This window comes from Actinacidiphila sp. bgisy160 (assembly GCF_057707815.1).
Window position 1 is genome coordinate 55619 of record NZ_JBYIQW010000015.1, and the last position, 81977, is coordinate 137595.

General features: G+C 71.1%; 81 protein-coding genes and 5 pseudogenes (1 of these 86 cut by a window edge). 42 read left to right on the plus strand and 44 right to left on the minus strand.

The features are described from left to right. The 5 genes from AC3EUJ_RS15110 to AC3EUJ_RS15130 all read left to right on the plus strand — a co-directional run. Positions 1-982 carry the 3' portion of a molybdopterin-dependent oxidoreductase gene (locus AC3EUJ_RS15110; protein WP_431961791.1) on the plus strand. 293 nt of this gene lie to the left of the window's left edge, so 982 of the gene's 1275 nt are visible here — the last part of the coding sequence; its start codon lies beyond the left edge, outside the window; its stop codon occupies positions 980-982. 2 nt (positions 983-984) lie between these two features. After that, positions 985-1455: a hypothetical protein gene (locus AC3EUJ_RS15115; protein ID WP_431961714.1), complete on the plus strand. Its 471-nt coding sequence runs from the start codon at positions 985-987 to the stop codon at positions 1453-1455. Positions 1456-1534: 79 nt separating this feature from the next. Beyond that, positions 1535-2671 carry a molybdopterin-dependent oxidoreductase gene (locus AC3EUJ_RS15120; RefSeq protein ID WP_431961715.1) on the plus strand — a complete coding sequence of 379 codons (1137 nt, stop codon included), beginning with the start codon at positions 1535-1537 and terminating at the stop codon, positions 2669-2671. Further along, positions 2668-3069: a hypothetical protein gene (locus AC3EUJ_RS15125; protein ID WP_431961716.1), complete on the plus strand. Its 402-nt coding sequence runs from the start codon at positions 2668-2670 to the stop codon at positions 3067-3069. The genes AC3EUJ_RS15120 and AC3EUJ_RS15125 overlap by 4 nt, the downstream gene beginning before the upstream one ends. Before the next feature lie 82 nt (positions 3070-3151). Further along, complete coding sequence (locus AC3EUJ_RS15130) at positions 3152-4204, plus strand: NAD-dependent epimerase/dehydratase family protein (RefSeq protein ID WP_431961717.1); 1053 nt, start codon at positions 3152-3154, stop codon at positions 4202-4204. A gap of 50 nt (positions 4205-4254) precedes the next feature. On the opposite strand, the gene AC3EUJ_RS15135 is transcribed toward AC3EUJ_RS15130, so the two are convergent. Next, positions 4255-5367, minus strand: coding sequence for a sensor histidine kinase (locus AC3EUJ_RS15135; protein ID WP_431961718.1), 1113 nt, complete (start codon positions 5365-5367; stop codon positions 4255-4257). Then, positions 5357-6076, minus strand: coding sequence for a response regulator transcription factor (locus tag AC3EUJ_RS15140; RefSeq protein WP_431961719.1), 720 nt, complete (start codon positions 6074-6076; stop codon positions 5357-5359). The genes AC3EUJ_RS15135 and AC3EUJ_RS15140 overlap by 11 nt, the downstream gene beginning before the upstream one ends. 117 nt (positions 6077-6193) lie before the next feature. Here AC3EUJ_RS15140 and AC3EUJ_RS15145 point away from each other — a divergent pair, with 117 nt between their 5' ends. The 5 genes from AC3EUJ_RS15145 to AC3EUJ_RS15165 all read left to right on the plus strand — a co-directional run bounded on the left by AC3EUJ_RS15145 (position 6194) and on the right by AC3EUJ_RS15165 (position 11172). Continuing rightward, positions 6194-6919, plus strand: a complete 726-nt coding sequence (locus AC3EUJ_RS15145; protein ID WP_431961792.1) for a glycosyltransferase family 2 protein — start codon at positions 6194-6196, stop codon at positions 6917-6919. Then, the gene (locus AC3EUJ_RS15150) at positions 6916-7572 is read left to right on the plus strand and encodes a TIGR04282 family arsenosugar biosynthesis glycosyltransferase (protein ID WP_431961720.1); all 657 of its coding nucleotides are present in this window, start codon (positions 6916-6918) and stop codon (positions 7570-7572) included. The genes AC3EUJ_RS15145 and AC3EUJ_RS15150 overlap by 4 nt, the downstream gene beginning before the upstream one ends. Continuing rightward, positions 7569-8426, plus strand: a complete 858-nt coding sequence (locus AC3EUJ_RS15155; protein WP_431961721.1) for a class I SAM-dependent methyltransferase — start codon at positions 7569-7571, stop codon at positions 8424-8426. The genes AC3EUJ_RS15150 and AC3EUJ_RS15155 overlap by 4 nt, the downstream gene beginning before the upstream one ends. Further along, positions 8423-9871: a glycosyltransferase 87 family protein gene (locus tag AC3EUJ_RS15160; RefSeq protein WP_431961722.1), complete on the plus strand. Its 1449-nt coding sequence runs from the start codon at positions 8423-8425 to the stop codon at positions 9869-9871. Before AC3EUJ_RS15155 ends, AC3EUJ_RS15160 begins: the two co-directional genes overlap by 4 nt. Before the next feature lie 1034 nt (positions 9872-10905). Continuing rightward, on the plus strand, positions 10906-11172 hold the full coding sequence (locus tag AC3EUJ_RS15165) for a WhiB family transcriptional regulator (protein ID WP_431961723.1): 267 nt from the start codon (positions 10906-10908) through the stop codon (positions 11170-11172). A 294-nt stretch (positions 11173-11466) separates the two neighbouring features. Here the strand turns inward: AC3EUJ_RS15165 and AC3EUJ_RS15170 are convergent, their stop codons facing one another. Continuing rightward, entirely contained in the window at positions 11467-11967 is a 501-nt protein-coding gene (locus AC3EUJ_RS15170) for a carboxylesterase family protein (protein ID WP_431961724.1), read from the minus strand. 177 nt (positions 11968-12144) lie between these two features. Between AC3EUJ_RS15170 and AC3EUJ_RS15175 the strand changes: the two genes are divergently transcribed. Continuing rightward, positions 12145-12996 (plus strand): NmrA/HSCARG family protein, encoded by an 852-nt coding sequence (locus AC3EUJ_RS15175; RefSeq protein WP_431961725.1) that lies wholly within the window; start codon positions 12145-12147, stop codon positions 12994-12996. 191 nt (positions 12997-13187) lie between these two features. Here AC3EUJ_RS15175 and AC3EUJ_RS15180 read toward each other — a convergent pair whose 3' ends face one another. Genes AC3EUJ_RS15180 through AC3EUJ_RS15190 form a run of 3 tightly spaced genes read right to left on the minus strand, consistent with a single transcriptional unit; the run spans position 13188 to position 15586 of the window. Next, positions 13188-14036 carry an oxidoreductase gene (locus AC3EUJ_RS15180; protein WP_431961726.1) on the minus strand — a complete coding sequence of 283 codons (849 nt, stop codon included), beginning with the start codon at positions 14034-14036 and terminating at the stop codon, positions 13188-13190. Positions 14037-14055: 19 nt separating this feature from the next. Continuing rightward, complete coding sequence (locus AC3EUJ_RS15185; protein ID WP_431961727.1) at positions 14056-14808, minus strand: SDR family oxidoreductase; 753 nt, start codon at positions 14806-14808, stop codon at positions 14056-14058. Positions 14809-14866: 58 nt separating this feature from the next. Continuing rightward, positions 14867-15586 carry an SDR family oxidoreductase gene (locus AC3EUJ_RS15190; RefSeq protein ID WP_431961728.1) on the minus strand — a complete coding sequence of 240 codons (720 nt, stop codon included), beginning with the start codon at positions 15584-15586 and terminating at the stop codon, positions 14867-14869. Positions 15587-15828: 242 nt separating this feature from the next. Here AC3EUJ_RS15190 and AC3EUJ_RS15195 point away from each other — a divergent pair, with 242 nt between their 5' ends. Beyond that, positions 15829-17223 carry a D-alanyl-D-alanine carboxypeptidase family protein gene (locus AC3EUJ_RS15195; protein ID WP_431961729.1) on the plus strand — a complete coding sequence of 465 codons (1395 nt, stop codon included), beginning with the start codon at positions 15829-15831 and terminating at the stop codon, positions 17221-17223. A 90-nt stretch (positions 17224-17313) separates the two neighbouring features. On the opposite strand, the gene ligA is transcribed toward AC3EUJ_RS15195, so the two are convergent. Both ligA and AC3EUJ_RS15205 read right to left on the minus strand, forming a co-directional pair. Next, the gene (ligA, locus tag AC3EUJ_RS15200) at positions 17314-19371 is read right to left on the minus strand and encodes an NAD-dependent DNA ligase LigA (RefSeq protein ID WP_431961730.1); all 2058 of its coding nucleotides are present in this window, start codon (positions 19369-19371) and stop codon (positions 17314-17316) included. A gap of 374 nt (positions 19372-19745) precedes the next feature. After that, positions 19746-20750: an NAD(P)H-dependent flavin oxidoreductase gene (locus AC3EUJ_RS15205; RefSeq protein WP_431961731.1), complete on the minus strand. Its 1005-nt coding sequence runs from the start codon at positions 20748-20750 to the stop codon at positions 19746-19748. A gap of 1320 nt (positions 20751-22070) precedes the next feature. Here AC3EUJ_RS15205 and AC3EUJ_RS15210 point away from each other — a divergent pair. Next, on the plus strand, positions 22071-24740 hold the full coding sequence (locus tag AC3EUJ_RS15210) for an outer membrane protein assembly factor BamB family protein (protein ID WP_431961732.1): 2670 nt from the start codon (positions 22071-22073) through the stop codon (positions 24738-24740). A 105-nt stretch (positions 24741-24845) separates the two neighbouring features. Here AC3EUJ_RS15210 and AC3EUJ_RS15215 read toward each other — a convergent pair whose 3' ends face one another. The 4 genes from AC3EUJ_RS15215 to AC3EUJ_RS15230 all read right to left on the minus strand — a co-directional run bounded on the left by AC3EUJ_RS15215 (position 24846) and on the right by AC3EUJ_RS15230 (position 29034). Beyond that, positions 24846-25634: a helix-turn-helix domain-containing protein gene (locus AC3EUJ_RS15215; protein ID WP_431961733.1), complete on the minus strand. Its 789-nt coding sequence runs from the start codon at positions 25632-25634 to the stop codon at positions 24846-24848. 572 nt (positions 25635-26206) lie between these two features. Then, on the minus strand, positions 26207-27091 hold the full coding sequence (locus AC3EUJ_RS15220) for a recombinase family protein (RefSeq protein ID WP_431961734.1): 885 nt from the start codon (positions 27089-27091) through the stop codon (positions 26207-26209). Positions 27092-27244: 153 nt separating this feature from the next. Continuing rightward, entirely contained in the window at positions 27245-28126 is an 882-nt protein-coding gene (locus AC3EUJ_RS15225; protein WP_431961735.1) for an ABC transporter permease, read from the minus strand. Continuing rightward, entirely contained in the window at positions 28123-29034 is a 912-nt protein-coding gene (locus tag AC3EUJ_RS15230; protein WP_431961736.1) for an ABC transporter ATP-binding protein, read from the minus strand. The genes AC3EUJ_RS15225 and AC3EUJ_RS15230 overlap by 4 nt, the downstream gene beginning before the upstream one ends. Positions 29035-29166: 132 nt before the next feature. On the opposite strand from AC3EUJ_RS15230, the gene AC3EUJ_RS15235 reads away from it, so the two are divergent. Continuing rightward, positions 29167-30360 (plus strand): sensor histidine kinase, encoded by a 1194-nt coding sequence (locus tag AC3EUJ_RS15235; protein WP_431961737.1) that lies wholly within the window; start codon positions 29167-29169, stop codon positions 30358-30360. Next, on the plus strand, positions 30357-31028 hold the full coding sequence (locus tag AC3EUJ_RS15240; RefSeq protein ID WP_431961738.1) for a response regulator: 672 nt from the start codon (positions 30357-30359) through the stop codon (positions 31026-31028). Before AC3EUJ_RS15235 ends, AC3EUJ_RS15240 begins: the two co-directional genes overlap by 4 nt. A 282-nt stretch (positions 31029-31310) precedes the next feature. Here the strand turns inward: AC3EUJ_RS15240 and AC3EUJ_RS15245 are convergent, their stop codons facing one another. Genes AC3EUJ_RS15245 through AC3EUJ_RS15255 form a run of 3 tightly spaced genes read right to left on the minus strand, consistent with a single transcriptional unit; the run spans position 31311 to position 33761 of the window. Then, positions 31311-31874, minus strand: a complete 564-nt coding sequence (locus AC3EUJ_RS15245; RefSeq protein WP_431961739.1) for a Tn3 family transposase — start codon at positions 31872-31874, stop codon at positions 31311-31313. Continuing rightward, positions 31768-33210, minus strand: coding sequence for a Tn3 family transposase (locus AC3EUJ_RS15250; RefSeq protein WP_431961793.1), 1443 nt, complete (start codon positions 33208-33210; stop codon positions 31768-31770). The genes AC3EUJ_RS15245 and AC3EUJ_RS15250 overlap by 107 nt, the downstream gene beginning before the upstream one ends. Continuing rightward, positions 33210-33761, minus strand: a complete 552-nt coding sequence (locus AC3EUJ_RS15255; RefSeq protein ID WP_431961800.1) for a hypothetical protein — start codon at positions 33759-33761, stop codon at positions 33210-33212. The genes AC3EUJ_RS15250 and AC3EUJ_RS15255 overlap by 1 nt, the downstream gene beginning before the upstream one ends. Positions 33762-33850: 89 nt before the next feature. On the opposite strand from AC3EUJ_RS15255, the gene AC3EUJ_RS15260 reads away from it, so the two are divergent. Further along, a complete protein-coding gene (locus AC3EUJ_RS15260) occupies positions 33851-34192 on the plus strand; it encodes a hypothetical protein (protein ID WP_431961801.1) in 342 nt (113 codons plus the stop codon). On the opposite strand, the pseudogene AC3EUJ_RS15265 reads toward AC3EUJ_RS15260, so the two are convergent. From AC3EUJ_RS15265 to AC3EUJ_RS15275, 3 genes and pseudogenes are all read right to left on the minus strand, one after another. Further along, a pseudogene (locus AC3EUJ_RS15265) lies at positions 34090-34518 on the minus strand (DUF4158 domain-containing protein); the annotation flags it as partial. The gene AC3EUJ_RS15260 and the pseudogene AC3EUJ_RS15265 overlap by 103 nt on opposite strands. Positions 34519-34859: 341 nt before the next feature. After that, the gene (locus AC3EUJ_RS15270; protein WP_431961740.1) at positions 34860-35594 is read right to left on the minus strand and encodes a hypothetical protein; all 735 of its coding nucleotides are present in this window, start codon (positions 35592-35594) and stop codon (positions 34860-34862) included. Positions 35595-35813: 219 nt separating this feature from the next. Next, a pseudogene (locus AC3EUJ_RS15275) lies at positions 35814-35921 on the minus strand (HAD-IC family P-type ATPase); the annotation flags it as partial. Between the two features lie 9 nt (positions 35922-35930). On the opposite strand from AC3EUJ_RS15275, the pseudogene AC3EUJ_RS15280 reads away from it, so the two are divergent. After that, positions 35931-36103, plus strand: a pseudogene (locus AC3EUJ_RS15280) (transcriptional regulator); the annotation flags it as partial. 233 nt (positions 36104-36336) lie between these two features. On the opposite strand, the gene AC3EUJ_RS15285 reads toward AC3EUJ_RS15280, so the two are convergent. After that, entirely contained in the window at positions 36337-36960 is a 624-nt protein-coding gene (locus tag AC3EUJ_RS15285) for a pyridoxine/pyridoxamine 5'-phosphate oxidase (protein WP_431961794.1), read from the minus strand. Positions 36961-37268: 308 nt separating this feature from the next. Beyond that, the gene (locus AC3EUJ_RS15290; RefSeq protein ID WP_431961741.1) at positions 37269-38405 is read right to left on the minus strand and encodes a cation diffusion facilitator family transporter; all 1137 of its coding nucleotides are present in this window, start codon (positions 38403-38405) and stop codon (positions 37269-37271) included. Positions 38406-38479: 74 nt separating this feature from the next. On the opposite strand from AC3EUJ_RS15290, the gene AC3EUJ_RS15295 reads away from it, so the two are divergent. From AC3EUJ_RS15295 to AC3EUJ_RS15305, 3 genes are all read left to right on the plus strand, one after another. Beyond that, positions 38480-38827: an ArsR/SmtB family transcription factor gene (locus tag AC3EUJ_RS15295; RefSeq protein WP_431961742.1), complete on the plus strand. Its 348-nt coding sequence runs from the start codon at positions 38480-38482 to the stop codon at positions 38825-38827. Positions 38828-38865: 38 nt separating this feature from the next. Continuing rightward, positions 38866-39240 (plus strand): hypothetical protein, encoded by a 375-nt coding sequence (locus tag AC3EUJ_RS15300; RefSeq protein ID WP_431961743.1) that lies wholly within the window; start codon positions 38866-38868, stop codon positions 39238-39240. 115 nt (positions 39241-39355) lie between these two features. Beyond that, on the plus strand, positions 39356-40456 hold the full coding sequence (locus AC3EUJ_RS15305; RefSeq protein WP_431961744.1) for a PLP-dependent cysteine synthase family protein: 1101 nt from the start codon (positions 39356-39358) through the stop codon (positions 40454-40456). A gap of 101 nt (positions 40457-40557) precedes the next feature. Here AC3EUJ_RS15305 and AC3EUJ_RS15310 read toward each other — a convergent pair whose 3' ends face one another. The 3 genes from AC3EUJ_RS15310 to AC3EUJ_RS15320 are packed head-to-tail and all read right to left on the minus strand — an operon-like array spanning position 40558 to position 45629. Then, complete coding sequence (locus tag AC3EUJ_RS15310; protein WP_431961745.1) at positions 40558-43326, minus strand: bifunctional YncE/alkaline phosphatase family protein; 2769 nt, start codon at positions 43324-43326, stop codon at positions 40558-40560. Between the two features lie 6 nt (positions 43327-43332). After that, entirely contained in the window at positions 43333-44691 is a 1359-nt protein-coding gene (locus tag AC3EUJ_RS15315; protein ID WP_431961746.1) for an ABC transporter permease, read from the minus strand. Beyond that, positions 44688-45629, minus strand: a complete 942-nt coding sequence (locus AC3EUJ_RS15320; RefSeq protein ID WP_431961747.1) for an ABC transporter ATP-binding protein — start codon at positions 45627-45629, stop codon at positions 44688-44690. The genes AC3EUJ_RS15315 and AC3EUJ_RS15320 overlap by 4 nt, the downstream gene beginning before the upstream one ends. Before the next feature lie 228 nt (positions 45630-45857). Here AC3EUJ_RS15320 and AC3EUJ_RS15325 point away from each other — a divergent pair, with 228 nt between their 5' ends. The 5 genes from AC3EUJ_RS15325 to AC3EUJ_RS15345 all read left to right on the plus strand — a co-directional run bounded on the left by AC3EUJ_RS15325 (position 45858) and on the right by AC3EUJ_RS15345 (position 51832). After that, positions 45858-46340: a MarR family winged helix-turn-helix transcriptional regulator gene (locus AC3EUJ_RS15325; RefSeq protein ID WP_431961748.1), complete on the plus strand. Its 483-nt coding sequence runs from the start codon at positions 45858-45860 to the stop codon at positions 46338-46340. Next, a complete protein-coding gene (locus tag AC3EUJ_RS15330; RefSeq protein WP_431961749.1) occupies positions 46337-46783 on the plus strand; it encodes a MarR family transcriptional regulator in 447 nt (148 codons plus the stop codon). Before AC3EUJ_RS15325 ends, AC3EUJ_RS15330 begins: the two co-directional genes overlap by 4 nt. Positions 46784-46983: 200 nt before the next feature. Next, on the plus strand, positions 46984-47571 hold the full coding sequence (locus AC3EUJ_RS15335; protein WP_431961750.1) for a hypothetical protein: 588 nt from the start codon (positions 46984-46986) through the stop codon (positions 47569-47571). Between the two features lie 178 nt (positions 47572-47749). Then, a complete protein-coding gene (locus tag AC3EUJ_RS15340; RefSeq protein WP_431961751.1) occupies positions 47750-50536 on the plus strand; it encodes an AAA family ATPase in 2787 nt (928 codons plus the stop codon). 222 nt (positions 50537-50758) lie between these two features. Then, a complete protein-coding gene (locus AC3EUJ_RS15345) occupies positions 50759-51832 on the plus strand; it encodes a PP2C family protein-serine/threonine phosphatase (RefSeq protein ID WP_431961752.1) in 1074 nt (357 codons plus the stop codon). Positions 51833-52329: 497 nt separating this feature from the next. Here the strand turns inward: AC3EUJ_RS15345 and AC3EUJ_RS15350 are convergent, their stop codons facing one another. Next, complete coding sequence (locus AC3EUJ_RS15350; RefSeq protein WP_431961753.1) at positions 52330-52989, minus strand: hemerythrin domain-containing protein; 660 nt, start codon at positions 52987-52989, stop codon at positions 52330-52332. Positions 52990-53633: 644 nt separating this feature from the next. Here AC3EUJ_RS15350 and AC3EUJ_RS15355 point away from each other — a divergent pair. After that, positions 53634-54181, plus strand: a pseudogene (locus tag AC3EUJ_RS15355) (YciI family protein). Positions 54182-54272: 91 nt separating this feature from the next. Here the strand turns inward: AC3EUJ_RS15355 and AC3EUJ_RS15360 are convergent. Further along, positions 54273-55172 (minus strand): hypothetical protein, encoded by a 900-nt coding sequence (locus tag AC3EUJ_RS15360; protein WP_431961754.1) that lies wholly within the window; start codon positions 55170-55172, stop codon positions 54273-54275. A 22-nt stretch (positions 55173-55194) separates the two neighbouring features. Next, on the minus strand, positions 55195-55575 hold the full coding sequence (locus AC3EUJ_RS15365; RefSeq protein ID WP_431961755.1) for a hypothetical protein: 381 nt from the start codon (positions 55573-55575) through the stop codon (positions 55195-55197). A gap of 71 nt (positions 55576-55646) precedes the next feature. Between AC3EUJ_RS15365 and AC3EUJ_RS15370 the strand changes: the two genes are divergently transcribed. Continuing rightward, positions 55647-56195, plus strand: a complete 549-nt coding sequence (locus tag AC3EUJ_RS15370) for a GNAT family N-acetyltransferase (RefSeq protein ID WP_431961756.1) — start codon at positions 55647-55649, stop codon at positions 56193-56195. Positions 56196-56462: 267 nt separating this feature from the next. Here the strand turns inward: AC3EUJ_RS15370 and AC3EUJ_RS15375 are convergent, their stop codons facing one another. From AC3EUJ_RS15375 to AC3EUJ_RS15390, 4 genes are all read right to left on the minus strand, one after another. After that, complete coding sequence (locus AC3EUJ_RS15375; protein WP_431961757.1) at positions 56463-57542, minus strand: hypothetical protein; 1080 nt, start codon at positions 57540-57542, stop codon at positions 56463-56465. A gap of 102 nt (positions 57543-57644) precedes the next feature. Further along, complete coding sequence (locus AC3EUJ_RS15380; protein WP_431961758.1) at positions 57645-58094, minus strand: GNAT family N-acetyltransferase; 450 nt, start codon at positions 58092-58094, stop codon at positions 57645-57647. Between the two features lie 129 nt (positions 58095-58223). Then, entirely contained in the window at positions 58224-58889 is a 666-nt protein-coding gene (locus AC3EUJ_RS15385) for an HD domain-containing protein (RefSeq protein WP_431961759.1), read from the minus strand. Positions 58890-59066: 177 nt separating this feature from the next. Beyond that, entirely contained in the window at positions 59067-60011 is a 945-nt protein-coding gene (locus AC3EUJ_RS15390) for an NADP-dependent oxidoreductase (RefSeq protein ID WP_431961760.1), read from the minus strand. Positions 60012-60498: 487 nt separating this feature from the next. Here AC3EUJ_RS15390 and AC3EUJ_RS15395 point away from each other — a divergent pair, with 487 nt between their 5' ends. Together AC3EUJ_RS15395 and AC3EUJ_RS15400 are read left to right on the plus strand one after the other, a co-directional pair. Next, positions 60499-61611, plus strand: a complete 1113-nt coding sequence (locus AC3EUJ_RS15395) for a sensor histidine kinase (protein WP_431961761.1) — start codon at positions 60499-60501, stop codon at positions 61609-61611. A 536-nt stretch (positions 61612-62147) separates the two neighbouring features. Beyond that, positions 62148-62543 carry a cupin domain-containing protein gene (locus AC3EUJ_RS15400; RefSeq protein WP_431961795.1) on the plus strand — a complete coding sequence of 132 codons (396 nt, stop codon included), beginning with the start codon at positions 62148-62150 and terminating at the stop codon, positions 62541-62543. A gap of 213 nt (positions 62544-62756) precedes the next feature. Here AC3EUJ_RS15400 and AC3EUJ_RS15405 read toward each other — a convergent pair. Next, positions 62757-62939, minus strand: a pseudogene (locus AC3EUJ_RS15405) (response regulator transcription factor); the annotation flags it as partial. A 339-nt stretch (positions 62940-63278) separates the two neighbouring features. Here AC3EUJ_RS15405 and AC3EUJ_RS15410 point away from each other — a divergent pair. After that, positions 63279-63833, plus strand: a complete 555-nt coding sequence (locus tag AC3EUJ_RS15410) for an FtsX-like permease family protein (protein WP_431961796.1) — start codon at positions 63279-63281, stop codon at positions 63831-63833. A gap of 143 nt (positions 63834-63976) precedes the next feature. After that, the gene (locus tag AC3EUJ_RS15415; protein WP_431961762.1) at positions 63977-64576 is read left to right on the plus strand and encodes an SMI1/KNR4 family protein; all 600 of its coding nucleotides are present in this window, start codon (positions 63977-63979) and stop codon (positions 64574-64576) included. Between the two features lie 34 nt (positions 64577-64610). On the opposite strand, the gene AC3EUJ_RS15420 is transcribed toward AC3EUJ_RS15415, so the two are convergent. Both AC3EUJ_RS15420 and AC3EUJ_RS15425 read right to left on the minus strand, forming a co-directional pair. After that, a complete protein-coding gene (locus tag AC3EUJ_RS15420) occupies positions 64611-65462 on the minus strand; it encodes a hypothetical protein (RefSeq protein WP_431961763.1) in 852 nt (283 codons plus the stop codon). Between the two features lie 82 nt (positions 65463-65544). After that, complete coding sequence (locus AC3EUJ_RS15425; RefSeq protein ID WP_431961764.1) at positions 65545-65952, minus strand: hypothetical protein; 408 nt, start codon at positions 65950-65952, stop codon at positions 65545-65547. Between the two features lie 97 nt (positions 65953-66049). Here AC3EUJ_RS15425 and AC3EUJ_RS15430 point away from each other — a divergent pair, with 97 nt between their 5' ends. From AC3EUJ_RS15430 to AC3EUJ_RS15440, 3 genes are all read left to right on the plus strand, one after another. Further along, entirely contained in the window at positions 66050-66451 is a 402-nt protein-coding gene (locus tag AC3EUJ_RS15430) for a nuclear transport factor 2 family protein (RefSeq protein WP_431961765.1), read from the plus strand. A 67-nt stretch (positions 66452-66518) separates the two neighbouring features. After that, on the plus strand, positions 66519-66977 hold the full coding sequence (locus tag AC3EUJ_RS15435) for a nuclear transport factor 2 family protein (RefSeq protein WP_431961766.1): 459 nt from the start codon (positions 66519-66521) through the stop codon (positions 66975-66977). A 58-nt stretch (positions 66978-67035) separates the two neighbouring features. Continuing rightward, positions 67036-68268 carry an epoxide hydrolase family protein gene (locus AC3EUJ_RS15440; protein WP_431961767.1) on the plus strand — a complete coding sequence of 411 codons (1233 nt, stop codon included), beginning with the start codon at positions 67036-67038 and terminating at the stop codon, positions 68266-68268. 398 nt (positions 68269-68666) lie between these two features. Here AC3EUJ_RS15440 and AC3EUJ_RS15445 read toward each other — a convergent pair whose 3' ends face one another. Then, the gene (locus AC3EUJ_RS15445) at positions 68667-69104 is read right to left on the minus strand and encodes an HflX-like GTP-binding protein (RefSeq protein WP_431961768.1); all 438 of its coding nucleotides are present in this window, start codon (positions 69102-69104) and stop codon (positions 68667-68669) included. Positions 69105-69114: 10 nt separating this feature from the next. Then, entirely contained in the window at positions 69115-69345 is a 231-nt protein-coding gene (locus AC3EUJ_RS15450) for a hypothetical protein (protein ID WP_431961769.1), read from the minus strand. Positions 69346-69855: 510 nt separating this feature from the next. Here AC3EUJ_RS15450 and AC3EUJ_RS15455 point away from each other — a divergent pair. The 4 genes from AC3EUJ_RS15455 (at position 69856) to AC3EUJ_RS15470 (ending at position 72461) form a co-directional block, all read left to right on the plus strand. Continuing rightward, entirely contained in the window at positions 69856-70329 is a 474-nt protein-coding gene (locus tag AC3EUJ_RS15455) for a TetR/AcrR family transcriptional regulator (RefSeq protein WP_431961770.1), read from the plus strand. Then, positions 70287-70427, plus strand: coding sequence for a hypothetical protein (locus tag AC3EUJ_RS15460; RefSeq protein WP_431961771.1), 141 nt, complete (start codon positions 70287-70289; stop codon positions 70425-70427). The genes AC3EUJ_RS15455 and AC3EUJ_RS15460 overlap by 43 nt, the downstream gene beginning before the upstream one ends. An 84-nt stretch (positions 70428-70511) precedes the next feature. Next, the gene (locus AC3EUJ_RS15465; protein ID WP_431961772.1) at positions 70512-71306 is read left to right on the plus strand and encodes an SDR family NAD(P)-dependent oxidoreductase; all 795 of its coding nucleotides are present in this window, start codon (positions 70512-70514) and stop codon (positions 71304-71306) included. Positions 71307-71438: 132 nt separating this feature from the next. Continuing rightward, positions 71439-72461 (plus strand): methyltransferase, encoded by a 1023-nt coding sequence (locus tag AC3EUJ_RS15470; RefSeq protein WP_431961773.1) that lies wholly within the window; start codon positions 71439-71441, stop codon positions 72459-72461. 122 nt (positions 72462-72583) lie between these two features. On the opposite strand, the gene AC3EUJ_RS15475 is transcribed toward AC3EUJ_RS15470, so the two are convergent. The 7 genes from AC3EUJ_RS15475 to AC3EUJ_RS15505 form a co-directional block, all read right to left on the minus strand. Next, positions 72584-73249, minus strand: a complete 666-nt coding sequence (locus tag AC3EUJ_RS15475) for a DUF1062 domain-containing protein (protein WP_431961774.1) — start codon at positions 73247-73249, stop codon at positions 72584-72586. Between the two features lie 550 nt (positions 73250-73799). After that, positions 73800-74057 (minus strand): hypothetical protein, encoded by a 258-nt coding sequence (locus AC3EUJ_RS15480; RefSeq protein WP_431961775.1) that lies wholly within the window; start codon positions 74055-74057, stop codon positions 73800-73802. A gap of 211 nt (positions 74058-74268) precedes the next feature. Beyond that, entirely contained in the window at positions 74269-74547 is a 279-nt protein-coding gene (locus AC3EUJ_RS15485) for a methyltransferase domain-containing protein (RefSeq protein WP_431961776.1), read from the minus strand. A 124-nt stretch (positions 74548-74671) separates the two neighbouring features. Next, entirely contained in the window at positions 74672-75826 is a 1155-nt protein-coding gene (locus AC3EUJ_RS15490; RefSeq protein WP_431961797.1) for an RNA polymerase sigma factor, read from the minus strand. An 8-nt stretch (positions 75827-75834) separates the two neighbouring features. Further along, positions 75835-76242 (minus strand): YciI family protein, encoded by a 408-nt coding sequence (locus AC3EUJ_RS15495; RefSeq protein WP_431961777.1) that lies wholly within the window; start codon positions 76240-76242, stop codon positions 75835-75837. A 155-nt stretch (positions 76243-76397) separates the two neighbouring features. Then, entirely contained in the window at positions 76398-76652 is a 255-nt protein-coding gene (locus tag AC3EUJ_RS15500; protein ID WP_431961778.1) for a hypothetical protein, read from the minus strand. A gap of 59 nt (positions 76653-76711) precedes the next feature. Beyond that, positions 76712-77116 carry a four-helix bundle copper-binding protein gene (locus tag AC3EUJ_RS15505; RefSeq protein ID WP_431961779.1) on the minus strand — a complete coding sequence of 135 codons (405 nt, stop codon included), beginning with the start codon at positions 77114-77116 and terminating at the stop codon, positions 76712-76714. Between the two features lie 337 nt (positions 77117-77453). Between AC3EUJ_RS15505 and AC3EUJ_RS15510 the strand changes: the two genes are divergently transcribed. After that, on the plus strand, positions 77454-78788 hold the full coding sequence (locus tag AC3EUJ_RS15510; RefSeq protein WP_431961780.1) for an APC family permease: 1335 nt from the start codon (positions 77454-77456) through the stop codon (positions 78786-78788). Here the strand turns inward: AC3EUJ_RS15510 and AC3EUJ_RS15515 are convergent. Continuing rightward, complete coding sequence (locus AC3EUJ_RS15515) at positions 78745-79053, minus strand: Rv3488 family transcriptional regulator (protein ID WP_488180959.1); 309 nt, start codon at positions 79051-79053, stop codon at positions 78745-78747. The two genes, AC3EUJ_RS15510 and AC3EUJ_RS15515, sit on opposite strands and share 44 nt — an antisense overlap. On the opposite strand from AC3EUJ_RS15515, the gene AC3EUJ_RS15520 reads away from it, so the two are divergent. Continuing rightward, positions 78982-79641 carry a hypothetical protein gene (locus AC3EUJ_RS15520; RefSeq protein WP_431961782.1) on the plus strand — a complete coding sequence of 220 codons (660 nt, stop codon included), beginning with the start codon at positions 78982-78984 and terminating at the stop codon, positions 79639-79641. The two genes, AC3EUJ_RS15515 and AC3EUJ_RS15520, sit on opposite strands and share 72 nt — an antisense overlap. 186 nt (positions 79642-79827) lie before the next feature. Here the strand turns inward: AC3EUJ_RS15520 and AC3EUJ_RS15525 are convergent, their stop codons facing one another. Further along, positions 79828-80286: a MerR family transcriptional regulator gene (locus AC3EUJ_RS15525; RefSeq protein WP_431961783.1), complete on the minus strand. Its 459-nt coding sequence runs from the start codon at positions 80284-80286 to the stop codon at positions 79828-79830. Positions 80287-80380: 94 nt separating this feature from the next. On the opposite strand from AC3EUJ_RS15525, the gene AC3EUJ_RS15530 reads away from it, so the two are divergent. Beyond that, entirely contained in the window at positions 80381-81208 is an 828-nt protein-coding gene (locus tag AC3EUJ_RS15530; RefSeq protein WP_431961784.1) for an oxidoreductase, read from the plus strand. Between the two features lie 55 nt (positions 81209-81263). Then, on the plus strand, positions 81264-81500 hold the full coding sequence (locus AC3EUJ_RS15535) for a hypothetical protein (RefSeq protein WP_431961785.1): 237 nt from the start codon (positions 81264-81266) through the stop codon (positions 81498-81500). Positions 81501-81977: the final 477 nt, after the last annotated feature.

Consider the following 81977-nt stretch of genomic DNA (forward strand, 5'->3'; position numbering starts at 1 on the left):
GCCGGTGGTGCTGGCCAAACTGTGGTCGGTCATTCCGAAGCTCTTCACGTGGCCGCCGCTGGTGTCGGTCGCCCACGCGCTGGAGCGCCTGTCGCTGCTCCTGCTGGTGGGCGGGGTCATCTTCGAGTTCGTGACCGGGATCTTCAACGCCCAGCTCTTCTACGTCTTCCCCGGATCCTTCTACACCCTGCACTTCTACGGAGCCTGGGTGTTCATCGCCGCGTTCGCCGTCCACGTGACCCTCAGGCTCGGCCGGATGGTGCGGGCCCTGCGTGGCCGCGATCCATTCCTGGAACTGCGCACCGGTGTCGCCGCCACCCGTCCCGAGCCTCCCGATCCCGACGGCCTGGTACCGGTCGCGCCGGCCACCCCCACCATGAGCCGGCGTGGCGCCGTGGGCATGGTCGGCGCCGGGTCACTTCTGCTGCTGGTGGTCACCGCGGGGCAGAGCATCGGAGGCCGACTGCGCGCCACGGCGCTGCTGGCGCCGCACAACCGGAATCCGGGTAGCGGCCCGAACGGCTTCCAGATCAACAAGACCGCCGCGTCCCTGGGGATCACCGCCGATCTCGTCGGACCCGCCTGGCGGCTCGAGGTCCACGGCGCCGGACCGTCCCTGGTACTCACCCGCGAGCAGCTGATGGCGATGCCACGGCACATCGCGGCCCTGCCGATCGCCTGCGTGGAGGGCTGGTCCACAGCGGACCAGCAGTGGGAGGGCTTGCGGCTCGCGGACCTCGCCGCGCTGAGCGGGCTGCGTACGGCAGGCAGCGTGCTGGTCGAGTCCGTCCAGCCCTCGGGGCCCTACCGCTCCGTGCTGCTGCGCGGCAACCAGATCCATGACCCGCGGTCGCTGCTCGCCCTGCGCGTCAACGGAGCCGACCTCTCCCTGGACCACGGCTATCCGGCACGCGTCATCGTGCCGGCCAACCCCGGGGTGAACAACACCAAGTGGGTTCACCGGCTCACCTTCAGGAGCTGACCATGCCCCGCTTCCTGCGCTGGTACGGCGCCGAACCCCTGCACCTGCTCGTCCTCATCTGCTCCTTCGCCATCAGCGGCTACGCCTGCGTCCGCCTGTTCGCGCAGCGGCCCGTCGAGGTGGTGGCCTGGCTGGTGGGCGCGGCGATCCTGCACGACATCATCCTGTTGCCGCTGTACTCGCTCGCCGACCTTTCGGCCCGCTCCGTGCTCCGCCATCGTGCCCGGGACATGCCGACGCCCGGGTGGATCAACCACCTGCGCGTACCCGCCTTCCTGTCCGGCGTGCTGCTCCTGGTCTGGTTCCCCCTGATCTTCGGTCTGTCCGGCCCGTACCAAGGCGCCACGGGGCTCACCGACGCCGTCTACCTCGGCCGATGGCTGGCCGTCACCGCCGTGGTGTTCGGCCTGTCCGCCGTGGTCCTCGCCTTCAGGCTGGGCCGGATCCGCCGACGGGCACGAGGCGACGAGTAGCGCGTCCGGCTCGAATGTCCCCGTTCCGTAAGGGGTTCCGGCGTTCCGTGACGACCTTCGGGCGGCTGAGATGTGAGGCATGAGATCGCGCTTTCTTCCGCCCGTGTTCAACGGCAGGTTGCACGACGCCCGCACGGCGACCTCGATCGGACGGTGGCTCGGGCTCGCCTTCGCGGTGTGCTTCGTCACCGGTCTGATCAGCCACCTGCTGCAGCATCCGCCCGTTTGGGCGGCCGGTGGCCTGCCGAGCCGTCCGGTATGGGGTTACCGGCTGACGCAGGGTCTGCACGTCGCCTCCGGCGTCGCGGCGGTTCCGCTGCTGCTCGCGAAGTTGTGGACGGTGTACCCGCGGCTGTTCTCCTGGCCGCCGGTGCGGTCGGTGCGGCACGCCCTGGAGCGGTCGACGGTGGCCGTGCTGGTGGCGGGGGCCGTCTTCGAAGTCGCCACCGGTCTGCTGAACACCGCGCAGTGGTATCCGTGGCCATTCTCCTTCACAGCGGTGCACTACGCCGTGGCCTGGCTGGTGGCCGGATCGCTCGTGCTGCATGTCGCGGTCAAGGCCCCGCAGATCGCGGCCCACTGGCGCCGACGGTCGCCAGGGACCCTGGCCCTGCCCGAGGAGGACGGGCCCGACCGGCGCTCACTGCTCGCCGGGGTGGTGGCGGCGGCCGGCGCCGTCACCGTGACCACCGTGGGCCAGTCCTTCACCCCTCTCAAGGACTTCGTCCTGCTGGCCCCGCGCCATCCGGACCACGGCCCGAACGGCTTGCCGGTCAACCGCACCGCCGCCGCGGCCGGAGTCGGGCCGATCGCGGTGGGCCGCTATCGCCTGACGGTCGCCGGACCGCGCTCCTACGAACTGACACTGGATGAGCTGAGGGGCCTCCCGCAATACGAGGCGGAGTTGCCGATCGCCTGCGTGGAGGGCTGGAGCAAGTCGGCACACTGGACGGGTGTGCGGGTGATGGATCTCCTGGACCTCGCGGGGGCCTTGCCGCACGCCCGGGTACGGGCGGTGTCCCTGCAGACGCGGGGCGGCTACCGGGTCTCGGAGATGGGGTACGCGTACGCCCGCGACCCGCTGACCCTCCTCGCCCTGCGTCTCAACGGCGAAGAGCTCACCCCCGACCACGGCTTCCCGGTACGCCTGATCGCCCCGAACCGGCCCGGTGTGCTGCAGACCAAGTGGGTCGGCCGGCTGGAGGTGCTGTCGTGAGGGTGGGCGCGACGCGGCGGATCGCGGGCGCGGTCGGTCTGGCGCTGATGGGTGTGGGGGGCTACCTGCTGCTGGGAGTACGTGACCTGACGGGCGTCCTGGTCTGGCTCGGTGGCGCCGTGGTCCTGCACGATGTCCTGATCGCGCCGCTGGTGCTGCTCGCCGGGTCGGTGCTCGATCGCGGGGGTGCGCGTGGGCCCGTCCGCGGCGCGCTGTTGGTCATGGGCGCTTTGACGGCTGTCGCCCTGCCGGTGATGCTGCGTCCGGGGAAACCTGCCGACGCTTCGGTTCTGCCGCTGGACTACCCGCGCAACTGGGTGGTCACGCTGGTGGCGGTGGCGGTGGTCACGGCCCTCGTGACAGTCGTGCGGGGTGTCCTCCGCGGGCGTCGGCGGTGACGTGCGGTCGGAAGGCTTACGAACCGCTGACGTGTCGGCGTCGTTCGGTCGCCGGCCCGGCCGGCGGCCGTACGGTCGAGGCATGTTGATCCTGGTCACCGGAGGTGCGGGCTTCATCGGCTCGCACATCGTCACCGCCCTCACCGGCGCCGGGCACGAGGTTCGTGTGCTCGACGCGCTGTTGCCCGCCGCGCACCGCACGCCCCCACCGGTTCCCGACGGGATCGACCGCAGACACGCCGACGTCCGCGACGCGGCGGCCGTGTCCGAGGCCCTGCGGGGCGTGGACGCCGTCTGCCACCAGGCGGCGATGGTCGGGCTCGGCAAGGACTTCGGCGACGCACCCGCCTACGTGGGCTGCAACGACCTGGGAACCGCGGTGCTCCTGGCCGGCATGGCGGAGGCCGGGGTGCGGTCCCTGCTGCTGGCCGGCTCGATGGTGGTCTACGGCGAGGGACGCTATGAGTGCCCGTCGCACGGTGTCGTGGGACCGGGCGCGCGCAAGGTGGCCGACCTGCGGGCGGGACGTTTCGAGCCATCCTGCCCGAAGTGCGACGAACCCCTGGTGTCCGGCCTGGTCGCCGAGGACGCCCCACTCGACCCCCGCAACGTGTACGCCGCCACCAAGCTGGCGCAGGAGCACCTCGCCTCCGCGTGGGCGCGCGCGGCGGGCGGACGGGTGATCGCGCTGCGGTACCACAACGTGTACGGGCCGGGGATGCCCCGTGACACGCCGTACGCCGGGGTCGCCTCGCTGTTCCGGTCCGCGCTGGAACGCGGTGAGGCGCCACGTGTGTTCGAGGACGGCGGCCAGCGGCGTGACTTCGTCCACGTACGGGACGTGGCCGCGGCGAACCTCGCTGCCCTGGACGGTCTGCCCGGCCTGCCGGAGGGATCCCTGAGGGCGTACAACGTCGGCAGCGGTGAGCCGCACACGGTAGGGGAGATGGCCGCCGCCCTGGCCGAGGCGCACGGCACGCGGGCGCCGGTGGTCACGGGCGAGTACCGGCTCGGCGACGTCCGCCACATCACCGCCTCCTCGCGCAGGCTGCGCGAAGAACTGGGCTGGAAGCCGCGGGTCGCCTTCGCGGAGGGAATGACGGAGTTCGCGACGGTTCCCCTGCGCGTCGGCTGACCCGTCCCCGTCCCGCCGGACGCGGGCGGGCCCGGAACCCGGTGGAAGCCTCAGGCGGCGGCGGGCAGGCGGACCTCGAACCGGCAACCGCCGGGGACGTTGCGCACCGCCGCCCGCCCCTTGTGGGCCTCCACGATCCCCCGGACGATCGCCAGGCCCAGACCCGCCCCGGCGGGCGGGGTCCGCGCGTCGGTGCCGCGCCAGCCCGTGTCGAAGACACGCGGCAGGTCCTCCGCGGGAATGCCGCCGCAGCCGTCCGTCACCGAGACGACGACGCTGTTGGCCTCCCGGCGCGCGGAGACCGCGATCGTGCCGTCGGCAGGAGTCCGGTGGATCGCGTTGACCAGCAGGTTGGTCAGTACGCGGGACATCTCGCGGCCGTCCACCTCGACCGGGACGGGCTCGACCCCGTCCCCGATGATCCGCACGCCATGCTCTTTGGCCAGGGCCGCGGCGCCCGCGAGCGCGTCGCCGACGAGGTCGTAGACCGACACGCGGGCGGTGTTCAGGGCGAGGACGCCGGCCTGGATGCGGGAGAGCTCGAAGAGGTCGCCGACCATGCCGCTCATTCGTTCGACTTCCGCGCGGATGCGGGCGTGGTAGACGCTCGGGTCGTCGACGATTCCGTCCTCCAGGGCCTCGGTCATGGCCTGCAGTCCGGCGAGCGGGGTGCGCAGGTCATGGGAGATCCAGGCGACCAGTTCGCGGCGGGATTCCTCCAGGGCCCTCTCCCGCTCCCTGGACGCCGCGAGCTTCGCGCTGGTGGCGGCCAGTTCACGACCGAGTTCCGCGAGTTCGGCGGTGGGTGCGACGGCGGGCGGGACGAAACTGCCCCCGTCACCGAGGGCGCGGGTGGCCTCGGCCAGGGCCCGGCTGCCGCGGACCACGCCGCGGCCGAGCGCGAGTGCCACCCCGAGTGAGACGACCGCCGCAATGGAGCAGACCATGGTCACGACCCACAGGTCGTGGTCGGACAGGAACATGGCCCAGGACACCAGCATGGTTCCGGCGAGCATCGCCGCGACCGTGACGGCGGCCACCACCGCCAGCGACAGCGCGACCGAGCGGTTGCGCAGCAGTCGCAGTACGCCCGTGCCGAGCAGGCCGGCGCAGGCGGCACCGAGGGCCGCGTAGGCCACGATGAGGAGGGTGTCATGCACCATCACGGGTCTCCTCGTCCGAAGTCGGATGGTCGAACCGGTAGCCCACACCCCAGACGGTGCTGATCAGGCGGGGGCGTGCGGGGTCCTGCTCGATCTTCTCGCGCAGCCGTCGGACGTGGACGGTGACGGTCGACAGGTCGCCGAACTCCCAGCCCCACACGCGGCGCATCAACTCCTCCCGGCTCATGGCCCGTCCCGGATTTCGCAGGAAGAACTCCAGCAGGTCGAACTCGCGGATCGTCAGCGAGAGTCCGGTGCCGTCGCGGGTGACGCGGCGGGCGTTCGGGTCGAGGGCGAGCGGCCCGGCACGCAGTCCGGACGCGGCCGGAGCGGCCCGGGCGGCCGGATCTCCCGTACGGCGCAGCACCGACTCCACCCTGAGCACCAGTTCACGGGGGCTGAAGGGCTTGGTGACGTAGTCGTCCGCCCCGACTTCCAGGCCGAGAATGCGGTCCTCCTCGTCGCCGCGCGCGGTCAGCATGATCACGGGGGTCGGGCCGCCGTCGCGGATGCGGCGGCAGACCTCGAGGCCGTCCATACCGGGAAGCATCAGGTCCAGGACCACCAAGTCGGGCGCCCGGGCGGCGGCCAGGGCTACGGCGGTGAGTCCGTCGGACGCGACGTCCACGTCGAAGCCGGCCCGGTTCAGGTAACCGGCGACGACCTCGGAGACCGTGGCGTCGTCGTCCACGACGAGTACATGTTTCACGCCACCGAGTCTCGCATCCGGCCTTCGGCCGAAGGCGGGAGCAGCCGCGGACGTCAGCGATCCGTAAGACGGTCAGATCCGTTTTGAGTGTTTCGTCCTCGTAGGGTGAGTGGGGTGATCGAGACAACCTCCTCTCCGTCCGCTCCTGCGGACGTGGTCCTGCCCTGCCTCGACGAGGCCGAGGCCCTGCCGTGGGTGCTGGACCGCATCCCCTCGGGCTGGCGGGCGATCGTCGTCGACAACGGCTCCACCGACGGCTCGGCGGACATCGCCCGCGCCCTCGGGGCGCACGTCGTCCACGAATCGCGGCGCGGGTTCGGCGCCGCCTGTCACGCGGGGCTGGCAGCCGCGACTGCCGAAGTCGTCTGCTTCTGCGACTGCGACGCCTCTCTCGACCCCGCGCTGCTGCCCGCCGTCGCCGGTCCCGTCCTCGACGGCGTGGCCGACCTCGTCCTCGGCCGGCGCAGGCCCGTCACGCGCCGCGCCTGGCCCCCGCACGCCCGGCTGGCGAACCTGGAGCTGACCCGGCTGATCCGTCGGCGCACAGGCCTGCGCCTCCACGACCTCGGACCGATGCGCGCCGCCCGCCGCAAGTCCCTGCTCGCCCTCGACCTGACCGACCGTCGCTCCGGCTACCCGCTGCAGATGGTGGTCCGCGCCGCGGACGCGGGGTGGCGGGTTGAGGAGGCGGACGTGCCGTACCGCCCGCGCACGGGGCGGTCCAAGGTCACCGGCACCTGGCGCGGTACCTGGCAGGCCGTACGGGACATGCGTTCCGTCCTCGCCGAGCCCCCCGCAGCCGGCCCGGCGCCCGCCGCGCCCGCCCGGGGGACGGGACGATGAGCCCACGCCACCCGGTACCCGGGCCGGCCACGCTGCTGGTCATCGCCAAGGAACCGGTCCCAGGGCGGGTCAAGACACGGCTCACCCCTCCCTACACCCCCCGCGAGGCAGCCGCCCTCGCGGAGGCCGCCCTCGCCGACACACTCCGCACGGTGGTCGAGGCCCCTGCCCGACGCCGCGTCCTCGTCCTCGACGGTTCCCCCGGCTCCTGGCTGCCGGCCGGCTTCGACGTCGTGCGCCAGGAAACCGGCGGCCTGGACGAACGGATCGCGGCCGCCTTCGACCACTGCGACCGCGGACCGGCCCTCCTGGTCGGCATGGACACCCCGCAACTGACCGTGGGGCTCCTCGCCGACATCGGAGGCGACGGGCACGACGCCTGGTTCGGTCCGGCGGAGGACGGCGGCTTCTGGGCGCTGGGGTTCGCCGACCCGGGGCGTGCCGCGGCCCTCGTGCGCGGCGTGCCGATGTCCACCGACCACACTGGTGCCACGCAGCGGCGCCGACTCGTCGAGGCGGGCCTCGGCGTGAGTGACCTGCCGGTACTGCGCGACGTGGACACCGCTGCCGACGCCGCCGCGGTCGCCGCGTGCTGCCCGCCCGGTTCGCGCTTCGCCACGACGGTGCGCTCGCTCGCGGATGGCGAGCGGTGAGCGGCCCGGCGGGCGGCTCGGACCCCGCCCTCGCCGAGCGGACCACGCGGACAGCGGCCCCGCGTGACTCCCGGCCCGCGCCGGCATGGCCGAGGAGGCTCGGCGCGCCACCGCATCGAGCCGAACGGCCGGGCGAACCCTGGACGGACGACCCCTACGCGCACGCCCTGCGCACCGGTCGCGGGCCGCTCTTCCTGCGTCGTCTGGCACCAGCGGCCCGGCCGAAGGGCGCCGCAGGCGAAGGGGAACTGCTGCCGCTCGACATCGAGCGCTGGTGCGCACCCCCCGACACCGCCGACGACGACGTCCTCAACCGCTGCACCGGCCCCGCTCTCGACGTGGGGTGCGGACCGGGACGTCTGGTCGTGGCCCTTGCCGCACGGGGTGTGCGGGCACTCGGCGTGGACGTGAGCCCGGCCGCGGTGGCCCGGACCCGGCGCCACGGAGGATCCGCGGTACGCCGGTCCGTCTTCGACCGCCTGCCCGGTGAGGGCCGCTGGGCCACCGTCCTGCTCATGGACGGCAACGTCGGCATCGGTGGCGACCCGGTAGCCCTCCTCGCCCGTCTGCGCCACCTGGTGGCACCTGGGGGGCGCCTGCTCGCGGAGGCATCTCCGCGCGAAGCGGACGAGCGCCTCACCGTCCGGGTCGAGGACGGCCACGGCCGGCACGGCCGCCCTTTCCCCTGGGCCCGCCTCGGCACCACCGCCCTGCTGTCCACCGCAAAGGCCACGGGGTGGATCCCGACCGGCGGCTGGACCACCGAAGGCCGCTCATTCGTGGAACTGCACCGGCCACGGCCCGGCCACCACCACGAGCACCCGGCGGCCACCGAAAGGCTCGCGCACCCATGAGCGACACCGCCCCCGCACAGCAGCACCCCCCGCAGCCGCCGGCCGGTCAGCCCGCGGCATCCGAGAGCCACGCACCGGCCCACGTCCGCACCATCGCCGTCGCGGCCCTCCTCACCGCACTGACCGCCGTCGTCGTCGGCACCCTCCGTGCGGGCGACAGCGCGAGCGGCCCCGGCCGCCTGCTCGCCGGCTACGCCGTCGCCTGGACCCTGTTCGCCGCCTCGGCATGGGCAGTTCGCAAGGTTCCGGTGCGCGCCGCCACCGGACTGGTCCTGACCGGGGCGGCCGCCGTGGCGCTGGCCGGACTTGCCGCACCACCCCGCACCAGCACCGACATGTACCGCTACGCATGGGACGGCCGCGTCCAGGCCGCCGGGATCTCCCCTTATGCCCATCCCCCCGCCGCACCGGAACTCGCCCGACTGCGCGACCACTGGTTGTTCCCCGCCGAGGGCTCCTGTCAGGGCTGGGGACTGACCCACACGACCGGTGGCCTGTGCACCCGGATCAACCGCCCGACCGTCCCCACCATCTACCCGCCCGTCGCCGAAGGCTGGTTCTTCACCGTCCATCTCCTCTCTCCGTCGGACAGCCGCCACAAGCCGCTCCAAGTGGGGGGTGCCGTGCTGGCGTTCGGTACCACTTGTGCTCTGCTCACGGTGCTGCGGCGGCGAGGCGACCCGCGTCGGGCCCCGGCCCGCGCCGCCCTGTGGGCCTGGTGCCCGGCCGTGCCCTTCGAGGCGGTCAACAACGCCCACATCGACACCCTCGGCGTCCTCCTGACCGTGCTCGCCCTTGGCACCGCCACCGCAGGAGCCCGCCGTGGAGGCCTGCTCGGCGCCGCCGTCGCGGTGAAACTGCTGCCCCTCCTGACCCTGCCCGGCGCACTTTCCGGAGAACGCGGTCCGGCTCGCGTCCTGCGCACGGTGTCGGCGACGGTCGCCGTCGTCGCGCTCGCCTACCTGCCGTACGTCGCCGCGTCCGGCGCCGGTGTCCTGGGCTACCTTCCGGGTTACCTCGAGGAGGAGGGCTACGAACCCGGTGACGTGCACCGCTTCGCCCTGCCGCGGCTCCTGCTCCCGGACGCCGCCGCGGGAGGGGCCGTCCTCGTACTGCTCGCACTGCTGGCCCTGTACGTCTGGTGGCGCGGCGACCCGGCCCGCCCATGGCGCGGTGCCCTGCTCCTGACCGGCACGGCGCTGCTGCTGGTCTCGCCCAATTACCCCTGGTACTCGCTCCTCGTCGTCGGCCTGATCGCACTCGACGGCCGCTGGGAGTGGCTGAGCGTGACGCTTGCCGGCACCGTGCTCTACCTGGGTGGCCGTCTCCTGCCGGGCGTCCCCCTCCAGGCTTGGGCCTACGGCACGGCCGGCGTGTGTGTCGCCTTCGGAGCCTGGCTGCGCGCCGCCCGGCGGCCTCTGGGACGGCGTCTGCCGCGCGCCTGATGCACGCGCCCCGGAGCGGGCGGTGGTGCGGCCCGGGCCCTCGCCATGTCCCGGACCCAACGCGGCCGTCGTCTTTCCCTACGAGCGCCGGACCGACGCGTTCGGGACGTGCGTTGTCCAGTCGCTCATGGACACTGCTCGAAAGGCTGGGTAAGCCGATGGATCACCGGGAAAAAATGTCGCACCCATTTCCGATCTGCTGGAAGGGCGGAGAAAGCTGCTCGACCTCGCCTGCGGATTCCTCTGCTCCGCGACGCACGCGGAAGAGCGGTCAAGGAGACCTGTCGGCACTGGTACGCCGTGGGTGACCGTGAGATGGCGGATCCGCGGGCATGGCCGGCCGAGACGCCGGCGAATGTCTGTCTGTCCCGCTCGGTGTGGGTGCGCGGCGCGACGGAACGCCGTGATGAACCGGGAGCCGGGGTCGTCGCGGAGCTGACCCGGCAGTCCCTGCGCGGTTTCCGGGGCGCGCGCCGGGATCGGACGGCACCGGAAGTGGTCCGTGCGTTCCGGACAGCGTGCAGATCGCATGACCTGCGGCTCCTGGCCGGCCTGCCGGCCACCGACGGCTCGGCCGTCTTCGACGGCGGCGGGAAGATCCGGACGCCGGCCGGAACTGCCGGTCAGCGGTGCCCGCGACGTCACCCGCTGCCTCGGCGCGCTGCCGGCCCCTGGTGAAGGTCGGTGACATGCGGTCGGCGGGGCCGCGGCGGCGATCAGCCTCGACGTGCACGACGGCCGGGTCGTCAACGTCCGGCTCAGTCGTGAGCCGGAGACAATCGATGTGAAACAGCAGCTGATTCCGGAAATACCGGTCACTGCGGATGCGGGCATCGCCACAGGATGTTCGGATTCCGACCATAGGCTGTGTCTATCGACGCCTTCCAATATGCATCTTGGACGTCCCCGCGTGCTCGTTCATAGCATTCGGACATGGCACTCACCGGAATTCGTCCGGCAGGGGACAGCGCCTTCGGGAAGGCCGTGACGGACGTGAGCGGTGAGCGGGCACGACCACCTACGAGGAGGCTTCCATGAATTGGCGCGACGCCGCGGCATGCAGTGGGGAAGACCCGGAACTGTTCTTCCCCATCAGTGGCAGCGGCCTGGGAATGGTGCAGATCGGCGAGGCCAAGGCCGTGTGCCGGCGGTGCCCCGTCACGGACCGGTGCCTGGAGTGGGCACTGGGCGCCGGCCCCATGGAGGGCGTCTGGGGCGGCACCACGGAGGGCGAACGACGCACGCTGCAGCGCCGCGCGGTTCGTGAGCGGCTCAGAGAGACGAGCGAAACCGCCGCCTGAGCCGCCCCATGCGACGGCTCGCCGGTTTCCGACACCGCCTGCGGGATGGAATCAAGACACTCATGGAGGCCCTGCGCCGCCGCACAGCTGTCTCCTCGTCCCCATGGGGACTCATGCTCATGCGGGGCAAGGACCGGGGCGACTGAGCACCCCCTCGAACCCGACGCTGAAGGACCGGCCCATGCTGATGGGGTACACGGACGCAGCCGGACCTGGTCCAAGACATCCTGGACATCACTGCACTGGTCGATCGGTTCCGGCTTCCGTCCATGGTCAACTGATGCAACCCAGACTCTACGGCCAGACCCGGTGAACCTTCCCGTGCTCCGGCCGGGAATGTTCGCCGGCCCTCTCCCAGAACGAGCAGTGGTGTGCGGAGTACGCGTCGACGGGGTGGATTCCGCCTGGTCCGGGAGCCAGCGACTGCACCGGCTGCGCGAGAGGTGACGAAGAGCGCAGGGCCGGCCAGAGTGGGGCGGCCGGGGAGTTCGGGTCGCCGGTGTGCGCGATGCCGAGGGCGCCCGCGGACTCACCGAACAGGGTGACATTGCCCGGATCACCGCCGAAGCGCTCCGCGTTCGCCCGCACCCAGCGCAGGGCCGCCTGCTGGTCCGCCAGTCCGAACGGTGGGGCGGAGCCCAAGCCGGGGTGGCCGAAGTAACCGAAGATCCCCAACCGGTAGTTGACCGTGACGACGACCGTGTCCCCCCGGACCGCCAGCTGCCCGGTACCGTAGTCACCGCCGGAACCGCCCAGGAACGCACCGCCGTGCATCACCGGTACTGAACGGCTCACCTGGTGCGTCGCGCCGCGACGAGGATTTCCCGGACCGCGACGCGTGGAGAACGGCTCGAAATCTCACCCCACGGATGCCTCCGTGTTGTCGCGCAGGTGTGTGCGCCGCGGCCGGATACGGTTCTTCCGCTGTCATCGCGCCCATTTCCGTGCAGTCGACGATGAAGGAGATTCCCGATGGCTGATGAGCCGATCCTGGTGCTTGCCGCGACCGGCGGACAGGGCAGGGCCGTGACCGGGGCGCTGCTGGGCCGCGGTGCCAGGGTGCGGGCGATGGTCCGGGACCCCGAGGGGGAGGCCGCGCGCCGGCTCGCCGATCGGGGGGTCACCGTCGTGGCGGGTTCCCTGGGTGACCGCGGTTCCCTCGCCGCGGCGATGGACGGGGTGGCCTCGGTCTTCGCCCTCACCACCCCCTTCGAGGCCGGCGTGGACGCCGAGGTGGCCCAGGGGCGGTCCATCCTGGCAGCCGCCCGCGAGGCGCGCGTGCCGCATCTGGTGTTCAGCTCGGTCGCCGGGGCCGACCAGGAGAGCGGGGTGCCGCACTTCGACAGCAAGGCCCGCATCGAAGCCGAACTGGCCTCCGGCGACGTGCCCCACACGATCCTGGGGCCGACGTACTTCTACGACAACGCGCTCGGCGGAGCGGAGCGCATCCGCGGCGGGGTGCTCGACCTGCCGCTGCCCTCCGACAGGCCGTTGCAGCAGCTCGCCCGCGCAGACCACGGCGCCTTCGCGGCCGAGGTGCTGCTGGACCCCGCACCCTACGTGGGGCGGCGTATCGAGCTGGCCAGTGACGCGCCCACTCCTGCGCAGATGGCGGACGCGCTGGGCGCGGCCCTGAGGCGGGACGTCCGGCACGAGCGCGTACCGCTGGAGGCCATCGGCAATCCCGACATGCACGCGATGTGGACCTTCCTCAACGGACCCGGTTACCGCGTCGACCTTCCCTCGCTGCACGCGGCCCACCCGGAGATCGCCTGGACGGGCTTCGCCGACTGGGCGCGAGCCACCTTCGCCCCCGACGACTGAGCCCGGACGCATCCCCGTGCCCTCGGCGGGGACGGCGACCTGCTGGTCGCCGGCGCCGGACGGAGGCGGAAGCTCGGCCCGCGGCGACTTCCGAGGGCCCTGAGCCGGACCGCCGACCTCGTCCGGCACGCGTCACCCGCGCCAGACGGGACGGCAGCCATGAGGATCGATGGCACCGCGCAAACGCGCCGTCAGGCCGCTGAGCCGGTGGCGTCGTGGTCGGTGGACAGCGCGAGGGGCCGCCAGGCGTCGGTCTCCTTGCGGAGCTGTTCGATCTTGCCGTCCATCGCGGCGGCGCAGTCGCTGCCGAGTTGGGCGCGCATCGGCGGATGGTCGGCGTCGGCGAGCTCGATCATGGCCCGCGCGCCCTTGACGGGGTCGCCGGGCTGGTCGTGGTTGAGGGCAGGGACGGCGTCGCGCACCGCACCCGCGGTGGCGGCGTAGTCGTCGATCAGCCGGCCCTCGGTGTGCAGGCTGGACGCGTCGAGGAAGTCGGTGCGGAAATAGCCCGGTTCGATGATGACGACGTGGATGCCCAGCGGGGCCAGTTCGTCGTGGAGGGCCTCGGAGAGCCCCTCCACCGCGAATTTGGTCGAGCAGTAGACGCCGAAGCCCGGCGCGCCGCGGAAACCGCCGATGGAGCTGAGGTTGAGGATGCGGCCCGACCGCTGCCGGCGCATGACCGGCAGGACGGCGCGGGTGACGTTGGCCAGACCGAAGACGTTCGTCTCGTAGACCGACCGGAACGCCGCGTCGGAGATCTCCTCCACCGCTCCCAGCACACCGCGCCCCGCGTTGTTGACCAGGACGTCGATCCCGCCGAAGGCGTGCACGGCCGCGTCGACCGCCGCACGGGCCTGCGCCTCGTCCGTCACGTCCAGGGCGACCGCGAGCACCCGGTCGCCGTACGCGGCGAGCGCCTTCTCCACGTCCCGGGGGTTGCGTGCCGTCGCCACGACGCGGTCTCCGCGTTCCAGCGCCTGACGCGCGAGTTCCAGGCCGAACCCGCGGGCCGCGCCGGTGATGAACCATGTGATCATGTCTGCCGGCCTCCTGGAGTCAGTGCGCGATGAGGTTCTGGCCGCCGTCGATGTCGTACGTCCCGCCGGTGAGGGCGTCGTTGCACATGACGTGGGTGGCCAGAGCGGCGACGTCCGCGGGTCCGACGACGCGCCGGATGGGCAGCTTGGCGCGCAGTTCCTCGCGCCGGGCCTCGAGCTGATCGCCCAGGAGCGACGCCGACAGTGAGGTGTCGACGAAGCCGGCGGCGATCAGGTTCACGCGGATCGGCGCCAGCTCGAGCGCCAGGTTCGCGGTGAGCGCGGGAAGGGCCGCGGTGAGCGTGGACGCGACGGCCATGCCGACGCCGGGGCGCCGGCCGCCGGTGCCGCCGATGAACAGGAGGGTGCCGCCGGGGCGGACCTTGTCGGCACTGTAGAGCGCCACCCCCAGGGTCATGGCCAGACGTTCGCTGAAGTGTCGGCTCGCCTCCGCGAGGTCCATGTCGGCCAGCGGCATGTAGAAGGGGCTGCCGGCCGTGAGCAGCACGTGGTCGACGGTGCCGGGCAGGCCCTGGAAGAACTCCTTGAGGCGGTCCGTTTCGGTGGCGTCGAAGGCCGCCGTGCTCAGGGGCCGGAGCTCGTCAGCGGCCTGCCGCAGCCGCTCGGGGTTGCGTCCGACCATGACGACCTCACCGCCGCCGGCCCGTACGCGGCGTGCGGTCTCGAAACCGATGCCCGCGCCGGCCCCGATCACCACGACGGTCTGGCCGGTGAGGTCAGGGGGGTTGTGGTGCGCCTTGCCGCCTGTCATGGGCACCTCCGGTTGCCGTCCCGTCGTGGCCGTCGTGGCCGTCGTGGCCGTCGTGGGGTCAGACCAGCGCCTCGCCGCCGTGCAGCTGCGGGTACAGCGCCTCGGTGCCGCCGGACAGCGCCGCCCGGACCCGCTTGGTGGTGTCGTCGGCGAGGACCTCGTCCGCCCCCGCCTCCACGCCGTCGAGGACGGCGCGGGCCACCGTGGCGGGATCCTCCTTCGGACCGGTCACTGCCGCGGCCATCTCCGTCGCGAGGTAGCTGACGTGGAGGGCGGTGACCTGCGTGCCCTGCTCGGCGAGCGCCACCCGCAGGGCATTGGTGATCGACCACTCGGCGGACTTGGCGGCGGCGTACCCGGCGGTGCGCGGGATGGACACCCAGGAGAGCACGGAGAGGACGTTGACGATGGCGCCGCCCCCGTTGCGCCCGAGAACGGGAGCGAACGCCCTGCTCATGTCGAGGGTGCCGAGGACGTGCGTCTCGAATTCCGTACGGAACGAATCCAGGTCCGCGGTGAGTACGTTCGCCCGGGTCGTGGAACCCGCGTTGTTGATCAGGAACGTCACGTCCCCGGCCTGCTCGGCCGCGGCACGCACCGAATCGTGGTCGGTGATGTCCACCGCGATCGGGACTGCTTCGGGGACGGTGACCTTCGCGGGGTCGCGGGCTCCCGCGTACACCTTGGCCGCCCCGGCTTCGAACAGCGCTCGCACGAACTGCTCACCGAGTCCGCGATTGGCTCCGGTGACGAGGGCGACGGACCCTTGGACCTTCATGGGGGCACCTTCCCGGCGTGCGCACTCTCAGGGCTGGGCGCGTGGTCACGGCGCCACGGCAGCCCGTGGTCGTCCTCCCTCTTCGAACGTATATCGCCCCCGTTGCCGCCACCACCTGACGCGGCCACGGGCCGGGGGCCGTGCGGGTGGCGGTGGCACCCCATTGGCGGCGCTCACGATGCCGCGGCCGCCACGGTCCGGAAACTGGTGCTCGGCAGCGAAGTGTCGTGGAGGAGGTCGGCGTGACGGGCGAGTCCTCCGGTGGGGCGGATCAGCAGGAGTCGTCGGGGGAGACCGCCGAGCCGAACGAGGCGAACAGCGTGGCGGACCCCTCCGTACGCACAGGCGAGCGCCGCACGCTGCTGGACGAGCTGACGAACCCACCTCCGCCGCCCCCGCCGCCACCTCCGGTGACGGCGGAGCGCGCCACCGTGAACCCGCTGAAGGTCTGGCTCCCGGTGGTCCTGTTGCCGGCGCTGGTCTTCTGCGTGGTCCAGTCGCTGCGCCCGCTGCCGGCGCCCACCCTGAAGCTGACCGTGGCGCCCTCCTACACCTTCGGCGGCGGTGCGCCGTCACTGCCGTGGCCCGCCGAGGGCCAGGCGGTGCTGGAGGCCGAGGGACTGGGCCGCATCGGTGCGTTCGGCGAGCAGCGGCCGGTACCGATCGCGAGCGTCGCGAAGGTGATGACGGCCTATGTCATCCTGCGCGACCACCCGATCAAGGAGGGCGGCACCGGCGCGACCGTCGTGGTCGACCGGAAGGCCGAGGAACAGTTCGGCAGCGGGCAGACGGAAGGGGAGTCCGTCGTCAAGGTGACCGCGGGGCAGAGGCTCAGCGAGTACGAGGCGCTGGAGGCCGTCATGCTGCCCTCGGCCAACAACGTCGCCCGCCTGCTGGCCCGCTGGGACGCGGGATCGGAGGAAGCGTTCGTGCGGAAGATGAACGCCACCGCCAGGCAGCTCGGCATGCGTGACACGACGTACACCGACCCCAGCGGCCTGGACGCCACCACCGTCAGCACAGCGAGCGACCAGGTCAAGCTGGGGCATGCGGCGATGAAGGACCCGGTCTTCGCGGAACTGGCCGCCAAGACCCGGTACACGGACCTCAATGGCGACGTCCAGAGGAACGTCAACCAGCTGCTCGGCTCCGGCGGTGTCGTCGGCATCAAGACCGGCAGCAGCACCAAGGCGGGCGGCAACCTCCTCTTCGCGGCGGTCCGTGACTTCGACGGCACGCAGCAGCTCGTCATCGGCGCGGTGCTCGGGCAGCACGAGGCGGACATCCTCGACACGGCGCTGGGCCGCAGCAACACGCTGCTCCAGGCCGCACTGCGGGCCCTCGCCCGGGACACGGTGGTCAGGAAGGGCCAGGTCGTCGGCTACGTGGACGACGGTCTCGGCGGCCGGACGGAGGTGATGGCGGCCGAGGACGTCCGGGCGATCGGCTGGGGCGGACTGGAGGTCGGTCTCTCCCTGGACGCCCCTGTCGATGGCGTCCCGCACGCCGCTCCGGCCGGGGCCCCGGTCGGCATCCTCACCGTCGGGGGCGACGACAGCGCCGTCAAGGTGCCGGTGGCCCTCGCCGGCCACCTGGCCTCGCCGTCGTTCGGCTCGAAGCTCACCCGCCTCGGCTGACACCGGACACACGGGAAGAGCGCCCGTGGGGTGACCGTTGCCGGCCGCGGGCCGTGAGTCCCACGAGCCGGAGAGTTCCCCGGTCAGCAGTTACCCGTCCATGGCGGGCACCCCGGATCCCTGGACGAGGTAGTCCGCGACCAGGTCCGCGAACTCCTGCTCGGTGAGCACCCTCGTACCCAGCTCCTGCGCCTTGGTGAGCTTGGACCCCGCACCCTGGCCCGCGACGAGGATGGTCGTCCTCTTCGACACGCTGCCCGAGGAGGAGCCGCCGGCGTTGCTGACGAGCTCGTTCATCTCGTTGCGGTTCCTGCCGGCGAGCGGCCCGTTCATGCCGCCCGTGATGACGACGATCTGACCGTCCAGCGGCTTCGCCTCACCGGGTGTGCCGGCGGGGGCCGCCGAAGGCTCCGTCATGGTGACGCCCGAGGCGACGAGCTTGTCGATGACGGCACCCATGGCCGCGATGTGGGCCGCGATCTTGGGTGCGTTCGCCGCCGGGAGCTTGTGCACAGCGGCCAGCGCGTCGGCGTCGGCGGCGCGTATCGCGTCCATCGTGCCGAAGTGCCGGGCGATCTCCCGGGACAGCGTACGGCCGGTGCGGACGATGCCCAGCGCGCAGAAGACCCGGTTGAGGGGCTTGGTCTTGGCCGCCTCGATCTGCGCCACCACGGTGTCCGCACGCTTCTCGCTGCGGGTCGCGTCGACCAGTTGCTCACGCGTGAGGCCGAAAAGGTCGGCCACGTCGGCGAGTGCGCCGCCCTCGACCAGCGCCTCGAGGTAGGTGGTGCCGAGACCGTCGATGTCGAGCTGGTCGCGGCCCACGGCGTAGCGAAGCGCGGCCAGCAGCCCGCAGCCGCCGGCGCCGCCCGCGCACTCCCACCGTTCGCCGGAGGTGTCGATCTCGCCGCCGCACTTCGGGCACGAAGCGGGGAAGACGACGGGTGCCTCGTCGCCCGTGCGCAGTTCCACCACGGGGGCCTCGATGCGGGGGATGATGTCGCCGGCCTTCCACACCATGACGGTGTCGCCGATCATCATGCCGCTGTCACGGATGAACTTCGGGTTGTGCAGCGTCGCGTACCGGACCACGCTGCCGTCGACCTCGACCGGCTCCAGCACGGCGCGCGGCGCGATGATGCCGGTGCGTCCCACGTTCCACTCCACCGCGAGCAGCTTCGACTGCCGCACGGCGGCGGCGAGTTTGTACGCCGTCGCCCAGTGCGGGTGGCGGGTGGCGAACCCGGCCTTCTCCTGCTCGGCGACCGCGTCGGCCTTGATGACGACGCCGTCGATGCCGAACGGCAGCTCCGCGCGCAGCCCGGCGATCTCGTCGACGCGGCGCTGGACCTCCTCGACCGTCGCGCACACGCGCGGTCCGACCAGTGCCGCGGCCGTGGTCTGCACCCCCGCCGCGGCGACCGCGTCCATCATCTCCGTGTGCGTGCCACCGGGCAGGCCGATCACGCCGTACGCGTAGAAGGTCGTCTCGATCACGTAGGGGCGGTCCTTGGCGCGCAACGTCCCGGCCGTGCCGTTGCGCGGGTTGGAGAAGACCTTCGCCCCGTGGGCCGTGCGTATGGCGTTGGCGGCCTCGAACTGCTCCCGGGTGAGCAGCACTTCCCCGCGCACCTCGAAGGTGGCCGGCGTGTTCAGCTCCAGCGGCAGGCCGACGATCGACCCGATCGCGTGGGAGACGTCCTCGCCGAAGGCGCCGTCGCCCCGTGTGACGAGCTGCGTCAGGCGGCCGTCCACGTACCGGGCGGCGATGGCCGCGCCGTCCAGCTTCGGTTCGGTGACGTAGCCGCCCTGCACCGGCGCCCCCAGGCGACGGGCAACGGACGCGTCCCACTTGGCCAGTTCCTCAGGGCTGAACACATTGTCGAGGGAGAGCATGGGAACGGTGTGGGCGACATCGCCCGTCGGGGCGGCACCGCCGCCCACCTTGCCCGTGGGGGAGTCCTCCCGGACGTCCTCGGGGTGCTCCCGCTCGTACTCGCGGATGCGCGAGGCCAGCAGGTCGTAGGCGGCGTCGTCGAGCGGACTCGTCCCGTCGCCGTAGTAGGCGGCGCAGGCCTGCAGGGCCGTGTCCACGGCGGAGCGGTAGTCCTCACGGGACATCGGCGGGGCAGCGATCAATGTCGTCATGTCCCGAATCTTGGTGCAGGGGTCTGACAGTGAGGCCGTGTGCGGAACCGGCCTGTGGATAACCCCAGCGGCGGCCGGCGGGTCCGCTCCTCAGCGGTCGCCGGCGCGGCCGGCACGTCTTCGGCGGTGCCGAGGAGGCGAGTGGAGGAAACTCGCCCGGGTGCACGAACCTCTCGTGCACGACGTCCCCAAGGCCAAGGACGCAGACCTCGTGGGCCGTCCTCGTCGGTGGGCCTCGACACACCTGCCGCCGGGGCGCTCGGGTGTTCCGATCGGCCCGAGGAACCGTTCCACCGAACGGCCTCGTCTCAAGGTTCCGACGGCGCAGGACTCCGCCGAGTGGCGCACACGCGCCTCGTACGGGCCCTTGTCCCTCAGGCGGGCTCCTTGCCGATGCCGCCGCACGCCTTGCACAGCAGCCTGGCCGCTCCGTCGGCGAGTTCGCGGACGACGTCGAGGGCCGACTCGATCCTGGTGACCGTGCCGACCGCCTCGCCCGCGTAGAGGGCCATCGCGTCCACGCGCCCGGTCGTCGTCCGGAGCGGGCAGACCGGGCCGGACGCCGGAATGGGCACGGGCATGCCGCCCAGCAGCGCCTCGCCCGCGACGTCGGTGTCCAGGGTGCGGGCGCGTTCGACGCAGGCCGACAGGACGCGGTGCGGCGCGTCCGGCCATCCGGTCGAGAACTGCGTCGTCAGTTCCGTGTCCCGAGCGCCCGCCCTGATCAGGGCCTCCTTGTATTCCGGGTGCGCGTCGGACTCGTAGGTGGCGACGAACCGCGTGCCGATACGGGCCGCATGCGCCCCGGCGGCCAGGACCGCGGCGAGGGACCGTGCGGTGCCGATGCCGCCCGCCGCGACGACAGGGACGTCGACCGCGTCGAGCACATCGTCGAGGAGCGGCAGCAGGGGCCGTACCCCGCGGACGTGACCGCCCGCCTCCCTGCCCTGGGCGACGACGAAGTCACACCCCGCGTCCGCCGCGGCCCGGGCCTCCTCGGCCGAACCCACCTGCCACGCGGCCAGCGCGCCGCCGCGCTTGGCACGGGTGACCAGCCGGGCGACGGGATCCGCGTAGAAGAACTCGACGACCGGCATCCGCTCGGCGGCCACGTCGACGCACGCCTCGTCCTCGAGCAGCGGCAGGATGAAGTTGACCCCCACCGGGCGGGACGTGCGCCGGCGCACCGCGTCGAGCAGTTCGGCGAGTACAGGCGGTGGCACCCTCGGGTAGCCGACCATGCCGAGCGCCCCCGCCGCGGACACCGCGTCGGCGAGGTCGAGCCCGCTCACCCAGCCCATGCCGGCCAGCTGGATCGGCACGTCGCAGCCGACGAGATCGGTGAACCGGGTGCGCAGGGGGATGGGTACGGTCGCCATGTGCTGATGCAAGCGCCCGGCCTCGGGCCGCCGCCACTGCGACGCGTCGCAGTGGCGGAGCGTCACCCTGACGGCCCATGCCGTCGCGCGGGCCGCCGCCGGCGTCGACAGGGTGGCGCCGTACGAAGTCGAGGACGGTCCAGGCGACGAGCGCGGGGGCCTCCGAGGGGATGCGCGTGGCTGACGCCCGGCAGGATCACCTGCTCGGCCCGGGCGGGCCAACCGGCGGGCGCGAGGCTGCGTGCCCGGCAGGGCCTGTCGAGGCACTCCCTGACGCCTCCCGCCATCAGGGGCGCCGGCCGGCGCACGACTACAGGCCGGCGGGGTCGGCGTCCCGGGCGGCGAACGCCCCTCGCTCGCGCTCGAAGAAGTACCGGCTGCTGAGGACCGAGCTTCCCGAAGCCCCCTGAGCCAGCACGCGCGCCATGACGTCCAGGTACCCGGGCGCACACACCTCGGTCCGGTGTCCGGGGGAGTTCACCTTCAAGCCCGGCGTCAGCGCGGTTACGGTCCCTGCCGACGGCGAGCCGTTCAGGCGAACAACCGCTGAAGTCCTGGAAATCCAGTGCCAGGCACATGAACTTCCGTGCCACACTGACCAGCAGTCCGGGGAGAGTGTTGCCGGCGCACCGGGCCCCGGCCGCGTGCCGCACCGAAACGCGCGATCGATGGGCCTCGCCTTCTTCGCACACGCGTCGTCCAGTGATTGCACTCGGTGATTCGCACATTCCGGTGTCGGACTTGGGCCGCGCCGGCGAAGGCATCTGCGGTCGTGCCGGAATTCGATGAAGCGGGTGATGTCCTGCCGGACTGCTCCCGGGGCGGAGGGAGTCAAGCGCGCAGTATTCATTCCTGGGCGCTGAAGCATGATTCCGCCATGGGTCGAGGCGATTTCCGGTACGGGCGGCAAACCCGCCCCTTGCTGGACCGAAGTGCGCTGGACGGCGTCACCGCGGAACACCCGCCAAATTTTTCGTCTCCCGTTCAGGTCGATCTTGCGGAGTTCGCCTCGAAAGCCCGAGGACATTCCCCCTGCCGTGCGAGACGCACGGTGTTCCATCCGGGATTGTGTGTGATCGTCGACGAGGCGCCCCGCCTCAGGCCGCCCCGTACCTGCGAACCGAAATTCAAGAGATTTCCGAAGACAGAGCCGCGCCCATCTCGTTTCTCATATGCACGCGGCTGTGCGCCGTGCGCTGAAAGCGGCCGTCCGGCGCCGGCAGAGGTGTCCCTATGCTCTCGATCGCAAGATCAGCAAGGATCGGAAGGTGCTTCTGCATGTCCATACCCCGCATACCCGCCCGCGCAAGGCGATGGCGGGTGCGTGCTCGCGTGGCCGGGCTGGTGATGGCCCCACTCACGGTGGCCCTCCCCGCCACCGCCGCGGCGGCGACGGCCACACCGTCCGCGACCGCCGCGACCCCGGTCGCCCCGACTTCGGCCGCGTCCGACTGGCCGTACGCGGGCGGCGACCTCGGCGACACGCACAACGCGGCATCCGAGCGCACCATCGGCACGGGCAACGTCGCCGGCCTCGAGACCAAGTGGACGTTCACCACAGGGGACAGCGTCTCGGCGACACCGACCGTGGTGGGCGGCTACGTGTACGCGCCGGACTGGGCAGGCAATCTCTACAAGGTGCAGGCGACGACCGGTCAGAAGATCTGGAGCCACCAGATCAGCGACTACACCGGGATCGTGGGCGACATCTCGCGGCTCAGCCCCGCCTATTGGAACGGCGAGATCGTCACGGGTTCGGGCGAGCAGCGCAGCGACAGCACGGACGGCGCGTTCCTCTTCGGGATCGACGCCCTGACCGGCACCCGGCTGTGGAAGACCCAGATCGACGCGGACCCGGCCGCCATCGTGACGTCGTCGCCCGTCATCGCCGACGGTGTCGTCTACGTCGGCGTGTCGTCCAAGGCCGAGCGATTCGCTCCGCCGTTCACGTTCCGCGGCAGTGTCGTCGCCCTGGACGCCGTCACCGGCAAGAAGCTGTGGAAGACCTACGTGGTCCCCGAGGGCTACACCGGCGGCGCCGTGTGGGGCAGCAACCCGGTTGTCGACGCGAAGACCGGGCTGGTGTACGTCGGAACGGGCAACAACTACACCGTACCGCCCGGTGTCTGCACCTCTCCCGACGAGACCGGCTGCACTCCCGGGGCGGACGACAACTACCAGGACTCCATCGTCGCCTTCGACATGCACACCGGCGAGATCGCCTGGGCCACCAAGACCCTGACCGCCGATACCTGGACGGTCGGCCAGCGGTTCGGTGACGACTTCGACTTCGGCTCCGCGCCCAACCTCTTCACCACCACAATCAACGGCAAGGCCACCGACCTGCTCGGCATCGGCCAGAAGAGCGGCGTCTACTGGACGCTCGACCCGGTCACGGGGAAGATCGTCTGGGCGACGGCGGTCGGCCCCGGAGGCAACCTCGGCGGCCTCCAGTGGGGCTCGGCCGTGGACGGCAAGCGCATCTACGTCGCCAACACCAACACCAACCACCTGCCTGTCACGCTCACGTCCGCGACCGGGCAGAAGTCGACCACCACGGGCGGTTTCTGGGCCGCACTCGACCCCGCCACCGGGAACATCCTGTGGGAGACCGCGACGCCCGGCTCGGCGTCGCCCATGTCCTTCGTGTCCAGCGCCAACGGCGTCGTCTACGGCGGATCCACGAATCCGGCCGGCAACAACATGTACGCCCTGGACGCGGCGACCGGCACCGTCAAGTGGGGCTTCGCCAGCGGGGGTGCCGTCCTCGGCGGCGCGTCGATCGTGGACGGCTCGGTGTACTGGGGCTCCGGCTACCACACCCAGAACATGGGCCCGTTCTTCCCGGCCAAGGGCGACAACAACAAGCTGTACGCGTTCTCCCTGCCGCGGGCCCTCCCGCAGACGGTCTACGTCTCGCCTACCGCCGTGGCCTCCGCGGCGGACACCAGTTGCAGCACTCCCGCCTTCAGCTCGATCAACGCGGCTGTCAAGGCGGTGGCCGACGGCGGCCGGGTCGTCGTCTGCAACGGCACGTTCCACGAGAACGTCGCGGTCACCAAGCCGCTGGCCCTCGAGGCCCGTGCGAACGTCACCATCGACGCCGCCAACCTGATCAACGGCATCGAGATCAGCGCGCCCGACGTCACGGTGACCGGGTTCACGGTGAAGAACGCCGTCGGCGAGGGGATCCTCGTCAACAGTGTGAAGAACGCGACCATCGCGAACACCATCGTCTCGGGCAACAACACCGGTACGGGCCCGAACGCCGTCGCCAACTCCTACGCCTCGTGCGCGCGGACGCCGTCCGGGCCCGGTGACTGCGGCGGAGGCATCCATCTGCTCGGCAGCTCCAACGCCACCGTGCTGGCGAGCACCGTCAGCGGCAACGGCTCCGGGATCGTCATCAGCGACGAGACCGGTCCGGCGTCGGGTAACACCTTCAACGGCAACTCCGTGCACGGCAACGCCTCGGGATCCGGCTTCGCCCTGGTCTCCCGCAACGGCGCGGCGGCTCCCGGCGGCGTGCGTGCTCCTGGCGCCGGTGGCGTCTTCGGCAACAGCATCACCGGCAACAACGTGTTCGACAACGGACTCGAGGCGGGCGGAGGCGGGGTCACCCTCGCGTCGGCCGTGGCCGGCGGCGCGGTCTACGGCAACACCGTGCAGAGCAACGTCATGACCGGCAACGGCTGGGCGGCCGTGGCTGTGCACGGCAACGTGTCCGGACTGGACCTGGGCGACAACATCGTCAGCAACAACCAGATCGGCACCAACAACACCGTCGGGGACACCGACACGGGCACCATCGGGGATCTGCAGACCACTGGACTCCTCGTGAGCACCGTGGACCCGATGTCCGTCCAGATCACCGGAAACACGATCTCCGGCAACGTCCTCGGCATCTGGACGCACGGCCCCGTCACGGCGCCCAACGCCGCCGGCGCCAACACCTTCAGGAACGTCACCACCGCGGTTTCGGCTCAATAGACGCCCGCCGCGTCCTGCCGAAGACCGATTCGGCGGGACGCGGCGGCGAGCCGCCGAGAGTCGTCCGCACGCGGCCGGAGCGTGAGGCTCGGCTCCTGCACGGAATCAGCGAACGAGCGAGCTCGGCGTCTCGCCGAACTGCCGCTTGAAGGCCCGGCTGAAATGACTCACATCGGCGAAGTGCCATCGAGCCGCTACAGCGGAGATGGTGTACCTCCCGCCCAGTGTGATGAGTTCCTCGCGCGCTCGTTCCAAACGGCGTCGACGTACATATGCCATCAGGGATTCGTCGACTTCTGCAAACGCCCGGTGCAATGTGCGAACGGAGACGGAAAGCGTCCTGGCCACCTCGGCGGGAGACAGGTGAGGGTCCAGAAGGCGGGCTTCCACGCAGTTGCGGGCAGAAGTGCGGAGCGAAGGACGGAAGGCGGAGTCGGTGGAAACCCCACGGGCCATGATCGCGCCGGCCAGCAACTGCAGCGCGGATTGCTGAGCGGCGCGGACGCCTGCCGGACTCAAATCACCCCGCATCTTGCGGATCAGATGAAGCTGCCCCAGCAACAGCCGCGCTTCGGGAGCGTCCTGGGATATGAGCGTGAGGGCCGGCAACCGACCGAGTCCTGTGGCGGTCAGTGTTTCGGACGGCATCAGCAGGACCCGCGCCCGTGTGCCGGGCCGGTAGGAGAACTCCCGTGGCACCTGTGCATCCCGTACGCACAGCGTGCCCGGCGGGACCTGAACGGTACGACCCGCCTCGGTGAGGCTCAGCCCGCCACTTCGCATGATGTGGACCACCGTGCGTCGCTCCGTGGCGCGCTTCATGCCTATGATGCCCTCCACCGCGTCGCCGTATTGCTCGCTGACCGTGATATCCCCGATCGTGGAGGATTCCACCCAGCACCGGTAATAGCCCGTTGTGTACTGCCTGGGAACTCGCAATGAGTGCACATGCCAAGGACGGGTGTCGTTCAGGCTCCGCCATCGCTGCCTCAGCAACTCGTCGCGTTGCGTATGAGCCAGTGCGACCTGGATACGTATGCGAGGTGAACGGGAATCAGAGGACGAGCCGCTGTCCGAGAGGCCTGACATAGTCACAGCAAAAGTGTATCCGACCACCTGATCGTGATTGCGCGTGGACGACCGGAGACGATTTCGGTCAGGGTCGGCGACTGGTCGGCATCAGGCGCGGACGTGGCCGCATTGCCGCGCCGATAACCGCGTTGATGTCGTGCCGACCTTCATCAAGGCCTTTGGGAACCGGTCGGCGGCATCCCGGTCCTACCGGCTGTCGATGTCACGCGCCCCATCAATGGCGGGCCCAGCTGCTGCGGCCGTTCTTCTCCCCGGTGGTCTCGCGGCCGGCCCGGATCGAGCTGCTCGCTCTGACGGACTGGAGAAGGGGTATCGCCGAGGTGAGCCCAAAAGGGGCCATGGGATGATCTTGAATCCCTGAAGGGTGTCCGAGCTTACTCGGTGCCGTCAGCCGCATCGTCCTCGGCGAGGATGCGGTAGACGGTGGCGACCGAGGGGTGCTCGCCCTTGTTCTTGCCCGAGGTGATGGCGAGCTTGCTCGCGATCTGCGGTACGGGAACGCCGTTGACCCGCAGGCTGCGGGCGTAGGCGGCCATGTCGTCATCGACGACCTTGGGCCGTCCTCCGTACCGTCCGCGCTCGCGGGCGGACGCCTGGCCTTCGAGGGACTTCTCCCGGATGTACTCGCGCTCGGACTCAGGCATGCCGGCGAAGAAAGCGAACAGGGCGGCGCCGTGCCCGGACGGGTCGTACACGCCTTGGAGGGGGCCGCTGAGGAGTTCGAGCTGGACATCGTAGTGGCGCAGATCTTCGGCGATGGTGAGGAGTTCGGCGGCGCCGCGGCCGAGGCGCTTCATCTCGTGCACGGTGAAGATCACCCGCTGGTGCGGGACAGCCTTCTTGATGGTGCGGGCGAAGTCCAGCGCCTTGACGAACTCCGGCCGCACCTTGACCCGGGTGCTGATCTTCTCCGAGAAGACGGGATCGCAGCCCGCCTCGTTCAGGGCGTCGAGCTGACTCTGGAGTTCCTGCTGGGCCGTACTGCAACACGCGTACCCCACCCTCGTGGGCTTCGTCTGGGCCGCGGGCACCGCGGCGTCGATCGCCGGGCCCATCTCCCACGCGCGGCCGGGGCCGCGGTCGGCGGGGGTCTTCACCTCCAGCTCGGCACGGAGCTGGGGGACGAGCATGAAGCGCGGGGTGTGGTACTTCGGGGCGACCTTGCCGCCGCGGGTGCGACAGGTGCTTCCGGCGGGGGCGGAACAGGTAGGGCAGTCGAACTGTTCGACGGCGGCGGCCGGTTCGGCGAGCTCTGGCATGTCGCAGAACTTATCGCGAGGGCCATTGTGCGAAAACTGTTTTGCGAGAGGTTGTGAGAATGAAGATCATGGGCAAACCGGACACGCTCTGGCGGGAGCCCGTGGTCTCTCAGAACTACTCATTTGTGAGAATCAGAAACTCGCCTGTATTGCTCACACGTCGCGGCGGTTCACGACGGCCACGGCGACGACCGCCGCGACGAGCGACCAGGCCCCGAAGACGGTCCACGCCTCGGCGACCGTTACCGGGTACTTGTCCACGGTGTAGTCCCGCGCGGGGTTCTGGACCAGGGCGCGCCATGCGGTGAGCGGCATCGCATTGCCGATCTCCTTGACCCAGCGGTAGGTCTCGCCCATGAAGAGCGGCGGCAACATCAGGAGTACGCCGACGACCGCCACGACGGTGCCCGCAGAGTGCCGGATGAGGGCGCCGAGAGCCATGCCGACGAGGGCGCACAACGGGGCGAGCAGTGCGGAGGCGGCGACAGCCCGCAGGGCCCCGGGGTCGCCGAGGGACATGCCGCGGTGGTCCTGCAGGATCGCCTGGGTCACACTGAACGAGGTGCCCGCGACGACTGTGCCGAGGACGAGCATGACCGCCACCATGACCGTCGCCTTGGCCGTCATCACCGCATGGCGTGCGGGGACGGCTGCGAAGGTGGTGCGGATCAGTCCGGTGGTGTACTCGCCGAAGACCGCGATGGCACCGACGCTGCCGGCGATAACCATGAGGAGCTGCCAGGCCGGGTCGACGAAGGCGGCCGCCAGGGGATCGAAGAGCATCTCGGGCTTGGCGGGGAATCCGGGCGGCGGGGCGGGAGGCAGTTCGGGCTGATGTGCCAGCCGCTCGGCATTGGTACGGGCGGAGTTCACGTGGATGCCGATGACCGCCAGCGGGCCGAGTCCGAGGACCCAGTAGGTGGAGCGCAGCGACCACAGTTTGATCCACTCGGCGGTGAGGAGGTTGCGGAACCGGGCGGGGGAGTCGAGGCCGGTCGCGTACACCTTTGGTTCGGACACCGTCTGTGTGGTCATAGTGCTTCTCCTGCGCTGTATTCGATGCTGTCGGCGGTGAGTCCCATGAAGGCCTCTTCCAAGGAGGCGGACCGGGGGGCGAGTTCGTGCAGCAGGACGCGGTGGTGGAAGGCGAGCTCGCCGATGCGGTCCGCCTCCAGGCCGGTCACCGTGCACGAGCCGTCGGCCTCCTGGCGAACGGCCGCCCCTTCCGCGATGAGGACGGACGTCAGCCCGGCGACGTCGGGCGTGCGGACGGTGACGCTCAGCTGGGTGCCGCGGGCTGCGAATTCCGTAAGGCTCTCCGCGGCGATCAGCTCGCCCCGACCGATGACGATCAGCTGCTCGGCGGTGTGCTCCATCTCGCGCATCAGATGGCTGGAGACCAGTACCGTGCGGCCCTCGGCGGCCAGCCGCCGGAAGAGGCCGCGCACCCACAGCACGCCCTCCGGGTCCAGCCCGTTGAGCGGCTCGTCGAACAGCAGGACGGGTGGGTCGCCGAGCAACGCGACGGCGATGCCGAGCCGCTGCTTCATTCCAAGTGAGAATCCTCCGATGCGGCGCTGGGCGGCGGTGGTCAGCCCCACCTCCTCCAGGACCTCGTCCACCCGGCGCCGCGGCAGGCCGTTGCTGTGTGTCAGTGCGGACAGGTGCGCCCGCGCACTGCGTCCGCCGTGCACGTCATGGGCGTCAAGTAGTGCTCCGACGTGCCGCAGCCCGCGCGGCCGTCCCCGGAACGGCTGCCCGTCGACGGTGACGGTGCCGCTGGTGGGGTCGTTCAGGCCGAGGATTGTCCGCAGCGTGGTGGATTTGCCGGCGCCGTTGGGGCCGAGGAACCCGGTGACGTGGCCGGGGCGGACGGTGAAGGTCAGGCGTTCGACGGCGGTGGTGGCGCCGTATCGCTTCGTCAGTTCGTTGACTTCGATCACCCGACCACGGTGCCGTGGGCCGCGCCCGCGCGGCATCGGCCCGCGGGCCACAATCTCAGGATCCGCCTGTAGCCCCGGGGCGTAAGCCTGCGGGTCGATGCCCCGACACCGGCCCGTACCTATGATCGCGACATGAGCCACTCACCCCGCGTCGCCCGCTCGCGGCGCATGCGACCGGCCGCGGCGCAGACCCTGGCCTGGTGCGGGGCGCTCGCCTACCCGATCCTGCTGTACCTCGCGGTGCTCTACGAGCATGAGCCCACCGGCATGCGGCTGCTGCTGCCGACGGCACTGTCGGTTCTGGCACTCCCCCTGCTGCGACGTCGACCATTGCCGACCCTGGCACTGATGCTGGCCGGTTCGTTCGCCGCGACGGTGCTAGCGGCCTCGAAACTGGCCTCGGCCTTCCCCTTCATGGCACCGGGGCATGCATGGCAGATCGGCTGTCTGCAGGCGCTGGTGACCGATGTCGCAATCGGCTGGATCGCCGCCACCCGGAGGCGCCGGACCGCGCTCGTCGCCGCGGCCTTTGCCCTCACCGTGCAGATCGCCGCCGCCGGCCACTACCGGAGCGGGCAGGACGCCCCTCTCTCGGCCATCGCGTTCCTCGTCCTGATGCTCGCCCTGGCCTGGATGACCGGCTACCTCGTCCAGGAGCGCCGCGAGCACGCCGAAACGGTACGGGCCCAGACGGCGGTCCAGGCGGTCACCGCCGAGCGGCTGCGGATCGCCCGCGAGCTGCACGACATGGTCGCGCACAGCATCAGCATCATCGCCATCCAGGCCGGCACGGGACGCCGGGTCATCGGCACCCAGCCGGCGGAGGCCCGCAACACACTGGCCGCCATCGAGACCACCAGCAGGGACACCCTGGCCGGGCTGCGGCGCATGCTCGGAGCGCTCCGCGCGACCGAACCCGAAGAAGCGCCGCTGGCCCCTGCGCCGAGCCTGGCGGACGTCGACCGGCTGGTCGCGACCACGAAGGACAGCGGCGTACGGGCCGACGTAGAGCGGCGGGGAGAACGGCGCCCACTACCCGCGGACGTCGAACTGTCCGCCTTCCGCATCATCCAGGAGGCGATCACCAACGTAGTTCGCCACGCGGGCACGCACGAGTGCCGGGTGGTCATCGACTATCAGGAGAACGAACTGACCATCGAGATCACCGACCACGGGCACGGGCCCACACCTGCCGGCACCGGCTACGGCATCACCGGAATGCGCGAGCGGGTCGCCCTGCTGCACGGCCAGTTCACCGCCGGGCCCCGCCCCGAAGGCGGCTTCCGAGTGGCGGCCCGGCTGCCGGTGCCCGTGGAGGCGCGATGACTCAGCCCCCCGTCCGTGTCGTGCTCGTCGACGACCAGCCGCTGGTGCGCGCCGGGCTGCGCGTACTCATCGCGGACAGCGCCGGTCTCGAGATCGTGGGAGAAGCGGAAACCGGCGACCAGGCAGTCCGGCTGGCCCAGGACCTCCGGCCCGATGTGGTGGTCATGGACATCCGCATGCCCGGCATGAACGGCATCGAGGCGACCGGACTGATCACGGCAGGCCTGAGCTCGGCACGGGTCCTCGTCCTCACCACCTTCGACGACGACGAGTACGTCTACGGCGCGCTGCGCGCGGGCGCGAGCGGATTTCTCGTCAAGGACATGGACCTGGACGACATCCTCGGCGCGATCCGCGTCGTCGCCGCCGGCGAGGCCCTGATCGCGCCGAGCGTGACCCGCCGCCTCATCGAGGAGTTCGCCGCCCGCCCCGAACCCGCGGCCGCGCCCCTGCGCGGGGCGATCGAGGGCATCACCGACCGGGAACGCGAGGTGCTCACCCTCATCGGACGCGGCCTGTCCAACACCGAGATCGCCGACCGGCTCTCCATCAGCCCTGCCACGGCCAAGGCCCACGTGGGGCGGCTGTTTACCAAGCTGGCGGCACGTGACCGAGTCCAGCTGGTCATCATCGCCTATGAGCTGGGCTTGGTATCGCCGTCGCGCTGACCGTGTTTCTAGCGGGTTGAAGTAGAGCCAGCGGGGCGGTGGTTTCGAGAGCCACTGGCTTGGGCGGTGAGATTGGGAGCCACTGGCTTGGGCGGTGAGATTGGGAGCCACCCGGTGTGATGGTCGGTGGCATGCTGCTGTTGGCGTAGTGGCATCTTTGGGATGTTTGGCCGCTCACTGCCCGTCGCGGACGCCTACGACGTCGGACGCCCTCTCATCGAGCAGATCCCCTCCGGCGCCACGCGGACCGACTGCTGCTGAACCGGCTCCCCGCCGCTCGGTTCAGGCGGCCTGGCCGAAGCCGGCCGCCGTCAGGTCCTGGTCGCGGAGCGGGGTGAAGTCCACATCCAGCTTCGGGTCGTACGCCTCGGGCTGGATGCCGAGCTCGTGGGTGGAGTACTCGCCGAACCGCTTGACGTGCTCGGTCAGGTACGGCGAGATGTGGGCCAAGTCCTCCGGGCCGATCTCCCAGCCCTCTTCCAGCAGCTGCCGGACGATCTCCGCGATGTCCAGGGCGTTGTGGAAGATCACCGCGTTCGTGAGCAGGGCGTTGAATTTCATCGCCTTCTCCTGCTCGACCGGGTCGTTGTCGGCAATGACGCCCTGGTTGCCGAACCCGACCCACTGGGAGAACCGGTTGAATGGCTCCACCTTGTTCGTCGCCGCCGTCACCCGCCGGCGAAGTGGCGCATCCGTCAGATACCGCAGCAGCTGCACGGTGCGGATCGCGCGGCCGACCTCACGGAAGGCGGTGTAGGTGGCGTTCTTGTGCGAGCCGGAGCGCAAGCGCTTGAGCAGCGTGGCCGAGGAAATGGCGCCCTCGCGTACGGAGATCGCCACACGCATCAGGTGCCGGAACTGGGACTCGATCAGGTCCCAGTCGATGGTGTTCTTGCCCGGCTCTGCCGAACAGGGCGTCGATGTGCACGTACTCGGTCTGCTTGCTGGGCCGGTAGAAGGTCAGCCCCTTCCAGTTCCTGATCCTGGGCATGAGGTCGAAGCCCAGCAGGTGCGCCAGGGTGAAGACAGGCAGCGACTGACCTTGGGTGTCGGCGTGCACGGTGGTGGGCTTGACCTCGGAGGCGTTCTTGAGCAGGCCCTCGATGATGTAGACGGCCTCCCACACCCCGCACGGGATGAAGTGCGTGAACAGCGCGATGTAGGTATCCGAGATGTGGTGGTACGCGATCCCGCCCGGCTTGCCGTACCTGACGCTCGTCTCGGCCAGCAGGTTGTCCAGGTAGGTGTCCATGTGGGTGCCGTCCGCGGCCACGGCGGTGCCGTCGCCCCACGCCTGCGAGATGTCCAGACGGGCATGGGCGTTGACCAGGTCGGCGATGGCCTCGTTGAGCAGAACGAGGGAGAAGTGCCGGTTCGCCACGTACGCCAGCTCGTGGCCCGAGACGCCGGGGATGTGGCGGGCGGCCTCGTACGGGCCCATGTTGGTGCCCTTGACGAAGGTGGTCAGCACGTACCGGCCGAACGGATCGGTGAGCTTCGGGTCGTTGCCCGAGGGCGGGCCGAAGCGGCGCCACCACTCGACCCAGTACGCGGTCCGGGCACAGATCCCGATCAGCGTGCGCTCCGGCATCCTGGCCTTGATCTCCTGCTCCAGCCGCTTCGCCGAGGGCCGCTGTCCCTCGGAGCGGTGCGGCTTGAGCGAGGGGATGCCGGTGGCCGGGTCGATAACCAGGCTCTCGTTGTCCGGATACCCGGCATCGGCTGCCGCGGCGGCACTGCGGAGCTTGTCCTCCAGCTGCCGACGGAAGAACTTCGCGTCGAAGACGGCGGTCTCTCCCTCCTCGGCGAGGCCGACCTCCACCAGGTAGTCGGCCAGCTTCTCCTCCACGACCTCCCACACGAGCAGCTGCTCGGACCAGTCGACGTACTCCTCCGAACCGACCACCGCCACATCGCCCGTGCGCAGTTCCTCCGCCAGGGCCGCGAAGACCATCGCCTCGAAGTGCTTGCGGACGAACTGCCCCGGCCGCGTCTTGTCCACCACGGCCTTCTGCCAGTTCTGCGTGGCGAAGGAGATGTCCACCCTGCCGCCCTCCTCGTTGAAGGCGGTGATGTACTCGCCGCGGGCCCCCTCGTGCCGCTGGGCGTGCGCAAGCGCGTCCAGCACCCGCCCGTCCTCGGACGTCGCGGTGAACTCCAGCTTCTCGGCCAGGTCGAACATCACCGCCCTATCCCGGCCGATCTGTCCGTACAGCAGCACCTCCCAGAAGTTGCCGTGATGGGCGGAGACCTTCTCGATCTGCTCGTACTGCCCGGCGAACCCGCCGAAGCCCTCCACGGCCTTCGTGACCGTGCCAAGGCCGTAGGCCTGCACCAGCAGAGCCTTCGCCAGGCGAGCACGGCCGGAGAGACCTTCCCGTCCAGCCGCCGGGCCACCTCCTCGGGCGGCGCCTCCTCGTCCAGCCCTTCCAGGGCCTTCACCGCCTCGGCGGTCATCGCCGCGGCCTTCGCGAGCGCGGCCTGAGCCGGGCCGTCGTCGTCGATGTTCTTCAGCACGGTGCGGTAGTTGCCGATCAGCGCCTCGGTCATCTCCCGCTCGGCGAGCCGGATCTCCTCCAGCTCCTCTTTCGCCCTCTTGACCTTCGTGGCAATGCGCTTGCAGAACATCAGCACCAGGTCGTCGCGCACCCGCATCTGGGCCTTGTGCACCAGGCACGCGATCAGCGCGACCCGCTTGATGGGCGCGTACGCCTTGAGCTCCGAGGCGTCCACCGCGTCCGCCTCCCCGGGTGATCTTCCTGGAGGCGACGCCGTCCACCCACACCGCGCTGTCGCCCAGAACATCAATCCACTCCAGGTGCGTGGCCAGCCGCCTGAAGTGCGACCAGCTCGGCCCTTGGGCCGACTTCTTCAGCCGGTTGTACTGCGTGGTGCCGTCGGCGTCGCGCTCCTCCAGTAGACGCAGCAGCCCCGCCCGCTGGACGGCGCCCATCCGGTCGTGGATGCCCGCGCAGATCGAGGCGTTCACCTCGCCCCGGACCTTCGAGGCCATCACGTCGAAGGTGGAGAACGCCGGCAGCTCCAGCCCGGCCTCCACGACCTTCTCCAGCGCGATGTTGATCAGGTCCGCCGGGCGGTTCTTCGCCGCGGCCTCCTTGCGGATCGACTGCTCCGCGATCCTGCGGGCCTCCGCCTGGTCGTAGACCACGCCGACCCGCTGCCTCACCAGCCCCCGGTGGTTCTTGGCGGTCTTCGCCGCCCGGTACAGCGGCAGCGTGCCCTCCGACAGCTCCACCACCCGCCGGACGAAGTCCACCACCATCTCCGGGACGTCCTCCAGCCTCGGGAAACACCCCATGCGCTGATAGGACTTCAGAATCAGCAGCAGGGCCAGCAGATGCTCGTCACAGTCGGTGGCACCGGCCGCCCACTCGACCTCGTCCCGGGTCGGCGAGAAGAACAGATGCAGCTCATGTGCGGTGATCAGCCGCTTGAACCGCGGATACGCGGTCCGCTCGATCGAGGTCACAGCCCACTCCGGCGTAGACGACAGCCCAACATCACGATCAACGATGTTGGGCCGAACGGGTGACGGGCCGGACGGTCAGGGCTTCAAGATCATCCCATGGCCCCTTTTGGGCTTACCTCGGCGATACCCCGAGAAGGCGCTGCGCCTGCGGCGCGCCCAGGGGGATCCCTCCCCCATCGCCGCCACCGAGACCGCCTGCGGCTGGCCGGCCGGGCCGAAGCCGCGGAGAGGTCAGCTGACGGGAGTACGTCTCGGACCGGTGAGCAGTAACCTCTGCAGCGGCGGCCCGCAGCCCCCACGGACCGTGCCGCGCGATGGGGGCAAGGCATCGGCCCGACCCGTCAGCGCGGAGGGCGTCGTCCGGTGAGGCCCTGCCAGTGGTCCCGGGCGGTCTCGAGGTCGGCGAGTGCTCGGGCGAGGGCCGGGTCGTGACGCCGGCGGGCGGTCACCGTGTCCAGGTGCCTGCGGGCGTCCTGGACATTGCCCGTATCGGCGTGGGCCGTCTTGAGGGCTTCCTCCGCCTTCCTGACCGATGTGGCGAGCGCCGTGAGAAACCCGGCCTCCTTGGCGACCGCGTGTTCTATGCGGACGCTGAAACCTCGCACGCTGTCCTCGTCGTGCTCGGCGGGCGGGTACGACTGCAGATGCACCCCGTCCGGCCGTCGGAGGTAGATGTGGTTGCCCACGGGACTGCGTTCGAACCGCACCCGCAGGCCGTTCAGCGGCAGAACCTTCGTCTCCTTCCCGGATACGACCATCACGTGCTCGTGCAGCGACACTTTGCCGAGCGCCGCGACGAATGCGCCCTTCCCGGGGTGGCGCAGCCGCGCGAGGTGCCGTTCGGCGTCGCCGACGCGACGCCGGTGGGAACGTTCGGCCCGGGCCACCTGTGCCCGTGCCCTTGCCAGTTCGCGCCGCGCCTCGCGCCGCAGCCCACGGAACGTGCGCCGGGCGCGGTCCAGGGCGTCCCTGTCGGTGTCATGACGGCCGGAGAGCGCGAATCTCCAGCCGCCGGGGTATCGGTGGAGCCGCCGCCCCACTCCAGCGAGCACGAGGGTCACGACGGTCAGGGTCATCCCCACTATGCCCACGGGCCCACCTCACCCAGTGACAGCCGCCACCGCACGGATGCGCACGGGGCGGAGGAACCAGTCGAAGGTGTCGAATCTGTTGCATATCGGAAGATATGCCCAATCAGATCCCGGTGGATGCGCGCGCGGCGGCGGCATTTCCGGACCTGCCCGGCCCGCTCGGTCGCGCCGGGCTGACGCCGTATCGGCTCTGGGCGTCGCCGGTCAGACCGCGCACGCCCGCCTCCGGTCCGTCTCGCGGAGCAGCCGGAGCCCGTTGAGGCCGGCCGGGACGGTGGCGCCCTCGTGTCCGGCCGCACCGAGCGGGAGCGGCCCGACGTCGTCGGCATGGAGCAGCCGGCCTGCTCGTACCGGTTGCGGCTGCCGCGCCACCTCGGCCCGGTCACCGGCACCCGCCAGGGGCGGTCGGTCGTCCACAGCCGCCATGACACCATCACGTCGCCGAGCTGCACGACCAGGCCCTTCACCGTGTCGAGCACCTGCGGCTCGGCCTTGCCGGCAACCAGCACACGGCGCGTGCGGACGGCGAGGGCGTCTCGCCGTCGTGTCGTGACCGGCCTCGCGCGGGGCGCACGACGTACCGCCTCGGTGGCTCGAGGACGTCAACGAGAACCTGGAGGCCCTGGGGCGCGGTGAGGTCGTCGGACGTCAGGCCGTCCTCCGCGGCCGAACGTTCGCGACAGCCGCCGAGCCGGCCTCGGCGGGGCAGCCCCGTCGCCTCCCACCTCTAAGGCCAGAGCAGCTCCTTGACCCAGCCGTCGGCGGAGGCCCGGTAGGCGAGGCGGGTGTGGCGGCGCTCCTTGTCGCCCTGCAAGAACTCGACGGACGACGGACGCACCGAATACAGCGTCCAGCCCGGAGCCACGAGGCCGGGATCGAGCTCGAGCCGCGCGACGGCCTCCTGGAGGGCCTTGTCCCGGTCGTCCGGATCCGCGAGGGGCTGTGACTGCCGGCCGAGCAGGGTCTCCGCCCGTGCCCCCGGCCCCCGCGCCAGGAAGTCCGCCGCGCTCGTGTCCGGGTGTTCGCACACCACAGGACCCCGGACCCGCACCTGCCGGGCGAGGGACGGCCAGTAGAACGTCAGGGCGGCGTACGGACGCTCGGCCAGATCCCGGCCCTTGGGGCTGCCGGAGTGCGACGCGAACTGCCAGCCCCGCGTGCTCACGTCCTTGAGGATGAGGACGCGCGCCGCGGGATTCCCGTCCGCGTCCGCGGTCGACAGCGTCATGGCGTGCGGTTCCCTGACCCCCGCTCGTACGGCGCCCAGCAGCCACTCGGTGAACAGCTCCACCGGGTCTTCCGGCGCCAGCGAAGGTTCGAACGCCGGCAGTGCGCCCGCGAAGACCTCCATCTCCCTGAGCAACTGACGCAGACCGTTCCCGCCGACCAAGATTCCTCCTCGGGCCGGTGCCGTGTGCTCACTGGCCGGGCAGTTGCGGCTGCGGCCCCTCGTCCTCCGGCTCCTGGTAAGAGTAACGCCGCTCCTGCCAGGGGTCCCCGGCGTGGTGGTGCGTGGCCGTGGGCGTCCAGGACGAGGTGAAGTCGCCGACAGGCAGCTTGGCCGCGTCGGCTGGAGCGGAGGCCGCAGCGCCGGCCGCGCTTGATGCGCGGCACTACCGGAACGCCTTTCTGCCGCCCGGGTGCCGCCCCCCCTGGGGCTCACGCGGCGTGGTGGGCCAGTTCGGCGTGCGGGTCGGCCAGGCCGGCGACGGGGGCGGGGTCGGCGTGGACCAGGGCGGCGGTCAGGCGGGGGACTGCGTGCAGCAGGGCGTGTTCGGTCGCGACGGCGACGCGGTGGGCCTCACCCACGGTGAGGGTTCCGTCGACGACAACGGCGACCTCGGCCCGCAGCCGGTGCCCGATCCAGCGCAGGCGCAGCTCGCCCACCTCGCGGACGCCCGGCACATCGCGCAGCGCGCGCTCGGCGTCGTCGACCAGCGCCGGGTCCACGGCGTCCATGACGCGCCGGAACACCTCGCGCGCGGCGTCACGGAGCACCAGCAGGATGGCCGCGGTGATGGCGAGGCCCACGATCGGGTCCGCCAGGCGCCAGCCCGTTCCCGCGCCCGCGGCGCCGAGCAGCACCGCCAGCGAGGTGAAGCCGTCGGTGCGGGCATGGAGACCGTCGGCGACGAGTGCGGCCGAGCCGATCTTGCGCCCGACGCGGATCCGGTAGCGGGCCACCCATTCGTTGCCGATGCACCCGATCACCGCCGCGACGGCCACCGCGGGCAGGTAGGCGATGTCCCGCGGGTGCAGGAGCCGGTCGACGGCGGTCCAGGCGGCGAAGCCGGCCGAGGCGGTGATGGTGAGGACGATGACGATCCCGGCGAGGTCCTCGGCCCGGCCGTAACCGTAGGTGAAGCGTCGCGTGGCGGCCCGCCGCCCGAGGAGGAACGCGACGCCGAGCGGCAGTGCGGTGAGGGCGTCGGCCGCGTTGTGCACGGTGTCGCCCAGGAGGGCGACCGAGCCCGACAGGACGACGACCGCGGCCTGGGCGATCGCGGTGACGCCGAGGACGGCGAGCGAGATCCACAGGGCGCGCATGCCTTCGGCGGAGGACTCCAGGGCCCGGTCCACCTTGTCGGCGGACTCGTGCGAGTGCGGGTGCGGAAGGTGTCCCAGCCGGTGCCGCAGGCCTGCCCGGCCCCGGGCGGCGTGACCTTCGCCGTGACCTTCGCCGTGACCTTCGCCGTGGCTGTGGCTGTGGCCGTGGCCGGGCCCGTGCGTGTGCCCGTGTTCCGGCCCGTGGCGGTGGCCGTGGTCGTGCTGGGGGTGCGTGTCGGGGCCGTTCATGGGACCGCCTTCCGGGGAGTCGCTGGTGGACACGGGCTGAGCCTTCCCTCCATTATGTGCATATGAACGCACGCATGCACCTGTCACCTGCGCATGGTGCGCATCCGCGAGACCCGGGCGGCGAGCACTACCTCCGCGGGGCCGAGATCCTGAGCCTGCTCGCGGACCGCACCCGCCTTGCCCTGCTGCACACACTCACCGAGGGGGAGGCGGACGTCTCCACGCTGACCGCGCGGGTCGGCGCGGCGCGACCCGCCGTCAGTCAGCACCTGGCCAAACTCCGGATCGCGGGCCTGGTCTCCTCCCGCAAGGAGGGGCGCCGGGTGATCTACGAACTCTCCGACGGGCATCTGCGCAGGCTCGTCGACGAGGTGCTCAACCTCGCGGATCACCATCTGAGCGGTAATCCACCGCATGCCTGAGACCGTTCCGGCATGTTTCATGGCGTAATGTGCGGCCTGTGCGAGGCCCCCACCGCGGAACGTGCCCGACGTTCCTCGTTGCGCTGCTGGCCGCATTCTGCTTCACCGTGGCCGGCTCGCCCGCGCACGCCCACAACGGCCTCCACGCGCACGTCCATCTGACGAACGCGGAGGAACGGCCGCACCCCGTCGCTCCCCACCACCCCGGCGAGGACTGCTCCCCGGCCTCCGCCGAGCTGCCGGGGTCGCGTACCGGACCACGCGAGCACGGCACCAACCTCCCGCAGACGGGCGCCGCCGAAGCGGCGCCAGGACAAGTGCCCGCCTCGCACAACACACCCGGGAGCGACCCGGCCCCCGACGCCCGCATAGCGACCGCGGCGCCGTCCGTCCTCTGCCTCTGGCGCATTTAGAAGACGCCCGCCCGGACCGGCTGACGGTCCCTCACCTTTCCACCCCCGCGCACACGCGCACGGGCTGAGGGTGAGCCGTGCACGGCACTCTTCCCGATTCCAGAAAGCGGACACCATGAACGAGCCCACCACCGGCCGCGATCTCGCCTCCGCGGTCGGCAACACGCCCCTGCTGTGGATCTCCTACCCTCTCACCACGCCCGGAAGCGGCTTCTGGGCGAAGCTGGAAGGCGCCAACCCCGGCGCCATCGAGGACCGCTCCGCCCTCCACATGGTCGGCTGCGCACGCGAGCGCGGCGATCTCCTCCCCGGCGCGACAGTCGTGGCGTCCACCAGCGGCGCCTTCGGCCTCGGACTGGTGCTCGCCGGGCGGGTCTTCGGGCACCCCGTCACGCTCGTGACCGACCCGGACCTGGAGCCGGACATGAAGCGCCTGCTGCGCGCACGCGGCGCCCGGCTCGACATCGTCCGCGACGCCCACCCCTACGAGGGCTGGCAGGAGGCCTGCCGGCGGCGCGTGAGCGAACTGCTCGCGGCCGAACCGGGATCGTGGTGCGCCGACCCGTACGACAACCCGGACAACGCGGACGCCTATGCGCCCCTGGCCGGGGAGCTGATCGAGCAACTGGGCAGGGTCGACGTCCTGGTCACCAGTGTCGGAACCGGCGGCCACTCGGCGGGTGTCAGCCGCACGCTGCGCGCCGTCAACCCGGACCTGCACGTCATCGGGGTGGACACCATCGGCTCCGTCACCTTCGGCCAGCCCGTCAGGCCCCGCATCGTGCGGGGCCTCGGCAGCAGCATCCACTCGCGCAACGTGGCCTACGAGCAGTTCGCCGAGGTGCACTGGGTCGCCCCGGCCGAGGCCGTCCACACCTGCCGGGCCCTGGCCCGCTCCCACTACGCGTCGGGCGGCTGGAGTGTCGGTGCCGTCGCCCTCGTCGCCGGGTGGGCGGCCCGCACGTACTCCGCCGACACGCGCATCGTGGCCGTCTTCCCCGACGGGCCGCACCGCTACCTGTCCACGATCTACGACGACGACTACTGCCGGGATCGCGGGCTGCTCGGCACCGCCCCCGCCACCGAGCCCACCGAGATCGCCTCGCCCACCGACGGCGAGGCCGCCCGCTGGACCCGCTGCCGCACGGTGACGAATCCCGTGGCGTCCCTCATCGCCCAGCCGTCCTGTCCGACGGAGGCACCCGAAGCCGTGTGAGGCGGTGCCGCCGTACGGGCGGCAGGGCCGGAGCGCTGACGCGAGGGGCCTGCGGCCGGCGTTGCCGCCGGCCGCAGGCCCCTGCGTGCGATCCGCGGGCGTCAGCCGTCGTTCTCCGCCGACGGGATGTAGGCGCCCGGGACGTCCTTCGGTGCGAAGACCTTGCTCTCGCCGGGGTACGGCTGCGTCCAACCGTGCGTGAGGTACCACGTCAAGTGGTTCATCTGCGCGGGGTTGGCGAAGTCCGGCCTGGCATCGGGCCCGGTCAGCCGCTGCTTGGACTGCCAGTCCGCCCACTGCTCGGCGAGGGCCTTCTTGTCCGCCGGCACCTTCGTCGACGGGACGGCCGCGGCGTTCGGGTCCTGCGGGGCCGGGGTGTCCAGGCCGCAGGCGGGCGGGGTCTTGAGACCGTCGGTGAGCGCGGTCCGGTTGGGCAGCGCCGTGAAGGGCGTGTAGTCGGCCTTCTTGGTGAACGCCCCGAACATCGGGGTGGCCGCGCTGTCCTTCTGGTTCATCGGGTGGATCCCGAGGATCTGCTCGATGGTGCGGATCATGGTGATCTGCGAGTAGTAGCGGCTGTCGACGGTGCCGTGCCGGGCCCAGGGGCTGATGATCTGGATCGGGGCACGGTGGCCGTCGACGTGGTCGAGACCGGCCTGGGAGTCGTCCTCGACCACGAAGATCGCGGAGTCCTTCCAGTACTTGCTGTGCGAGATCTCGTCGACGATCCGGCCGACCGCGAGGTCGTTGTCCGCGACCTGCGCGGCGGGGCCCGCGGGTCCGCCGGTGTGGTCGCTGGAGAGCCAGAACATGTTCAGGTTCGCCGGACCGTTCTTCTCGAAGTCCTGCTTCCATATCTCGGCCCGGTAGACATCCGGGACGCTGGTGTCGAACTTCGGGAAGCCGGGCACCGAGACGCTGTTCAGCGACGGTATCGGCGAGGACGACACCAGGTTGTACGCGGTGTTCTGCCCGGTGGCCTGCATGTTCTTGGTGTCGCAGTACAGGTTCTGCCAGGTCGCGCCGGACGGCTTGGTCAGGAACTGGTGGAACTCGCCGAAGTTGCGCACACTCTTGCCCTGCGCCTGGGCGCCGCTCCAGATGAAGCCGGTGCGCTGGTGCCCGAGGGCGTCGTCCTCGGTGTCGTAGCTGCGCGCGTACTCACCGGCCGAGGACTCGGTGTACTCCGGGTTGTCGGCCTGCATCAGCCAGTTGTGGCCCTCGGCGGAGTTCGTGCCGATGTCGTACGTGTTGTCGTACAGGCCGAACTGCCGGGCCAGCGCATGCTGGTTCGGCGTCACGTTCTCGCCGAACTCGGCCAGCGACGGGTCGCCGTTGCCCTGCGGGACGTCGCCGAGGACCTGGTCGTAGGTCCGGTTCTCCTTGACGATCATGAAGACGTGCTTGATCGTCGACGGGTCGCCGAGCCGCTTCGGGACGGCCACCGGCTTGACGTGGCCGTTGCCCTTGTCCTTCGCGAGCTTGACCGCGCCGTTGGCCCAGCCGTTCTGCTGGAAGACCTTGGCCGTCTGGGACTTGATGACCTTCTCGCTCGGTAGCGTGAACCGCTGGACGCTCGAGGTGGTGTCGTGGGTGCCGTGCCCGGCGCCGGCGGTGGGCCGGCGGGCGTCGATGCCGCGGGTGTTGGAGACCACGACCTGGTCGCCGACCGTGGCGATCTCCGCGGGGAAGTAGTCCGTCGGGAGGAGACCGACGTAGCTGACCGGCTCCTGCGGTGAGTTGTACCGGTAGACGGCGACCGCGTTGGCGCGGCCCAGCGTCACCAGCAGGTGGCCGTCGTCGGTGAGCGTGACGGCGTTGGGCTCGTAGCCCACCGACGCCTCCGGCCACGGCTGGGTGGCGATGGTCTGCACGACCTTGTTCTTGCGGGTGTCGATCACCGATACGTCGTTGGTGGCGGTGTCCGTGACGAACAGCGCCCCCTTCTTGGCGTACAGGGCGGTGGGGTGCAGACCCACGTCGATGCTCGCGACGGCGGCCGCCGGGTCCGCCAGGTCGATGACGCTGACCGTGCCGGTGGTGGTGGCACCGGTCTTCGGGTCGGCCGGCACCTGGGTGCCGTACGAGTTGATGGTGCTCTCGCCCGGCTTGGCCGGACGGCCGCCCTCGTTGCTGACGTACAGCTTGGAGCCGACCACGATCATGTCGCGCGGGGCGTTGCCCACGGCCCAGCTCTGCTTGAGGGTCCCGGTGGCCGTGTCGATGGCGACCACGCGGTTCTGGCCGTTGACCGCGGCGTACACGGTGGAACCGTCGGAGGAGAACACCGGCTCGCCCACCAGGGCGTGCTTGGCGCCGTCCGCCGGGATGGTGACGGACGTCGGGTCGGCGAGGCTGCCGTCGGGGTCCACGGTGAACCGGGTGTAGCCGTCGGTCTGGCCCAGCCACAGCTGCGTACCGTCGGGCGAGTACGTGGGGCCTTCCTGGCCCACGCTGTTACTGGCGATGTGCAGGTTCGCCGACGATGAGTTGCCGACGAGCTGCTGGACCTTCCAGTTCTTCAGGTCCACGACGGCCAGCGCCACGCCGCCGTCGGTGAGGGAGGCCGCGAGGTGGGTGCCGTCCGGGCTGACCGAGGACGACATGATCTTGCCGTTGTTGATGACGAGGCGCTCGCCGTAAGGGGCGATGTACTGGTCGCTGGAGAGGACCTGCCCTTGGTCGGTGACCTGGCCGACCTGGTCGTGGCCGAACTGGGTGGTCTGGGCGAACCCGATCCCGGTGCCGGTGGCGAGCACGACGGCGGTCGCGGCGGCCAGCGTCAGGCTTCTGCGGCTGCCGAACCGTCGGCCGGCAAGGGCATGGGTGTCCCTCTCGGTGCCCGTGCGGCGGCGACGTGTGACCTGCATGTTGCGTTATCCCTTCGGGGTGGTGGCAAGCAGTTCGACGTTCCCGTCGAACTGCCAGAGCGGGTTCGGCGCGTCCCCCACCGGGGTCCGCACCAGGAAGTAGCCGTTGACTTCCTTCGGTCCGTCGCCGTCGGCGACGTACCGCCCGTCCGGAGTGACATCGAGCTGGTAGACGGCCTGGCCCGTGGCCGTGACGCCGGGGAGGTGCCAGGAGACGACGCAGCGCCAGTCGTTGCCGGGCCCCTCGGCGCCGGACGCGACGCTTCCCTTGGTGCACGCCGCCGTGGCCTTGAGCTGCGCCTCGGTGACGGCGGGGCGGTTGAGCTGGTCGGTCTGCACGCGATACAGGTGGGCGAAGGCCGTGGCGACCGAGCGCTGCACCTTGTCCTGCTCGATCCCGGAGCCTGTGGCCGTGGTCGTCGCGGTGACGACGGCGACCGTCGCCGCGAGCAGCCCGGCCAGTGGCAGGGCACCGGCGAGGAGCGCGCGGCGCGCCGAGCCGTCGTCGGTCAGGTTGGTGAAGTCGCGCCGCAGGAAGAGCAGGTAGGCCAGGACCGTCGCGGCCACGGCCCAGACCAGGCTGACCGCGATGCCGATGAGGAGCGGCGTGAGTTGCCGGGGGCCGGTGAACAGCCCGTTCCAGGAGATGAAGGCGTATCCGGGCAGGGCCAGACGTACGGCGACGGGGAGCGGCATCATCTGCGCGAGCTGCATCGCGAGGGCGACGAGCGCGGGCAGCAGCAGCCCCATCGGGGAGCGCCCGAGGGCGATGGAGCCGAGCAGGCCGATCCCGGCCAGGGCCAGGGTCGGGGCCAGGGCGCAGGCCCAGGCGAGGAAGACCTGCCCGGCGGCGTCGGACGGCGTGAGCAGGTGGCCGTCGAGACCGACCAGCGGCTGGTTGCCGACCGCCACGACCCCGCCGACCGCGCCGGAGCAGGCCATCCCCACCACGAGCAGCAGCAGGACGGTGAGGCTGGCCAGCACCTTCGCCACGAAGATCCGCCGGGGCGAGCGGACCGCCACCAGCAGGTGGCGCCAGGTGCCGAGCCGGTCCTCGGAGGCGAACACGTCGCCGGCGACGACCGAGGTCAGCAGCGGGAGCGCCCAGGTGCCCGCGAATCCGAGCATCACCAGCGGCCCCGCCCATCCGGTGGCGTGCATCCAGCGGCCGAAGAGGGTGTCGACGGGGAGCGTGCTCTGCCGGCTCACCGCGGCGACGAAGAGCGCCGGCGCGATCCAGCAGGCCAGGACCAGCACGCGGATCCGCCACTGCGACACCAGCTTGACCAGCTCGAAGCGGTAGCCGCGCGAGACCGGGACACGGCGGGTGGGGACAACGTTGTCGGCGACGACGGTCGCGGTCATCGGCCGGCCTCCTGCTGGTGGGTGAGGGCGAGGAACGCCGCCTCGAGCGGGGAGACGACGGGGGCGAGTTCGCGCAGTGCGATGCCCGCGCGCACGAGCCCCGCCACGAGTTCGTCGAGAGCCGGCACCAGCGCGCGCACGACGAGCACGCCGGCGTCGTTCCGTATGCCTGCGTCGTCGACGACGCGGATCCCGGCCGTGCCGAGGGCCAGTCGGCGGGCGGCCGGCGGGTCCGAGGCGAGCAACCGGTAGTCGAGTTCACGGTTCTCGGCGGCCAGCTTGCCCAGCGGGCCCGAGAAGACGACCCGTCCGGTGGCGAGGATGGTGACCTCGGAGCACAGTGCCTCCAGGTCGTCCATGCGGTGGCTCGACAGCACGACGGCGGTCCCCTCGTCCGCGAGCCGGGTGAGGACCCCGTGCACGTGCCTCTTGCCCGCCGGGTCCAGGCCGTTGGACGGTTCGTCGAGCACCAGCAGCCGGGGTCCGGTGAGCAGGGCGGCGGCGAGACCGAGCCGCTGGCGCATGCCGAGCGAGAACCCGCGGGCCCGGTCGTTGGCGACGTCCGTGAGCCCCACCTGGGCCAGTACGTCGTCGATCCCGGCTGCCCGCGCGTCCTGCCCGCGGAGTGCGGCCAGCGCGGCGAGGTTCTGCCGGGCGGTGAGCGACGGGTAGAGGCCGGGCCCGTCCACGAAGCCGGCGACGCCGTCGGGCGCGGCCAGAGCCCGTCCGACGGGCGAGCCCAGGATCTCGAGGCCGCCGCCGTCTGCGACGGCCAGGCCCAGGAGGAGGCCGAGCAACGTGGTCTTGCCCGCGCCGTTCGGTCCGACCAGGCCGTGGATCTGTCCCTGCGTCACGTCGAGGTCGACGCCGTCGAGTGCGACGACGCCCCCGAAGTATTTGGTGATCCCGCGAGCACGGACTGCGAGGAGTGTGTCCATGAGTCCCTTCTTCCGCAACGCCTACGGACCTTAGGGAGGGCATGCACCCCCGCCAGGGACGCGCGGTTGAATGGTCATGGAACGTATCGTCAAGACATCGGCAAGTCGGGGTGTCCGAACCGGGCGCCATCGAGCCGGACTTGGGCAGAACCGGGCGTAGGGTGCGGGCCGGGCGGGTGCCCCGTGGTTTAGTGGCCATGTACATAGTAGCCATGTATGGTATTTGCCGTGAGTTCAGCAACTGAGAGCGCGACACCGGGGTTCCTGGTCTGGCGCCTGTCGATGAAGTGGCGGGTGGCCGTCGACCGGGCGGTCGCTCCGCTGGGCCTGACCCACGCCCAGTACGCGGTGATGGCGTCGCTGTACGGCATGTCGCGCTCCGGGCTGCGGCCCAGCCAGCGCCGGCTCGCCGACCACACGGGGCTCGAACCGCTTTATGTCTCCAAGCTCGCCCGGGCCCTGGAGACCGCCGGGCTCGTCGCCCGCACCCGGGACCCCGGCGACCCACGCGCCATGCAGCTGTCGCTCACCGAGCAGGGGCGCGAGGTCACGCGACGCGCGATCGACGTGGTCCAGGGCCTGCTGGACCAGTTGCTCGCGCCGCTCGGGGGGCAGGACGGTCCGCGTACCCGGCAGTTGATCCGCGAGCTGGCGACCCTGATCGACGCACCTCTTGATCCGTACACCGAGAACGACGAGGAGCAGTCATGAGTACTACCGCACCCACGGCCAACGGCCGGGTCATCGCCCTTGCGCACTACGCGGCGCGCGCCCTCCTGGAGGATGTGCTGACGCGCCACGGCGCCACATTCCACCAGAGCGTGACGCTGCGGGCCGTCGTGGCCGCGGGCGGGTCCGTCGGCCGGGGCGAACTCGATCGCGACGTCGCCGGCTCGCTGAAGACCGGCGAGTCGGTCGTGCGCAGTGTGATCGACGAGCTGACGCACGCGAAGCTGCTGGAGGAGGATCCGGCGGACGCCTCCCGCATACGGCTGACGGACGCCGGCCGGGAGTTGTACGAGACCACCACCGAGGAGACCGCTGAGATCTCCGCCCGGCTGTACGCCGGCATCCCGGCCGGGGACCTCGCTGTGGCGGGCCGCGTGCTGACACTGGTCACGGAGCGTGCGAACGCCGAGTTGGACGGCGGCTGAGGCGCTCCGCCGGTCGCCGTGCCGGGAGTTCGCGGCCTTGTGGAGACGGGGCCCGGCGCGTCATGCGGCGCGCCGGGCCTTCCGCGGCCGACCGGGCCCCGGGCCCGTGGAGAGGTGTGAGGGTGCCGGGCCGGGTCGGACGGTGTCATTCCGTGGTATCCAGGCTTGAGTTGGAGACAACGACTGGCGGGGGAGAGAGCGTGAGGACACTGGGCAGGGCGGTGCTGGCCGGGGTGGTTCTCGCCGTCGGCGTGCTGGGTTCCACGGGCTGCACCCTCACCATCGGTGAGACGGCGGGGGAGCCGGCGGATGTTGAGGTGGTCACCGCGACCGCTCCCGCCCCGTCCCCGTCGTCCGTCCCGCCGTCGGCGTCCACCTCCGCCTCCGCGCCCACCTCGCCCTCCCGGCCGCCCTCGCCCAGCCGTACCGCGACACCGGTGCCCGTCCGCGGACCGGATCAGAAGCTGGTGGTGATGACCGTCAGCGGCGGCTTCGCGGGCGTCCACCAGCAGGTGATGCTCCGGGGTGACGGGACCGTCTACACCGGCCACAAAGGCGAGCCCATAGTGCGTCGGGTCGGCGCCGTCCAGTTCAAGGAATTGCGGATCCTGCTCGGCGACCCGGCGCTGGAGGACGTCCCGGACTTCACGATGAACATGGCGGCGAACGACATGTTCCAGTACACCCTGCAATTCGACGGCCGTACGGTGATGACGGACCGCTCCAGCAAGGTGCCCGCGCTGGAACGGCTCATCGACGCCCTCAGCCGCTGGCTCCCCAAGGACTGACCTGCGCCGTCGTACCGCCTTGAACGAAAGGAATCCGCGACCCGTACGGCAGGAATACGTTAGGTGAATTCCCCTGCGGCCGTGAGGCGGAAGTCACCGTTCCCCGCCCGGGCACGCCGTCCGTGCCGTGTGAGAATGCTTGCGTCCAGGCCCAGAAACAGAGAGCAAGAAACTTCCGATGCAAACCTCGGTGTACACGGCCGACGTCGGCAGCGGCGCGTTGCAGGGGCTGGTGGGCCGCGCGGCGGACGTGGACCGGATCGAGGGGCTGCTCGGCTCGGCCGATTCCGGTGGTGCGGTGCTGCTGGCCGGTGAGCCCGGGGTGGGCAAGACGGCGCTGCTCGGCCATCTCGCCCGCAGGGCGCTGACAGCCGGGGCCAGGGTGCTGCGGGGGGCGGGCGCGGAGTCCGAGAGCGACGTGGCGTACGCTGCGCTCAACCAGCTTCTCTTCCCGCTGTGGGAGGAGGATCCGCAGGCCCTCGACGGCGCTCACCGCGAGGCCCTGCGCGTGGCCCTGGGCTTCGGCGAGGGAGCACCGCCCGAGCGGCTCCTCGTCTCGAACGCGGCCCTGGTGCTGCTCCGCCGTGCCGCCGCCGCAGCGCCGGTCCTGCTGGTCGTCGACGACCTCCAGACGGTGGACCCGGCGAGCGCGGCCGTACTGGGATTCGTGGCACGGCGGCTCGCGGGCAGCCGTGTCAGGTTCCTGGCCGCCGCCCGCAGAGGACACCGCGGGTGCGTCGTGTCAGGCGTACGCGCCGAACACGAGGTCCTGCCGCTGGACGAGAGCGCGTCGCGGCTCCTGGCCCGCTCATCCCATCCGGACCTCACGGGGCTCGTCGTCGAGTGCGTCGTCGCCGTGGCGCAGGGCAACCCGCTGGCCCTGGTCGAACTGCCGGCGGCCCTGACCGGACCGCAGCGCGCCGGGCTGGAGCGGATGCCGGCCGCGCTGCCGCTCACCCGGCGACTGCGGGAGGTCTTCGGCTCGTGCGTGGCGGGTCTGCCCGAGGCGACTCGTCGTCTGCTGCTGGTGCCCGCGCTGGAGGGGACGGGGGACTTGGCTGTCGTGCAGTGCGCCGCGCGGCGTCTCGGGGCCGGGGTCGATCTGGCGGACCTGGAGCCCGCCGAGCGCGACGGCCTTGTGCGGATCGAGGAGTTCGACCACCGCCTGAGCTTCCGGCACCAGTTGTTCCGGGCCGCGGTGATCGACGCGTCCACCTCCGCGGAGCGCCGCCGCGTGCACCGGGAACTCGCCGAGGTGCTGCACGACCGGCCCGACCAGCGGGCGTGGCACCTGGGGGAGGCGTGCGTCGAACAGGACGAGGACGTCGCGGCGTTGCTGGAGAGCACCGCCCACCGGGTCCTCCGGCGCGGTGACGCCATGGCCGCGATACGGGCCCTCACCAAGGCCGCGCACCTGAGTCCCGGTGCGGCCGACCGCGGACGCAGGCTGTCCGCGGCAGCCTACCTACGCGCGGACGCCTCCGGTGAACTGACCATGGCCTCCCGGCTCCTGGACGACGCACGGCGGTTCGGCACCGACGACCGCGCCTCCCTGTACTCGGCGGCCGTCGCGGTCCACCGGCTGCTCGACGGAAAGGGGGACATCGACACGGCCCACCGGATACTCCTCGGCGCGATCGAGAACGGCGACCATCCCTACGGGGCGTGCGACCCGGCCCTCGAGGAGGCCCTCTACCTGCTGTTGCTGCTGTGCTGCCTGGGCGGCCGGGAAGAGCTGTGGGCGCCCCTGCACAAGTTCCTCGACCGGCTCGGGCCCGACGTGCCGCGCCTGCTGACGGTGAACGTCGCCACCCAGGGCGATCCCGCGCGTACCGCGATTGGGGCGCTGGGCGACCTGGAGGAACTCATCGGGGGCCTGCCCCGTGAGACGGCCCCGTCGAGGATCACGCGGATCGGCACCGCGAGCATCGCCGCCGACCGGCTCTCCGGGGTGCGCGACGCGATTTCGGGCGTCCTGCCCCAAGGGCGCAGGCAGATCGTCACTCTCCCGCTCCTGTGCACGGACGCGTTCCTCGCGGGCCGGTGGGACGACACGACGGAGCTGGCCGACGAGGGGCTGCGCCTGTGCAAGGAGCACGCCTTCGAGGCCGTCTCCTGGTACTTCCTGTACTACAAAGCCGTCGTCGCGGCGGCGCGCGGAGAGGCCGGCCCCGCCGAGGAGGCGGCCGGCGCGATGGCCTCCTGGGGCACGTCCCGTGGGGCGCACCACCTGGTGACCCTGGCGGAGCACATACGGGTGCTCGTCGCGCAGGCGGAGGGCGACTTCGAGCGCGCGTACCGGCACGCGGCGGCCATCAGCCCGCCCGGTGAGCTGGCCCCGTACACCCCCGTGGCACTGCTGGTGATCGGGGACGTGGTGGAGGCGGCCGTGCGCACCCAGCGGCACGCCGAGGCGGCCGCCCACGTGGCCGCCGTTCGGCACGCCGGGGTCGCCGCGCTCTCACCGCGCAGGGCCATGTTCGTGGACGCCTCGGCCGCGATGGCCGCCGAATCGGACGAGGAGGCGATCGAGTTGTTCGAGCGGGCCCTGTCGCACCCCGGCATCCAGCAGTGGCCCTTCGACCTGGCACGCGTGACCCTGGCCTACGGCGAGCGGCTGCGCAAGGCGCGCTCGACGACCGACGCGCGGGCGTCGCTGAGCGCGGCCCTCGCGGCCTTCGAGCAACTCGGCGCTCTGCCCTGGGCGGAACGCGCGAAGCGCACCCTGCAGGCGACCGGATGGATGGTCAAGCGCCCCGAGGGGCCCGAGTCGGTCAGCCTCACCCCGCAGGAGGTCGAGATCGCCCATCTCGCGGCCTCCGGTCTGACCAACAAGCAGATCGCCGAGCGGCTTTATCTCTCGCCCCGCACCGTGGGCGGCCACCTGGGCCGGGTCTTCCCCAAGCTGGGCATCACGTCCAGGGCGGCGCTCCGCGACGCCCTGACGGGCCTGGCCAAGCGGTAGCCACGGACGTGCGGGGCCCGCCCCGGCGCCCGTCCACTCGGGCACTTCCCGGCACTGCACGGGCGGGCAAGGCACTGTGCACAACGGGGCAAGGAGCCCGGCGGGGCTCCCTCCTACGGTCGAGGTGTCCCATCACGAGTGGGACGCCAATGCGCGGGCCCGGGACCGTTCGCGGATCCGACGGCCACCGGCCCCCGCACGGACCCCAAGGGAGTGACGCAGATGCCGGACATCGAACAATTCGAGGACGAGCCCGACGACGGGCGACCGATGCGGCGCCTGTCGGTCGCGTGTGGGGTGGCGTTGGTCCTCGCGGTGTGCGCGGTGTGCGTGATCCTGCCGTGGTACTCGCACCCGAGTCTCGCGTGCGGCCTCGCGCCGCTGGTCACCGTGGGGGTCGTGGCCGTGGTGATGGACCGTACGAAGGTCCGGTACCGCCACGGCGCGGCGCGGGCGCATGCGGTGACGGACACCGTGCGGCGGACCCTGCTGCGGCCGCTCCCCGGGCGCGTCGGCACGCTGGGGCTCGCCTCCGTCTACCGTGCCTGCGGCGGCCGTGGCCAGGTCGGCGGGGACCTCTACGCGGTCGTGCGGAAGGGCGGGGCGACCCGCCTGATCATCGGCGACGTGTGCGGCAAGGGCCTGCCCACGTTCGAGGACGTCACGGCCGTGCTGGGGGCGTTCCGTGAATGGGCCCCGCGCGCCACGACCCTGGCAGAGCTGTCGGCGCGGCTGGAGGAGAGTTTCCAGCACCATCTGGCCGAGAGCGACGACGCCGGTCGCGACACGAACGAACGCTTCGTGACGGCACTGCTGTTGGAGGTACGGGACGGTGAACGGTTCGCCGGCATGGTCAACCACGGTCACCCGCCGCCCGTGCGGGCCCGCCGCGGAAGCGTCGCCCTGGTGGCCGGCTGTCCGGCTCCCCCGCTCGGACTGCGCTCCCTGCGGGACTGCGGCGCCATCGAGGAACGCTTCGAACTGGCCCCCGGTGACACCCTGTTGCTTTACACCGACGGTCTCATCGAGGCCCGCGACGCCGCCGGGCGCTGCTACCCGCTGCTGGACCGGGCGACGGCGTGGCAGTGGGTCCGGCAGGGTCTGGTCCACCACGAACGCCTGCCGGACGCGCTCGGGGAGATCCTGCGGGACCTGGTCGACCATGCCGGTGCGCTTCCGGAGGACGATCTCGCGATGGTCGCGCTGACCCGGATGGAGGAGCCGGCCGCCGCCGCGCTGCCCTGGCCCGCCGGTGAGGTCCGTCGCGAGGACACGGGGCAGCTGCGGCAGGACTGATCAGCTGTCAGGCTGCCGGGGGAGGAGGCCGGCGGCCTGCAGGGGTGCAGCCCGCAGGGCGCCGGCCTGTCGCCCTTCGGCGGGGGACAGGCCCTGGACCGCGCGGAAGGTCCGGGCTGATGTGCGCGTGGCGGCGAAGCCCCACCGGTGCGCGATGGCCGCCGCGGTCCGTCCCGCCGGCTCCGGTCGTACGAGATCCCTGCGGCAGGCCTCCAGCCTCAGGCGCTGGACCCACCGGCGGCCGACGGAACGGTATCCGTGGTGTTCGGCCACCCACACCCGGCGGAGTCCGAGCCCACCCGCCCGCCGCGCCGTCGCGACCGTCGCGGCCTGGGCGTCGCGGCCGCTCACGCTCTCCTCGGTCGGTGCCAGGTCGAGGACGGAAAGCGGCGGTGGACACCCGGCTGCCGAGGGTGATGGCCGCCTGTCTGCCATGGCAGTCCTCCTCGGGCGAGGACGGGGTGGTGCCCTGCCCCGACGTGTGTTCCCCGGGCCTTTCAGGAGCCGACGCGAGCGGGCCTGACCGTCCCGTGGACCTGCCGGGCGTGCGCCGCGTACCGCCGGCGTCCCAGCACGGGGACGATCAGCCGTACGGGCAGCGGAGCCGTCGCCAGGACGGCCTTGATGACCTCGGGATCGCCCTCGTACATCGCCATCCCGAAGACGAGCGGCAGGTCCTTCTTCGGCGTGCTCGCCATGCCGTGCTCGCCGAGCTCGTGCCATTCCGTCGCGGTGACGTACCTGGCGGCCAGCGGCAGGATCTGCTTCTCCTCCAGCGCCATGTGCTGGATGAGCACCGTCAGCAGCCGCTCGCACGCCTCGGCGAGCTTCTCGCCGCCTTCCGCGGTCGCGCGCCAGGACCCGAGCAGTCCGGTCACCTCGGCGTGCAGCTCTTCGATGGCGTGGTGCTGCTGCTCCATCATCGGCACGATGACCTCCGCGTCCACGCCGGCCCGCTCGACCAGCTTGGGCCAGAGCAGCTTGTCCTCGCCCTCGTGGTGCGTGTGCAGGATCCGGCACACCAGCGCCGCGTGGGCACTGACGACCTCCGCGCGCCGTGCGTCGCCCGGCGGGACGGACCGGATGAGGTCGGGGAGCAGCCTGAACTCCCGGCGCAACGCGGTGTGGGCCATGTACATGTCGCGCGTATCGGCCATGGGTTCATTGACGAGTGGAGCCATTGTCTCTTCCTTGTACGGCCGCCCGGCATCCGGCGGGATGACGCTGCCCGTGCTGGGCATGGCCCTGCGCGACCGCCGACGGCCCGGGCCCGGTGGCACGCGGAACCGTCCTCGGTGGCAACGGCGACGGCCCTGGGGTGTCGCGAATGCGCAGGGTGATCACGGCAGGGGAAAGCACGCATCGGTGGCCTTGCCCGCTGCCCAGGCCACTGTGCCAGCGGGTCCGCGGCCACCGCATGCGTCAAATGCCCCTGGGTCACGGCCGCCTCATGGGTCGTCTGACGCTACTGCCTCGGGCGCCGCCCGCACCTGCTCCACGACGGACGCGCCGTCCCGGTACGCATCGACGCCGACCCCGAAGCGGCGGCCGGGGCCGGGGCGACCGCCGCAGTCATCCTGGACGCCGCCCTGCCCACGGTGCCCGAGGGCGGCCGCACCGATTCATCGAGCTGAGTCCGTGACGACCGTCGTCCTGGCGTGGCGCTCGGGTTCCCGGTGGCTTCACCCGCGCCCGAAGCCCGTGCCGCGGCCTGGACGTCGCGCACCTGGACATGACTGCCCTGGCACGGGCTGATGGCGGGCCCGAGCGGGCCCGGCGCGCGGCGGGGGAGAGTGTGCGCATGGAGTTCATCTGCCACCACCGCGATCGGGCCGGTTCGCCGGCCCTGCGTCAAGAGCTGCTGGAGGACCATCGGGCCTACATGGATCAGTACGAGAAGGAGATGATCGCCCGCGGCCCGACCTTCACCTCCGAGGACGGCGAACCCACCGGCAGCGTGCACATGCTCGACCTGCCGAGCCCTGCCGCCGCCCGGGCGTTCGCATTCGACGAGCCCGGCTACCAGGTCGGGGTGTACCGGGACGTGCTGCTGCGCCGCTGGCGCAACCTGCTGGGACGCACCATGTGGGACTTCCCCGGTGGCCGAACCGGCGGCAACCGGTACCTGGTGCTCGGCCGGGCGCGGGTCCGGGCGCCTACCTTGCCGTACCGACGGATCGGGACGACCTGATCGCGTACGGGCCCCTGCTGTCCGGCGACGGCGGCACGTGGCTGGGAACGGCCGCGCTCGTCCGGGCCGTGGACCAGGACACGGCACACGCCGTCCTGACCTCTGACGCGTACGCGGGGATCGAGGTCCACAACTGGCGGTTCGGCGGCCGGACGTGATCTGACGGTGCGGCCACCGCCCGGTGAGTAGGTGGGCACCGGCGTGTCGTCAGGCAGCCGGTCCTGGGCCCATCGGCCGGCATCCGGCCGGTCAGGGGTCCTGATCGAGGCGTTCGGTCAGCCGGCCGGCGCGCGCGGCTGCCTTGCGGGCCGCCTTGTCGGCGTCGCGCAGCCGGCGTCGTGCTCGGTCCTGGGCGTCGCGGGCGGTACGCAGGGTCTCTTCCGCGTCCTTGACCTGCCGGAGCAGTTCGCCGAGGCGGGACTGGGCCTCGTCGTGGTGCCGGTCCGCGAGGTCGAGTTCGTGGCGGACGGTTGTGGCCTCGTGTTCCCGGGCCTGGGCTTCCCGCTCGGCTTGCTCGGCTTCTTCGCGTCGGCGTTGCCGGTCCGCCTCGCGGCGGGCCCGCGCCTTGTCCTCGGCGTCTTCTGCGGGTCGCTTCTTCCTCGCCTGGCGCGGGGGAGGTTGTGCGCGTTGAGGGCCGCGGGCTGTGGTGGCCTGGCCGGCGATGTCGACCGTCGCCGACAGTGGTCTGGTGAGGCGCCCCTCCGCGAACGCGGTGCCGGCCTCGGGGTCGGCGAGTGCGGCGTGCAGGGTTTCCTCGACTTCCCGCATGGCTTGGCCGGTCAGGGGTTGTCCGGCTTGGGCGGCGAGTTGTCCGGCCTGCTGGGACAGTGCGTGTACGAGCTCCCGCTGCCGGCGGTTGAGCCGACGCAGTTGTTCCCCGTCGAGTTTCCGGTGGGCTTGGCGTAGTGCGTCGCCGAGCTGGAGGAGCGGCCCGGTCTCGTCGCGGCGTTCGCGGGCGAGCAGGTTGGCGGCCCAGGCTGAGGTGGTGGGTTTGCGCAGGGCTGTGATCCGGTCGGCGAGGGGGCGGTTGCCGGCCTTCCTGGCGGCCCGGGCGTGTGTGTTGCGGGCGGCGGTGAACTGCGGGGGCGGCAGCGTGTACAGCTCGTCGGCGACCGCGTCGAGGTCGGTGGGAGCGTCCTTGTCTGCCACGGTGTGCCACCTGTCCGTCCGGCTACCCATGGCCCGGGGCGGGCCGGGGACTGTTGCCGCCCATCGAACAACTGCCCCGGCCGCCCCGCAGCCTGACCGCACCCGATCGGGTCAGCGGGCGGGTCCACCGGGTGCTGAGGGTGTCGCGGAGGTGTTCGGCGAATTCGGTGGGGCGTGTGGTCAGGCCGATGTGCCCCCCGGGGAAGTACCGGGGTTCGGTGCCGATGTGCCCGGCGAGGGTGGCGGCGGCACGGTGGGGGAGTTCGCCGTGGGAATCGTGGCCGGCGGCGAGCACGATCCGGTCCGACAGCGTTCTGAGACGGTCAATGTCGGGAGTGCAGGACCTGAAGGTGGGGACGATGCGTTCGACGAAGAGGGGCAGGTTGGACGTGGTCCCCTCCACCCGGGCCGCCGCGCGAGGCGGAAGCTCGACCTCGGGTTTGGGGCCGTAGGCAAGAGGCCTAGGATTGCCCCATGCCCAATGCGCCGTCACGGGTCGAACTGTGCCCGCTCACCCCCGCCGAACAGGATGAGTTCTGCTCGCTCGTGAGGGCCAGCGCCGAGCTGCATTCGCCGTGGATGCAGCTGCCCGCCACGGCGGAGGAGTTCCAGGACTGGATGCGCCGCTTCAGCGATGGCACCAACCGGGGCTATCTGATCCGTGTTCTGGAGACCGGTGCAGCTGCCGGCACGGTCAACGTCAACTCGATCATCCGGGGCCGTTACCAGGGCGCGTCCCTCGGCTATGCGGCTTTCGCCCCGTCCGCGGGGCGGGGTTACATGGCCGAAGGGCTCACCGCCGTCATGCAGCACGCCTTCAGCGACCTGCGGCTGCACCGGCTGGAGGCGAACATCCAGCCGGCGAACAAGGCGTCTTTGGCCTTGGTCCAGCGCCTGGGCTTTCGTTACGAAGGTCTGTCGCCTGCCTACCTCTACATCAACGGTGCCTGGCGCGACCACGAACGCTGGTCGGTCACCGCGCCGTCCCCATGGACGCCCGATCCTTCCCTCCCCGAGGTCTAGTCGTCTCCGCCGCGGTCACGGAGCCGCCGTGACCCGGGCCGCGGCCGTGTCGCCGGCGTGCCCATCGGGACCGGCCCGGACCGCCGGGGACCGTCGGTGGCGGACGCCCCCGATCGGCCGTGACCGACACCGACAGGCGGTCCTCATTCGAACGTTGGAGCGGGAGTGGGCCGCGGCGTGGGCGGCGATCACGAAGCGGTGCCAGGCGACGGTCTGCGGCGTGGAGACGCCTGCCCACCGGGCCGGTGCAGCGGCCGTTCCACTGAGTCAGGACGCGGGGCCGGTACCGGTGCCGGATGAGGTGCGGGCGAACCAGGTCCGTGTCTCCTCGGCGGGGAGGACGCGGGTGAGTTCGGCCGTGCCCGGGAGCAGCGGGAAGAACCGGTCGGCGTTCCAACTGCGCTGATACATCGGCTCGTCCAGCACGAGCAGGCGGCGTCCCTCCACCACCGGGATGTCGTCGGGCAGCCCCTCGTTCCAGATCCGGTCGCCGTTCGGGGCGAGGAGTTCGAAGGCCCCGGTCGCGACCGCTTCGCTGCGTCCCCGGGCGGGCTTGGGGTCCGTGGCCAGGCGGACGCTCTCGGCAGAAGGCGCGGTGCCCGGCACGTGGCCGCCGCCGACGAGGACGTGCGCGAGCAGGGTGTGCAACTGGAAGTTGTCCGCGATGCCGCCGATCCGCACCTCGAAGCCGGTCCCGGTGGGCCGGTGCAGCACGATCAGGTGCTCGTCGTCCAGGACGGCCAGCGCGTAGGCCAGGCACTTGAGGTCGTGTCGCTCCAGGGCTGCCAGGTCGTTGCAGACGGGGAGGAGCGTGGACCCGTGCCGGCTGCGCACCTCCGCGCTGCGGCACAGCACGGCCAGCGCGGGCGGTTGCCACTCCTCGACCGAGCACCAGGCCAGCGCCAACCTCGTGGCCTCGTGCGCGTCGTCGCCCAGGCGGGCCAGCAGCGCATCGTCGATGATCTTCTGATCGGGCTCAGGCAGTTCGTCCTCGGCGTCACCGGTGGCACGCCAGCGGCGGGCGAACTCTGCTGCGTCGAGCAGGTCTTGCCGGACGCCACCGAGGATCGGCTCCGCGCAGGCCGCCGGATCGGCCCCGCTCTCGACGCAGAAGCCGGCCGCCATCGCCAGGAGCGGGCGGGGGCCGGTGGGCGGGAAGGCGGGAATCAGTGCGGCAAGCCGCGGCCCCACCGGGACGCGTTCGGCGTCGGTCGACTGCCGCAGGCTGTTTATCGCGGCGGTGAAGGCCCGCTCGGTGCGGGCACCGTCACGAGCGTCGACGGCCTCTTCCAGCTCCGACACGACAGCGCCGAGGTCGGCGGACTTCTGCTTCCTCTTGAAGATCACGGGCACACCTTAAGCCCGGGTACGGACAACCGGTCGATGGACCGTTCGACACGGGGATCGCCGCGGTGGGGGCACCGGCCGTCGTGGTCGCCGGATCGGCCCTCAGACCTGGTTCGCCTCACGCCGGTACGTGTAGAGGATGAACCCCTCGTGGAACGTGCCCAGCTTGTCGTACAGCGCGCGAGCCGGGGCGTCTTCGAGCGTGTTCCAGTACAGGCCCGGGGCGTCGTGCTCCTCGGCGTCCCGGGCCACCCACTCGATCATGGCCGTCGCCACACCCTGCCGCCGGACGTCCGCGTCCACGAACAGGTCCGCCAGATAGCACTTGCCGGCGTACCAGACGCTGGCGTGGAACAGGTAGTGCGCGATGCCGACGATCCTGCCGTCCAGCCAGGCGGCGATACCGCGTATCCGCTCGTCTTCGAGCAGACGCCGCCAGGTCCGTTCGTAGGCGTCGTCGTCGCGTTCGACCTCGAAGTAGGAGTCCTTACCGCGGGCCAGTACTTCCCAGCAGGCGCGGTCGGACTCGTGCAGGAAGCTGATCTCCACCATGGCGCCCATCCTGGCGTGGGCAGTGCGGCAACGTCCGCCGGTCTCCCTGATACGTGCGCTCGGGCGGCGCCACGCGAGGGCGAGGCGTTCGCCTACCTCAGGTTCGTGCGGCACCGGCCCTGAACTCGTTCACGGAGCGGTCGGCGGGGGAGGGGTGTCCAGCGGGTTGTCGGCCATCCTCATCGCGAGGCCGGACCGTACGGCACCCGCGGCGGAGCTGTCGGTCTTGCGCCTCGCCTGGTCCTGGAAGCACGTCAGGAACTCCGTGGCGAGATCCAGCCGGGGGTAGCGGTCGAGCACTTCGGCCCTGAAACCGGGGGCGAAGTCGTCGGCGTCCCGGCCGATGATCTCCAAAGCTGTCGCCCGGCAGAGCACGTGCCCTTCGGGATCCACGGACACGTCGACATCGGGCCACATGTGCCGGATGATGACCTCCGACAGTCGCCGGCGGCGCACCGCCGGCCAACCGGCGCCCGCCGAGAACACCTGCGCCACGTGGCCGCCGGCCACCTCGAACGAGATGGTGTGGTTGTCGAACTCGGGCACCAGGGCCATGTCGTGGAACAGGGCGGCGACGTAGAGCAGCTCGGAGTCGACGACGATTCCCTGCGCCGTGGCGCGGGCCGCCGCCCATACGTAGGCCCGCAGGGAGTGGTTCAGCAGCGCGGGGGACAGGTAGGCGGACGCCACCTCCAGGGCGGCGCCCGACGCGGCGGTGTCCGGCACGGCGAGATCGTCGAGGGTCATGCGGATCAGCGCCGGCTTGGCGGTGCTCGCTGAGGGGTTGTCAGACATGGCTTTCGCTTCCTTGCAGGTACGGTTCTGCTGTTCTCGAACAGAGGGTCACGAGCCGGCCCGCTGCGGATCCCGAGGCCCGAAGGCCGCGGGCCACGGGGCCGACAAGGCTGACGGTCACGAACGCGTCGATGCCGATCGCGAACGTACCCACCGCCAGGATGACCGAGCGGGCCCTCACAAGGCACCCCCTGGCCCGTCGGCCGCAGCGCTCACCTGGATGATCGTCTTGCCGGGCGTGCGCTTGTCGCGGGCGAACGCGGCGGGCACCTCGGACAGCGGCCGCACGGCTCCGACGATCGGCTTGAGCCGTCCGTCCCGGAGCCGCTGGGCGAGGCCGGTGAGCTGGGCGCGGTCGGGTTCGACGACGAAGAAGACGGCCCGTCCGTCCTTGGGCCGGACGGTGGGCGGCGCGGCGATGGTGACGAGGGTGCCGCCGGCGCGCACCAGGGCGGCCGAGCGGTCGAGGATCTCGCCCCCGATCACGTCGAGCACGACGTCGACCTCTCCCACGTCCTCCAGCCGGTCCGCCTGCAGGTCCACGAAGGTCTCCGCGCCCAGGGCCAGTGCGGTGTCCCGGTCCGCGGCGCGGCCGGTGCCGATCACCCGGGCGCCGGCCTCGCGGGCGAGCTGCACGGCGATCGAGCCGACACCGCCCGCGGCGCCGTGGATCAGGACGCTCCGGCCTGCCGTCAGGCGTGCGTGGTCGAACAGGGCCTGCCATGCGGTGAGCCCCGAGATCGGCAGTGCGGCGGCCATGACGTGGTCGACGTCGGCGGGAAGCGGTGCGAGATTGCGGGCCTCGACCGCCGCGTACTCGGCCAGCGACCCGTTGCGGGCCCAGTCGGTCAGCCCGAACACCCGCTGCCCCACCGTCAGCCCGGTGGTGCCGTACCCCAATTCGACGACCACGCCGGACAGTTCGTGGCCCGGCACGCTCGGCGTCCGGTCGCGGCCGGCACGGTCGGCCCAGGTCGCCGGCCAGTCGAGTTCCCCCGGGGTGAAGCCCGCGGCGTGCACCTGAACGATGACGTCGTTCTCGGCGGCGTGCGGGTAGGGCATGTCCGACAGGGACAGCCCCGCGACCCCGGCGTCACGGTCACGGACGGTGATGGCTCGCATGCGCAGATCCTCGCTTGGTGAAATTGTGGAGACCGGGGCGCGAGGCCGAGGAGGAACGTCGCGATCCGGCAACGGACCGGCGACTCATCGACTGCTCCCGGCGCCGAGCGCTCCGCGTCGCCACGAGACGACGTGGCCCGGGGTCGGCGACGATGGTCACATCTCGACGGTAGGTCCAAGGGCGGCCCAGGCGCATGGGCCATTTCAGTGAAGGGATCCTGGGCCATTCGCCCTCGGTGGCGGGCCGGGTACGAACGTTCGGGCCGTTGCGCCCCGGTGCCCCGCCGCCGGCCGGCGGCAACCGCGCCCCATCTCCGACCGGGCCCCCGAACTCGACAGTCCTGACGTTTTCGCCTGTTACGATCACGAATGACCTATTGCGGGCCGACCGGGAACCCGGCGAAGCCCGCACGTACACCGCCGAAGCCCGCTCGATGCCGGCGGAGCACGGGCGCGGCAGGCGGCCGTACAGGTACCGGGAGGTCAGATGAATCTCCGGCGCCCGCCGTCCGCGGTGCTCGACGGCGCCCTGGTCGTCGTCGCGCTCTTCGACGTCTGGGTGCACGTCCAGGCCGACGAACCCTTGCAGTTGGTGTGCGCGGTGGGCGGGGCCTTGGCGCTCCTGCTACGGCACGTCGTGCCGTTGCCGACGTTCCTGGTGACCTTGCCCGCCGTCTTCTTCTCCGACGCGATCTTCGCATCGCTGGCAGCGCTCTACACCCTCGCATCCGTCTCACGCCGACGCGTCATCCTGGCCGTTGGTGTGGTGGCCTTCACGCTCTGCGACCTGGCGCCGGACGTCAACGTGTCGGCGGACGATCTGGTCACCACAAGCTACACGGCGGCGACCGCGGCCGCCGCGGTCTTCCTCGGGCAACTGGTGCAAGCCCGCAGGGACCTCTCGCACCGCATCGCGGAGATCTCCGAGGCCCGCGAGCACGAACGGCTGCTGATCGCCCAGACCGTTCTGGCCGCCGAGCGTGCCCAGCTCGCCCGGGAGATGCACGACGTGGTCTCCCACCAGGTCAGCCTGATCGCGGTGCGCGCCGGCGCCCTTCAGGTCGGTACGCGTGACGCTCACGCCAAGGACGCCGCGAGCACCATCCGCCGGCTGAGCGTGCAGACCCTGGACGAGCTGAGATACATGGTCGGCGTGCTGCGTGCCTCCGGTGATCGCCCGGCCGATCTGACCCCGCAGCCGTCCCTGGCGGATCTGGAGCGCCTCGTCGGCGGCAGCGGCATCGACGCCGAACTGGCCGTCGACCTGCCCGGGGACCTGGCACCCTCCGTACAGCGCGCTCTCTACCGCACCGTCCAGGAGGGGCTGACCAACGTACGCAAGCACGCCCCGGGTGCCGCCGCCACCGTTCGGCTCTGGCGCAGCGACGCGACCGCCCATGTCACGGTCACCAACAGCGCCCCGACCCGGCCGACCGTCCCCTTGCCGAGCGCCCATTACGGTCTGACAGGGCTGCGCCAGCGTGCGGCGCTGCTCGGGGGCACCCTCACGTGCGGTCCCACCCCTGACGGTGGCTACCGGCTCCGGGTGGATCTCCCGGCCAAGACGACCACGCCCTCACCAGGCGAAGTCGGCCGGTAGCGAGCGGCGGTGCAGGTCCGGCGATGTGGCGCGGGGCCGACGGGTGTATTGACTCCACGGCGTTACAGGCAGAGCATGGGGTTCGGTGGAAATGTGGCATTAAGCGCAAGTTTGTACATGACCACTTGATATGCGGGGCTTGATTGCCCGCAGGGAGGCCCGGGGCCGGTCGGGCAGGGAGCCGCAAGTGGTCACGCGCCTCGACCAGGCCCAGGAACCGACCTGGCAAGGAGAGTTGGCATGCGTATTCCCGGGTGGCCCCTCGCCGCGATGGCCGGCCCGCCCGTTTCCGCCGTGAGCCACGGCGGCTGGGGCGACGGCAGTTGGGGTTCGGGCTCTGGCCATGGCGGCCATGGCGATGGTGGCTACGGTGGCGGCGGTCACGGCGGTGGCGGCGGAAGGTAGTGGCCACGACGGGGCCGACTTCGAGTCGGCCCCTCTCGTGCGCAGGCAGCCCCTGATCACGGAGGTGCAGTACGGTGTCGGACAAGGGATCAGAAGGCCAGGCCGGCGGGCAGTCGCACGCTGAGCTGTGGATGACGCAGTTGAAGACGCTTCAGGACGTCAAGCCACCGTTCGTTCCGGAAGGGGCCTCGGTGATGACCATCGTCGTCTGGCGGGAGCCCGGTGACCAGGGCGCACCTCCGCACCGGCACTCGGGCCCGGCTTTCGGCTACGTCGTCGAGGGAGCCGTCCGCTTCGAGCTCGAGGGCGAGCCGGAACGGGTGATCAAGGCCGGCGAGTCGTTCTGGGAGCCGGGCGGGGACGTCATCCACTACCAGGACGGCAATGCCCTGACGGACGGGCGGACCGAGTTCGTCGTGACCATGCTGTGCGCGCCCGGCCAGCCGATGCTCACCGTGGTCGGCGAGGAGGAACTGGCCCAGCGCGCCCACCTGCGCGCTCCGCGCCCCGCAGCGGCTGACTTGTGACGGCCGGTGGCCGCGACCGCCCATCATCAGCCGGCCTCCTGTGCGCCTGCCGCACAGGCACACCCCGACTGCGTCCTTCACCCAGGAGACTCCAACAGCATGTACATCGCCATGAGTTCTTGAGCAGGTCGCAAAACCGGCCAGGTGGGCGGTCCGGCCCATGCGCGCGGCTGGTCCGTCGCACAACAACGCGGGGCACGGCCGGGCCCCGGTCTACGCCAGCTCGGCGGACGGCCGGGCCTCCTCGCGTGCGCCGGCGCTGACCAGCCCCGTCTCGTAGGCGACGATGACAGCCTGGACACGGTTACGGAGCCCGAGTTTGGCGAGGATGCGGGCGACGTGGGTCTTGACGGTCGCATCGGCCAGCCGGAGGCGGGTGGCCAGTTCTGCGCGGGCGGTCACGTACGGTCGACGCCCTCGCCCTCGGGCGCGGCGCTTCGTCGGGGCGCGGCCGGTGGGCGGTCCGCCTGGCCGGACGGCTGCCGTTGCCGCGGCCGGTCGCCCTGGGCCTGGCCCGGCCTTTCGCGCGGCCCGCCGGGCACTTGCCCACGCGGTCACCGCCACCAGGCCGGGCACCCCGGCGATCACCGCCAGGTCGACCCAGGGGGCGATGGCCAGGGAAGAGGTGCCGTAGACCTCCTCCGTCTCGGCCAGTACGGGGACGGCGAGCAGGTGGCCGGCCAGGACCCCGAGCACCGTTCCGGCGGCGGCCGGAATCAGTTGATGGACATCCGGATGCCGGAGATGGACGGCCTGGAGGCCACCCGCCGCATCCTCACCGGCACCCCCGGCGAAGCGCTGAACAAGCACCTGGCACCGCTGGGGGTCACCGCTCGGACGGGCGGGCTCGACGCCGGCGGCGACATGGTGGTCACGCTCAACGCGCTGTCCGTGACCCTCACGTTGCTGCTCGTCGCCGTCGCCGCGCTCGGCGTGCTCAACGGCGTGCTGCTCGACACCCGCGAGCGCGTCCGGGAGATCGGGGTCCACAAGGCGCTCGGCATGACCCCCCGGCAGACCATCGCGATGGTCCTCACCTCGGTCGTCGTGACCGGACTGGTCGCGGGTGCGCTGGGCGTGCCGCTGGGCGTAGCCCTGCACGGCTGGGTCATCCCCGCGATGGGCGACAGCGTGGGGCTCCGCCTCCCCGCCTCCGTCATCGCCGTCCACCACGCGGCCGAACTGCTCCCGCTCGCACTCGGCGGCCTGCTCATCGCCATCCTGGGCGCGCTTCTGCCCGCCGGCTGGGCCGCCGGAACCCGAACCGCCACGGCCCTGCGCACCGAATAGGACGTCAGGCCCGGAGCGCCCACCCCCGGCCCCCACGGCAAGCATCGGTGGGGGCCGGTCGCGACGGGACGCGTGGCCGACCCCGCCGGGGTGTTGTCAGTGCCGGCTCGTATGCTCTCGGCGACCCGATCGAAGGGATTGCCGTGGTAGACCCCACAGGTATCGCAGCGCTGGCCCAGGTCCTGCCTCCCGATCAGGGGGCGGACGAGGAGATCGACTGGCCGGCGGCCGAGGCGCGCTGGGGTACCCGATTCCCGCGTGACTACATGGCCTTCATGTCCGTCTACGGTGCCGGATCGTTCGCTGAGGTCGGCATCCTCATGCCACTGCCGAAGGAGTACATCCAGTGGGACCCCGGCACCTTCGAAGACGAGACGGAGAACGCCCGCTACATCTGGGAGATGCTGGGCGGTCAAGAAGGTCTCGACATCGATCCGGATCACATACTCGCCTGGGGCGTCACCTCCGGCCCCGACATCCTCTGCTGGCTGACCACTGACCCGGACCCCGACGAATGGCCCGTCCTGGTCTGCGGCCGGCACACCGACGACGACTTCACCCTGTTCCCCTGCGGCATGGTCGAGTTCCTCCGCAAACTGCTCCTGGACGAGTACGACCCGTACCCGCTGAGCATCGACCTGCGCGACGCCTCCCCGCGCTATGTGCATTGGCTGGAGGAACAGCGGCGCTGGAAGGCAGGGTTGGACCGCCGTACCGGGCGACCGCGACCAGCGGTTCCGTAGGAGCTGTCACCGGGTCGCCGGCCCCAGGCGCGTTCTAGCCGAGCTTCCGCAGTGCCTTGTCGATGTTGGCCCGGTACGTCCGCAGTGCCTTGAGGCCGGCGGTGTAGCGGTCGCGATGCCGTGCCATGTCCGCGGCCTGCTTCTGCGCGAGTACGGCGTGCCAGACCTCGGCCGTGCGGTTGCGGCGCTTGCAGGTGACGTCCGCGACGGCGGTGGCCCGCTCCCGTTGCGTATGGCGGGTGTTGCCGTCGCCGCCCCGCTTCCAGTCGCGGTCCCTGTACGCCGCGACGGGGTCGGGGTAGCGGGTGAATCCTTGAGCTGCCACACAGTCGGACCACACGTCCCAGGCCGCGCGGAGGCGCGGGTCGTGCCTGACCGCCTTGTCGACCTCGATCGCCTGTCTGCTCGCGTAGAGCCAGTCCCGCGTGACGTCGATGCCGCGCAGCAGTCGTCGGTTCGCCTCGGCGTTGCAGTCGGGCCAGTCCGCGTACTCGGCGTCGGTCATGCGGCGGCCCTTCGGCCGGGAGGCCGGGTGCTTCGCCGGGTCCCAGCCGTAGCCCCAGCGGCGTGCGGTGTCCGGATCGAGGACGCCGTATTCGGTGCCGACCACGGTGATCGCGGTGGCGACCATCGGGTCGCGGGGGTAACGGGGGTCGAGCGGGAAGTCCGGGTGGCCCCGGTCCGCCATGCACTGCCGTACCAGCAACGCCGATGCACGCTGGGATCGCTGGTAGTCCCGCGGCGTGAAGTCGAAGCGGTCGGCCGGCAGGGGACCGAGGTCCGACGCTGTGCGGATGACCTCCAAGGGTTCCGCGCCGGAGGCGCAGATCGCCGCAAGCATCGCCACCCCAGCCGTGACGCCCAGCCGCCACCCCCGCCTCGCCATGGGCAGGAATGCTAGCGGGCGGCGCGTACCCGGTCGGCCCCGGGCCCCGGTGGCTGACGATCGGCGGGCCTGCCCGACTGCCTCACGCGCCGTTGACCGCCAGGGGACGCGGGTCCGGCACGGACGGTTCCGGGGGCGCCCGGGTCCACAGGTGGGCGCATGCCGCTTCGCGGATGGTGCGCAGCGGCGGAGTGGAACCGGTGATCCGGCTCATCGTGGCGCCGCCCTGGACGGCGGCGAGGAGCACTGCGGCGGCGCGTTCGTCCGTGTCGGCGGGATGGCGGAGCAGCCGGTCGGTCCGCCGGGCGGTCAGGCCGCCGGCGAGGGCGGCGTGCCGGCGTTCGGGTGGTCGCAGGGGGCGCTGGTCTCCCAGGACGCGGTGCGAGTGGTCGGATGTCGTCGGGGCAGACCTCTGCCGCGCCCTTGACCGCGAGGAGCTGTGCGGCGCCCTATTACTTCTGGACTTGCGGGTCCAATTTTCGCCATCCATGCTGGCGGCGTCAGGAGATGGACCAAGCGGTCCGGACTGCTCCGTTGCCCGCGGCCCACCCGCCCCAGCGCGCGAGGCCGGAAGGAGAGTGAAACCCATGTCCGTCGACAACGACGCACTGGTCCGTGCATTCGTCGAGGCGTTCGACAGCAAGGACACCGACCGCCTGCTGCCCTTCCTCCACACCGACGTCGTCTTCCGCAACTACGGCGACGACGAGATCCGGGGCCGTGACGCCCTCCTGGAGATGTGGCGGAACGTCTTCAGCACCTTCGAGCAGATCAAGTTCGAGACGGTCCACCAGGCCGTCAACGGCGCCATCGTCATCGCCGAGCAGGTCCACGGCCTCGCCCTTCCGGGCGGGCCGCTCGCCCCGGTGATGAACATGGCCGTCTACGAGATCCGCGACGGCAGGATCGCCGCCTGGCGCGACTACACCAACCCCGTGCACGCCAGCACGCTCCTGGGCCGAGCCGGCCGCTCGCGCCCCGACCGCTGACCCCGGGGGCGCATCCGGCCCGGCCACCGCACCGCCGGGCGACCCCCGACCCCGTAAGGAGAACCAGATGAACGACGTCGAGCGCCTGACCGCGATCGAGGAACTGCGCCGCCTGATGGCGCGGTACGTCCGCTACGCCGACCAGAAGCGGTGGCAGGACCTCGCCGCCCTGTTCACCCCCGACGGCACCTTCACTCCCCACAAGCCCGACGGCTCGGTGTGGCTGCGGATGAACGGCCGTGCGGACATCGCCGCCACGATCGGCGGGAGCAGTGGCCCCGACGACGTCCTGGTCCACCATCTCTTCTCCGACGAGATCGACGTCGAGTCGGCGACCGGCGCCCGCGGCACCTGGTCGATGGAGGACATCATCACCCGGCCCGAGGACGCCGAGACCAACCCGGACTTCCCGTTCAAGGGCATGCACGGCTTCGGGCACTACCACGCCCGCTTCGTCAAGGCCGACGGCGCCTGGTACATCGCCGAGCTCGAGCAGACCCGGCTGCGGCTGGACTTCACCTACTGACCGTGCCCCGTTGCAGGGGCACCCGCATCTTCCCCCTTCACAAGAAAGCAGTGCACTCATGGGTGACAAGAACACGGTTCCGCCGGAACCCTTCACCATCGACGTCGCGCAGGACGTCCTGGACGACCTCACGGACCGCCTGAAGAAGACCCGCTTCTTCGACGACCTGGACAACGAGGAGGAGTACTACGGTGTGAGCACCGCCTACCTCGAGCCGCTCGTCGAGTACTGGGCCGACGGATTCGACTGGCGCGCGGCCGAGAAGCGGTTGAACGCCCATGAGCAGTTCAAGGTGGAGATCGACGGCACCCCCGTCCACTTCGTCCGCAAGCCCGGCAAGGGCCCGAACCCGACCCCGCTGCTGGTCCTGCACGGCTGGCCGTGGCCCGGTGAGTTCAGCTACCCGCTCATCGACCCGCTGGCCGACCCCGTCGCCCACGGCGGCGACCCCGCCGACGCCTTCGACGTGATCATGCCGACCCTGCCCGGCTTCGCGTGGTCCACCCCGGTCACGCGGGGTGACCTGAACTACTGGAAGATCGCCGACATCCTCCACACCCTCATGACCGAGGTGCTCGGCTACGAGAAGTACGGCTCTCTGGGCTCCGACTACGGCGCCCTGGTCAACAGCGCCCTCGGCCACAAGTACGCCGACAGCCTCATCGCGCTGCACTTCGGCCACGACCTGCCGCCGGGCCTCTTCCAGCACGACCGCTACTGGGACCTGACCATGGGCCAGCCCATCCCCGCGGACGCCTCACCGGAACTGCGCGACGACATCAAGAAGTTCCACTCCACCTACGCCTCCCACGTCGCCGTGCACATGCTGGACGCCTCGACCCTGTCGCACGGTCTGAACGACTCCCCGATCGGCATGCTCGCCTGGCTACTGCAGCGGTGGAAGAAGTGGAGCGACAAGAACAACGACTTCGACGCCGCCTTCTCCCGGGACTTCGTCCTGACCCAGGCCACGGTCTTCTGGGTGACGCAGTCCATCGGCAGCTCGATCCGCATGTATCGCAACACGGTCCGTCACCCCTGGGTGCCGTCACACGACCGGCAGCCGGTGGTCGAGGCCCCGGCCGGCTTCACCTTCCTGCTCGGTGACGTCTACCCGCCCGGCGTCCGTACGGTCGAGGAGCGCATCGCCGCCTTCGTGCACGGGCCGTCCCACGACCTGTTCAACGTGGTCAACGTCAACGCCCACCCGAAGGGCGGCCACTTCGGGCACTACGAGAATCCCGAGGCCTTCATCAGGGACGTCCGCGAGACCTTCCGCAAGGTGCGCTGAGGGGCCCCGAACTCGGTCAGGAGGTCGCCGGGGCGGCGCAGAGCCCGGCGATCTCCGCCGCCTGACGGCGCGCCGCGCCCGCGGGTGCGCATCCTCCAGCGAGGCGCGGTGCTGCGGAAGCAGGGCCGACACCGACTTCACCACGACGCTGCTCGTCGTGCTCGGGTACCCGGACGAGACGCGCGTCTCTCGCCGGCCGATCTCGCGCTTCGGCGCCGAGAAGATCTTCACCCACATGTGACGAACTGAGCGGGTGCGCGATCGGCGCGCCTGCCCGGTTCTGCGCAACTCGACTGTCCTGCGCCCGCACTCCTCCTCGACGGGCGCCGGGCAGTCGACCTCTGCCGACCTCGAGGAGGCCAGGATGCAGGACAGTCCAGAACCGTGCGGCCGCGGGGTCAGTCGACAGCGAGGACGTCGGAAAGACTCACGGCAGGGCAACCGAGCATCGTTGTCAGCGTGCGTCGCTGGCGCTCGGTCAAAGTGACGACGAAGATCGCAGCGTCGGCGTCGGCCTGCTCGCAGGCCTCAGCCACCTCGCGGACCTTTCCGTAGCTCAGCAGGGTCCGCGAGGAGAAGGGCAGGCCCATCTTCCGGGCCCCGCCGTCCGAGACGCCGCGTCGCTGCACGATCTGCCCGACGACCCGCGCGCCGCGCGCCGCCAGTTCCGCGGCCGCCGACGCCATGGCCGTGCCGAAGTCCCTCTCCTTCGCGGAGAAGTAGCCGACGACCACCACATCAGCCCCCGTGACCGTGAGCCGCGAAGCCTGGCGCCGGCCGGGCTCCGGCGGCACACGGCGGGCCAGGCGCCGGTCGCGCCTTCGGGGCTGATGCACGCATCACAGGTTAGGTGCCGGGCCGGCTGCGGCGACACGCGTTTTCTCGCTGACCGATGTTCGCGCGCAGGAGCGGAGCGTCCTCGACCTCGGCGAGCCAGATCCATGCGGGGCGGAACCGGTCGGCGTCCAGCTCCTCTCGGGTCCTCGCGGCGGTCAGGGCGGCGGCGGGACCGTCCGCCGGGTAGTCGGTGGCACGGTCGAGGGCGCTGGGGTCCGCGGTGGCGGGAAGACATCGCATCCGGCCCGTGATCTCGACCGGACGGCACCGGAGCAAGGCATTGACCGCTGCCTGCATCGCGGTGGGCGGGGATGGGATGCCGCCTCGTGGAGCGGATCTTGGTGGTGGGTGTCACGGGCGCGGGCAAGTCCACGCTCGCCCGTGTGTTGAGCGGTCGACTCGGCCTGCCGTACCACGAGATGGACGGGCTGTACTTCACCGGCCCCGACTGGGCCGGGTCGTCGACTCCCTGGGCCGTCAGGAGGTTCGTGATCTGCTGCCGGCCTGGTCGGCCTGCTCCCGGCACGCGGGCCGTCGCCTGGAGATCGAGCGCCGTGCCGAAGATCCTCGCTTCGCGCCTCCCGACACCCTCCGCTTCGGGCGCCCGGACGAGGTCGCGACCTGGCCGGCATCCCGCTGACCCCGGTCATTCCGTGTGCGTACCCCTAGATCGCTGCAGGTCAGGGCGCTATAGGTGCCTGCGTCACGTTTACTTTATTGGTCAATCCAGAATCGTGCTACGCTTTTGGCATGGGACGGATGAGGGAGTTCGACGTCGACCGAGCGGTCGGCCGCGCGATGGACCTGTTCTGGCGTCGCGGCTACGCGGAGACCTCCCTGCAGGACCTGCTCGACGAACTGTCGATCGGAAGCGGCAGCTTCTACGCCGCCTTCGGCTCGAAGGGGCGGCTTTACCTCCGGGCCCTGGACCGCTACTCCGCTCTCCAGGCGGACGACCTCGTGGAGATCCTCGAGCGCGCGACCGAGATCCGGCCCGCGGTGCGACAGGTCCTCGTCGCCATGATCGAGGCGGATCTGGCGGACCCCTCCCGGGGCTGCCTCGTGGTCAACACGGCCACTGAAGGCGGGACCGGGCTCCCGGCGGCCGAACTCTCGCGTCGATGCGGCACGTCGAGTCGTCGCTCGCGGCGGCCCTGGAGCGCGCGAAGTCGCGGGGTGAGTTGTCCGCGGACAAGGCCCCGGTCGAGCTGGCCCGCTTCCTGACCACATTCGTCCAGGGTCTCCGTATCGTCGGCCGGGCTCGTCTGGGGCGGGCCTTCGCCGAGGACGCCCTCGCCGTGGCGATGCGCGCCCTGGACTGACCGTAGACGGGCTCCGACTCGCGTCATGCGAGCCGGGTCTCTGCTCACCGTAATTCTGTATTGATCACTCCACAAAGGATTCACATGGAACTGCACCTCAAGGACAAGGTCGCTGTCGTCACCGGCGCCAGCAAGGGCATCGGTCTGGCCGTCGTCGAGGCGATGGCCCGCGAAGGCGTCCGCGTCGTCGCCGGCAGCCGCAACTCCACGCCCGAACTCGACGCGCTGGCCGAGGCGTACGACGTCACGGTCGTGCCCGTCGACCTCGGGACCCCGCAGGGGGCGGCCACCCTGGTCCGCCAGGCCGCGGAGCGCCACAACCGGATCGACATCCTCGTCAACAACGTGGGCGCCGCCGAACCCCGCAACGGGTTCCTCGAGGTCGACGACGCCGACTGGCAGCGGATCTTCGACCTGACGTTCTTCAGCGCCGTCCGCGCCAGCCGCGCCGCACTTCCGTACCTGGTCGAGGCCGAGGGAGCGGCGATCGTCAACATCAGCTCCATCAACGCCCGGACGCCCTTCCCGATGGTCGTCGACTACTCGGCGGCCAAGGCCGCGCTGACGAACCTGAGCAAGTCGCTGTCCGAGGAGTTCGCGCCGAAGGGCGTGCGCGTCAACGCGATCTCTCCCGGCCCGGTCCGCACTCCTTTCTGGACGGCTCCGGGTGCCTTCGCGGACGCCACCGCCGCTGCCGCCGGCACCACCGCGCAGGAGGCCCTGGACGTCGTGGTGCCCCAGAGCATGGGCATCACCTCGGGCCGTATCACCGAGCCGCAGGAGGTCGCCGACCTCACGCTCTTCCTGGCCTCGCCGGTGGCGGGCAACATCAACGGGGCCGAGGTGGTCATCGACGGCGGTCAGATCAAGACCCTCTGACCACCCGGGCCGGCATCGCCCTCCTCCCGTCCCGCCCCCCGCCCGCCCCGCGAGGGGCGACAGTTGCCGGCGAAGCGAGGCCGGGACACATGACCAACCCGAGAATCCGTTGTTGAGCGAGTGGAGACACGTGTGACCGTCGACGAACCGATCACCCCCGAGCCGATCCTGCAGCTGGGCCTGGGATTCATGGCATCGAAGACCCTGCTGAGCGCGGTGGAGTTGCAGATCTTCACCGTCCTGGCGCACGGCGGCCGGGATCGTGCGTCCCTCGCCGGCGAAGTGGGGCTCCATCCGCGGTCCGCCGCGGATTTCCTGGACGGCCTCGTGTCGCTGGGCCTGCTGAACCGAGACGATGACGGCGTCTACCACAACAGCCCCGCGGCCGACGTGTTCCTGGACCAGGCCAAGCCCTCCTACGTCGGCGGAATCCTGGAGATGGCCAACGCCCGTCTCTTCGGCTTCTGGGACAACCTCACCGACGCCCTGAGAACCGGCATCCAGCAGAACGAGGTCACGCACACCGGGGCGCCCTTCTTCGCGACGCTGAGCCAAGACCCCGTCGCGTGGCGGAACTTCCTGAACGGCATGAACGGTGTCAGCACACCCCTCGCCGGCGCACTCGCGGCCGACTTCGACTGGACCGGCCGCCGGCACGTCGTCGACCTCGGCGGCGCGCTCGGCGCCGTGCCCGCCGCAGTGCTGCGATCCCACCCCGAGATGACCGGCGCCGTCTTCGAACTGCCGCCGGTGCGCCCGGTATTCGAGGACTTCGCCGCCGCTCACGGCCTGTCCGACCGCCTCTCCTTCCACGGCGGCGACTTCTTCTCCGACCCGCTTCCTCCGGCCGACGTCTACGTCATGGGGCAGATCCTCCACGACTGGAACCCCGAGCAGCGGCAGTTCCTGCTCCGCAAGGCCTACGACGCCCTGCCCGAGGGCGGCACGCTGATCGTCTACGACGCCATGATCGACGACGACCGACGCCACAACACCTACGGCTTCATGGTCTCGCTGAACATGCTCATCGACACGGAAGCCGGCTCCGAGTACACCGTCGCGGACGTGACTCAGTGGCTGAGGGCGGCCGGCTTCTCCAAGACGAACGCTCGCCCCCTCATCGGCGGCTACACGGCCGTATACGCCACCAAGTGATTCGTCTTCGAGCCTGTGCGTGAGCGCGAAGCCCCCGGCAGCAGTGAGTCTCGGCCAGAGATCCACCGCTGACGACGGGCTTCGCGCGTCGTACCCCGATTCGGGCACCGGTCAGGCGGCGGCTACCCGTCGGCGAGGACGTAGAAGGTGAAGTCTTCGCGTGCCTTCGCGTCAACGGCCATGGGCAGGCGGATGCGCCCGGAGTCGACCATGTCCCGCACAGTGGACCGGCTCAAGCCGAACCCGGTCATGAGGAGCTTCTCGACCCTGATCGGCGCCGGGAGTTCGAACCTGAGGACGACCTCGAGCGATGTGCGGTCCTCATGCGCGAGTTCATAGAACGGCATGTCGGTCTGCAGCTCCCATGTACCGCGCCAGTCGAGGCGGTACGAGGCCTTGCCGGCCAGTGCCCCGTCCATCGCCAGATGTCGCACCATGGCCGGGTCATTGTTCTCGAACATCAGCAGCCGCCGGCTGTCGAGCGTCTGGACGTGGACGCGCTCGTGCACGGGGATCTTCGACGTCCGGCCGCACAGCTCGCAGCCGATCAGTATCCAGACGTCGAGGAGCTTGCCGCTCGCGTTCACGCGGATCTTCCCGGTGGGATGGTGACGCGTGGACCTGCACGACACGCAGGCCTTGACGACGGCGGGCAGACCGAGCTCCCTGATCACCCACAGTGCCTTCCGGTCGACGTCGGTTCCGCCACCTTCAACGGGCACACGGGCAGGACGAGAATGGGTCATGGCTTCGGCGAACTCCAGGCTTGCGGGGAAGGCATCGCGCATCGCATTGCGGCGCGGTGAATCGCCCTCCGGATCCAGTGGCGTACGGCCGGGGCGCCTCAGAGCGGCACACCGGCCGGCGCGACGTGGCGTGTCACGTCGCGTGAAGGAAGCCCGCGCCGATCACAAGGTGCGGGCTTCGAACGGCACGCCGGAGGGGGACGGGGAGTGACTCGAACCCGTCTTCATTCCGTACGTGCGCCACTGATCACAGATCCATGCCTGGGATGATGTGCGACCAGCGGGCCGTCAGGCAAACGGTTTTCCGGTGTCGGATCAGCGACGCGCTCCAGCCGCCCCGGGCGGCGACGCGCAAGGCCCCTTGGCGCAGGCCGAAACCGCAGGGATCACGAGGATGTGCGACTCCGGGACACCGGTCAGCCTGCTGCCGGCGGACGAGATGTCCTTGACCGGCTGTGAACCGTAGGTGGCCACCGCAGATGCCGCAGGTCGACGGCTCTGCGTGGGCGGCGGCTCCTGCCCAGGCGCAGCCGCCCGGAAGCCCTGAGGACCTCGGTGCCCTCTCGGCCGCCCAGGGTGACTCACCGTGTCGCTATGGCGTGAGCGTGACGCGGACGGACCCCTCGGTGGCCGACCACGACAGGCCGTTGTGCATCATCCTGGCGCCGTCGGTCAGCATGCGGGCAGCCATGGCGGTAACCGACTCGGCTAGGTCCGAGGCGCTCGCCGGCACGCGCTTGCGTGCCCGGTCGGCGGTCATGTACAGGGCCCGGATCGCCGCATCGATGTCGTCCACCTCCTGGCTGGCAGAGGGGCCAGGCTCGATCTCCCAGTACATCTGCATCGTCATCGCCCCTTGCCTGGAACGCGCGGCAGCCACAGCCACAGGATGCCGGTTGAAAGGCCGAGTCGCATGCTGACTGAGCCGCCTCTGACGCACGCAGATGTTCCCGCCACAGGCGTTCCGCGGTGGCCTGGTGCGCGCTCGATCGTCGCACCGGCACAGTGGAAGACCGGTCATCAGGGGGCGCGGGCCGTCGAGCGAAGCGGGCGCGCCGTGCTCAGCGGCAGCAGATCACGCTGACCGGGGTGAACGACGCGTAGGAGGTCCACCTGGCGCGGTCCTTCGTGCGTTCGCGAGCCCGCGCAAGCATGCCCGAGGCACGGTCGGCACCGATCACCGTGCCACCGACCCCGACACGTTCCGCCAGCGCCGGGAGACCGGTGCCGGGACCGCGCCCCACATCCGACGCCGACTGGCCCGCCTGGACGTCCAACGGTTCGAGCAGCTTCCGCTTGGCAGCCTGATCGGGCCGGGGCACACCGGGAGTCGACGCCATGCCGGCGAGTCGAACACTCCGGTTCCGCGACCGGTGTCATTTCCCGCGAACATCCGCGCCGCCCGCGCAGGGCGCGCGCCCGGCAACGGGGTCCCGGCCACAGTCAAAGGGCCGTACCGATCTGTCAGCGTCCCCGGCGGGAGTTGAGGCGGGCGGCCTGGCGGGTCAGGTGGTCGCGTTCGGCGAGGTTGGGTGCCTTGCCGGCCGCCTCGGCGTACAGGCGTGCCGCCGTCGCCAGGTCCCCGTCGCGCTCGTGCAGGTACGCCGCCACCGCCGCGTACCGGGGCAGCGAGTCGTCCAGCGCCGCGAGCGCCGCGAGCGCCGCCAGGCCGGCCCGCGGCCCGTCCGCCTCGCCGACGGCCACCGCGCGGTTGAGCCGGACGACGGGGCTGTCCGTCAGGCCCGCCAGTTCGTCGTACCACTCGACGATCTGCACCCAGTCGGTCTCCCCGGCGGTGGGCGCGTCGGCGTGCAGCGCCGCGACGGCGGCCTGGGCCTGGAACTCGCCCAGCCGGTCGCGGGCCAGGGCCGCCTGCAGGATCTCGACGCCCTCGGCGATCGCCTTGGTGTCCCACCGGCGGCGGTCCTGCTCGGAGAGCGGCACCAGGCTCCCGTCGGGCGCGGTCCGGGCGGCTCGCCGGGCGTGGTGGAGCAGCATGAGGGCGAGCAGCCCCGCCACCTCGGGATGGTCGATCGCAGCTGCGAGTTGGCGCGTGAGGCGGATGGCCTCTGCGGCGAGGTCGACGTCACCGGAGTAACCCTCGTTGAAGACCAGGTAGAGGACCCGCAGCACGGTGGCGACATCGCCGGGCTGGTCGAACCGCACACCGGAGACGGTGCGCTTGGCGCGGCTGATGCGCTGCGCCATCGTCGCCTCGGGCACAAGGTAGGCCTGGGCGATCTGGCGGGTGGTCAGCCCACCCACGGCGCGCAGCGTGAGCGCGACCGCGGACGACGGCGTCAGCGACGGGTGGGCGCACAGGAAGTACAACTGGAGCGTGTCGTCAGCCGCTGGCGTGGGCCCGGGAGCCGGCTCCCGGTCGAGGAGGTCCTCACGCCGGCGGCGGGCGGTCTCCGACCGCGTCGCGTCCAGGAACCGGCGCCAGGCCACGGTGACCAGCCAGCCCTTCGGGTCCCGCGGCGGGTCGGCCGGCCAGACACGGACCGCCTCGATCAAGGCGTCCTGCACCGCGTCCTCGGCCGCCGCGAAGTCGGCTCCGCGGCGGACGAGGACGGCGAGGACCCCGGGCGTGAGGCCGCGGAGCTGTGCCTCGTTCATGGGAGTGGTCATTCGGTGATGGTGGGCGGGCCGGTGAGGAAGGGGCGGACCTCGAGCCATTCGTGGATGGGCCGGCCGCCGGCGCCGGGGGCGGCGGAGAGTTCTGCGGCGAGGTCGACGGCGCGCTGGTGGGTGTCGACGTCGATGATCATCCAGCCGGCGATGAGGTCCTTGGTCTCGGCGAAGGGGCCGTCGGTGACCGGGGGGCGGCCTTCGCCGTCGTAGCGGACCCAGGCTCCCTCGGGGGCGAGGGCCTGGCCGTCGACGAACTCGCCGGTCTTCTCCAGGCGGGCGGCGAAGTCCTGCATGTACTGGATGTGGTCGGAGATCTCCTGGGGCGTCCACTGGTCCATCGGCACGTCGTTCACCGCCGCCGGTGCGCCGCGGTAGTGCTTGAGGAGCAGGTACTTGGCCATGGTGGTTCTCCTTGGTGCCGGTGCGACCCATTGTGGTCGCCTTCACCACGGGGACGGAGCCGTCCACGGGTTCTCGACATCACCGCCCAAGATCTTCTCGGGATTCACGTCGACGGGCTTCGGTCCCCCCGAGGAACGGTCGTCTGCGGCGGATGTCACCGGCGCGAAGGCTTCGGCCGCGTCCGGCCGGCCCGGACGGTGGACGGCCGTACGGGCCCCGGGGGCCCCGCCGACCAGCGTTCAGGCCCGCAGCCGAGCCGTACGAAGGCGAGGCCGTAGAAGGACAGGATCACGTCGACGGAGACGTGCGGCAGTTGCTCCCAGGCGGTGTCGGCGATCACGGCCCGCGCCGGAGGCGGCAGGGAGCCGGCGGGAACGTCAGCAGGGTCGACGGTTGTCTCGTTGGTCACGGCCGCAGTGTTCCGGCCGGCTCCGACTTCACCCGCACCGATCAGCGCAGCGGACGAGGTCAGCCGAGGGCCTGGAGCAGGTCGTTGCAGGCCCGCTCGCAGGAGCGGCAGGCTTCCGAGCAGATGCGGCAGTGTTCCATCCCGGTATGGCGGCCGCACTCGTCGGCGCAGGCTTTGCACGCGGTCGCGCACGCCTGGAGGATCGCGCGGGTGACGTTGGCGTCGTACCCGGTGTGGCGGGACAGGACGGACGCCGTGGCGGTGCAGATGTCCGCGCAGTCCATGTCGGTGCGTATGCACTTCGCGAGGTCGCCCACCATGCCCTCGGAGAGGCAGGCGTCCGCACAGGCGGTACAGGCCTGCGCGCAGGCGATGCACTCCTCGATGCAGTGGCTGAGCTTTTCCCGGTCGACGCTGCCGAGGTCGGCCGGATAGGTCGCCAGCATGTCCTTGACTGTGGTCATCGGTCGGCTCCTTTCCCTGCCGGGACCGGCGGGGGCGTGCGACCGCCGCGTCAACGGTCCCGACACTGGGCGGCTAGCCCGCCTGGCCCGTCGCAAACGTGCGGGAACCGCCACTGCGCCAGGTTCTCGCTCCCCATGGCTGAGGCCGGATACCGCGGGCAGCGCAGCTGACCACACCCCCGCGTCCATCTGCCGTTCTCCCTGCGTTTCCCTCACCCGGTCACCCTGAGGCCGCCCCACAGGCCGACGGCGCCAGCGGCTGAGCCGCGAGGTCATATATCGTCATTCGATATCGGGCCCCGTCAGGTCTGGAGATGCCGTCACAAGGGAGCAGGCCATGAGCAAGGGATCGGCGGCAGCCGGCGTTCCCGATCAGCTGGAGCGTCGGCTGGGCGTGGTGGACGCCGTGGTGATCGGCCTGGGTTCCATGATCGGCGCGGGAATCTTCGCGGCGCTCGCCCCAGCCGCACACGCGGCGGGCTCCGGGCTGCTGGTGGGTCTGGCGGTGGCCGCGGTGGTGGCCTACTGCAACGCCACGTCCTCGGCGCGCCTGGCCGCCCGGTATCCGGCTTCGGGAGGCACATATGTCTACGGCCGCGAGCGGCTGGGCGCGTTCTGGGGGTACCTCGCCGGCTGGGCGTTCGTGGTCGGCAAGACCGCCTCGTGCGCGGCGATGGCGCTGACCGTCGGTGCCTACGTGTGGCCGGGGCAGGCACACGCCGTGGCGGTGGGGGCCGTGGTGGCGCTGACCGCCGTCAACTACGTCGGTGTGCAGAAGTCGGCATGGCTGACCCGCGTGATCGTCGCGATCGTGCTGGCCGTGCTCGCCGCCGTCGTGGTCGCCTCGCTGACCTCGGACGCCGCCGATGCGGCCCGGCTGGACGTCGGCGCGGACGCCTCGGCCGGTGGGGTGCTGCAGGCCGCCGGCCTGCTGTTCTTCGCTTTCGCCGGTTACGCCCGCATCGCGACCCTCGGCGAGGAGGTGCGTGATCCGGCACGCACCATCCCCCGCGCCATCCCCATCGCGCTCGGCATCACCCTGGCCGTCTACGCGCTGGTGGCCGTCTCCGTGCTCACGGTGCTCGGCCCCGACCACCTCGGTGCCGCGGCCGCGCCGCTGTCGGACGCGGTCCGGGCCGCCGGCGCCGACTGGCTGGCGCCCGTGGTCCGCGTCGGCGCGGCCGTGGCCGCCCTGGGCTCGCTGCTCGCGCTGATCCTCGGCGTCTCACGGACCACCTTGGCGATGGCCCGCGACCGGCACCTGCCGCACGCCCTGTCGACCGTGCATCCGCGGTTCAAGGTCCCGCACCGGGCCGAACTCGTGGTCGGCGCGGTCGTCGCGGTGCTGGCTGCCGTAGCGGATGTGCGCGGCGCGATCGGGTTCTCGTCCTTCGGCGTGCTCGCCTACTACGCCATCGCCAACGCCTCCGCCTGGACGCTCACCCCGCAGGAGGGGCGACCGGCACGGGCCATTCCGGTCGTGGGCGCCGCCGGCTGTCTGGCGCTCGCCTTCGCCCTGCCGCTGTCCTCGGTCGTCTCCGGCGCCGCGGTGCTGGCCGCCGGCGCGGCCGCCTACGGCATCCGTCGTACACTCCTCCGGCGGCAGGCCACATACCCGCCCAAGCGGACTACGAGGCGTCGCCGCCGAGGACTTCGTCGGCCAGCTCTTTGAGCGCCCTGCGGTCCTCGGCGAGCGCCTTCCTCCCGGCCTCGGTGGCCTTGTAGACGCGCCGGGTGCGGCCGTTCACCACCCGCTGCTCCGAGACCAGCAGGCCGTCGGCCTCCAACCGGTGCAGCGTGGGGTAGAGCGTGCCGGGGCTGATCCGGTAACCGTGCCGGGCCAATTCCTCGGTCATCCAGGCCCCGTGGATCTCCGCTTCGGCAGCGTGATGCAGGATGTGCAGCCGCACCGCCGCCCGCTGGAACTCCCGCATCATCCACCTCCGCGCAGGCCCCGCTGTGACGAAACCGATATCGGTTTGCGAGTCTACGCCACGCTGTTTCCGCCGGCCCTCAGCGTTGCTGCGCTCCTCGGAACGCTGGCAGCCATTCTGCGGACGCCTCGGCGCGTGCGGCCATTCGTCGGCGTCGTGTGCTGTCCACTGCTCTTCGCGGCCTGCTATCGGGCTTACACGCTTGCACCGATGCTGAAGTGCTGGAATCACAATTCCATCGCGCGCCAGACGGACGGCTCCTACGACTGCGCCGACCGCTGCATCTGGTCTTGGCCTTCCGCTGCTGCGACGTCGCCCGGCGCCGGACGTGAACGCCCCGGGATCGCGGCCGGCCACGTCCGCCTCGTCGCCGCAGGCCGGCCGACCGACGTGCCGAACCACCTGCGGACTAACCGGATCCAGGACGGGCCCCGCCACTCGAATGCACGGACCAACGTTGATCAGGCGACGGAGTGCCATGGCGCCGCGCGGCCGAAGTGCTTCGACCTGCTCCGCAAGCCCTCGGCCGGAAGCGCCCGCCCTCGTCGGAAGAGTTTCGGTCGCTGGGTTTCGGCGGCCGCCGTGAGGTAAGGCGACCTCGCAGAGCCGCCCTTCCCGCCCCTTGGCGGACTGCCTCACGCAGGCCGAAGTGCCGGGCGCTCGAGGGCGGTACGCGACTTGATGTCCGGTTCGTGGTCGCCTGAACGTGTGGCCGTGGGGAACCGGGCCGGTCAACGGGTTCGGCCGTGCTGGAGTAGCGGGGTGAGCGACATCAACTCACGTCCCGCCCTCTGACGGATGGCACTCCTGGTGAGTGCTGGCCTGGGCTGCCGCATCCGGGTGGGACGGATTCCAGAGCCGGTCGGCCTCGCCGCGGACGACATGGTCCTCGTAGATCCTCACCTTGTGCCGCATCACGTCCAGGGTCTCTTGCAGCTCCCGGATCTGCGCCTCCACGTGGGTTTCGTGCCGGCGTAGCAATTCCAGCCGCTCATGTTCGTTGCCCGGGCCCTGACCGACCAGCTCGATGTATTGCCGGATCGTGGCCAGTGACATGCCGGAGGAGCGCAACTTCGTGCAGATCTCCAGCCACTCCAGATCTTCCTCGTGATAGATCCGACGGCCGTTGGACAGGCGGCGCACCGGGTTGGCGAACAGGCCCTCCCGCTCGTAGAACCGCAGCGCGTGAACGCTCAGCCCACTGCGCTCTGCCACCTCGCCGATGCTCAGGTCCATGAGTGACTCCCGTCACGCAGCTCTTGATCTAGACCCGACTCTAGCTTCTAGCGTCGAGTTGTCGGCCAATCGGGCCATTGGAATAGGGGAGAACATGAGCGTTTGGTTTGTTACCGGTGCATCGCGCGGGCTCGGCGCGGAGATCACCCGTGAGGCGCTGGACCGAGGGCATAGCGTGATCGCTACGGCGAGGGACGTGTCGGCGGTGCTCGAGGCGCACCCGGAAAAGCCGGACGGACTGCTGGCGATGAACGCGGACGTGACCGAACCGGAGCAGTTGACGGCCGCGGTGGAGGCTGGCCTGGCGGAGTTCGGTCGGATCGACATCGTGGCCAACAACGCCGGTTACGGCCTCGTGGGCGCGATCGAGGAGACCTCCGACAAGGCTGCCCGGGATCTGTTCGACGTCAACGTGTTCGGCGTGCTCAACACGTTGCGGGCGACCCTACCGACGTTGCGTGCTCAGCGATCCGGACATGTCGTGAACATCGGTTCCGTGGGCGGCTTCGCCACCGCTCCGGCGGCGGGCCTGTACGGCGCGTCGAAATTCGCCCTCGAGGGCATCTCCGAGGCACTGCACGGCGAGCTGGCCCCGCTTGGCGTCCGCGTCACGATCATAGAGCCGGGCGGCTTTCGCACCGACTTCCTCAACAGCTCCAGCATCCAGGTCGAACCAGCCGCCATCGTCGACTACGCCGCCGGCGCGGGACCGGTGCGCGAGGCACTGGCCAAAAACGACGGCCGCCAGCCGGGCGATCCGGCGAAGGGAGCCAAAGCCATCGTCGACGTCACCGAGGTTGCCAAGCCGCCGCTGCGCCTGCAGTTGGGCGCGGACGCGGTCGAGCGCGTCGAGGCAAAGCTGGATCTGGTGCGACGTGAACTCGACCAATGGCGCCACGTCGCACTCTCCACCGCCATCTGAGTCTCAGAGGGTGGTACGCGACCCGAAGGCCGTCGTGAGTTGCGTTGGGTGAGGTGTGCTGGTCGCGGAGGCGCTGGATGTCCTACGGCCGGTTCTGGGTGAACAATCCGGGCTCGGTCTCGGTGAGGATGCCACGGGCGACGAGACGCTTGAGCCTGGAGCGGACGCCTTCGATATTCTTCGGCAGCAGCCCGAGGTCGAGGGCTTCGCACAGGTCACGGGCGCGCAGGGGCCGCTGTTTCTCACCGGCTCGATCAGCGCCCACCGCTCATCGGATAAGTCATTCTTGTAGGACTTGCGCTCACTCACCCCGCCACTCCAGCACGGCCGAACCCGATGACCGGCCCGGAGTCCCCACAGTCACACCTTCAGGCCATAACGAACCGGACATCAAGTCGCGTACCGCCCTCTCAATGCTTCGGTCGGCGAGGAGGTCAGGATGGACGCGACGCCCCGCGCGCGTCATCCCGCAGAGAAAGCCCCGGTCAGCGGCATCCATGAGGACACCCGCGGCAACAGTCTCCGCTTCACCGTAGGGACGTCCGGGGCCGTACCCTCCCGCCTGACCCGAAAGGGGGAGCGGAGCCCGTAGGCCCCCGGTCGCCCGCCCGGCCATCAAGGCGTCGGGGCCGGCCGGGCGGGCCCGCGGACGCGGCCCCGCCGGCGTTCACCGCCCTGGCCACGGCGGGGCCGCCCGACACGGGCCGGGCAATGCTGCGGGAGGACTGATCACCAGTCAGGGCCGTCGGCCGGCGGGGCTGGTGGCCTA

Excerpts from the sequence above, each read along its gene's own strand:
- AC3EUJ_RS15115 (WP_431961714.1), top strand. The coding sequence starts at position 985 with ATGCCCCGCTTCCTGCGCTGGTACGGCGCCGAACCCCTGCACCTGCTC.
- AC3EUJ_RS15120 (WP_431961715.1), top strand. The coding sequence starts at position 1,535 with ATGAGATCGCGCTTTCTTCCGCCCGTGTTCAACGGCAGGTTGCACGAC.
- AC3EUJ_RS15130 (WP_431961717.1), top strand. The coding sequence starts at position 3,152 with ATGTTGATCCTGGTCACCGGAGGTGCGGGCTTCATCGGCTCGCACATC.
- AC3EUJ_RS15135 (WP_431961718.1), bottom strand. The coding sequence starts at position 5,367 with ATGGTGCATGACACCCTCCTCATCGTGGCCTACGCGGCCCTCGGTGCC.
- AC3EUJ_RS15150 (WP_431961720.1), top strand. The coding sequence starts at position 6,916 with ATGAGCCCACGCCACCCGGTACCCGGGCCGGCCACGCTGCTGGTCATC.
- AC3EUJ_RS15160 (WP_431961722.1), top strand. The coding sequence starts at position 8,423 with ATGAGCGACACCGCCCCCGCACAGCAGCACCCCCCGCAGCCGCCGGCC.
- AC3EUJ_RS15165 (WP_431961723.1), top strand. The coding sequence starts at position 10,906 with ATGAATTGGCGCGACGCCGCGGCATGCAGTGGGGAAGACCCGGAACTG.
- AC3EUJ_RS15175 (WP_431961725.1), top strand. The coding sequence starts at position 12,145 with ATGGCTGATGAGCCGATCCTGGTGCTTGCCGCGACCGGCGGACAGGGC.
- AC3EUJ_RS15180 (WP_431961726.1), bottom strand. The coding sequence starts at position 14,036 with ATGATCACATGGTTCATCACCGGCGCGGCCCGCGGGTTCGGCCTGGAA.
- AC3EUJ_RS15185 (WP_431961727.1), bottom strand. The coding sequence starts at position 14,808 with ATGACAGGCGGCAAGGCGCACCACAACCCCCCTGACCTCACCGGCCAG.
- AC3EUJ_RS15190 (WP_431961728.1), bottom strand. The coding sequence starts at position 15,586 with ATGAAGGTCCAAGGGTCCGTCGCCCTCGTCACCGGAGCCAATCGCGGA.
- ligA (WP_431961730.1), bottom strand. The coding sequence starts at position 19,371 with ATGACGACATTGATCGCTGCCCCGCCGATGTCCCGTGAGGACTACCGC.
- AC3EUJ_RS15205 (WP_431961731.1), bottom strand. The coding sequence starts at position 20,750 with ATGGCGACCGTACCCATCCCCCTGCGCACCCGGTTCACCGATCTCGTC.
- AC3EUJ_RS15220 (WP_431961734.1), bottom strand. The coding sequence starts at position 27,091 with ATGCCAGAGCTCGCCGAACCGGCCGCCGCCGTCGAACAGTTCGACTGC.
- AC3EUJ_RS15225 (WP_431961735.1), bottom strand. The coding sequence starts at position 28,126 with ATGACCACACAGACGGTGTCCGAACCAAAGGTGTACGCGACCGGCCTC.
- AC3EUJ_RS15235 (WP_431961737.1), top strand. The coding sequence starts at position 29,167 with ATGAGCCACTCACCCCGCGTCGCCCGCTCGCGGCGCATGCGACCGGCC.
- AC3EUJ_RS15240 (WP_431961738.1), top strand. The coding sequence starts at position 30,357 with ATGACTCAGCCCCCCGTCCGTGTCGTGCTCGTCGACGACCAGCCGCTG.
- AC3EUJ_RS15245 (WP_431961739.1), bottom strand. The coding sequence starts at position 31,874 with ATGCGTGTGGCGATCTCCGTACGCGAGGGCGCCATTTCCTCGGCCACG.
- AC3EUJ_RS15250 (WP_431961793.1), bottom strand. The coding sequence starts at position 33,210 with ATGTTCGACCTGGCCGAGAAGCTGGAGTTCACCGCGACGTCCGAGGAC.
- AC3EUJ_RS15270 (WP_431961740.1), bottom strand. The coding sequence starts at position 35,594 with ATGACCCTGACCGTCGTGACCCTCGTGCTCGCTGGAGTGGGGCGGCGG.
- AC3EUJ_RS15285 (WP_431961794.1), bottom strand. The coding sequence starts at position 36,960 with ATGGAGGTCTTCGCGGGCGCACTGCCGGCGTTCGAACCTTCGCTGGCG.
- AC3EUJ_RS15290 (WP_431961741.1), bottom strand. The coding sequence starts at position 38,405 with ATGAACGGCCCCGACACGCACCCCCAGCACGACCACGGCCACCGCCAC.
- AC3EUJ_RS15295 (WP_431961742.1), top strand. The coding sequence starts at position 38,480 with ATGCACCTGTCACCTGCGCATGGTGCGCATCCGCGAGACCCGGGCGGC.
- AC3EUJ_RS15305 (WP_431961744.1), top strand. The coding sequence starts at position 39,356 with ATGAACGAGCCCACCACCGGCCGCGATCTCGCCTCCGCGGTCGGCAAC.
- AC3EUJ_RS15310 (WP_431961745.1), bottom strand. The coding sequence starts at position 43,326 with ATGCAGGTCACACGTCGCCGCCGCACGGGCACCGAGAGGGACACCCAT.
- AC3EUJ_RS15315 (WP_431961746.1), bottom strand. The coding sequence starts at position 44,691 with ATGACCGCGACCGTCGTCGCCGACAACGTTGTCCCCACCCGCCGTGTC.
- AC3EUJ_RS15320 (WP_431961747.1), bottom strand. The coding sequence starts at position 45,629 with ATGGACACACTCCTCGCAGTCCGTGCTCGCGGGATCACCAAATACTTC.
- AC3EUJ_RS15330 (WP_431961749.1), top strand. The coding sequence starts at position 46,337 with ATGAGTACTACCGCACCCACGGCCAACGGCCGGGTCATCGCCCTTGCG.
- AC3EUJ_RS15340 (WP_431961751.1), top strand. The coding sequence starts at position 47,750 with ATGCAAACCTCGGTGTACACGGCCGACGTCGGCAGCGGCGCGTTGCAG.
- AC3EUJ_RS15345 (WP_431961752.1), top strand. The coding sequence starts at position 50,759 with ATGCCGGACATCGAACAATTCGAGGACGAGCCCGACGACGGGCGACCG.
- AC3EUJ_RS15350 (WP_431961753.1), bottom strand. The coding sequence starts at position 52,989 with ATGGCCGATACGCGCGACATGTACATGGCCCACACCGCGTTGCGCCGG.
- AC3EUJ_RS15370 (WP_431961756.1), top strand. The coding sequence starts at position 55,647 with ATGCCCAATGCGCCGTCACGGGTCGAACTGTGCCCGCTCACCCCCGCC.
- AC3EUJ_RS15380 (WP_431961758.1), bottom strand. The coding sequence starts at position 58,094 with ATGGTGGAGATCAGCTTCCTGCACGAGTCCGACCGCGCCTGCTGGGAA.
- AC3EUJ_RS15385 (WP_431961759.1), bottom strand. The coding sequence starts at position 58,889 with ATGTCTGACAACCCCTCAGCGAGCACCGCCAAGCCGGCGCTGATCCGC.
- AC3EUJ_RS15390 (WP_431961760.1), bottom strand. The coding sequence starts at position 60,011 with ATGCGAGCCATCACCGTCCGTGACCGTGACGCCGGGGTCGCGGGGCTG.
- AC3EUJ_RS15395 (WP_431961761.1), top strand. The coding sequence starts at position 60,499 with ATGAATCTCCGGCGCCCGCCGTCCGCGGTGCTCGACGGCGCCCTGGTC.
- AC3EUJ_RS15400 (WP_431961795.1), top strand. The coding sequence starts at position 62,148 with ATGACGCAGTTGAAGACGCTTCAGGACGTCAAGCCACCGTTCGTTCCG.
- AC3EUJ_RS15410 (WP_431961796.1), top strand. The coding sequence starts at position 63,279 with ATGCCGGAGATGGACGGCCTGGAGGCCACCCGCCGCATCCTCACCGGC.
- AC3EUJ_RS15420 (WP_431961763.1), bottom strand. The coding sequence starts at position 65,462 with ATGGCGAGGCGGGGGTGGCGGCTGGGCGTCACGGCTGGGGTGGCGATG.
- AC3EUJ_RS15425 (WP_431961764.1), bottom strand. The coding sequence starts at position 65,952 with ATGGATGGCGAAAATTGGACCCGCAAGTCCAGAAGTAATAGGGCGCCG.
- AC3EUJ_RS15430 (WP_431961765.1), top strand. The coding sequence starts at position 66,050 with ATGTCCGTCGACAACGACGCACTGGTCCGTGCATTCGTCGAGGCGTTC.
- AC3EUJ_RS15435 (WP_431961766.1), top strand. The coding sequence starts at position 66,519 with ATGAACGACGTCGAGCGCCTGACCGCGATCGAGGAACTGCGCCGCCTG.
- AC3EUJ_RS15440 (WP_431961767.1), top strand. The coding sequence starts at position 67,036 with ATGGGTGACAAGAACACGGTTCCGCCGGAACCCTTCACCATCGACGTC.
- AC3EUJ_RS15450 (WP_431961769.1), bottom strand. The coding sequence starts at position 69,345 with ATGCGATGTCTTCCCGCCACCGCGGACCCCAGCGCCCTCGACCGTGCC.
- AC3EUJ_RS15455 (WP_431961770.1), top strand. The coding sequence starts at position 69,856 with ATGGGACGGATGAGGGAGTTCGACGTCGACCGAGCGGTCGGCCGCGCG.
- AC3EUJ_RS15465 (WP_431961772.1), top strand. The coding sequence starts at position 70,512 with ATGGAACTGCACCTCAAGGACAAGGTCGCTGTCGTCACCGGCGCCAGC.
- AC3EUJ_RS15475 (WP_431961774.1), bottom strand. The coding sequence starts at position 73,249 with ATGCGCGATGCCTTCCCCGCAAGCCTGGAGTTCGCCGAAGCCATGACC.
- AC3EUJ_RS15480 (WP_431961775.1), bottom strand. The coding sequence starts at position 74,057 with ATGACGATGCAGATGTACTGGGAGATCGAGCCTGGCCCCTCTGCCAGC.
- AC3EUJ_RS15485 (WP_431961776.1), bottom strand. The coding sequence starts at position 74,547 with ATGGCGTCGACTCCCGGTGTGCCCCGGCCCGATCAGGCTGCCAAGCGG.
- AC3EUJ_RS15490 (WP_431961797.1), bottom strand. The coding sequence starts at position 75,826 with ATGAACGAGGCACAGCTCCGCGGCCTCACGCCCGGGGTCCTCGCCGTC.
- AC3EUJ_RS15495 (WP_431961777.1), bottom strand. The coding sequence starts at position 76,242 with ATGGCCAAGTACCTGCTCCTCAAGCACTACCGCGGCGCACCGGCGGCG.
- AC3EUJ_RS15505 (WP_431961779.1), bottom strand. The coding sequence starts at position 77,116 with ATGACCACAGTCAAGGACATGCTGGCGACCTATCCGGCCGACCTCGGC.
- AC3EUJ_RS15510 (WP_431961780.1), top strand. The coding sequence starts at position 77,454 with ATGAGCAAGGGATCGGCGGCAGCCGGCGTTCCCGATCAGCTGGAGCGT.
- AC3EUJ_RS15515 (WP_488180959.1), bottom strand. The coding sequence starts at position 79,053 with ATGATGCGGGAGTTCCAGCGGGCGGCGGTGCGGCTGCACATCCTGCAT.
- AC3EUJ_RS15525 (WP_431961783.1), bottom strand. The coding sequence starts at position 80,286 with ATGGACCTGAGCATCGGCGAGGTGGCAGAGCGCAGTGGGCTGAGCGTT.
- AC3EUJ_RS15530 (WP_431961784.1), top strand. The coding sequence starts at position 80,381 with ATGAGCGTTTGGTTTGTTACCGGTGCATCGCGCGGGCTCGGCGCGGAG.